This is a genomic window from Enterobacter sp. SM3, from assembly GCF_009811935.2.
Classification (GTDB): domain Bacteria; phylum Pseudomonadota; class Gammaproteobacteria; order Enterobacterales; family Enterobacteriaceae; genus Enterobacter; species Enterobacter asburiae_D.
Genome location: NZ_CP099971.1, coordinates 3,211,903 through 3,327,245, shown reverse-complemented (window position 1 = coordinate 3,327,245; position 115,343 = coordinate 3,211,903). Strand labels below are relative to the sequence as shown.

The following is a 115,343-nucleotide window of genomic DNA, read 5'->3' as shown; positions in this document are numbered from 1 at the left end:
TTCTTGATACCGGACAATCTCATGTCAGTAAGTTCTTTTAACCGACGCTGGGCGGCGGTGATCCTTGAAGCCCTGACGCGTCATGGCGTCAGGCACGTGTGTATTGCACCGGGTTCTCGCTCAACGCCATTGACGCTGGCGGCCGCAGAAAACCGGGCGTTGATTCACCACACCCACTTTGATGAACGCGGTCTCGGCCATCTTGCGCTCGGGCTGGCGAAGGTCAGCAAAGAACCAGTGGCGGTGATCGTCACCTCCGGTACCGCCGTGGCGAACCTCTATCCGGCCCTGATTGAAGCCGGGTTAACCGGTGAAAAACTGATCTTACTGACGGCCGATCGCCCCCCTGAGCTTATCGACTGCGGCGCTAATCAGGCCATTCGCCAGCCGGGGCTCTTTGCTTCGCATCCTTCGCAGACGATTTCGTTACCGCGTCCCACCCAGGATATTCCGGCAAGCTGGCTAGTCTCCACTGTCGATCACGCCATGGAGACGTTGCGCAGCGGGGCGTTGCATATCAACTGCCCGTTTGCCGAGCCGCTCTACGGTGAGATGGACGACACGGGTCTTGACTGGCAGCAGTCCCTTGGTGCCTGGTGGGAGAGTGAAAAACCGTGGCTGCGCGAGCAGACGCATCTTGAGAGCGCGAAGCAGCGCGACTGGTTCTTCTGGCGGCAGAAGCGCGGCGTGGTGATTGCCGGGCGCATGAGCGCCGCCGAAGGCAAACTGGTCGCCGAATGGGCGCAAACCCTTGGCTGGCCGCTGATAGGCGACGTGCTTTCCCAGACCGGTCAGCCGCTGCCGTGCGCCGACCTCTGGCTGGGGAATGCCAAAGCGGTCACCGAGCTTGCGCAGGCGCAGATTGTGGTCCAGCTTGGATCGAGTTTGACCGGCAAACGTTTACTGCAGTGGCAGGCCACCTGCACGCCGGAAGAGTACTGGCTGGTGGACGCGCTGGAAGGGCGGCTTGACCCTGCGCACCACCGCGGCCGTCGCCTGGTCAGCAGTATCGACGCCTGGCTGACGCTTCATCCGGCTGAAAAACGCAAGCCCTGGGCGGTGGCCATTCCGGACCTTTCGCGCCAGGCGTGGGAGCTGACCAAAGCGCACTGTGAAGCGTTTAGCGAGGCCGGGCTGGCGCACCGTATTCGCCAGTACCTGCCTGAACAGGGGCAATTGTTTGTCGGCAACAGCCTGGTCGTGCGGCTAATTGACGCTTTTTCGAAGCTGCCCGCGGGCTACCCGGTGTACAGCAACCGCGGTGCCAGCGGTATCGACGGGCTGATCTCCACGGCGGCGGGCGTGCAGCGCGCCAGCGCGAAATCAACGCTGGCGATCGTGGGCGATCTCTCCGCGCTCTACGATCTCAACGCGCTGGCGCTGCTGCGTCAGGCGTCTGCCCCGTTTGTGCTGATTGTGGTCAACAACAACGGCGGGCAGATTTTCTCCCTGCTGCCAACGCCGCAGAGCGAGCGCGAGCGCTTCTATCTGATGCCGCAGAACGTGCAGTTCGAACACGCCGCGGCGATGTTTAGCCTGAAATACCATCGCCCGGAAAGCTGGGAACAGCTGGACGCGGCGTTAAGCAGCGCCTGGAAGCAGCCGGGGGCGACGCTGATTGAGCTGGTGGTGAACGATGCTGACGGTGCGCAGGCCCTGCAAAGCCTGCTGGCGCAGGTGAGCCAGCTGTGATCCTCTCTGGCGTGCAGCAGGCCGGAAAACCCGGCTATCCCTGGCTGGTCTTTTTGCACGGTTTTTCGGGCGACTGCCGCGAGTGGCAGAGGGTCGGTGAAGGGCTTAGCGATTATCCCCGGCTGTACCTGGATTTTCCGGGGCACGGTGGTTCCCGGGATCTGGCCGTGGCGGAGTTTGACGAGATGAGCAGGTTGCTCACCCGAACCCTTCTTAGTTACAACATACTGAAATTCTGGCTCATCGGGTACTCCCTCGGCGGCCGCATTGCGATGTTCCATGCCTGCCAGCAGCCTGAGGGTCTGCTGGGCGTGGTGGTAGAGGGCGGGCATCCGGGCCTGCAGGATGACGAAGCGCGAAACGCGCGGCTGGCATCTGACCGCCGCTGGGCGAGACGTTTTCGTACTGAACCGCTGAGTAAGGTATTCGCTGACTGGTATCAACAGCCCGTTTTTGCCTCACTCACTGATGCCCAGCGCGAGGCGCTGATTACCCTGCGCAGCCAGAACAACGGCGCGACGCTGGCGATGATGCTCGAGGCGACCTCGCTGGCCGTGCAGCCGGATTTCCGTGCCGCGCTTAGCGCACGCGATTTCTCTTTTGACTATCTCTATGGCGAACGGGATGAGAAGTTCGCGGCCCTTGCCGCGGAAATGAACGCCGTTCGCCATGCCATTCCCAATGCCGGACACAACGCCCACCGGGAAAACCCCGATGCGGTTATCGCGAGTCTGGCTCAGATACTGCGTTATCGAATAAAGGACACTCTATGATCTATCCTGATGAAAACATGCTCTACGCCCCGGTTGAATGGCAGGACTGCTCCGAAGGCTACACCGACATTCGTTACCACAAATCCACCGACGGCATTGCCAAAATCACCATCAACCGTCCGCAGGTGCGTAACGCCTTCCGTCCGCTGACCGTGAAAGAGATGATTCAGGCCCTGGCGGATGCGCGCTACGACGACAACATCGGCGTGATTGTCCTGACCGGCGAGGGCGATAAAGCGTTCTGCTCCGGCGGCGATCAGAAAGTGCGCGGCGACTACGGCGGATACCAGGACGATGCGGGTACCCACCACCTGAACGTCCTCGATTTCCAGCGTCAGATCCGCACCTGTCCAAAACCGGTGGTGGCGATGGTGGCAGGCTACTCCATCGGCGGCGGTCACGTGCTGCACATGATGTGCGATCTGACCATTGCCGCCGAGAACGCCATCTTCGGCCAGACCGGTCCGAAAGTGGGGTCCTTCGACGGCGGCTGGGGCGCCTCGTACATGGCGCGCATCGTCGGGCAGAAAAAAGCCCGCGAAATCTGGTTCCTGTGCCGTCAGTACAACGCTCAGGAAGCGCTGGATATGGGCCTGGTGAATACCGTGGTACCGATTAGCGATCTCGAAAAAGAGACCGTGCGCTGGTGCCGTGAAATGCTGCAAAACAGCCCGATGGCGCTGCGCTGCCTGAAGGCCGCGCTCAACGCCGACTGTGACGGCCAGGCGGGTCTGCAGGAGCTGGCGGGCAACGCCACCATGCTGTTCTACATGACCGAAGAGGGTCAGGAAGGGCGCAACGCGTTTAACGAAAAACGCCAGCCGGACTTCAGCAAATACAAACGGAACCCGTAATGCGTCGCGCGCAGGTTTACCGCTGGCAGATACCGATGGACGCGGGCGTGGTGCTGCGTGAACGGCGGTTAAAAACCCGTGACGGCTTCTTCGTGCATCTGCAGCAGGACGAGCGGGAAGGCTGGGGCGAGATTTCGCCTCTGCCGGGCTTTAGCCTGGAGTCGCTGGATGACGCTCAGTCAGCATTGCTGGCGTGGGCGGATGCGTGGCGCGAGGGCGCGGATCCGGCGTTGCCGGACGTGCCTTCCGCGGCTTTTGGTATCAGCTGCGCGCTGGCGGAGCTGGACGGCAGCCTGCCTGAAGAGGCTAACTACCGCGCTGCACCGCTCTGCACGGGCGATCCTGACGAGCTTTTCGCGCTGCTCTCCGCCATGCCGGGCGAGAAAGTGGCGAAAATTAAAGTCGGTCTCTACGAGGCGGTGCGCGACGGCATGGTCGCCAACCTGCTGCTGGAGGCGATCCCCGATCTTCATCTGCGTCTGGACGCTAATCGCGCCTGGACGCCGCTCAAGGCGCAGCAGTTTGCAAAGTACGTTAACCCGGCGTACCGCAGCCGCATTGCCTTCCTCGAAGAGCCGTGCAAAACCCGCGACGATTCGCGCGCGTTTGCTAGCGAGACGGGGATAGCCATTGCCTGGGATGAAAGCCTGCGCGAGGACGATTTTGAATTTGTCGCCGAGCCCGGCGTCAGCGCGGTGGTGATTAAACCAACGCTGACCGGTAGCCTGGCGAAGGTGCGCGAGCAGGTCTCGGCGGCGCACGCGCTGGGGCTGACGGCGGTCATCAGCTCGTCGATTGAGTCCAGCCTTGGGCTGACCCAGCTGGCGCGCATTGCCGCCTGGCTAACGCCGGACACGATCCCCGGCCTCGACACGCTGAACCTGATGCAGGCCCAGCTTGTCCGCACGTGGCCGGACAGCGCGCTGCCGTGCCTCGACGTCTCGGCGCTGGAGCCGCTGCGATGAGTTTTACCGACTGGCCGTGGCGACACTGGTGCGCGCAGTTTGCTGATAAACCGGCCCTGAGGCTGGACGACGAGGTGCTCAGCTGGCAGCAGCTGTGCACCCGCATCGACCGCCTGGCGGCAGAGTTTCATCTGCAGGGCGTGGAGGAGGGCGACGGCGTGCTGCTGCTGGCTCATAACCACCCGCAAACCCTTCTGGCGTGGCTGGCGCTGCTGCAGTGCGGGGCGCGCATTCTTCCCGTTAATCCGCAGCTGCCGCGCCCGCTGCTGGACGTGTTGCTCCCGCAGATGACGCTGCGCTTTGCGCTGGTGCTGGACGGTACCTTTGAGGGTCTTCCTGCCCTGCACATGCGCGAGCGCGCGGGTGAATATCGCGTTGCGTGGCAACCGTCGCGGCTGGCGTCCATGACGCTGACCTCCGGCTCCACCGGGCTGCCGAAAGCGGCGGTGCATACCTGCGCCGCCCATCTCGTCAGCGCGCGCGGCGTGCTGGCGCTGATGCCCTACGGTGAAGACGACGACTGGCTGCTTTCGCTGCCGCTGTTTCACGTTTCCGGCCAGGGGATTTTATGGCGCTGGCTGCAGGCCGGGGCGCGGTTAACCGTGCGTGAGAAACAGCCGCTGGCGCAGGCGCTGCTCGGCTGTACCCACGCCTCGCTGGTGCCGACCCAGCTCTGGCGCCTGCTTAACACCCACCAGCCTGTCGCACTGAAAGCGGTGCTGCTGGGCGGGGCCGCCATCCCTGTTGAATTGACGCAGCAGGCGCGCGCGCAGGGGATTCACACCTTCTGCGGCTACGGCCTGACCGAGTTTGCCTCTACCGTCTGCGCGAAAGCGGCGGACGGCGAGCCGGACGTAGGCCATGCGCTGCCGGGCAGAGAGGTGCAGGTGGTTAACGGTGAGGTCTGGATCCGGGCAGAGAGTATGGCCTCAGGCTACTGGCGGGACGGTGAATTGGTTCCGCTGACCAACGCGCAGGGATGGTTCGCCACCCGCGATCGCGGTGAATGGCATGACGGCCGCCTGACGATCCTGGGCCGCATGGACAACCTCTTCTTTAGCGGCGGAGAAGGGATCCAGCCGGAGAGCCTTGAGCGTGTTATCGCCCGCCATCCGCAGATTAACCAGGTGTTTATCGTCCCGCTGGACGACGCCGAGTTTGGGCAACGTCCGGTGGCGGTGGTGGAGTGCGAGCCGGGCACGGATATCACCTGTTTGCCTGACTGGGTCAGGGATAAGGTGGCGCGTTTTGAGCAACCCGTCCGCTGGCTGCTGTTGCCGACCGAACTCAAAAATGGCGGCATTAAAGTCTCGCGCCGCGCGTTGCAGCAGTGGGTGAACGCATCGCTGAAGGGATAATAGCCGTTTCAAATAGTTACAATCTACCGTTCTGCCGCACGCAGAGTGCTTGATCCCCGGGAGACTCCGGTTAAAATCTCGCGGTTTTGGGACTTCTTTATAATAATTGTGCGGGATCACGACAATGAAAAAAGTGGCATTACTGGGCTTCGGCCTGATGGTTGTATCTGCGGCGGCTAACGCCATCAGCATTAACGGCTCGGCGGGTCAGGATTATACCCACCTCGGCTTTGGCATGGGTACCGAGACTTCCGGTCTGGCGATGACCGGCGGCTGGACGCATAACGATGACGACGGCGACGCGGCCAGCCTCGGCCTGGGTCTGAACGTTCCTCTTGGCCCGTTCCTGGCCACCGTCGGCGGTAAAGGTATCTATACCAACCCAAATGACGGTGACGAAGGGTACGCGGCGGCAGTGGGCGGCGGCCTGCAGTGGAAAATTGGCGACAGCTTCGGTCTGTTTGGAGAGTACTACTATTCGCCGGACTCTCTCTCAAGCGGTATCGAAAGCTATGAAGAGGCCAACGCCGGCGCGCGCTGGACCATCATGCGTCCAATTACCATCGAAGCGGGCTATCGCTATCTGAACCTGGCCGGTAAAGACGGCAACCGCGATAACGCGCTGGCCGACGGCCCGTACGTGGGCGTCAGCGCAGGCTTCTAATCACTCCGGCGCGGCGTTCTGTCGCGCCAGTTTCTCTCTTCTCCACCCCGCGTTTGCGCTATAGTGTTTTGACCAAATAAGCGGGAGAACATAATGATTAACGTGGAGATGTTATCCACCGGCGACGAAGTGCTGCATGGACAAATTATCGATACCAATGCTGCCTGGCTTGCCGATCTTTTCTTTGAGCAAGGATTACCGTTAACGCGCCGCAATACCGTGGGCGACAATCTTGAGTCGCTGGTCGCTATTTTGCGCGAGCGCAGCGAACACTGCGACGTGCTGATTGTGAATGGCGGGCTCGGCCCCACTAGCGACGATCTCAGCGCGCTGGCCGCCGCGACCGCAAAAGGCGAAGGGCTGGTGCTGCACGAGGCGTGGCTTTCGCAGATGGAGCGCTTTTTCTCCGAACGTGGCCGCGTCATGGCCCCCAGCAACCGCAAACAGGCTGAAATTCCCGCCAGCGCCGAGCTGGTCGATAACCCGGTGGGTACCGCGTGCGGGTTTGCCATGCAGCTGAACCGCTGCCTGATGTTCTTCACGCCGGGCGTGCCCTCAGAATTTAAAGTGATGGTCGAGCAGCAGATCCTGCCGCGCCTTCGCGACCGTTTTACCCTGCCTGAACCACCGCTGTGCCTGCGTCTGACCACCTTTGGCCGCTCGGAAAGCGATCTGGCCCAGAGCCTTGACCCTCTCCCGCTGCCGCCGGGCGTGTCCATGGGCTATCGCTCCTCCATGCCGATCATTGAACTTAAGCTGACAGGCCCGGCCGAGCAGAAAGAGGCGATGCTGGCCCTGTGGCCCGAGGTGCAGCGCGTGGCGGGCGAAAGCCTGATCTTTGAAGGAACGGAAGGTTTGCCCGCGCAGATTGCGGCGCATCTGCAGTCGCGTCAGCTGAGCGTGACCTTAAGCGAGCAGTTCACCGGTGGCCTGCTGGCGCTGCAGCTGTCGCGCGTCAACGCGCCGCTGCTGGCCAGCGAAGTGGTGCCGTTCCAGCAGGAGACCCTGGCACAGACCGCACGCTGGGCTTCCGAGAGAAGGGTGAAGCATTTTGCCGGTCTGGCGCTGTTCGTCGGGGGGCTGGACGAGGAATACCTTAACTTCGCGCTGGCGACGCCGGAAGGCACCTGGGCCCTGCGGGTAAAAATGAGCATCACCCGCCATAGCCTGGCGGTGCGTCAGGAGGTTTGCGCCATGATGGCGTTGAACATGCTGCGCCGCTGGCTGAATGGTAAAGAGGTTGCCAGCGAGCACGGCTGGATCCATGTGGTCGAGTCGCTGTTCATCGAGTAATACCTGTGCCGGGGCCTTTCGCCCCGGCCATGTTCAGCCCAGCGCCTTCGCCAGCAGGGTGATTGGATGTTCGCAGCGCTTGCTGGTGGACATCTCAATCTGCCACTTGCAGGTTTCGCAGTCCGTTACCACGATATCCGCGCCGCTCTCTTCAATCTGACGGAACAGCGGGGCGCCGATCGCCTGTGACGTTTCGTAGTTTTCACGCTTAAAGCCATAGGTTCCCGCAATCCCGCAGCAGCGCGAATCCAGCACCGTCAGCTCCAGGCCTGGAATAAGCCGCAGCAGCTCAAGCGTATAGAGCGACCAGCCCATTTTCTCCATGTGACACGGCGTGTGATACACCACTTTCAGCGGTAATGTCTTCAGCGGCAGCGTCTGCCCGCTATCCAGCTTGCGCCACAGGAAGCGTGTCGCCAGCTCGATGTGCTCGCGCAGGCCGGTGTTATCCACGTCCAGCAGATGCGGGTACTCGTCGCGCAGGGTGAAGGTACAGGTGGACGAGGTCGCCAGCACCGGAATACCTTTATCGACAATCGCTTCGCGCAGGGAGGTGACGTTGCTCTGAGCCTGCCTGCGCGCTTTATCGGTAAACCCGTTAGCAATCAGCGGTACGCCGCAGCACTTCTCTTTGTTCAGTAGCTGAACGCCCGTTCCCATGGCGTTCAGCACCTTCAGCAGATCTTTGCCCAGCTGCGGGTGGTTGTAGTTCACATAGCAGCCGTGGAAAAAGGCCACCTGGTCGGCATACTTCGCCTGTTGTGCCGCGACGGATTTGTACCAGCGGCGGAAGGTGCCGTGAGAATATTTTGGCAGGCTGCGGTGATGGTCTATCTTCAGCGTCGCATCCAGCAGCTGGCGCACCGGTTTGAGCGAGGTCGCGGCATTCACCAGCGGGGCAAAGGGCGTCGAGACGCTGCCCATCAGATCGGTATGGCTCAGGATCGCGTCCCGTATCGTCGGCTTTTGCGTGCTGTAGCGCGCCCGGGCGCGCTGGATGATATCGCCGATTTTAACATCCGACGGGCAGGCGACTTCGCAGCGTTTGCAGTTAATGCAGTATTTCAGCGCCTCGTCGTACAGCTTGCCGTCCTTCAGACGCAGACGCTCGCCGTCCGGTCCGGCCTGCTTTGGTCCGGGATAGCGTGGGTTCACGCCGCTGACCGGGCAGACGGTGGTACACACCGTGCATTTAATGCAGCTTTCAAAACGGGTGTCGTTCATTGTTCAGCCTCCGTGCGCTGGCTAATCTGCTCTGCCACATACAGCGCCGTGACGGCGCAGACCCCGCCACCGCATCCCTGAGCAATGGGATCGTACCCGCCCAGCAGCGAGCCGATGGCAAAGAGATTACTGACGGGCTTACCGGAAAGTTGCGGATGCAGCTGGCTATCGACAATCACCCCGAACTGTTGCCAGGGCTGCGGCGAGAAGAAATCGCTCTGATACCAGTCAGATCGGGAGGCTCGCTGGCGAACATCCAGCCCCATGATGGCTTCCCGGATGCCCTCCCGGCTGCTCAGCAGCCCGTTGCTGAAGAAGCTGCCGCTTGCCAGCACCGTATAGCGGGCACGAAGCGGAATATCGTCGTGGTTGCGCGTCCATATTTCGCTCACCGCGCCGTCGGTCAGGGTGATTTTTTTCACCTCATCGCCCGCCATCCACACGCCGCCCTGCGCGACAAACTGGCGCTGGAGCTGGGTATGCAGGCGAATGCCGGGTACGGAAGGGGGCAGCGTGGGCAGCAGGCCGAGCGAGCATGGCAGACGATCCGAGAGCCAGCGCCAGAGCCGGTTGTCGCGTAAACCAAAGCAGGCGGGCATCAGCAGGGCGTCGCAGCCGTCGCTGAGCGGCCTGAGCGCGTCATACAGCAGTGGCCATTTGTCCTCGTTATCCAGAAAACGGGCGATATTCACCGCGCGAAACTCGCTCGGGTTATCGCGCAGGACATCAAGCTCGGGCAGCTCTATCTCTGCCGTTTCGGCGTTAACGCCCTGGCGACAGAGCGACGCCGCCGCGAGATGGGGCTGAAAATCCAGAAAGCCGCTAATACCCACGACCCGCACGCGCGCGGCATTGAAGGGTGCAACGGGTACCTCCTCCGGGCTGAGCCAGGCAGAGCGTAGGGTGCCGAGCGGCGTGACGCGCTGGTGATTGAGCCGGGCGCTTCCCTTCAGACGCGCGCCGCAGTCCGCCAGCAGCGCTTCGGTTTCCAGCGCAAAGCGGTCAATATGCTGTGCGCCAATCAGGTGATACGGGTGCTCCGGCGGCAGCTTATCGCGGTACGCTTCGTCCACCAGATCCAGCGAGCCCGACGAGAAGTGCAGGGCGCTCTGGCCCCGGGTGATAATAGCGCAGCGCAGCCCCTGCTTCGTGAGTTTGATGCCGCAGAGCAATCCTGCCAGCCCGCCGCCGACGATGACGGTATCAAATTTCATCGCGTTGCTCCTTCTCAAGACCGCAAAGTCCCTGGTAGACCCAGCGGGTAAATTCGCTTTCGCGCAGGGCATCTCCCCACGCGACAGGCTGAATGCCTTTCCAGCGCTCGTTTAAAAACGCGCTGAGCTGATCGAGCGACTGGGTGGCGGTGGTGGTGTGAAAACGCTGCAATAGCCCGGCGGCACGACAGGCGCACAGCTCGCCCTGACAGGTCCCCATTCCAACGCGGGTGCGGCGGCGAAGATCGAGCAGACTGTTGACCGTCAGGCTCTCCACCGCGTACTGCACCTCACCGGCGGTGACGGCTTCGCACTCGCACACCAGGCTGCGGCTCAATCTTCCTTCACCGAGCCACTGTGGCGTTCTGTCGCCGTGGCGGTAAATAGCGGACCCGCGCAGCGGCGCGGGCAGGGAGATAATTTTTTGCAGCGTTTTTTCGGTGGACTGACGCGAGCCGGGCAGGGCTTGCTCTGCCGTTACGCACGGTTCGGTATTGCCCAGTTTGCGGCAGACGGCATCCGTTGCCCACTCCGCCATCAGGCGATATGTCATCAGCTTGCCGCCGGTGATGGTGATAAACCCGTCCATGCCGTCGCGCTCGGCGTGATCGAGCAGCACGATGCCCCGGCTGACGTTACGCCCGCTCGGGTCGTTATCGCTGGCGACCAGCGGACGCACGCCCGCGTAGGCGCGCAGAATACGCGTCTGGGCCATCACCGGGGCCAGTTTTTCCCCTTCGCGCAGCAGGATGTCGACCTCGTCGGCGGTCACGCGGTTGTAGTCAATCTCGCTGTAGTCCACGTGGGTTGAGGTGGTACCGATCAACGAAATGGTGTCGCCCGGGACGAGGATATCGGCATCAGACGGTTTGCGGCAGCGGTTGATCACGTGGTTATTGATGCGGTGGTCGAGGATCAGCAGCGAGCCTTTTGCCGGGAACATGCGTACCGACAGGTCCGCGTATTCCGCGATGCGCTGCCCCCAGATCCCCGCCGCGTTGACCACAACGGCGGCATACAGCTCGCTGTGTTCGTTATATTGCGTATCAAGGATCCGCACGCCGCAGATGCGATTCCCCTCGCGGATAAGCCCGGTCACTTCGTGCCCGGTCAGGATGTGCGCGCCATGTTCTCGGGCGTCCAGCATATTGGCGGCGGTCAGGCGGAAGGGGTCAACGGTGCCGTCAGGCACTTTCACCGCGCCGATAAGCGCCGGGTTAACCGACGGTTCCAGCCGCCGCGCCAGCACCGGGTCCATGGCCTCAGCCTGAATGCCCGCTGCAGTGCAGGCGGTAATAAAGGTGTCCTGAAAGGCGAGGTCATCTTCGGGAAGGGTAATAAAGAGGCCGTCGGTCGGCTCAATGCAGTGGCGGGCGATACGCTTGAGGATCTGGTTTTCAGCAATACATTCGCGCGCGGATTCACCGTCGGTCACCGCGTACCGCGCGCCGCTGTGCAGCAGGCCGTGGTTGCGCCCGGTTGCGCCCGTGGCGATATCATGGCGCTCGAGCAGCGTGACGCTTAAGCCGCGAAGGGCGCAATCGCGTGCGATCCCGGCGCCGGTTGCGCCACCGCCAATGATTATCACATCGCTGTAGCGAGGATCGTGAATGGTCATTGTTTACCCTCTATGTTCGTTTTTTTATCATTTAGCCATATCAATAGTGTGGTTTGTTTGATTTCGAACATAAACGCGCGAAATTCGAAAGTGAAACGTGATTTCATGCGCTTTTTTGCGCATTCTGTCATATTTCTGTAACAATCTGTGCGTTGATTCACAGTAACAATCACCGTGATTTCTTAACATCCCCGCCTCTGGAATTCGGGTGCGAGCCACCTGCTCATTCAATTCAAGGCCACGGAGGCTGTTATGCTCAGTATCTTCAAACCTGCGCCGCATCGGGCGCGTCTGCCAGAGGCAGAAATTGATCCGCTATACCGCCGTCTGCGCTGGCAAATTTTCCTGGGGATCTTCTTCGGGTACGCGGCGTACTACCTTGTACGTAAAAACTTTGCGCTCGCCATGCCGTATCTGGTGGAGCAGGGCTTCTCCCGCGGCGATCTGGGGTTCGCGCTGTCGGGGATCTCAATCGCCTACGGTTTTTCTAAATTCATCATGGGTTCCGTGTCGGATCGCTCGAATCCGCGCGTGTTCCTGCCCGCCGGCCTGATCCTGGCGGCCGCGGTCATGCTGTTTATGGGCTTTGTGCCGTGGGCGACGTCCAGTATTGCGATTATGTTCGTGCTGCTGTTCCTCTGCGGCTGGTTCCAGGGGATGGGGTGGCCGCCGTGCGGACGCACCATGGTGCACTGGTGGTCGCAGAAGGAGCGCGGCGGCATCGTGTCGGTGTGGAACTGTGCGCATAACGTGGGTGGCGGTATTCCGCCGCTGCTGTTCCTGCTGGGGATGGCCTGGTTCAACGACTGGCACGCTGCGCTGTATATGCCTGCCTTTGGCGCCATCGTCGTGGCGATTATCGCCTTCGCGCTGATGCGCGATACGCCTCAGTCCTGCGGCCTGCCGCCGATTGAAGAGTACAAAAACGATTATCCGGATGATTACAGCAAGGAGCACGAAGAAGAGCTGACCGCAAAACAGATCTTCATGAAGTACGTCCTGCCGAACAAGCTGCTGTGGTACATCGCGGTGGCGAACGTGTTCGTTTACCTGCTGCGCTACGGCATCCTCGACTGGTCGCCAACCTACCTGAAAGAGGTGAAGCACTTCGCACTGGATAAATCCTCGTGGGCCTATTTCCTGTATGAATATGCCGGGATCCCGGGCACGCTGCTTTGCGGCTGGATGTCGGACAAAGTGTTTAAAGGTAACCGCGGTGCGACGGGCGTCTTCTTTATGACTCTGGTGACCATCGCGACCGTCGTGTACTGGCTCAACCCGCCGGGCAACCCATCAGTAGACATGGCCTGCATGATCGTCATTGGCTTCCTGATTTACGGTCCGGTAATGCTGATCGGCCTGCACGCGCTGGAGCTGGCACCGAAAAAAGCGGCAGGCACGGCGGCAGGCTTTACCGGTCTGTTCGGCTATCTGGGCGGTTCGGTCGCGGCGAGCGCCATCGTGGGCTACACCGTTGACTTCTTCGGCTGGGACGGCGGCTTTATGGTGATGATCGGCGGTAGCGTGCTGGCGGTACTGCTGCTGATTGTTGTGATGATCGGTGAGAAACGTCACCACGCGGAAGTGCAGGCGCGTCGTCAATAAGGAGCAATGCCATGAAATTATCTTACGTAACAACCGGCCTGCTGCTGGCGGGCCTGATGACCGGCTCCGCGCTGGCGGCGGATAAAATCGTTATCGCCCACCGCGGCGCCAGCGGCTATCTGCCGGAGCATACGCTGCCGGCGAAAGCGATGGCCTATGCCCAGGGCGCGGATTATCTTGAGCAGGATCTGGTGATGACCAAGGACGACCAGCTGGTCGTCCTGCATGACCACTATCTGGACCGCGTGACGGACGTGGCGGAGCGCTTCCCGGACCGCGCGCGCAAAGATGGCCGCTACTACGCCATTGATTTCACCCTGGCGGAGATCCGTTCCCTGAAGTTTACCGAAGGCTTCGAGATTGAAAACGGCAAGAAGGTTCAGGTCTATCCGGGACGCTTCCCGATGGGCAAATCTGACTTCCGCATTCATACCTTCCAGGAAGAGATTGAGTTTGTTCAGGGGCTGAACCACTCCACCGGTAAAAACATCGGTATTTACCCGGAGATCAAAGCGCCGTGGTTCCACCATCAGGAAGGGAAGGACATTGCCGCGAAGACGCTGGAGGTGCTGAAACAGTACGGCTACACCAGCAAGAAGGACAAAGTCTACCTGCAGTGTTTTGACGCCGCCGAGCTGAAGCGCATCAAAACCGAGCTGGAGCCGAAGATGGGCATGAACCTCAATCTGGTGCAGCTGATCGCCTATACCGACTGGAATGAAACCCAGGAGAAGCAGCCGGACGGGAAGTGGGTGAACTACAGCTACGACTGGATGTTTAAGCCGGGCGCGATGAAGCAGATTGCGCAGTACGCCGACGGCATCGGGCCGGATTACCACATGCTGGTGGCGGAAAGCTCAGCGCCGGGCCACGTGAAGCTGACGGCGATGGTGAAAGAGGCGCACGCCAGCAAGATGCAGGTGCATCCGTATACCGTGCGTGCAGACCAGCTGCCGCCGTATGCCACGGACGTGAATCAGCTTTATGAGGTGTTGTATAACCAGGCGGGCGTTGACGGACTGTTTACGGATTTCCCGGATAAAGCGGTAAGCTTTTTGAAGAATTAACGCTGAAATTGCCGGGTGGCGGCTGCGCCTTACCCGGCCTACGAACTGCGGTTTTGTAGGTCGGGTAAGCGAAGCACCACCCGACACAATCACATCTCGATCTCTATATCGCCTTTTGCCCGGCAGCAGCAGGGCAAAATTTCCCCTTCGTTGATAAAGGCCAGCGGCTCGGTCAGCCAGTCCACCTGGCCGGCGACCAGACGGCAGCGGCAGGAGCCGCAGTAGCCGGAACGACACTGGTACTCTACTTCTACCTGATGCGCTTCAAGCGCCACCAGCAGAGAAGGGTGCTCCTCCCGACACAGCACCTCAGTGCCGGAAAGACTTAACGTGACGCGTGACATCAGAGCTGGAAGTTGCTCAGGTCGTCGGTGTTGACTTCAGAATCAATCTGACCGACCAGATAAGAGCTCACTTCCACTTCCTGCGGCGCAACCTGCACGTTATCGGACACCAGCCAGGTGTTGATCCACGGGATTGGGTTAGAGCGCGTCTGGAACGGCAGGTCGAGACCGACGGCCTGCATGCGGATGTTGGTGATGTACTCAACGTACTGGCACAGGATGTCTTTGTTCAGGCCAATCATGGAGCCGTCGCGGAACAGGTAGTCTGCCCACTCTTTCTCCTGCTGGGCCGCCAGCACGAACAGGTCGTAGCACTCCTGCTTGCACTCTTCGGCGATTTCCGCCATCTCCGGATCGTCCGTACCGCTGCGCAGCAGGTTCAGCATGTGCTGGGTACCGGTCAGGTGCAGGGCCTCATCGCGGGCAATCAGACGGATGATTTTGGCGTTGCCTTCCATCAGCTTGCGCTCGGCAAAGGCGAAGGAGCAGGCGAAGCTCACGTAAAAGCGGATCGCTTCCAGCGCGTTGACGCTCATCAGGCACAGGTACAGCTGCTTTTTCAGCGCGCGCAGGTTCACGGTAACGGTTTTACCGTTCACGTTGTGGGTGCCTTCGCCCAGCAGATGCCAGTAGCTGGTCATCTGGATCAGCTCGTCATAGTAGTGGGCAATGCCTTCCGCGCGCTTCTGGATCTGCTCGTTGGTAACGATATCGTCAAACACCACCGCCGGATCGTTCACGATGTTGCGGATGATGTGGGTGTAAGAGCGGGAGTGGATCGTCTCGGAGAACGCCCAGGTTTCCACCCAGGTTTCCAGCTCAGGAATCGAGATCAGCGGCAGCAGCGCCACGTTCGGGCTACGACCCTGAATGGAGTCCAGCAGCGTCTGGTACTTCAGGTTGCTGATGAAGATATGCTTTTCGTGATCCGGCAGCGACTGGTAGTCAATACGGTCGCGGGAGACGTCCACTTCTTCCGGGCGCCAGAAGAAGGAGAGTTGCTTTTCGATCAGCTTTTCGAAGATGTCATATTTTTGCTGATCGTAGCGTGCCACGTTGACCGGCTGGCCGAAGAACATCGGCTCTTTGAGCTGGTCGTTTTTCGTCTGTGAAAAGGTGGTGTATGCCATGAGTGTGTCCTGTGAGAGATTTTGTCAGTCGGGCAAACAAAATCGTAGGCCGGGTAAGCGTAGCGCCACCCGGCATTTACATTAGATCTTACATGCGCCGCTTTCGCAGCCATCGTCCTGAATTGACGGTACCATGTCGTCCTGCGCGTCTTCCGCACCGTCACGGGTGTTGTGATAGTACAGCGTTTTCACGCCAAATTTATAGGCGGTCAGCAGGTCTTTCAGCAATTGCTGCATCGGAACCTTGCCGGACGGGAAGCGCGTCGGGTCATAGTTGGTATTGGCAGAGATCGACTGGTCGATAAACTTCTGCATGATACCTACCAGCTGCAGGTAGCCGTCGTTGTTTGGCATTTCCCACAGCAGCTCGTAGTTGTTGCCCAGCGTTTCGTAATCCGGTACGACCTGACGCAGCACGCCGTCTTTCGACGCTTTAATGCTGACGTGGCCGCGCGGAGGCTCAATACCGTTGGTGGCGTTAGAGATCTGCGAAGAGGTCTCGGACGGCATCAGGGCAGAGAGCGTGGAGTTACGCAGGCCGTGGGTCTTGATGGACTCACGCAGGCCTTCCCAGTCGAGATGCAGCGGCTCGCTGACAATCGCATCCAGGTCTTTCTTGTAGGTGTCGATTGGCAGAATGCCTTTCGCGTAGGTGGTTTCGTTGAACCACGGGCACGCGCCTTGCTCTTTCGCCAGCTCGTTAGAGGCTTTCATCAGGTAGTACTGAATGGCTTCAAACGTCTGGTGCGTCAGGTTGTTGGCGCTGCCGTCAGAGTAGCGCTTGCCGTTTTTCGCCAGCCAGTAGGCGAAGTTGATAACGCCAATACCCAAGGTACGGCGGCCCATTGCACCGCGTTTAGCGGCCGGGATTGGGTAATCCTGGTAGTCCAGCAGGGCGTCGAGTGCGCGAACCGCCAGCACGGCCAGCTCTTCCAGCTCGTCCAGGCTCTTAATCGCGCCCAGGTTGAACGCGGACAGCGTACACAGTGCGATTTCGCCGTTTTCGTCGTTCACGTCTTCCAGCGGTTTGGTCGGCAGGGCGATCTCCAGGCACAGGTTAGACTGGCGCACCGGGGCGACGACCGGGTCAAACGGGCTGTGGGTGTTGCAGTGGTCCACGTTCTGGATGTAGATACGGCCGGTAGAGGCACGTTCCTGCATCATCAGGGAGAACAGGTCTACCGCCTTCACGCGCTGCTTTCGGATGCTGTCGTATTTTTCGTATTTGGTGTACAGACGCTCGAACTCGTCCTGATCGGCAAAGAACGCGTCATACAGGCCCGGAACGTCGGACGGGCTGAACAGGGTGATGTCTTCGCCTTTCAGCAGACGGGTGTACATCAGCTTGTTGATCTGCACGCCGTAGTCCATGTGGCGCACGCGGTTGCCTTCAACGCCGCGGTTGTTTTTCAGGACCAGCAGGCTTTCCACTTCCAGGTGCCACATTGGGTAGAACAGGGTCGCAGCACCGCCGCGCACGCCGCCCTGAGAGCAGGATTTTACTGCCGTCTGGAAGTGTTTATAGAACGGGATACAGCCGGTGTGGAACGCTTCACCGCCGCGAATCGGGCTGCCCAGCGCACGGATGCGACCGGCGTTGATGCCGATACCGGCACGCTGGGAAACGTATTTCACGATGGCGCTGGAGGTGGCGTTGATGGAATCCAGGCTGTCACCACACTCGATCAGTACGCAGGAGCTGAACTGACGGGTTGGGGTACGCACGCCAGACATGATTGGCGTCGGCAGAGAAATCTTGAACGTGGAGACCGCATCGTAGAAACGCTTCACGTATTGCAGACGGGTGTCACGCGGGTAGTTAGAGAACAGGCAGGCGGCCACCAGAATATAGAGGAACTGGGCGCTTTCGTAGATCTCACCGGTTACGCGGTTCTGAACCAGGTATTTGCCTTCGAGCTGCTTCACCGCCGCGTAGGAGAAGTTCATGTCGCGCCAGTGATCGATAAACCCGTTCATCTGCTCGAACTCTTCTTCCGTATAGTCTTCCAGCAGATGCGTGTCGTATTTGCCCAGCTCAACCATTTTCACCACGTGATCGTAAAGCTTCGGCGGCTCAAACTGGCCGTAGGCTTTTTTACGCAGGTGGAAAATCGCCAGACGTGCAGCGAGGTACTGATAATCCGGTGCTTCGCGGGAGATGAGGTCTGCCGCTGCTTTGATGATCGTTTCGTGGATATCAGACGTTTTGATGCCGTCGTAGAACTGAATGTGGGAACGCAGTTCAACCTGGGAGATAGATACGTTGTTCAGTCCTTCTGCTGCCCAGTCGAGAACTCGATGGATTTTGTCCAGATTGATACGCTCGGTAGTACCGTCGCGCTTTGTCACCAGCAGACTCTGATTCATGTGGGTTTTACCTGTCCGTGAAATAAAAAAATATCCCCCGCTTATCCACAGATCCGTCTTGTGACTAACTCTGTGGATAAATACTACATATAGGGGGTTTGCGATAAGAAAAACGCTATATGGTGAGTATTCTAGTATCGAATCTTTTCAGCACAAGGGTTGATTTTGACGTTAAATTGAGGTTGTGAAAGGGTAAAAAAGGCTAAGTCCTCGTACCGTAAGGCCTGGAAGACATGTCAATAATTAAGAAAAAAAATTCAAAATTTGATCGAGTGCTGATTTCTTCAACGAGAGGTCAGAATTGCGCAACATGATGTCGCGCAATCTTTATAAGAATAACGAATGACGTTAGTCGTTTTTGGCGGTTGTGTGCAACATATAGTTAACATCAACGCCCGGTGCGAGTTTGAATTTATCGGTCAGCGGATTGTAGTGCAGGCCGGTGATGTGCTGCTCTTTGAGCCAGGTCTGGTCAACCCAGCTTAATAACTCCGCAGGCTTGATGAATTTCTTCACGTCGTGGGTCCCTTTCGGCACCATGCGCAGCACATACTCCGCGCCGACAACGGCCATCAGCCAGGCTTTACCGTTGCGGTTGATGGTTGAGAAGAAGACCTGGCCGCCCGGCTTCACCAGTTTTGCACAGGCGTGCACCACCGACTGCGGATCGGGAACGTGCTCCAGCATCTCCATGCAGGTCACCACATCGTACTGATGGGCGTGTTTCGCCGCATGCTCTTCCACGGTTTCCTGCACGTATTCCACCTGTATACCGGACTCCAGCGCATGAAGGCGGGCCACCTGCAGCGGTTCAAAGCCCATATCCAGGCCAGTGACGTTCGCCCCTTCGCGCGCCATGCTCTCAGCCAGGATGCCGCCGCCGCAGCCAACGTCGAGCACTTTCTTACCGAACAGACCGCCGGAACGCTCCGCTATATAGCCCAGACGCAGCGGGTTAATGCGATGCAGCGGTTTGAACTCACCTTCGAGATCCCACCAGCGGGACGCCACCGCTTCAAATTTGGCAATCTCTTCGTGGTCAACGTTGTGAGCCGTCGGGGATTTTTCGGCATTCATGGGCGCTTTTACTCCTTATTTAGCAAGATAAAGGAGTATATCAGGCAATCCCCGTGAATAAAGCGTATAGGTTTACCTCAATCACCTCGGCTGTGTTATAATTTGCGACCTTTGAATCCGGGATACAGTAGAGGGATAGCGGTTAGATGAGCGACCTTGCGAGAGAAATTACACCGGTTAACATCGAGGAAGAGCTGAAGAGCTCCTATCTGGACTATGCGATGTCGGTCATTGTTGGCCGTGCGCTGCCGGACGTCCGCGATGGCCTTAAGCCGGTACACCGTCGCGTACTATACGCCATGAACGTATTGGGCAATGACTGGAATAAAGCCTATAAAAAATCTGCCCGCGTCGTCGGTGACGTCATCGGTAAATATCACCCGCATGGTGATACCGCCGTTTATGACACCATCGTTCGTATGGCGCAGCCATTCTCCTTGCGTTACATGCTGGTAGATGGTCAGGGTAACTTTGGTTCAGTCGACGGCGACTCCGCTGCGGCGATGCGTTATACGGAAATCCGTATGTCGAAAATCGCTCATGAGCTGATGGCCGACCTGGAAAAAGAGACCGTTGATTTCGTCGATAACTACGACGGCACCGAGCGCATCCCAGATGTGATGCCAACCAAGATCCCGAACCTGCTGGTTAACGGTTCGTCCGGTATCGCGGTCGGTATGGCAACTAACATTCCGCCGCACAATATCACTGAGGTGATCAACGGCTGCCTGGCCTATATCGACGATGAAGACATCAGCATTGAAGGGCTGATGGAACACATCCCGGGCCCGGACTTCCCGACGGCGGCGATCATCAACGGTCGTCGCGGTATTGAAGAAGCGTACCGCACCGGCCGCGGCAAGATTTACATCCGTGCCCGCGCCGAAGTGGAAGCGGACGCTAAAACCGGCCGTGAAACCATCATTGTTCACGAGATCCCGTATCAGGTGAACAAAGCGCGTCTGATTGAAAAAATCGCCGAGCTGGTAAAAGAAAAACGTGTTGAAGGCATCAGCGCGCTGCGTGACGAGTCTGACAAAGACGGTATGCGCATCGTGATTGAGATCAAACGCGACGCGGTGGGTGAGGTTGTCCTGAACAACCTGTACTCCCAGACTCAGCTTCAGGTCTCCTTCGGTATCAACATGGTTGCACTGCACCATGGTCAGCCGAAGATCATGAACCTGAAAGAGATCCTGAGCGCGTTCGTGCGTCACCGCCGTGAAGTGGTGACCCGTCGTACCATCTTCGAACTGCGCAAAGCGCGCGACCGTGCGCACATCCTTGAAGCGCTGGCGGTTGCGCTGGCCAACATCGACCCGATCATTGAACTGATCCGTCGTGCGCCAACCCCGGCGGAAGCGAAAGCCGCCCTGATTTCCCGTCCGTGGGATCTGGGTAACGTCGCCGCGATGCTGGAACGTGCGGGCGATGATGCAGCGCGTCCTGAGTGGCTGGAACCTGAATTCGGCGTGCGTGACGGTCAGTATTACCTGACTGAACAGCAGGCCCAGGCGATTCTGGATCTGCGTCTGCAGAAACTGACCGGCCTTGAGCATGAAAAACTGCTCGACGAATACAAAGAGCTGCTGGAACAGATTGCTGAGCTGCTGCACATCCTGGGCAGCGCAGAGCGTCTGATGGAAGTGATCCGTGAAGAGCTGGAACTGGTGCGCGATCAGTTCGGCGATGCGCGCCGCACCGAAATCACCGCGAACAGCTCTGATATCAACATTGAAGACCTGATCAACCGCGAAGACGTGGTGGTCACCCTGTCTCACCAGGGCTATGTGAAGTATCAGCCGCTGACCGACTACGAAGCACAGCGTCGTGGCGGTAAAGGCAAATCTGCAGCACGTATTAAAGAAGAAGACTTTATTGACCGCCTGCTGGTGGCCAACACCCACGACACGATCCTCTGCTTCTCCAGCCGTGGTCGTCTGTACTGGATGAAGGTTTATCAGCTGCCGGAAGCGAGCCGCGGCGCGCGTGGTCGTCCAATCGTTAACCTGCTGCCGCTGGAAGCGAACGAACGTATCACCGCCATCCTGCCGGTACGCGAGTACGAAGAGGGCGTGAACGTCTTTATGGCGACCGCCAGCGGTACCGTGAAGAAAACCGCGCTGACCGAGTTTAGCCGCCCACGTTCCGCCGGTATTATCGCGGTGAACCTGAACGAAGGCGACGAGCTGATCGGCGTGGATCTGACCTCCGGTTCTGATGAAGTAATGCTGTTCTCTGCCGCCGGTAAAGTGGTGCGCTTTAAAGAGAACGCCGTCCGTGCGATGGGTCGTACCGCTACGGGCGTTCGTGGTATCAAACTGGCTGGCGAAGACAGCGTTGTTTCTCTGATTATTCCGCGCGGTGAAGGGGCTATCCTGACCGTCACGCAGAATGGTTACGGTAAACGTACGGCGGAAGGGGAATACCCAACCAAGTCTCGCGGCACGCAGGGCGTTATCTCTATCAAAGTGACCGAGCGCAACGGTTCCGTTGTGGGCGCGGTGCAGGTGGACGATGCCGACCAGATCATGATGATCACCGATGCCGGTACGCTGGTGCGTACCCGCGTGTCTGAGATCAGCGTGGTAGGGCGTAACACCCAGGGCGTAATCCTCATCCGTACAGCGGAAGATGAAAACGTGGTGGGTCTGCAGCGTGTTGCTGAGCCGGTGGATGACGAAGAGCTCGATTCCATCGACGGTAGCGTTGCGGAAGGCGATGATGATATCGCGCCGGAAGCCGATACTGACGATGACGCAGCGGATGACGCTGACGAGTAATGTCTCCTGATGCAAAAAAGGGCCGGATTCCGGCCCTTTTCTTTTGCACAAGCAGATAAGTCAACGTTGCGACCTGGCGCGTTTACCGCTACCTTAACCACATTCTTTTGACCCCGACGGCGGAGCCTCGCCCCCTTGAAATACCTCGTCTCCTTTCGTACTACGCTGAAAGTTTCTCGCTATCTGTTTCGGGCGCTGGCGCTCCTGCTTTGGCTGCTGGTGGCCTTGTTCTCGGTGTTTTACATCGTAAACGCGCTGCACCAGAAAGAAGCGGAGATCCGCCAGGAGTTTAACTTAAGCTCCGACCAGGCCCAGCGCTACATTCAGCGAACGTCTGACGTGATGAAGGAGCTGAAGTATATAGCCGAGAATCGTCTGACGGCGGAAAACGGCATCCTGGCGCTTCGCGGGCGTAATGACAAAACCGAAGTCCCGGACTTCCAGCCCCTGTTCCCGGACTCCGATTGCTCCACCATGAGCAATTCCTGGCGCGGGTCGCTGGAATCCCTTGCCTGGTTTATGCGCTACTGGCGCGACAATTTCTCCGCCGCCTATGACCTGAACCGCGTATTCCTGATTGGCAGCGAAAATCTCTGCATGGCTGACTTTGGCCTGCGCGATGTGCCCGTTGAGCGTGACGATGCGCTGAAAAGCCTGCATGAACGTATTGTGAAATATCGCAATGCGCCGCAGGACGAGCGCGGGAATAACATCTTCTGGGTTAGCCAGGGCCCGCGCCCGGGCGTGGGCTATTTCTACGCCCTGACGCCGGTGTATCTCGGCAATCGCCTGCAGGCGCTGCTGGGGATTGAGCAGACCATTCGCATGGAAAATTTCTTCACCCCGGGCAGCCTGCCTATGGGAGTAACCATTCTGGATGAAAACGGTCATCAGCTGATCTCACTCGCCGGGCCGGATAACCGGTTAAACGTCGAACCGCACTGGATGCAGGAACGGTCGTGGTTTGGCTATACCTCGGGTTTCCGCGAACTGGTGCTGAAGAAGAGCCTGCCGCCTTCGTCGCTGAGTATTGTCTATTCGGTGCCAGTGGACATGGTGCTTGAGCGGATACGCATTCTCATCATGAATGCCATTCTGCTGAACCTGATCGCGGGTGGGGCGCTGTTCACCCTGGCGCGCATGTATGAGCGGAAAATCTTTATTCCCGCCGAGAGCGACGCCCAGCGGCTGGAGGAACACGAGCAGTTTAACCGCAAGATTGTTGCCTCGGCACCGGTGGGGATCTGTATTCTGCGTACCCAGGACGGGACCAATATTCTGAGTAACGAACTGGCGCATAACTACCTGAACATGCTGACGCATGAAGACCGGCAGAGGCTGACGCAAATTATCTGCGGCCAGCAGGTTAACTTTGTCGACGTGCTCACCAGTACGCACACCAACCTGCAGATCAGCTTTGTCCATTCACGCTATCGCAATGAAAACGTGGCGATTTGCGTGCTGGTGGATGTCTCCGCGCGCGTGAAGATGGAAGAGTCGCTGCAGGAGATGGCGCAGGCGGCGGAGCAGGCCAGCCAGTCGAAATCCATGTTCCTTGCCACCGTCAGCCACGAGTTGCGAACGCCGCTGTACGGGATCATCGGTAACCTCGACTTGCTGCAGACGAAAGAGCTGCCGAAAGGGGTCGACAGGCTGGTGACGGCGATGAACAACTCCTCCAGCCTGCTGCTAAAAATCATCAGCGATATTCTCGACTTCTCTAAAATTGAGTCTGAGCAGCTGAAAATCGAGCCGCGGGAGTTCTCGCCGCGCGAGGTCATGAACCACATTAGCGCCAACTATCTGCCGCTGGTGGTGCGTAAACAGCTGGGGCTCTACTGCTTTATCGAACCGGACGTGCCGCTGACGCTGCATGGCGATCCGATGCGCCTGCAGCAGGTCATCTCTAACCTGCTCAGCAACGCCATCAAATTCACCGACGTTGGCTGTATCGTGTTGCACGTCTGCCGGGCGGGGGATTATCTGAGTATTCGCGTGCGCGACACGGGCGTCGGCATCCCGGCGAAGGAAGTGGTTCGCCTGTTCGACCCGTTCTTCCAGGTCGGGACCGGCGTGCAGCGTAACTTCCAGGGCACCGGACTGGGGCTGGCGATTTGTGAGAAGCTCGTCAGCATGATGGACGGGGATATCTCGGTGGATACCGAGCCCGGCATGGGCAGCCAGTTCACCATCCGCATTCCGCTCTATTCGGCGCAGTATCCGGCAAAATCGACGGTGGACGGTCTGAGCGACAAGCGCTGCTGGCTGGCGGTGCATAACGCCTCATTGAATGACTACCTGACGGCGCTGCTTGCCCACAGCGGCGTGCGGGTGTGCCGCTATGAAGGTCAAACGCCGGACGTGGACGATGTGCTGATCGCCGACGAGATGCCGGATCAGCCGTGGCAGGGAAGAGGGGCGGTGCTCTTCTGTCGTCGCCACATTGGAATTCCTGTCGAGCGTACGCCTGGAGAATGGGTACACAGTGTCGCAACGCCGCACGAGCTGTTGAACCTGCTGGCGCGCATCTACAAAGTGGAGCTGGAAGAGCGCGACGGCGCGGGCGGATTGCCGTCACCTGACTCTCTGGCGTCGGTGAATGACGATATGATGATTCTGGTGGTGGATGACCATCCGATTAACCGCCGCCTGCTGGCTGACCAGCTTGGATCGCTGGGCTACCAGTGCAAAACGGCCAATGACGGCGTGGATGCGCTGAATGTGCTGAGTAAAAATCATATTGATATCGTGCTTAGCGACGTCAACATGCCAAACATGGACGGCTACCGTCTGACGCAGCGCATCCGACAGCTGGGCCTGACGCTGCCGGTGGTGGGCGTAACGGCGAACGCGCTGGCGGAAGAGAAACAGCGCTGTCTGGAGTCAGGCATGGACAGCTGTCTGTCGAAGCCGGTGACGCTGGACGTGCTGAAGCAGACGTTGTCGATTTACGCGGATCGCGTGAGAAAAACCAGAATATAAAAAAGGCCCGCAAGGGCCTTTTACGTTTTTCACCCTCTCCCTGTGGAAGAGGGATGGGGTGAGGGCATCAGGCCGCACACCCGTCCGGGATCAATCCTTGTCCGTTGCGCTCAGCGTAACGGAGGAGAGATAGTTCAGCAGAGCAATATCGTTGTCCACGCCCAGCTTCATCATCGCTGATTTCTTCTGGCTGCTGATGGTTTTAATACTGCGGTTCAGCTTCTTGGCAATCTCGGTCACCAGGAAACCTTCTGCGAACAGGCGCAGAACTTCACTCTCTTTCGGGGACAGGCGTTTGTCACCGTAGCCACCCGCGCTGATTTTTTCCAGCAGACGAGAGACGCTCTCAGGCGTGAACTTCTTGCCTTTCTGCAGCGCAGCGAGCGCTTTTGGCAGATCGGTCGGTGCGCCCTGTTTCAGCACAATCCCTTCGATGTCCAGATCCAACACCGCGCTCAGGATCGCCGGGTTGTTGTTCATGGTCAGAACGATGATCGAGATGTCCGGGAAGTGACGTTTAATGTATTTGATGAGCGTAATCCCATCACCGTACTTGTCCCCAGGCATGGAGAGATCGGTAATGAGCACGTGTGCATCAAGCTTTGGGAGGTTATTGATCAGTGCTGTAGAGTCTTCAAATTCACCGACTACATTCACCCACTCGATCTGTTCAAGTGATTTGCGAATACCGAACAGTACAATCGGATGGTCATCGGCAATAATTACGTTCATATTGTTCATGTATAAGGCTACCTTGCTACAGCAAGCTTTTGACGTAGGCGTCAATGTCGCTGATGTATTTTTCAATGCCAGAGGCATCTTTCTCACGAATTAGATGTTCCAGCGTTTCACATAACTGCTTGCCGGGAACCAGATTAAGCATGGCAAACACCCCTTTAAGCCGGTGTGCTGTCTGTGCCAGCGCTGCAAAATCATTCGCAGCGGACTCAGTATACAACCGCTTAACATCATCTGGTACTGTATCAACAAAGAGTGAATAGTATCCGCTGGCGTGAAGCTCGGCATTTTCATTGCCGCCTAACGGTGATTCCGCTATCTCTTCCTGCGCCAGCTGCTCTTCTATTAGTTGTAGTACAGCTTCCTGCATCGCATTGCTTATATTAAAGTTGACGCGCAGCTGGCCAGGGCCGATTTTCCGCACGCCTGACTCATCATCGCTTAAAAGCAAGCCGGAGGCAGTAAGATTAGACGGATTATCAGTTAAAAACAGATCAAATTCTTGACTTGCAAGTCTTTCATCCGGCGTGATGCAGGCCGCACCCCAGTTTTCTAACTGACGAACGACGATATTGCGGATCTCGTTCGAGGTCACATCGACCATCACCACGACGTCATCCAGCAGACGTTCTTCATCTTCTTCCTGCGGATTGGCCGCCATTTTCACGTGCAGAGAATAGCGGGTGCCGAGGGATTCACGGGCTTTGATATTCAGATGGCCGCCGAGCTTGCGCGCCAGCTGATCGCACAGCCAGAAGGTCAGGGCATTGGCCTTGCCGTAGCGATCGCTTTGCGTGTCATTCAGGAACGGGAAGTGCAGATTATCAATTTCACTCGTTGTGACGCCTTCCCCGGTGTCCAGGATGCGGAACGCCAGGCGGTCTTCTGCTGACTCCTCAGCGCTGACTTCCAGGGTGATCTTGCCAATCTGCGTGGTGGTCACGGCGTACTGAATAATCATCAGCAGAATGCGGCGCAGCGCTTCGCGATCGCCGTGGCGTTCGTCATTCGCCGGGAGATTGTTATTGATCAGCAGCTGCAACCCTTTGCGCTTAATCACGGGCAGCACGTCCGGCACCACTTCATCGATCAGATCCTGAATGGAGAAGAGGGTTGGCGTTCCCTTCCAGAAATCATTCTCCAGCATGTTCGCCAGCTGGATCTCATCAACCATTCTGACCAGCGAATCGGCCTGGCAGGCAAGCTGGTGGCTTTCAGCGGTGTTTAACGCCGCCGCCTGGGTCGCCAGCGTTTTTAACGGCTGCTTGAAGGCATCGCCAATGTTCTGCATGAATGCGGCGCGCCCCTGCTGGTTTTTCTCATACAGTCTTTGCGCTTGCTTGAGCTTTTTATTGACCAGCACTTCGCGATCCTGGTCGCGAATAATGAAGATTTGCGTGCGGGGAGCCACCTGGCTGCGGAACTGACGGATCTCGTACAGTTCATTGTTGATGGTGGCCTGAATCACCCCCTGGTGCTGATCCGCCATGGTGGTGATGTTCTGCAGGTTAAGATGCGGCAGCAGATGGTCGGCAATTTTGTTGCTCATCACCGTACGATTCGCCTCCTGGTCGTGAACTAAGACCCCAAGCGGCAGCACGGAAACAATTTCTTCATTCAGTGCACGCAATACGCGCAGCTCATTGCTGGTGCCGGCCGGAACCGCAGAGGCGTCGCTCTGACGCCCCGTCTGGAACCGGAAGGTGCTGTAGCCAAACAGCGCCAGCGCCAGCAGACCGATATTCAGCAGCAGAGGCAGCAGGATATTTTGCAGGGTGTCGAGCAACAGCGTGCCAAACGGCACCTGCCACACCAGACGCATCCCGGTCGAATTCAGCGATGAGGCAATTTCGATTTTCGAACCGTTAAAGGAGATCGAAACGCTTTCTGCGGCCTCTTTGTCTGACGCAGCACGCATGTTCTGGGTGCTGCTGTCTGGCTCCATACGGAAGCTGTCGAGCGGCATGTCCGGCGGGATTAAATCATTAATCGGTAAATCGAAGGCCACCACCGTCGCCAGGTGTCCTGGCTGGTTGAACGTGGTGCGCAAGGTAAAGTAATGACCGTTTTGCCAGGCCAGACGACGCAGGGAAGAGAAGCTCTCGCGTTCATCAAGGGCATTCGCCTGCTGCAGCATCTCTGCCCGGCGGGAATCGACGATGCTGCCCACGGTGGTCTCTTTAAACCCGGAAGAGAGATCTTTTAACGGCAGCGTTGAGATCAGGATCATGCTGTTGTCCTGACCGTTCAGATAGTACATCGACCACGGTACCGTTTCAGCGCCCCAGAGGGTATCCAGATAGGTCGAAATACGCTGCGTCATCTCAAGCGTCGCGCTGTCGTGAGAGCCAAAGATGAGGGCCTCGGTCTTACGCTGCGGTTTTTCGAGATAATAGACATCCTGCTTAAGCCGCGTCTCCTGAAGTCCATCCCCGGTCGAGGAGGTCGGGGCAGCCGCGATATTGTCGTAAATCTGCCAGGTGGCGTAGCGCCAGGTATCAATGCGCTTGTGCACGGCATGGGTGATATCAACGACCTGATAGCTCTTATCCTTCAGCCAGGCGTTAACCGCGCTTTGCACCATCACCCCCATGGTGACTAACAGCACAACGATCAAAAGAAGAAAGAAACGGGTGATGCTCCCGGGAAGGAGGGAAAATTTGCTCGGGGCGGTAGTTTCAGTCTGACTCATTGATCTCTTTAACCCGTTATGGTCGTGCTCTGTGGCGATAGGGCAGTATAAAGGGTAATAACTGAATTTCCAGCGCCACTGTCCGGGAAGAAGCGACTTTTTCGCCGGACAATATCGGCGGTGGGGTGTGCAGTAAACATGTACAAACTCGCCATATGCGTACAAATAACAGGCATACGCTCCCAGAAAATAGCACGAATTAACAAGAAATTAAGTTTCGCCTCAATTTTATGTCCTCGCAGGATACCCGAGGAGAATTTAGTTAATAGTCGTTACAATTTCGGTGCGGTAGCACAAAAAAAGAGAAGTTACGTAAAGAAAGGTAAAAAAAAACCGAATGCGGAGCATCCGGTTCAATTAGGGATAAACAGACATTCAAAACTGAATGACGGTAATAAATAAAGTTAATGATGATAGCGAGAGTTATTTTAGAGATTAGGTGCGATCTTGTTTTGTCATTCAGTGCTGTAACGAATTTTATTGTAACTAATTGATATTTATGTGGTGATTTTCCTGTTTGATTATAAGTGCTAATTTTCTAAGCTATTTGTGCTTTGTAAAAGTTCCTTTGTATTTACATTTTGAAACATGTTGATAGATGAATGAAACATCTTCAAAGTTTTCGTATCATATTCGCATTGGATTATTCTGTAATTTTGCGGAGAATGAAATTGCCGACTGGTTAATGAGGGTTAACCAGTAAGCAGTGGCAATTATAAGGCATATAACAGAGGGTTAATAAAATGAAAGTTAAAGTACTGTCCCTCCTGGTACCAGCACTCCTGGTAGCAGGCGCAGCAAATGCGGCCGAAATTTATAACAAAGATGGCAACAAATTAGATCTGTACGGTAAAGTCGATGGTCTGCACTATTTCTCTGACGACAAGGGTGCCGACGGCGACCAGACCTACATGCGTCTTGGCTTCAAAGGCGAAACTCAGGTTAACGATCAGCTGACCGGTTACGGCCAGTGGGAATACCAGATCCAGGGCAACACCTCCGAAAGCGAAAATGATGCCTGGACGCGTGTGGCGTTCGCGGGTCTGAAATTCGCTGACGCGGGTTCTTTCGATTACGGTCGTAACTACGGCGTAATCTACGACGTAACCTCCTGGACCGACGTTCTGCCAGAATTTGGCGGCGATACCTACGGCGCAGACAACTTCCTGCAGTCCCGTGCTAACGGCGTGGCGACCTACCGTAACCAGGACTTCTTTGGTCTGGTGGATGGTCTGAACTTTGCCCTGCAGTATCAGGGTAAAAACGGCAGCGTAAGCGGTGAAAACGTCGGTGGACGCAGCCTGCTGAAACAGAACGGCGACGGCTACGGTGCATCCGTGACCTATAACCTGGGCGAAGGTTTCAGCGTGGGTGGCGCGATGTCCTCCTCCAAACGTACCGCCGATCAGAACGCACCAGGCGTATACGGTAATGGCGATCACGCAGAAGTCTATTCTGGCGGCCTGAAATACGATGCTAACAACATCTATCTGGCAGCGCAGTACTCTCAGACCTACAACGCAACCCGTTTCGGTACCTCTAACGGCAGCAGCCCGACTACCGCTTACGGCTTCGCTAACAAAGCGCAGAACTTCGAAGTGGTTGCTCAGTATCAGTTCGACTTCGGCCTGCGTCCATCCGTGGCTTACCTGCAGTCTAAAGGGAAAGACATCGAAGGTTACGGCGATCAGGATCTGCTGAAATATGTTGATGTTGGTGCGACTTACTACTTCAACAAAAACATGTCCACCTACGTGGATTACAAAATCAACCTGGTTGATGAAAATGAATTCACCCGTCAGGCGGGTATCGGTACTGACGATATCGTCGCGCTGGGCCTGGTTTACCAGTTCTAATCGCTTCACCGTGTGACGTAAGGGGCCTGCTGGCCCCTTTTTTATGCCTCTCTGATTCTCACAACTCACCCGTTTTGGTGTACTCTTGCCGCCCTGGCATGAGGATAATAATGAATGGACATGACTTTTTTACGCGCCAGCTTTCTGGCTATGCTTTTTTTCCTGACCGCGTGTAACGATCCCACCCCCGTGGCGAAAACCGACACACCCGCCGCGACGGTGCTCGAAGGCAAAACGATGGGGACCTTCTGGCGCGTCAGCGTCATGAACCTCGATAAAACGCGCACAGATGAACTTCGCGGCAAAATCCAGTCGCAGCTGGACGCCGACGATCAGCTGCTGTCGACCTATAAAAATGACTCGGCGCTGATGCGCTTTAACCTCTCCACCAGCACCTCCCTGTGGCCGGTGAGCGAGGCGATGGCCGATATCGTGACCGAGTCAATGCGCGTGGGTTACAAAACCAACGGCGCGATGGATGTGACCGTCGGGCCGCTGGTAAACCTCTGGGGATTTGGCCCTAACAAACAGCCGGTGACCACGCCCGAACAGGCGGCTATTGATGACGCTCGCGCCAGGACAGGGCTAAAGCATCTGACGGTGATCAATCAGTACGGGCAACAGTACCTGCAAAAGGATATTCCCGATCTGTTTGTCGATCTGTCGACGGTCGGGGAAGGCTATGCGGCGGATCATCTTGCTGCGCTGATGGCCCAGGAAGGGATTTCCCGCTATCTGGTCTCCGTGGGCGGCGCGCTAGTCAGCCGGGGCATGAACGCCAGCGATAGGCCGTGGCGCGTAGCGATTCAAAAGCCGACCGATCGGCAAAATGCCGTGCAGGCGATAGTGGATATCAACGGACATGGGATCAGCACCTCCGGAAGCTACCGTAACTATTACGAGCTTGAGGGGAAGCGTATTTCGCACGTTATCGATCCGCAGACCGGGCGTCCCATCACGCATAACCTGGTCTCGGTGACGGTTATTGCCCCCACCGCGCTGGAAGCGGATGCCTGGGATACCGGATTAATGGTTCTCGGCCCGGAAAAAGCCAAAGAGGTGGTTCGTCAGGAAGGGCTGGCGGTTTATATGATCACCAAAGAGGGCGACGGGTTCAAAACCTGGAGCTCGCCGCAGTTCAATAGCTTCCTGGTGCGCGACAAAAATTAAAAAGCAAGGTTGCGGGTTTTTTATCAGTGGCACTCAGGCAGGCTCTATGTATGCTTACAAGAGGAGCCGATAATGAGAAACTCAACCTTTATTACCGATGAGGATCGCTGGCAGGCCGTGCTGGCCCGCGATCCGCTCGCTGACGAACAGTTTGTTTTCGCCGTGCAGACCACGGGTATTTTCTGCCGCCCGTCATGCCGCGCTCGCCACGCGCTGCGTAAAAATGTCCGCTTTTATCCCGATGCCCACCATGCCGTACAGGCAGGGTTTCGCCCGTGCAAGCGCTGCATGCCGGACAAACGCGATCCGCAGGCGCAGAAGCTGGCGAAAGTGGAACACGCCTGCCGTCTTCTGGAGCAGGAACCCACGCTAACCCTTGAGGGGCTGGCGCAGCAGGTTGCCATGAGTCCTTTCCATTTCCACCGTCTGTTTAAGTCCGTGACCGGCATGACGCCAAAAGCCTGGCAGCAGGCGGCGCGAGGCCAGCGCCTGCGCACCGCGCTTGCACAGGGAGACAAAGTTACCGACGCCGTGCTGGCGGCGGGGTTTCCCGACAGCAGCAGCTATTATCGCAAAGCCAACGAGGCGCTGGGCATGACGGCCAGGCAGTACCGCAAAGGGGATGCGGCAGTGCGTTATGCCATCAGCGACTGTTCGTTAGGACGTTGTCTGGTTGCAGAAAGCGAGCGGGGGATCTGCGCGATCCTGCTGGGTGACAGCGATGCGGAATTAGCCGAAGAGCTTGCCGCGCATTTTCCAAAAGCAGCGCATGCGCCGCTGGAAGAGGATTTCGCGCGGCGGATCCAGCAGGTGATTGCCAGTATCGATAACCGCGACGTACCGCTTGCGCTGCCGCTGGATATTCGCGGAACCGCGTTCCAGCAGCGCGTCTGGCAGGCCCTTCGCAACATTCCCTGCGGCGAAACGGCAAGTTACCGGCAGGTGGCGCAGGCGATTGGTCAACCCAATGCGGTACGCGCCGTTGCCGGAGCCTGTGCGGCAAACACGCTGGCGATTGTGATCCCCTGTCATCGCGTGGTTCGTCACGACGGCGCGCTGTCGGGTTACCGTTGGGGGACGGCGCGAAAAGCGCTATTACTAAAACGTGAGGCGAAACGCCAGGAGGGATAATGCTCGATCTTTTTGCGGATGCTGAACCCTGGCAGGAGCCGCTTGCGCCGGGGGCGGTGATCCTGCGCCGCTTTGCACTCTCCCGTGCGGCGGCGCTGCTTGCCGGTATCGACGAGGTGACGACGGTTTCGCCGTTTCGCCATATGGTGACGCCGGGCGGTTACACCATGTCGGTGGCCATGGCCAACTGCGGCGAGCTGGGCTGGGCGACGAACGATCGGGGCTATCTGTATGCCCCGAACGATCCCGCTACCGGCCAGCCGTGGCCCCCGATGCCTGCTGTTTTTCAGGCTCTCTGCCACGAGGCCGCCGTAGCAGCGGAGTATCCTGACTTTCGGCCGGATGCCTGCCTGATCAACCGCTACGCCGTCGGTGCGAAGCTCTCGCTGCATCAGGACAAGGATGAACCCGATCTGCGCGCGCCTATCGTCTCGGTATCGTTAGGTCTGCCCGCCGTCTTCCAGTTTGGCGGATTACGCCGCAACGATCCGCTCAAACGCATCATGCTGGAACATGGCGATGTAGTGGTGTGGGGTAGGGAATCGCGGCTGTTTTATCACGGTATTCAGCCGCTGAAGCCCGGGGTTCACCCGCTCACGGGTGAGTACCGTTATAACCTGACCTTTCGTCAGGCAGGGGCGAGTAAACAAAAATAAGAATTATTCTTGATGTCCGCGCAGGGCAGTTTACACTGCTGGCTGATTTTTATTGTCCGGATTGCCTGCATGCAACTACTTCTCCTTGTCTGGCGTCAGTATCGCTGGCCCTTCATCGCCGTAATGGCATTAAGCCTTGCCAGCGCCGCGCTGGGTATTGGCCTGATCGCGTTTATTAACGTGCGGTTGATTGAAATGGTCGACACCTCGATCTCCGTATTGCCGGAGTTTCTCGGCCTGCTGCTTCTGTTGATGGCGGTTACGCTCGGTTCCCAGCTTGCGCTGACCGCGCTCGGGCACCATTTCGTTTTCCGTTTGCGCAGTGAGTTTATCAAGCGGATCCTGGACACCCAGATAGAGCGCGTTGAGCAGCTCGGCAGCGCTTCCCTGCTGGCGGGGCTGACCAGCGACGTGCGCGCCATTACCATCGCGTTCGTTCGTCTGCCGGAGCTGGTGCAGGGGATCATTCTGACCTTTGGATCGGCTGCTTATCTCGCCTGGCTCTCCAGCAAAATGCTGGCGGTGACCGCGCTGTGGATTGCCATTACCATCTGGGGCGGCTTTATGCTGGTGTCGCGCGTCTACAAACACATGGCGGTGCTGCGCGAAACCGAAGATAAGCTCTATAACGATTACCAGACGGTACTGGAAGGACGCAAAGAGCTCACCCTGAACCGCGAGCGCGCCGAGCATATCTTTAATAACCTCTATATCCCGGACGCGCGCGAATACCGTCATCATATTATTCGCGCCGATACCTTCCACCTGAGCGCGGTGAACTGGTCAAACATTATGATGCTGGGTGCCATTGGCCTGGTATTCTGGATGGCGAACAGCCTGGGCTGGGCGGACACCAACGTCGCGGCAACCTACTCGCTGACGCTGCTGTTTTTGCGCACGCCGCTGCTGTCGGCGGTCGGTGCGTTGCCCACCTTGCTGAGTGCGCAGGTGGCATTTAAAAAGCTCAACAAATTCGATCTCGCGCCGTTTAAAGCCGAATTTCCGCGCCCGCAGGCCTTCCCGAACTGGCAGACGCTGGAGCTGCGTAACGTCACGTTCCGCTATCAGGACAGCGCCTTCTCCGTGGGGCCGGTCAACCTGACGATCCGCCGCGGTGAACTGTTGTTCCTCATCGGCGGCAACGGCAGCGGTAAATCTACGCTGGCGATGTTGCTGACCGGACTCTATCAGCCGCATTCGGGCGAGATTTTGCTGGACGGCACGGCGCTGAGCGCGGAGAAGCCCGAGGATTACCGCAAGCTTTTCTCGGCGGTGTTCACCGACGTCTGGCTGTTCGATCGGCTGCTGGGGCCTGAAGGGCAACAGGCCAATCCTGTGCTGGTGGAAAAATGGCTGACGCAGCTGCAAATGTCGCACAAGCTGGCGTTACAGGACGGGAAGATCCTCAACCTGAAGCTTTCCAAAGGGCAGAAAAAGCGCGTGGCGCTGCTGCTGGCGCTGGCGGAAGAGCGCGACATCATCCTGCTGGATGAGTGGGCTGCCGACCAGGACCCGCACTTCCGCCGCGAGTTTTATCAGGTGCTGTTGCCGCTGATGCAGGAGATGGGCAAAACCATTTTCGCCATCAGCCACGACGATCACTACTTCATTCATGCCGACCGCCTGCTGGAGATGCGTGACGGCAAGCTGAGCGAGCTGACCGGTGAAGAGCGCGATGCGGCCTCGCGTGACGCGGTGGCGCGCACGGCTTGATGCCCTCACCCTAACCCTCTCCCACAGGGAGAGGGGATAGATCGTGGCCGTAATGCCGCTTTTTTCTCCATCCCGCCCCGTTGTTTATTCTTATTTACATATCCCCGCGCTATGCTTAACCCCAACTCATTTAATGGATTTATGATTGATGTCGGTATTAAAGAAAAACAGCGCCAGGCAGCGTGACCAGGAGCGCGCGCGACTCATCTGGCTTCTCACGACCGATAAAGCGGTCACTTCTACGCTATTAGGCAAACTCACCCTGGCTGAGCAATATGATGTCGGCACCCTGGCCGACGATATTGCTGAGGTAGGTGCGCTGGTTGCTCATTTACCTCCGCCGGATCTGGCGGATACCCTTGAGGCGCTTCCCTCGGAAGAACGCCACGCCCTGTGGCGTCTGGTGCAGGATCACGAGCGCGGGCAGGTGCTGCTTGAGGCCTCTGAAAACGTCTGGGACGACCTGATCGACGAGATGAGCGACCGGGACATTCTCGACGCTGTGCAAACCCTGGATATCGACGAGCAGATTTACCTCGTTCAGCACCTGCCGCGAAACCTGACCGGTCGCCTGCTGGCGTCGCTGCCTGCGGAGGAGCGGGCGCGCGTGCGTCAGGTGATGCACTACGAGAAAAACAGCGTCGGCGCGATCATGGAGTTCGGCGTTATCACGGTGCGACCGGACGTGACGCTCGGCACCGTGCAGCGCTACCTGCGTCGACTGGGCAAGATGCCGGACAACACCGATAAGCTGTTCGTCACCTCCCGGGATAAAACCCTGCTCGGCGAACTGGAGCTGAAAACTATCCTGCTCAATAGCACCCAGCGGAAGGTGAGCGAGGTGATGGAAAACGAGCCGATGGTTTTCTCCCCGGAAGACGATGCGGAGAAAGCGGCGCGTACCTTCGAACGTGACGACCTCGTCAGTGCCGCCGTCGTGGATTCTGTCGGCAAACTGATGGGGCGTCTGACCATCGATGAGATCGTTGATGTGGTCTACGAAGAAACCGATAACGACCTGCGTGCGCTCGGCGGGATCAGCGCGGAAGACGATGTACACGCTTCCGTCGGCAAGGCGGTGAAAACGCGCTGGGCGTGGCTGGCCATTAACCTCTGTACCGCGTTTATCGCCTCCCGGGTGATTGACGGTTTTGAACACACCATTTCACAGCTGGTGGCGCTGGCCTCGCTGATGCCGATTGTCGCAGGGATTGGTGGTAACACCGGAAACCAAACTATAACCATGATCGTTCGCGCCCTTGCGCTGGAAAATATTCAGCCAGGTAACTTTTCGTGGCTCATTTTTAGAGAGATGGGCGTCGCGCTAATTAACGGCCTGGTGTGGGGCGGGATTATGGGCGGCATCACCTGGTGGCTGTACGACGATATGGCCCTGGGCGGCGTGATGATGCTGGCGATGGTGCTGAACCTACTGGTAGCGTCGATAATGGGGGTGATTATCCCGCTGACGATGACCAAACTGGGGCGGGACCCCGCGGTGGGGTCGAGCGTGATGATCACCGCCATCACCGATACCGGCGGTTTCTTTATTTTTCTTGGGCTGGCGACGGTTTTTCTTCTTTAAGCCGACGCTTAATGCGGGCGGGGAGGAGTGCCATGACGATAATCCCGCCCAACACGCCAATCGCCAGATTGCCGGTTGATACCGTGGCGGCTACGGTGACCAGCATGACGACCGTTTCTGCAATCGGGGCTGTTTTCACCGTGGCTGGCTGAAGGCTGTGCCAGCTGAAGGTTTTGACGGCGACAATCGCCATGATACCCGCCAGCACCGCCATCGGGATTTTGGCCATCACGTCGCTGAGCGCCGTCACCAGGATCAGCAGCACGATGCCCGCCGCAAAGGTTGAAATGCGGCTTCGACCTTTACCCATCTCCACGTTGACGATGGTTTGCCCAATCATCGCGCAGCCTGCAATACCGCCATAAAATCCGGCCAGAATATTGCCGACGCCTAATCCAATGCTTTCGCGGCGTTTACCTGACGGTGTCGCGGTCAGCTCATCCACCAGCTTTGCCGTCAGCAGGGATTCCAGCAGGCCGACAAACGCGATGCTCAACGCGCACGGCCAGATAATGCTCAGCGTCTGTACATTGAGAGGGACCAGAAGTTCGGTAAGACCTGGTAAACCGCCGCTCATGGAGCCTTCATCGCCCACGGTCGGCAGGATTTGACCGGTTGAAACGGTGAACACGGTAAGCACAACAATCGCAATCAGCGGGGAAGGGATGCTTTTGAGATAGCGCGGCACCCACAGCACGATCAGCAGCGTCAGCGCGAACAGGCCCACAATCAGCGGGCTTCGGCTCCAGAAATGCGGCACCTGAGCGAAGAAGATCAAAATGCCCAGGGCGTTAACAAACCCCGTCATGACCGACTGGGGAATAAAGCGCATCAGCCTTGCCATGCCCAGCACGCCAAACAGAATCTGAATCACGCCCGCCATCAGCACGGCAGGAAGAATGTACTGTACGCCGTGCTGATGCACCATAGGGCCAATGACCAGCGCCACGGAACCGGCCGCGGCCGTGACCATCGCCGGGCGACCACCGAGTACAGACAGGGCAAGACACAGCACCACGGAGGCGATCAGGCTGACCTTCGGGTCAACGCCCGCCACCACCGAAAACGAGATAACCTCGGGGATCAGCGCCAGGGCGGTAATTACGCCTGCCAGCGTTTCACGCGTCAGCTGCTTTGGGGAACGCAGCACGTTGGCTACGCGATCTTCGGGGGATACGGCAGAATGGGGTAAGGACATAACAGTTCGCTGGTTAGGGCAGGCTTCCGTGCGCGCGATCACAAAACGCAACATACTAGCCAGTAAAACCGCGCTTTACCAGACGCATCGATAATTCCTCACAAACAATCCATCATTAAATTTCACAATTACAATAATTTCGTAACCTTTAAACAATATTTAAAAGTTGTTACCGTGCCCCCGCAGCTTTTTTCACCTGCAATTTCCACGCATCAAGCACTTTTACACTAAGGCATAAATTATGAAAAAAATGACTGCCATGCTCTTTTCTCTGGCCGTGGGGCTTAACACCGTCTCCATGGCGGCGAAAGCTGACGCACCAAAAGAGCAGGAAACGGACGTCCTTTTAATTGGTGGCGGTATCATGAGCGCCACGCTGGGAACCTATCTGCAAGAACTGCAGCCGGACTGGTCTATGACCATGGTCGAGCGCCTTGATGGCGTGGCGCAGGAGAGTTCGAACGGATGGAATAACGCCGGTACCGGACATTCGGCACTCATGGAACTGAACTATACGCCGCAGAAAAAGGACGGTTCCATTAGTATCGAGAAGGCGGTAGAGATCAACGAAGCATTCCAGGTTTCTCGCCAGTTCTGGTCTCATCAGGTCAACAGCGGCGTAATGCACGACCCGCACTCCTTCATCAACACCGTACCGCACATGAGCTTTGTCTGGGGTGAGCAGAACGTTAACTTCCTGCGCGCGCGCTACGCCGCTCTGCAGCAGAGCACGCTGTTCCGCGGGATGAAATACTCTGAAGACCACGCGCAGATTAAAGAGTGGGCTCCGCTGGTCATGGAAGGTCGTGACCCGAACCAGAAAGTGGCGGCGACCCGTACCGAAATTGGTACCGACGTTAACTACGGCGAAATTACCCGTCAGCTGGTGACGTCTCTGAAGAAAAAAGAGAACTTCAACCTGCAGCTCAGCACCGAAGTGCGCGGTTTCAAGCGCAACGCGGATAACAGCTGGAGCGTGACCGTTGCCGATCTGAAAAACAACGAAGCCGAGCACGTCATCAAGGCGAAGTTTGTCTTTATCGGTGCGGGCGGCGCGGCGCTGAAGCTGCTGCAGGAGTCCGGTATTCCGGAAGCGGACGACTACGCGGGCTTCCCGGTGGGCGGCCAGTTCCTGGTATCCGATAACCCGGAAGTGGTGAACCGTCATCTGGCAAAAGTGTACGGTCAGGCTTCCGTTGGCGCACCGCCGATGTCTGTTCCGCACATCGACACCCGTATGCTTGACGGCAAACGCGTGGTGCTGTTTGGGCCGTTCGCAACCTTCTCCACGAAGTTCCTGAAAAATGGCTCCCTGTGGGATCTGCTCAGCGCCACAACTACTTCTAACGTCAAACCGATGATGGACGTGGGTCTGGATAACTTCGACCTGGTGAAATATCTGATTAGCCAGGTGATGCTCTCTGACGACGACCGTTTCGAGGCGCTGAAAGAGTACTATCCGCAGGCGAAGAAAGAAGACTGGCGTTTGTGGCAGGCGGGTCAGCGCGTACAGATCATCAAGCGCGATCCGAAAGAGGGCGGCGTGCTGCGTCTGGGTACCGAAGTGGTGAGCGATAAGGATGGTACCATCGCCGCGCTGCTGGGTGCGTCACCGGGCGCGTCTACCGCTGCGCCAATCATGCTGCACCTGATGGAAAAAGTGTTTAAAGATAAAGTCGCCAGTCCGGAATGGCAGGCGAAGCTGAAAACTATTATTCCATCCTACGGCACGAAGCTGAACGGCAACGTGAGCGCGACGGAGCAGGAGCTGGAATACACCAGCCGCGTACTGCAGCTGCAATACATCAAGCCGCAGGCTGCGGATGCTGCGCCAAAAGCGGAGCTGAAGCCTCAGCCGGAAAACAAACCGGTTGCGGATATCGCGCTGTAAGGTCAAAGCAAAACGGTAACATCCGTTACCGTTTTTAGTGTTTTCTCCCTCTCCCGGTGGGAGAGGGTTGGGGTGAGGGCACCAGAGCGCACCCTTTCCGGGTCGGGTAAGGCGAAGCCGCCACCCGACTTATTTTTAACGTACTACCGCTTGACCGACGTTCTCGTCCGCCTTCCACACGCGATACTTCACTTCCACGTTTTCAGGCGTATAGACCACGATCGGCAACTTGCTGTTGTAGCGCAGCAGACTTTTGTCGCCCAGATAAGCCGTCACAAATTTCTTCTCTTTTTTGCCGTCCGGGCAGGCCATCATGGTGGAGACCGGAGAGGTCACTTTATCAAAGACGTAATAGTCGTAACCCCAGCCTTCCAGGGTTTTGCTTTCCAGCTGACCGCCCAGACGGTGCTGGTTGCAGTCCACTTCCAGCGTCTTGCCAATCAACAGTTCCACTTTGAAGTTCGCTTCATCCTGCTGAACCGGCAGCTGGATCACCTGACGCTTCATCCCTTTGTCCGCCTGCGGGTACGGAGCCACTTTTTCCAGCGGCTGCTCTTTTGGGGTTTCGCTGGCGAAAGCACTGCTGCTGACGCACGCGGCGGCGATGAGGGCGATGGCAAATTTAGGTGCGTTTTTCATTGTCATTCCTTTATGTCAAAACGATCCTGCGCAGGTTAACATAACAACTATGAATGAATGGTGTTATTTACTTACATTTTCACTATAGCTAGCGTTATGCGCTCTTAAATATCCTGTTTAGTGGTTTTTTATGCTGATGTGGAGTCGAGTGCCAGTTCGTGTTATTTTAGACCTTATATAATGTTATTCATCTGTAAAAGGGAAGAGAGATGGTTCGTGCAAAACTGAAAACACCTGAAGGCCGCAAATTCCTCCTGGCGCTGCTGGTCGTGTTTATGATTGCTGCCGCGTGCGTGGGGCGGGCAACCATTGTTGGTGTGATCGAACAGTACAATATCCCCCTCTCTGCCTGGACAACCAGTATGTATGTCCTGCAATCGGCGATGATCTTCGTCTACAGCCTGGTGTTCACCGTTCTGCTGGCCATCCCGCTGGGCATTTTCTTCCTGGGTGGACGTGAGAAGCGCTAAGCATTCACCCAGAGAATGAAGCCAGCCTGCGGGCTGGCTTTTTTTATATCAGATGATTTTTATTCGCATTTCCAGGATATTCTGTTTCGAACAAGATTGTTCGACATAAAGCAGGAGATGCGCAATGTTATCCCGGTTTGCAACGCTCAGCCGGATCCCGAAAGGAGTCTGGGTTGTGGGTGGCGTCAGCATGTTGATGGATATCTCCTCGGAGATCATTCACAGTCTGCTGCCGTTGTTTATGGTCACGACGCTGGGTGCCAGCGTGATTTTCATTGGTTTGATTGAAGGTCTGGCCGAGGCCACTGCGCTGTTTATCAAAGTGTTTTCCGGCGCAATCAGTGATTATCTGGGCAAACGTAAAGGGCTGGCTGTTCTGGGCTACGGTCTTGGCGCATTGAGTAAACCGTTGTTTGCTATTGCCTCTTCCTCCGGCATGATTCTTGGGGCACGTTTAATCGACCGGGTAGGGAAGGGGATCCGGGGGGCGCCGCGCGATGCGCTGGTCGCTGACGTTACGCCGCCGGAACTCCGCGGCGCGGCCTTTGGTTTGCGTCAGTCGATGGACACCATTGGCGCCTTTCTCGGGCCGCTGCTGGCCGTAGGCTTAATGCTGCTGTGGAATGATGATTTCCGCACCATTTTCTGGATTGCGGTGATCCCCGGCGTACTCGCCGTTGCCTTGCTTTTCTTCGGCCTGCATGAGCCTAAAGCCCCTGTCGAACATAAACGAACAAATCCCATCAAAAGAGAGAACCTCAGGCGCCTCGGGAAAGGCTGCTGGTGGGTCATTGGCCTGGGGGCCATCTTCACGCTCGCACGTTTCAGCGAAGCATTTCTTGTCCTTCGTGCTCAGCAGTCGGGTGTGCCGCTGGCGCTGATCCCGCTGGTGATGGTTGCCATGAATCTGCTCTATTTCCTCTCTGCCTATCCGTTTGGCAAGTTATCCGACGTGATGAGCCACACCCGATTACTGCAGTGGGGGCTGGTGGTGCTGATTGGCGCGGACATTGTGCTGGCGCTGAGCACCCACTGGGCAGGCATTATTTTAGGCGTTGCGCTTTGGGGGATACATATGGGCATGACCCAGGGGCTGCTGGCGGCAATGATTGCGAAAACCGCGCCCGCGGATCTGCGCGGTACCGCCTACGGTATTTTTAGTCTTGTCAGCGGCGTGGGGTTATTAGTCGCCAGCCTGGGAGCAGGAGCAATCTGGGAGACGTTTGGTGCGCAGTATACCTTCTATGCCGGGGCGGTGATTTGTCTGGCGACGTTGGTTTATCTGCGAAAAACACCTGACGAAATGGCATAAAAAAACCAGCCGTAAAAGGCTGGTTTTGATAATAATTTTGGTCGGCACGAGAGGATTTGAACCTCCGACCCCCGACACCCCATGACGGTGCGCTACCAGGCTGCGCTACGTGCCGACGCATAAAAAGAATACTACTCGATTCCGTTTTGAATGCAAGGGAATCCGTCGCTAACTGGTTTATTATTAATCAGTTAGCGATAAACCGCTTCTCATCCGTCAGGACCTGCAGCAGCAGGCTCAGCTGCGGTTTCTGGTCTTTCAACCGTTCACCCTGCAGGTTATACGTCTGATAATTCCCGTTGCTGTTCAGCACCAGCGTCAGCTTCGGCGTGGTCACCACCAGCGTGTTATTCCCCGCAGCCGTCACCCAGCTGTGGCGGCGCGCGGCGCTGAAGAGATCCTGCCCCTGCGAATACTCGTTTGCTGGCGTGCTGACGTGCAGCAGGCGTTGCATCAGGGTAGTCATCACATCTTTATGCTCGGTGAGCATATTGATGCGCTGCGCCGGCGTGCCTGGCCAGTGGATCACCAGCGGAACCTGCAGATTCGGACGAGACCAGCTCATACTCTTCGTCTCGTCACCTAGCGGCACACCATGACCCGCGGTCACGATCACCACGGTGTTGTCCAGCTTGCCCGACTCGCGAAGCGCATCAAGCACGCGGCCTATCTGCGCATCAACATCGCCAGCCGCGCGGCCGTAGCGGCGCGCAAAGTCATTCTTATTGCTGTCAGCGAGCGTTGTGCCGTTAAAGGCAACCCATGAGAACCAGCGGTTATCTTCCTGGGCGTAGCGCTGCAGCCAGTTTATCCACTGGCTGGCGGTCTGCGCGTCGGACTGTTTTTGTGCCGTCGGCAGTGAGAAATCGGACAGCAGCGCCTGGCGGTAGAGCGGGCTGTTAAAGCCGTCGGAGGAGAACAACCCTAACTGATAGCCTTGCTGATTCAGCCCGGTGATCAGCGCCGCTGGCGTGCGGGTAGACAGTACGCCGTCCATGTAGCCGGCAGAAATGCCGTAGAAGAGGCCAAAGATACCCGCATCGGTTGAGTTACCGGAGCTCATGTGCTGAGTAAACGAGACGTTTTTACTGGCGAAATCGGCCAGCGCAGGCATCTGCTTCTCGTAGCGGGAATAGTTCAGGCCATCGACGGTGATCAGCAGGACGTTTTGCCCGCGCCCCATATCGCGGTAGTGCAGATCGCTCAGCGGATACTGAACGCTGACGGCTTCCGGGTTACCCTGTTCGACCAGACGGCGCTGGTACTCCTGCGCATCAAGCAGGCCGTGTTTCTCGAGGAAGCGACGGGCCGTCATCGGATATGAGAGCGGCAGGTTAGCGCGCTGCATGGTAATCGGGCGATAAAAGTTCGCATCCGCCCAGATATACATGATGTGCGAACTGATAAAGGAGATGAAGAAGAGCGCGGCGACGGGCTTCGCGTAATGGCGTCGCCGGGTCAGACTGCGAAGTTTTTGCCAGCTCCAGGTGGCAAACAGCATCTCAATCAACAGGATCACCGGGACGCTGATAAACATCAGCTGCCAGTCACGGGCCGTTTCGTTCTGGTCGGGGTTAATCACCAGTTCCCAGACGATGGGGTTGAGATGCAGGTGGAAGCGGGTGAACACTTCACTGTCGATAAGCAGCAGCGTCATCCCCACCGTCGCAAGGATGGCGGACAAGAATCGCATCAGACGCTGCGACATGACGATAAACGTCAAGGGGAACAGGATCAGCAGATAGGTGGCGAAAACCAAAAAGCTAAAGTGACCGACAACGCTTATCCAGGAGTAGATACGCCCGGTGAGCGTTGTTGGCCAGTCTGCGACAAACAGATAACGACAGCCAATGACCGTCGCCAACAGAATGTTGAACAGGGCAAACCAGTGCCCCCAGCTGACCATCTGGGAGACTTTTTCACGGTAGCGCTGACGATTCGTCACCATAAACTGTTGTTCGTATCCCTTAATGGGCCGGGTCGTTGCTGACGGACGACTGTAAAGCCTGGGCGAACGATTTTGCGATCGCCTGACGCTGAGCCGGAGCAACGCTGGTGTTAATCAGGTTGGTGACCATATTTCCCAAAACCATCAGGGAGAGATCGGTCGGCGTTTTATGTTTTTCCAGTACGTTGACCAGCTCACTGAGCAGTTGTTCAACGTGTTCATCACTGTAGCGGGAATGTTGTGGCATAAATCAAAATCAGTTTGTTGATGAAAGGGCAACATATTACCGTAGCAACAGCTTTTTTTCCCCTTTTTTATCTGTTGTTGCACACATGTCCTGGTGGTGGTTGAATACCGCCCGGTCTAAAAGGAGAGTTTATCATGAGTCTGGAAATCAACCAGATTGCCTTGCACCAGCTTATCAAGCGTGATGAGCAAACCCTTGAAGTGGTGCTGCGCGATTCGTTACTGGAACCCACGGCGACCGTTGTGGAGATGATGGCAGAGCTGCATCGCGTCTACAGCGCCAAAAATAAAGCCTATGGCCTGTTCAGCGAAGAGAGTGAACTGGCTGATAGCCTGCGCCTGCAGCGTCAGGGCGAAGAGGATTTTCTGGCGTTTAGCCGCGCCGCAACCGGGCGACTGCGCGACGAGCTGGCGAAATATCCTTTCGCCGACGGCGGGATCGTGCTGTTCTGCCACTACCGCTATCTGGCAGTAGAGTATCTGCTGGTTACCGTGCTGAATAACTTAAGCAGCATGCGCGTGAACGAGCAGCTGGATATCAGCTCAACGCATTATCTGGATATCAACCATGCGGATATCGTGGCGCGCATTGATTTGACCGAATGGGAAACCAACCCGGAGTCGACCCGCTACCTGACATTCCTGAAGGGGCGCGTGGGCCGCAAAGTGGCGGATTTCTTTATGGATTTCCTCGGTGCCAGCGAAGGTCTCAACGCCAAAGCGCAGAACAAAGGGCTGCTCCAGGCGGTTGATGACTTCACGGCAGAAGCGCAGCTCGATAAATCTGAGCGCCAGACCGTGCGTCAGCAGGTCTACAGCTACTGCAACGAACAGCTGCAAGCAGGGGAGGAGATCGAGCTGGAGTCCCTCTCAAAAGAGCTGGCCGGCGTCAGCGAAGTCAGCTTCCAGGAATTTACGGCTGAAAAAGGCTATGAACTGGAAGAGAGCTTCCCGGCGGACCGCAGTACGCTGCGTCAGTTAACCAAGTTTGCCGGCAGCGGCGGCGGGTTAACCATCAACTTTGACGCGATGTTGCTGGGTGAACGCATCTTCTGGGATCCGGCCACCGATACGCTGACCATTAAAGGCACGCCGCCGAACCTGCGCGATCAGCTTCAGCGCCGCACCTCGGGCGGGAAATAACAGCCATAAAAAAACCCCGCAGAAGCGGGGTTTTTTTTCGACGTGTTTGCGATTACGCGCGAACGAAGTCGATGTGAGACAGTTTTGGCTTGAACGGGTGACGCTGAACAGCCTGAACTTTCACTTTTTCTTCTTTACCGCCAACAACGATGGTCAGAACTTCGCTGTAGAATTCAGCTTTGGTCTGCAGGTTCCACAGTTTGTCGTGATCCAGTTCGATTGCAACTGGAGCAGCTTCGCCACCGTAAACGATAGCCGGGAACTTGTTAGCGTTACGCAGGCGGCGGCTCGCACCCTTACCCTGCACGTTACGTACTTCTGCTTCGATAGTGAACATTGATTTCTCTCTGTATTTAAAACCCTGCTACAGGCGACCCAGCAGCAGGCGAGTGTTCTGCCTCACGGATGTGAAGCGGGCGGCATTTTATACTCAAATGCCCCTCACATCAATGAAAAGTCCCGCTAACCGCGCAATTCGTTGGCGCGACGGAAGCGACCTTCGTAGTCAAAGAGTTTCTCGCGCACCTGCCAGAACTGGCCTTTCTTACGGGCGACGACAAAATCCGGATGGCGCAATAGCACCTGCTGGCGCACGATATCGGCCACGGTTATCCAGCGCAGGGGGACGCCCGGCGTTCGGGTGTGCGGGCGGATAAACAGCTGTTCGAAGGCCATTCGCTGAGCAGGCGTCTGGACCCGGAAGCGCTCGCTGACGTCCGCCCCGTCTTCGTCGTAATAGGTGATTTTTAACCACTCACCTTTTTCATCGGCGCCGGGCTGCAGCGCCATGCCGGAACAGCGCAGCACCAGCGCATCTTTCAGCTTTAGCGCCGCTTTCAGCATGTCGTCCGGGTCAACCAGCACCGTGTCGCATTCCCGGCAGCGGCGCGCGGCAATGTCGTTTTCGGCGTTGCACTGCGGGCAGTTTTTAAAGCGGAAACGGAAATCGCACTGCTCGCGATGCCCGTCATCATCTTCAAACCAGCCCTGACAGCGGCGGCCAAAGTGTTCGATCAGCGTACCGTCGGCGGTGGTTTTTCCCCAGAAGGTGTTGGCAAACCCGCAGGCAGGGCAAAAGACCTGCACGGGCACGTTGTCGCTTTTCCCTTTTGGCGCGCCGACTTCAGGCGTATAGAGATCGTGCGGGTTACCGGCATAATCCAGAATCAGGCAGTCGGTTTTTCCCTGGGCCAGACGCAGGCCGCGGCCAACAATTTGCTGATACAGACTGACCGATTCGGTCGGGCGCAAAATGGCGATCAGGTCGACGTGCGGGGCGTCAAAGCCGGTGGTCAATACCGACACGTTAACCAGATAGCGGAACCGCTGGGCCTTAAACGCGTCAATCAGGCTGTCGCGCTCCGGGCCGGGCGTCTCGCCGGTGATTAACGCCGCGTCGCCGGAGGGCAGTAACCCGGTGATTTCTCGCGCGTGCTCAACGGTGGCGGCAAAGATCATCACCCCTTTGCGCGTCGCGGCGAACTCCTCTATCTGGCTGATGATATGCGGCGTAATACGCTTCTGCTTTTTCAGCTCCTGGTTGAGATCCGCTTCGCTGAATAAGCCGTTGCTCTGCGCCTGCAGACGGCTGAAATCGTACTGTACCACCGGCATATCCAGCCGTTCAGGCGGCGTCAGGTAGCCATGTTTAATCATGTAGCGCAGCGGAAGTTCGTAAATGCAGTCGCTAAACAGGGCCTTGTCATCGCCGCGCACCATGCCGTGATAATGGTAGCGATAGATCCAGCCTTTCCCCAGACGAAACGGGGTCGCCGTCAGGCCCAGCAGGCGCAGGTCAGGGTTCACCGCTTTCAGGTGGGCCAGGATTTGCTGGTACTGGCTGTCGTCGTCGTCGCTGATGCGGTGGCATTCGTCGACAATCAGCAGCGAAAATTCGCTGCGAAACAGGTCCAGATTGCGCGCCACCGACTGCACGCTGCCAAAGACCACTTTACCGTGGCTCTCTTTGCGCTTCAGCCCGGCGGCGAAGATATCGGCTTCCAGCCCAAGCGCACAATACTTGGCGTGGTTTTGCGCGACGAGCTCTTTGACGTGCGCCAGCACCAGAACGCGACCGCGCGCCAGACGCGCCAGTTCGGCGATGACCAGGCTTTTGCCTGCGCCGGTCGGGAGCACAATCGCCGCTGGCTCGCGGTGTTTACGGAACCAGGCGAGGGTGGCGTCAACGGCTTCCTGCTGATAGGGACGAAGTGTAAAAGTCATGGGGTCTCGGTTTCGTTATTCCGCACATAGTATGCCACGAAACTTTTTCCCTTGAGTGGCGCAACCAGACCATTATACTGAACCGTTCCAGACTGCTTCTTTTTTCGGACCCGTTGTCCGACTTCCAGCACCATTAAGGCTAAAAAGATTTCATGCGACTTGATAAGTTTATCGCTCAGCAACTCGGCGTAAGCCGCGCTATTGCCGGGCGCGAAATTCGCGCCAGCCGCGTTACCGTGGATGGCGACATTGTGAGAGACAGCGCGTTCAAACTGCAACCTGACCATCAGGTGGAGTATGACGGCAATCCGCTGACCCAGCAGCACGGTCCGCGCTACTTCATGCTCAATAAGCCGGAAGGCTACGTCTGCTCGACGGACGATCCGGATCACCCGACGGTGCTCTATTTCCTCGACGAACCGGTGGCGCACAAGCTGCACGCCGCAGGCCGTCTCGACATCGACACCACGGGTCTGGTGCTGATGACCGACGACGGGCAGTGGTCGCATCGCATTACTTCCCCGCGTCACCACTGCGAGAAAACCTATCTGGTCACGCTGGAGTCGCCGGTGTCGGATGACACGGCAGAGCAATTCACGAAAGGCGTTCAGCTGCATAATGAAAAAGATCTGACCAAACCCGCCGTGCTTGAGGTAATCACGCCGACCGAAGTCCGTCTGACCATCAGCGAAGGGCGTTACCATCAGGTGAAACGTATGTTTGCCGCCGTGGGGAACCGCGTTGTTGGCCTGCATCGTGAGCGGATTGGTGCGATTGAACTCGATCCCGACCTGGCGCCAGGCGAATATCGCCCGTTAACGGAAGAAGAGATCGCCAGCGTCGGTCTGCCTTCGCACTAATTTCAGGAGAGCTCTGTGACCACCAGGCCACACTCGTCGTTCAAAATCGTCTTCATTCTTGGCCTGCTGGCCATGCTGATGCCGCTGTCTATTGATATGTACCTGCCTGCGCTGCCGGTAATTTCTGCACAGTTTGGCGTCCCGGCGGGCAGCGCGCAGATGACGCTCAGCACTTATATTCTCGGCTTTGCCCTCGGCCAGCTGTTTTATGGCCCGATGGCGGACAGCCTTGGACGCAAGCCCGTCATTCTGGGCGGGACGCTGGTCTTTGCGGCTGCAGCGGTGGCCTGTGCGCTGGCGCAGACCATCGATCATCTGATTATCATGCGCTTCTTCCACGGTCTGGCGGCGGCAGCGGCAAGCGTGGTGATTAACGCTCTGATGCGCGATATCTACCCGAAGGAAGAGTTCTCCCGGATGATGTCGTTCGTGATGCTGGTGACGACGATTGCGCCACTGGTGGCACCCATGGCCGGTGGTGCGGTGCTGGTGTGGTTTAGCTGGCACGTGATTTTCTGGATCCTGGCTCTGGCCGCCCTGCTTGCCTCGGCGATGATTTTCTTCTTTATTGATGAAACGCTCCCCGTCGAGCGCCGTCAGAAATTCCACATCCGAACCACAATAGGCAACTTTGCCTCGCTGTTTCGCCACAAGCGCGTGCTCAGCTATATGCTGGCAAGCGGGTTCAGCTTCGCCGGGATGTTCTCCTTCCTGAGCGCTGGGCCGTTTGTCTACATCGAGCTGAACCACGTTTCGCCGCAGCACTTCGGCTATTACTTTGCGCTTAACATCGTCTTCCTGTTTATCATGACCATCATCAACAGCCGTTTTGTCCGGCGGATGGGGGCGCTCAACATGTTCCGCGCCGGGCTGTGGATCCAGTTTGTGATGGCTATCTGGCTGGTGGTGAGCGCGTTTCTGGGCGTGGGCTTCTGGGCGCTGGTGGTCGGCGTGGCGGCCTTTGTCGGCTGCGTGTCGATGGTGTCATCAAATGGGATGGCGGTGATCCTGGATGAGTTTCCGCATATGGCGGGCACCGCATCGTCGCTGGCGGGGACGTTCCGCTTCGGCATCGGCGCTATCGTTGGCGCGTTGCTTTCGATGGCCACCTTTACGACGGCATGGCCCATGCTGTGGGCGATGGCTTTTTGCGCAACCAGCTCGATACTCTTCTATCTTTACGCCAGTCGACCGCGAAAAGCGGCCCACTAAAACACAGAGAAGGTCCGCCAGGGCCTTTTTTGTTGATGCATATCAACCAAACCCCCGTTCGTTTATGCCGTGTTTGTTTATTTTATGTAAAATCTATTTGTGTAAAAAGTCACATCATTGTATTCAAAAAGGTTGAGTTAGATCGCAGAAACGGGTACATATAGCGCCGACGCGAGCCTGGAAACGGATAAAAAAGCGCTGAATAGTGCAGGCTGGCGATGATGTGTTACTATAAATGTAAATAAATTGTGAAGTAAATTTTGCTTCCGGGGAACGAACGTGAATACATTACAACTCTCCATTGTCCATCGCTTGCCCCAGAGCTATCGCTGGTCGGCGGGTTTTGCAGGTTCGAAAGTTGAACCGATTCCGCAAAACGTCGCGGGCTGCGAAAACTGCCTGGTGGCACTCAAGCTGCTGAGCCCGAGCGACGAAAATGCGTGGCGGGTGATGGAGCGTCTCAGTCAGGCCCTGACGGATATCGAAGTGGACAGCTCCGTACTGGAGTGTGAAGGTGAGCCGTGCCTGTTTGTGAAAAGCCAGGACGAGTTTGCCGCTACCTGCCGTCTGAAGAATTTTGGCGTTGCCATCGCTGAGCCTTTCTCCGGCCAGTACCCGTTCTGACCGCTAGTCTGCCGACAACAGCTGGCGCGTGTAGCGCTGCGTTGGCGCGCTAAATACGCGCTGGCACTCACCCTGCTCGACCACTTCTCCCTGTCGCAACACAATCACCTGATGGCATAGCGCCCGCACCACCTGTAGATCGTGGCTGATAAAGATATAGGCCAGCCGGTGCTTTTCCTGAAGCCCTTTCAGCAGGGCCAGGATCTGCGCCTGAACGGTTCTGTCCAGCGACGACGTCGGTTCATCCAGAATAATCAGCTCCGGTTTCAGGATCAGCGCGCGGGCAATGGCAATACGCTGGCGCTGCCCGCCGGAGAATTCAGCCGGATAGCGGTGGCGGGTCCCGGCATCTAAGCCCACTTCGGCCATCACCCGCATAACTTCCTGCTCGCGCTGCTGAGCGCTCAGGCCGGGCTGATGCACGCGCAGACCCTCTTCGATAATCTGTAACACGCTGAGCCGTGGGTTAAGCGAGGAGTTAGGATCCTGAAACACCACTTGCATCCGGGGCCGCACGGGCAGCATCTGACGGCGGTTCCAGCGGTGCAGCGGCATATCGTCAAAGAGGATCTCGCCCTGGGAGGCAATTAAGCGCAGCAGCGCCAGACCGGTGGTGCTCTTACCCGAACCGGATTCGCCCACCAGCCCCAGGGATTCTCCCGGGCGCAGCGAGAAGCTGATGTTTTTCAGCACTAGGTTCCGATCGACAATGCGCCGCAGAATACCTTTGCGGATCGGGAACGACACGGACAGATCCTCAACGCGCAGCAGCGGTGTGCTGTCGGCCGCGAGAGGAACCGGGTAGCCGGAGGGTTCGCTGTCGAGCAAACGCTGCGTATAGGGGTGCTGCGGCGCGCTCAGCAGCGTGGACGCGGTATTCTGTTCAACGCACCGTCCGTTTTGCATCACCGCGACGCTGTCGGCCAGCTTTCTCACAATGCTTAGGTTATGCGTGATAAATAGCAGGCTCATGTTCAGCTCGTCACGCAGTTCCCGCAGCAGCGTCAATATTTGCGCCTGTACCGTCACGTCCAGCGCCGTTGTAGGCTCGTCGGCAATTAACAGTTCGGGACGCGTGAGCAGGGCCATGGCAATCATCACGCGCTGACGTTCGCCGCCGGAGAGCTGGTGCGGAATATCATTCAGCCTTTTGGCCGCGTTGCGTATGCCTGTTCGCTCCAGACAGTCCAGAATTTCTCCCCGTGCGGCCTCTTTGCGCATCCCCCGGTGCAGGGAGAGCACTTCATAGAGCTGTTTCTCCAGGCTGTGCAGCGGGTTGAGGGAAACCATCGGCTCCTGGAAGATCATCGCGATTTTGTTGCCGCGAATGCCGCGCAGGGTATGTTCGTCGGCGTGCAGTAGCGAACGGCCGTGAAACAGAATATCCCCTTGCGGGTAGCTGACCGGCGGGGACGGCAACAGGCGCAGGATGGAGAGTGCTGAGACGCTCTTGCCTGAACCCGACTCGCCCACCAGGGCCAGCGTTTCACCGGGCTGGATCTGCAGCGACAGGTCGGTGACCACGGTGCGCGTCTCGCCCTGCGTTGAAAAGGCAATCGACAGGTTATCAATGCTGAGAAGAGGCTGGGTCATTTTATACCGCCTTGTTCGGATCGAAGGCATCGCGCACGGCTTCGCCAATAAAAATCAGCAGCGAAAGCAGCACGGCCACGGAAAGAAAGGCGGCGATGCCTAACCACGGCGCCTGCAGGTTGTTTTTGCCCTGCAGCAGCAGTTCGCCGAGCGACGGGGAACCCAGCGGTAGCCCGAAACCCAGAAAATCCAGCGAGGTGAGGGTGGTGATGGAGCTGCACAAAATAAACGGCAGGAAGGTGAGGGTCGCTACCACCGCGTTGGGCAGCATATGGCGGAAGATGATCCCGCGGTCGCTCACGCCAAGCGCCTGCGCGGCGCGAATGTAGTCGAAATTGCGGGTGCGCAGGAACTCCGCGCGCACCACGCCCACCAGCGCCATCCAGCCGAACAGGACGGTGATGCCTAACAGCCACCAGAAGCCAGGCTGCACCACGCTGGAAAGCAGGATGATCAGAAACAGCGTTGGCATGCCTGACCAGACTTCAATAACCCGCTGGCCCCACAGGTCAATTTTCCCGCCGTAGTAGCCCTGAACGGCACCCGCCACGACGCCCATCACGCTTGAGAAGATCGTCAGCATCAGCCCAAAGAGAAGAGAAATTCGCGTGCCATAAAGGATGCGCGCCAGCACGTCGCCGCCGTTAGCATCGGTTCCCAGCCAGTTTTGCGCGGAGGGCGGGGAAGGGAAGGGGGTCGTAGTAGCAAAGTTAATGCTGTTTGCGCCAAAGCGCACCGGTGCCCAGAGCGCCCAGCCGTGCTGCTCAATCTGCTGGCGAAGCCACGGATCCTGATACTCCGCCGGTGTCGCAAACGGGCCGCCAAAGTCGCTTTCGCTGTAGTTGGCGATAACCGGCACGTACCAGCGGTCGTTAAAATGCACCAGCAGCGGTTTGTCGTTGGCGATCAGCTCCGAACACATGCTTAAGGCAAACAGCACGGCAAAAATCCACAGCGACCAGTAGCCGCGGCGGTTGTGGCGAAAGCGGGCCCAGCGGGCCTGGTTGACGGGGCTTAAACGCGGCATCAGCGGCCCTCAAAATCGATTCGGGGATCGACCAGCGTATAGCTGATATCGCTGATGATATTCAGCAGCAGGCCTATCAGGGTGAAAATATAGAGTGTGCCAAACATCACCGGATAATCGCGCGACACGGTAGCCTCATAGCCCAGCAGCCCCAGGCCGTTGAGCGAGAACATCACCTCTATCAGCAGCGAGCCGGTAAAAAACATGCCGATGAACGTGGCCGGAAATCCGGCAATCACCAGCAGCATGGCGTTGCGGAACACGTGTTTCCACATGATCTGCTTCTCGCTTACGCCCTTGGCGCGGGCAGTCACGACGTACTGCTTACGGATTTCATCGAGAAAGGCGTTTTTGGTCAACATGGTCAGGGCCGCAAACCCGCCGATGACCGTTGCCAGCACCGGCAGCGTGATATGCCAGAGATAGTCAGTGATTTTCTGATACCACGGCAGGGAGCTGAAATCGGCGGAGACCAGCCCCCGCAGCGGGAAGAGGTCGAAATAACTTCCCCCGGCAAAAAAGACAATCAGCAGGACGGCAAACAGAAACGCCGGAATGGCATAGCCGATGATGATGAACGTGCTGCTCCAGATATCGAAGCGGCTGCCGTTGTACACCGCTTTGCGGATCCCGAGCGGTATAGAGACCAGATAGATGATCAGCGTTCCCCACAGCCCCAGCGTTATCGACACCGGCAGGCTTTGCTTGATCAACGTTAACACTGAGGCACTGCGAAACAGGCTGTCGCCAAAATCAAAGCGGATGTAATCCCAGAGCATTTTGAAATATCGCTCGTGAATCGGTTTGTCAAAGCCGTAGCGGTGGGTGATCTCGGCGATCACTTCCGGATCCAGCCCGCGTCCGCCGCGATAATGGCTTTCACTGATATTCCCTACGCCGGTTCGCGCATGGCTCGCGCCCATCCCTTCGCCGCCGCCGCCGGGCATGCCGCCGCTGTTGCCAAATTCAATGGCGGCAATCGCCTGATCGACCGGGCCGCCGGGGGCGATTTGCACGATAAAAAAGTTAATCGTGATGATGGCCCACAGGGTGGGGATGATCAGCAGGAGACGACGGATAAGATACGCACCCATGATGATTCCTTATCGCCGCTCAGCGGGAAGTCTGGCGGCTTTGTTAACGTCATACCACCAGGTATCAAAGCCCAGGGAATAGACAGGGCGCACGGCAGGCACGGAGAACTTGTCCCAGCGCGCCAGGCGATCTTCGCCCATATACCACATCGGCAGCATGTAGTAGTTCCAGGTTAAGACCCTGTCGAGGGCGCGCCCGAGCGGCAGGAGCTTTTCTTTATCCCCCTGCGCCGCCACTATTTTCGCAATCAGCGCGTCAATCGCCGGGCTTTTTACCCCTGGCGCATTGTATGAGGAGTCGATGTAGCTGGAGGCCCAGGAGATTTGCAGGTCCGAGCTGGGCCACGGCTGGGCGGGCCAGAGGCGCTGCATCATGTCGTAATCACGGCTGCGCATGCGGCTGGTGATCTGCGCGTTATCGACCTGGCGAATGTTCATGGTCACGCCCAGCCGCTCGAGGTTGTGCTTAAACGGCAGTACCCACTGATCGTTGCCCCCGGACGAGAGCAGCAGCTCAAAGCTGAGAGGCTTACCCGTTTTGGCATCCACACGCTTTTGATTTTTCAGGTGCCAGCCCGCGTCATCCAGCAGCTTGCTGGCTTTGAGCAGGTTGTCGCGGTCGTAACCGTCACCGTTCGACGCGGGCGGCTGAAATACGGTGGTGAACACCTGTGGCGGAACCTCCGCTTTTAGCGGCGCCAGCAGGACCAGCTCGTCGGCTTTCGGGTAATCGCGCGCGGCGTACTCGGTATTCTGAAAATAGCTGTTGGCGCGACTGTAGGCACCGTAAAACAGCGCTTTGTTCATCCACTCAAAATCAAAGGCCAGGGAGATGGCTTCCCGCACCCGGCGGTCATTAAATACCGGACGCTGAATATTAAACGCCAGCCAGCGGGTGTCCTGGGCCGACTCATTTTTGTGCTCGTCTTTGACGATATAGCCTTTTGCGAAATTTTTGCCGATATAGCGGGTCGCCCAGTTTTTGGCGCTGCTCTCTACGCGTAAATCGAAGGCGCCGGCTTTGAACGCTTCAAACGCCACGTTATCGTCGAGGTAGTAATCATAGCGAAGGGTGTCGAAGTTCCAGCGCCCGCGGTTTACCGGCAGGTTGGCCGCCCAGTAGTCTTTAACGCGAGAGTAAACGACATATTGCCCCATGCGCCAGTCGGTGATGCGGTATGGGCCGCCTGCCAGCGGCGGCGTGGAAAGCGGGTCGCTTAGCTTATGATTTTTCCAGAACGATTCAGGCATTACCGGCAGCGAGAACAGGCTAAGCATGTTCTCCTTGTTCGGTTCGCTCAGCTCGATGCGAACGGTGAGCGGCGCGATGGCTCTGACGGATGCGCCTTTATACACGATGCGGAACTGGGGGACGCCTTCGGTCATGAATTTATGGAAGGTGAACGCGACGTCGCTGGCCTTCACCGGCGTACCGTCATGAAAACGTGCCCGCGGGTTCAGCGAGATTTCCGCCCAGGCGAAGTTGTCGGCGTAACGCACGTTATCGGCAATCAGCGGATAGTAGCTGCCGGGTTCATCATCAGACGTGACGAAGAGCGTATCGTAAAGCGATTCCGTCCGTGCGGCCGCCACGCCGCGCAGGGCGAAGCGGTTGAAGTTGTCGAATGTCCCGGTGGCGGAAAGCGTGACCTTTCCGCCCTTCGGCGCGGCAGGGTTAACGTAATCGAAGTGCGTAAAATTGACCGCGTATTTCGGCTCGCCAATCACCGCGAAGGCGATATTTTCTTTGATGGCCTGCGCCTGGCTGGACAGGCTCGTTAGTGCCAACAGCAGCAACATGAAGCGCATAAGCATCTCGCGGCAGCTCCCTCTTTTACAGACCGACTCGGTTAAGCTGAATAATAAGTGACGTCACGGGCAATGTGAAATTAATCGCCCTCGGGCGCAATATCAGGCCGCCATTCGCGGAACTGCGCCAGCGGCATCGGGCGGCTAATCCAGTATCCCTGCAGGTAGTTAACGCCGTGTTCGCGTAACCAGGCGGCCTGTTCCGGCGTTTCCACCCCTTCGGCGACGGTCAGCATACTCAGCCGTCTTGCCAGCGTCAGGACGGCATCCAGCACCGGCGACGTCACCGTCTCAGTACCAATCGCATTAACAAACCCACGGTCGATTTTGAGGTAGTCCATGGTGAAATGCTCAAGATAAATCAGCGCGCTGTGGCCGGTGCCAAAATCATCAATGGCTATCTCAAACCCTTCGTTATGCAGCCATTCGAAGAGGCTGTTGGCTTCCCGGTGATTCAGCATGTCGCGCTCGGTAATTTCCAGCACGATCTGGAAGTAATCCGGCGGCAGTAACGCTTTGAAGGTGCGCATATCGTCTTTGAAGCTTTCCGCATGCAGGTGCCCCGGCGCAATGTTAATGCCCACCTTGGCACCCGGGGGTAACAGCGTTTGTAACACGGGTGCATCGTGAATGATAAGGTCAAAGAGATGCAGCGTCAGCGGGACAATCAGCTTCTGCGCTTCGGCAAAGTTGATAAACGCGTCCGGCGGAATTTCCCCCATTGTCGGGTGCTTCCAGCGCATCAGCACTTCAAGCCCGGTCATTTTGAGCGATTTGGCATCGACGACGGGCTGATAGACCACGTAAAACTGGCCGCGCTTAATGGCGCTTAAAATCTCTTTACCCGGATTGAGCCGAATGCTGAGGATATAGTAGTTGAGCGATCCGGCACAAATGCCGCATACCAGCCCGAAGAACAGGGCGTAGAGAATTTCATCGCTGGTCCATGCGTCCGCATACAGGTTTATGGTCAGGGGGATGCCTTTCAGCGTCGCGGTACGGACCGGGATTTCATGTAGATCGCTCGCGTTGACCAGCGTGCTGGACCGCGTTGACAGCGCATGATCGCCAATGATGATGGCTATCCCCGTGAATTCGTCCTGGCGCGCAGTGTAAAGCAGGTAAGGCGTCAGATTGATATTCACCGAGGTGAACACGCCGCCGTCCTTCACTAACGGGTTACGGTACCAGATGGCAATCGCAGGCTTATTGGGCAACATCGGGGTGCCTGAAAGCAATGCCATATCAATCTGCTTATCGATGTGCAGCTCGGGTATCAGCTCCTCCATCGGGAAATTCATCGGGCCTGTGGCAGAAGAACAGAACGCCATTTTGTCTCTGACCAGCAGGAATGCGCGAACGTTAATGCTAAAAGCCGCGCGCGAGGTGAGTTCCTGATTGACGTCGTGGCAGCTGTTTAACGTGAGCGGCTGGAGGGTATCGACTGCGTTTTTTAACTCATCGAAATAGCTCTCCATATAGATGCTCACGTCGCGGATCAGGGTGTCGAATTTGACTTCCCGCTTGTGGTAGCTCCAGAGAAATTGCAACGACCCCAGGAGCAGGGCGGCGATCAGGCCTGTGATAATGCTGAGGATTAATATCTTGCGATTGCTGGAGAAGTAGCGGGTAAACATAGACGTCGTGATTCCTGAAATGCCGCTGGATGTATTCAGTGTAACGGGCAAAAAAAAACACTGCCGAAGCAGTGCTTTTTTTCATCATATCGTCAGCCAAGGGATAACCAACGATACAATAGTCATATCAACTGCGGGTCAGTACGCGGCGCGCTTCGTTGTAACGCTTCTTCCAGTATGGTTCATTCATGCTGGAAATGGTTACACCGCTGCTGGTGGAGGCATGTACAAACTGGTCATTACCAATGTAGATGCCAACATGTCGACCTGTAGAACCGGCACGGAACAGGACTAAATCACCGGTGCGCAGTTTGGTACGTGAAATCGACTTGCCCATCTCCTGCTGTTCATAAGTTGAACGCGGAAGATCTAACCCAAATTGCTCACGGAATGTACGCTGTACAAAACCGGAACAATCAATACCTGTTTTTGTGCTGCCGCCAAGACGATAGCGCACGCCTTTCCAGTCAGCATACTGGTCCATAATGCGGGACTTCACGTCCAGATTACGTACCATATTTTCAAATTCATCCTGAGAGGCTTGCAGTGACGAGGAATCTTCCATTCCCACAACACGCGTCTCAGGATGCATATTCTTTGCGGTGTTCGATGTACTACATGCAGATAACAGTACCGCGACTGCTATCGCCGGGATCCCCCGTAAGATATATCTCAGAAACGGTTGAGATTTGACCATTTTGTTTATTATCCCTTGAAGTCCTTAACGACAAATATCGTTATAAAAATGCCAAACGTGACGAGACTAATTATCTGTTCACATTGAGACAATTCTTTCTGGTCACATTTGTGGCGCAGCGCACAAAATTATTCACCAGCGAAATAATTATCTCTATGGGGCAAAACGAGTTCGAGATTAACCGATTGCCAGGGGTATTGCGAGTAAAAAAAGCCTTTTTTTTATAAGAAAATGTGATACAGAAAGTAAAAACATAGAATTGCTCAAAATAGCGACGGATCCGCTTCGCCAGTATGCAATTGCTTCATTTTTATCATGAATATGATGACGAGAATATGACAGAGGGGAAAGATCGCGGCGAGAACGCTATCAGGGATCATGTCGATCCCTGATAGCCCACGTTAATTTAGGTTAGTTATTTGTTTAATTGTTGTTGCGCTTTACCGGGAAGATAGCGATCGAACAGCGCTATTATCCTGTCGCTCAGTGGGGTCATTAAACACCACGGCAGCGCAATCAGCGCCACGGAGAGCGAACCGACGGCAATATCGGTGAACCAGTGAGCGCCAATCATTACGCGCGGGGAGGCAAAAACCACAAAAATAATCAGGGCTATGGCAAAGGCTTTTTTGCCGAAATAGCGAAGCATGATTGCGGAAAAAATAAGCAGCATCATGCCATGATCGCCGGGGAAACTGTCCTTCGACGCATCTTTTGTTGGAATATGCAGCAGTTCGCTGACGCGATAAATATCGGTGAAGAAGAGCGTTGGGCTTGAACGCTTAACCGGAATAATCGCGGTTGCCAGCTGGTTAATGACAACGGCAAACAGCAGCATCACCAGACCGATAATGAGAATCCGCCGACGCCCGGCTTTATCCTCTTTCAGCCAGAAAGAGAGCATCAGGCAGCCCATAGCCAGCAGCGAGAAGCCGTCAAAGGCGCGGTTGTTGGTAATGGCCACCAGCCACAGGAACGCGTTGCTCTTCACCAGCTCCTGGTTGAAGAAGTGAAAAATGGCAGAATCCAGCGGGAACCAGAAACCGTGATCCGCCGGGATATACCAGGAGAAGAAAAGCGCCAGACCGGCGACATTAAGCAGTAATATCAGGGGAAATCGAGTTGTCATAACGTTCTGCATAGAGTGAAAACTGGGGCAACGTTAGCCGCCCGAACTTAAACGAATCCTCAACAGGCTGGACTGGAGGGCATTCCAGTCGGCGTTAACCGCACTAATTAACTCTATTCGGCTGTCAGGCGGCGCCACATTTTGCGTTTCAATAAAGAAATCCTCGCCCTGACGGTTGATTCGCACCAGCCCGTCCGGCGTGCGCATGATCCCTTTCACGCGATCGACGGGAGCCAGACGGGCCCACTCCAGGATCCCGATGGTGTCGAAAACGGTTTCAGCATCAAAAATCCACCCGCAGGCCTGATATCCCTGACCGCTGTTCAGGTTACGACGCCAGCGCTGGTGTTCTGGCAGACTAAGGGCAGCTAAACCCTGTTTCACCGGATGGCTATGCGCATGTTCCGCACTGGCCGGAAGTTCAGCCAGGTTCAGACGAGGAAGGTCAAGCAGGGCGCTGTCAATATTCCCCTGGGTGGTCTCCACCCGCGTGCGATTGCCGCCGAAATGTTGCCACCACGCGTCCAGCGCGGCCTGGCTTTCAGCCGTGGCGCGATCTGCTTTATTCGCGACAATAACGTCAGCCGAGGCGAGTTGATCGCGGAAGTTCTCATTGGCCACCGCCTTGTCATCCAGAAGCTGACGCGGATCGAGCAGGCACAGGGTGGCGCGCAGATCGATCCACGGCTCGTAAACCGGGGCGGTCAGTAAATCGAGGATCTGCTTCGGGTGACCCAGCCCGGTGGGTTCGATCAGCAGGCGGTCAGGTTTGCCCTGACGCAGCAGGGTATTGAGCCCGACCTGCATCGGCAGGCCATTGACGCAGCACATGCATCCGCCGGGGATCTCTTTAATCATCGCGCCGCTGGATGACAGCAACGCGCCGTCAATGCCCACCTCGCCAAATTCATTGACCAGCACGGCCCATTTCTCGGCCGGATCTTTATTTGCCAGCAGGTGGAGAATTGAGGTGGTTTTACCGCTGCCGAGAAAACCGGTGATGAGGTTGGTTTTGGTCACGTGCGCTCCAGATGAGAATGGTGATGCTATAACACTGTTCTCTCTATCCTGGCGAAAAACGTGACCTGTGAGAAGGGGAAGGGCGAACGGAGGCCGCATCCGTTCGCGTTAAGCGCAATAATCGTTAAACATTTAACGTTTCGATAACAGCCTGACGCGCGCCGTGGCGGGTGATGCGCTGGTATGCCTGATTGACTGCCTCTACAAACACGCTGTTTTGCGCGAGATCGTGACCAAAGACCTCGCTCAGCCCCAGCAGGGCGTTAACGCGGTCGGCGTCCCTGCTGGCATCGACCATCGTGCGAATTTTATCGCTGAGGGGATCGCGAACATCAATCGCGTTGCCACGGTCGTCGGTACCGCTGACGTAGCGTATCCAGCCGGCCACGCCCAGGGCCAGCAGCGGCCACGGTGTTTTTCGCTCAAGATGAACGCGGATCCCGTCCAGCATTCTTTGCGGAAGCTTCTGGCTACCGTCCATTGCGATTTGCCAGGTCCGATGCTGAAGTGCCGGGTTGGCAAAGCGCTCCAGCAGGCTATCGGCGTAGGCGGTGAGGTCGACATCCTTAATGCGTAATGTGGGCGCCTGTTCGTCCAGCATCAGCCGACGGGCGGCAGCATGGAATGCAGCGTCCTCCATACATTCATTAATATGGGCGTAGCCCGCGAGATACCCCAGGTACGCCAGGAAAGAGTGGCTGCCGTTGAGCATGCGCAGCTTCATCTGCTCCCACGGCAGAACGTCCTGCACCATCTGAACGCCCGCGACTTCCCACTCCGGACGGCCGGCGACAAAATTATCTTCCACCACCCACTGAATAAACGGTTCACAGCTGATGGCGCACGGATCTTCAACGCCGAGCGCGTCGGTGATTTCCGCCAGTGAGGCGTCCGTCGCGGCGGGAACAATTCTGTCGACCATCGTCCCCGGGAAGCTCACGTGGCTATCTATCCATTCAGACAGCGCCGCGGAACGCTTTTGAGCCATGCCCAGCACCGCGTTTTTCACCACGTGCCCGTTATCAGGGATATTGTCGCAGGAGAGCACGGTAAACGCAGGCAAGCCGCGCTCGCGGCGGCGGTGGAGCGCTTCGACCAGGATCCCGGGAGCGGAATGTGGCTCTGAGGGGTTTTCAAGGTCATGGATTATCCGGGCGTTGTGCAGATCGAGTTTCCCGGTCGCGGGATCGATGCAATAGCCTTTCTCCGTGATGGTGAGCGACACAATAGCGACCTGCGGCTCGCAAAATTTCTCAATAATGGCGGGCAGAGAGTCCAGCTTTGCGTTCAGGCATTCATGAACGGCGCCGACGATAATCGCCTCATTGCCTTCTGCACCTTTCTCCAGCACGGTGAACAGGTGATCCTGCGCGCGCAGCTGGCTCATCAGCACGTCGCCGCTGAAGAGGCTAATCTCACAAATACCCCAGTCGCCGCCTTTTTCATTCAGCACCCGATTTGTTAACAATGCCTGGTGCGCACGGTGAAACGCGCCAAAGCCAAAATGGACGATGCGGGAGCGTAATTGCGCGCGATCGTAGCGAGGTTGCTGAACCTGGGCAGGAAGGGCGGTGGAGGCAATTGTCTTCATGAGATACACACCTGATTAACCATTAATTAACAATGCCAGTGTAAAGTTATATGACAGCAAATAAAATTGGTGAGCCGTAAATATCCCCGTTCTGTGAGTTTGATCAATCAATGTGTGGCGGTATGTTGACCCTTAGCGGCAAACATGTATGGTAGTCGTCATTGCGGTAACACATATTGGTATAACAACTTAAGAGGGTGAGGCAATGGAACAAACCTGGCGTTGGTATGGGCCGAACGATCCGGTTTCTCTTGATGATGTGCGCCAGGCTGGCGCAACGGGTGTCGTCACGGCGCTGCATCATATTCCTAACGGTCAGGTATGGCCGGTTGAAGAAATTCAACAACGTCAGGCGCTGCTGGCGGAGAAGGGGTTAACCTGGTCTGTGGTGGAAAGCATTCCGGTTCACGAAGACATCAAAACCCATTCAGGGGAGTACCAGACCTGGATTGCTAACTATCAACAGAGCATTCGCAACCTGGCGACCTGCGGCATTGATACGGTCTGCTATAACTTTATGCCCATCCTCGACTGGACGCGTACCGACCTTGAATACCAGATGCCGGACGGCTCGAAAGCGCTGCGTTTCGACCAGATCGCCTTTGCGGCGTTTGAACTGCACATTCTGAAACGCCCAGGCGCCGAAGCGGATTACACCGCGGAAGAGCAGCAGCAGGCGCTCGCGTGGTTCAATGCAGCCAGTGACGCGGACATCGAAAAGCTGACCCGCAACATCATCGCGGGCCTGCCGGGGGCTGAAGAGGGGTATACCCTGGATCAGTTCCGCGCGCGCCTGGCGGAATACGGCAATATTGATAAGCACCAGCTGCGTGAAAACATGGCATATTTCCTGCACGCGATCGTGCCGGTTGCTGAAGAGGTAGGGGTACGCCTCGCCGTGCACCCGGACGATCCACCGCGTCCTATCCTCGGCCTGCCGCGTATCGTTTCCACCCTTGAAGATATGCAGTGGCTGAAAGAGACGGTAAACAGCATCTATAACGGTTTTACCATGTGTACCGGCTCCTACGGTGTGCGTGCGGATAACGACCTGGTGCGGATGATTGAAACCTTCGGCGATCGTATCCACTTCACGCATCTGCGCGCGACCTGCCGCGAAGAGAATCCAAAAACCTTCCACGAGGCGGCGCACCTGGGCGGCGATGTGAATATGGTGGCGGTGGTAGACGCCATTCTGGCGGAAGAGGCGCGTCGCAAGCAGGCGGGCGATGTGCGTCCTATTCCTTTCCGTCCGGATCACGGCCACCAGATGCTGGACGATCTGCGTAAGAAAACCAACCCGGGCTATTCGGCGATTGGTCGTCTTAAGGGGATGGCGGAAGTGCGCGGCGTTGAGCTGGCGCTGAAGATGACGAAATATCCCGAGCTTCTGTAACCGGAATTGCCGGGTGGCGGCTTCGCCTTACCCGGCCTACAAAAACACAAAAACCGGCTTCAGGGCCGGTTTTTCGTAGGCCCGGTAAGCGTAGCGCCACCGGGCAAACGCCGCAATCAGTCAGCGCGACCCATATAGCGTTTTTCTTCGATATGGATACGGATTTTCTCGCCAGCGGAGAGGTATTCCGGCACCTGCACAACCAGGCCGGTCGTCAGGGTAGCCGGTTTGTTGCGGGCACTTGCGGATGCGCCTTTGATACCTGGTGCGGTTTCAACAATTTCCAGATCGACAGTCTGAGGCAATTCCAGCGCCAGCAGCACGCCGTCCCAGGTCAGGACCTGCATGTCAGGCATGCCGCCTTCAGGGATGAACAGCAGCTCTTCTTCAATCTGATCTTTGGTGAAGATGTACGGGGTGTAATCTTCTTTATCCATGAACACGTATTCATTGCCGTCGATGTAGGAGAAATCAACGTAGCGACGGGTCAGGGTCACGGTATCGACGATATCGTCACCTTTAAAGCGCTCTTCCACCTTCAGGCCGGTACGCACGTCGGCGAAACGCATTTTGTACAGCGTTGCTGCACCACGGGCGCTCGGGGCCTGAATGTCGATATCTTTCACAATCAGCAGTTTGCCGTTGTAATTCAGCACCATACCTTTCTTAATTTCGTTCGCTCTTGGCATTGCAGTAATCCTGTTTACGGGAGGTAAAAAATATCGCGCCAAATTACTCGCGCTCGGCCTTTCAGGCAAGAGGAATTCGTGGCTTTTGCTATCAATACGCAAAAGGTGTTACTGTGCGCGCGATGCCCGACTGCGCGGGCGATCGTCAGCGAAAGAGAGCATTTATGGATTGTCGTCCCGATTGTGGCGCGTGCTGTACTGCACCGTCCATTTCAAGCCCCATTCCAGGAATGCCGGAGGGCAAGCCTGCCAATACCCGCTGCGTTCAGCTCTCGGAAACGAACCTGTGCATGATCTTTGGCTCACCGCTGCGCCCGAAAGTCTGCTCCGGGCTTCAGCCCGCTGCCGAAATGTGTGGCAGCACGCGAGGGCAGGCGATGACGTACCTTCTTGAGCTGGAAGCGCTCACCGCGCCCTAAACGTCTTTAATCCTCGCCAGGCAGCCGATCGTCAGGGTACACATCACCAGCGCAATCCAGAACACCGTGTGATAGTTCCAGATTTCGGCCACAACACCGGCCATTGAGCCCGCGATAATCCAGCCTACGCGGGTGGTATTAGTATAAAGGGTGGTGGCAGAGCCTGCCTGACCCGGCATCAGATCCTGGAAGTAGAGCATGCCTATCCCGGCGAGAATGCCAATATAGATGGCGTTCAGCAGCTGTAAAGCCAGCAACAGCCCCGGCGTATGTACCGTCAGCATACCGATATAGAACAGCAGACCGGCGATGGCGGCAATGCGCATTAAAAAACGCTTTCCGAAGCGCTTTGCGTAATAGCCCGCAATGAGCATCGTCGGGATCTCAAGCCCGGCCGCGGTGCCCATCATGATGCCCGCCAGCTTCTCCGACAGGTGCAGTTCATCAATAATAAACAGCGGCATATTGATGATATACAGGCTGTTGGTACCCCACATCAGCGTACAGATAACAAACAGGAGCAGGGCATCGCGGCGGTTGCGGCGCGGCGCTTCCAGCACGCCCGTTGTCACTTTCGGCTCTTTGCGCATGGACGGCAGGAAGAACCACACCAGCGCGCCGCACGCCACAAACGCGACGGCCGCACTCAGGTACATCACCGTAAAGCCAAAACCCATCGCCAGCGCGTAGGCCAGCGGCGGGCCAATCACCCACGCCAGCGACACCTGAGCGCGCAGGACCGAGCTGAACATCACCGCTTCACGTCCGGTATGGTCCGCGTGTTCGCGAGCAAGGGCGAACAGCTGAGGGTTCGCCGTTGAGCCAAAGCTGCTCAGGAATACCCCGACGAAGAGCAGAATGAAATAGTTGCGGTTCCAGGCAAACAGAACGCAGGCCATGACCCCCAGCAGACAGCAGAAAACGATCAGGCTTTTACGATCGCCTTTTCTGTCGGATCGCCCCGCCAGAAACTGGCTGACCAGGATGCCGATGATGGCGCTTCCGGTAAAAAAGAAGCCGACCATTGCCGGGCGGACGTGAACCTCGTTTGTCAGGAATAAGCTCAATGTCGGCGTCTGTAACGCACCGGCAATGCCCGTGAAGAAGGCAACAACCAGGAACGCCGCGGAGGTCAAATCAAAGGGCTTCGGCGAGACGGCCGCAGGGGTGTTATGCATGTTTTATAATTAGCGAGTAGCAGAGAGGGGCGGAGTTTACGCCGTCAGCTAAAAAATAAACAGTGGGTGCGGTCAATGATGCCACGAAAAATCAAAATGGCATTTCAACTTATCTCTCATCCGGCTGAACTTAGCTGAAACTGTCTTGCTGAACTTCAGCAAAATTCAGCTGAACGAAGAAGAAATGTGCTGTATCTCTAAATTCTGAGATCGGAAATACGAGTTTACTTGCAAGACATTGCAGAAAGCGCAAGACTTTTTGAAACGTTTCAGCGCTATCTTGTTTTAACAAACGGAGCAGGCTAGCGCATTTTTTCTCATTAAAGCTGAAACGATTCAAGTTCAGCAGGAGTGGAGAACCATGTTCCAGTTATCTGTTCAGGATATCCACCCGGGCGCTCAGGCCGGGGATAAAGAAGAGGCTATTCGCCAGGTTGCCGCTGCGCTCGTGCAGGCGGGTAACGTCGCGGACGGCTATGTAAACGGCATGCTGGCCCGCGAGCAGCAGACCTCAACCTTCCTCGGTAATGGCATTGCCATTCCGCACGGCACAACCGACACCCGCGATCAGGTGTTGAAAACCGGCGTTCAGGTTTATCAGTTCCCGCAGGGCGTGCTCTGGGGCGACGGTCAGGTAGCCTACGTGGCTATCGGTATCGCGGCCAGCAGCGATGAACACCTGGGCCTGCTGCGTCAGCTGACGCATGTCCTGAGCGATGACGATGTGGCTGAACAGCTTAAGTCCGCCACTACAGCTGAAGAGCTGCGCGCCCTGCTGATGGGCGAAAAACAGAGCGAAGCGCTGAAACTGGATAATGAAACGCTGACGCTGGATGTGGCTGCCTCCGATCTGGTGACGCTGCAGGCGCTGAACGCGGGTCGTCTGAAAGAAGCCGGCGCGGCGGATGCCACGTTTGTGACGCGCGTCATTAACGATAAGCCGTTGAATCTGGGTCAGGGTATCTGGCTGAACGACAGTGCTGAAGGCAACCTGCGCAGCGCTATCGCCGTGAGCCGCGCGGCCAATGCGTTTGACGTGGAAGGCGAGCGCGCGGCCATGCTGGTGACCGTGGCGATGAACGACGATCAGCCGGTTTCCGTGCTGAAGCGTCTGGGCGATCTGCTGCTGAACAACAAAGCTGAAAAACTGCTGAACGCTGATGCCTCCACCGTGCTGGCACTGCTGACCAGTGATGATGCGCCGACTGAAGACGTGCAGACCGCTGAGTTCGTGGTACGTAACGAGCACGGCCTGCATGCCCGTCCGGGCACCATGCTGGTGAATACCATTAAACAATTCGAGAGTGAGATCACCGTGGCGAATCTTGATGGCACGGGCAAACCGGCCAACGGCCGTAGTCTGATGAAAGTTGTCGCGCTGGGCGTGAAGAAAGGCCACCGTCTGCGTTTCACCGCGCAGGGTGCCGATGCTGAACAGGCGCTGAAAGCGATTGGCGATGCCATCGCGGCGGGTCTGGGGGAGGGCGCATAATGAGCAGACGTGTTGCGACTATTACGCTGAACCCGGCTTATGACCTGGTAGGATTTTGCCCGGAAATTGAGCGCGGCGAAGTCAACCTCGTGCGTACCACTGGCCTGCATGCTGCGGGTAAAGGGATTAACGTCGCGAAAGTGCTCAAGGATCTCGGTATCGACGTCACCGTGGGTGGATTCCTCGGTAAAGATAACCAGGATGGTTTCCAGCAGCTGTTCAGCGAGCTGGGTATTGCCAACCGTTTTCAGGTTGTTCAGGGCCGTACCCGCATCAACGTTAAGCTGACGGAGAAAGACGGTGAAGTGACCGATCTGAACTTCTCTGGCTTCGAAGTGACGCCGTCAGACTGGGAGCGTTTTGTTAACGACTCTCTGACCTGGCTTGGTCAGTTTGACATGGTCTGCGTCAGCGGCAGCCTGCCGTCCGGCGTCAGCCCGGAAGCGTTTACCGACTGGATGACGCGTCTGCGCAGCCAGTGCCCGTGCATCATTTTTGACAGCAGCCGCGACGCGCTGGTTGCCGGTCTGAAAGCCTCGCCGTGGCTGGTGAAGCCGAATCGCCGCGAGCTGGAGATCTGGGCGGGTCGTAAGCTGCCAGAATTAAAAGATGTGATTGACGCTGCCCATGCGTTGCGCGAGCAGGGTATCGCTCACGTGGTGATCTCTCTTGGTGCAGAAGGCGCGCTGTGGGTTAACGCGTCTGGCGAATGGATCGCCAAACCGCCGTCAATGGAAGTTGTCAGCACCGTTGGCGCAGGGGATTCCATGGTTGGCGGCCTGATTTATGGTCTGCTGATGCGTGAATCCAGTGAACATACTTTACGTCTTGCCACCGCCGTTGCTGCCCTGGCCGTAAGCCAGAGCAATGTCGGCATTACCGATCGTACCCAGTTAGCCGCGATGATGGCGCGCGTTGACTTAAAACCTTTTAACTAACAGCAGGAGAGGAATAATGAAAACGCTGCTGATCATTGACTCCGGTCTCGGACAGGCCCGCGCCTATATGGCGAAGACCTTGCTGGGCGCGGCGGCACAAAAAGCACATCTGGACATTATCGATAATCCAGGCGATGCAGAACTGGCCATTGTACTGGGCGACAAAATCCCGGCTGACAGTGCGCTGAACGGCAAAAAAGTGTGGCTGGGCGATATTAATCGCGCGGTGGCACATCCGGAACTGTTCCTGAGCGAAGCGAAAGGTCACGCGTCTGTCTACAGCGCGCCTGTCGCAACGGCACCGGCTGCGGCTGCGGCTGCGGGTCCGAAACGCGTTGTCGCGGTGACGGCCTGTCCGACAGGCGTGGCGCACACCTTTATGGCAGCTGAAGCCATTGAAACCGAAGCGAAAAAACGCGGCTGGTGGGTTAAAGTTGAAACGCGTGGCTCCGTCGGTGCCGGCAACGCTATCACCCCAGAAGAAGTGGCGGAAGCCGATCTGGTGATCGTGGCGGCGGATATCGAAGTGGACCTGGCGAAATTTGCCGGTAAGCCCATGTACCGTACGTCTACCGGCCTGGCGCTGAAAAAGACCGCGCAGGAGTTTGATAAAGCGCTGGTGGAGGCGAAGCCGTATCAGGCAACCGGCGCGCGTCAAACCGCGACGGAAGGTAAGAAAGAGTCTGCAGGCGCCTATCGCCATCTGTTGACCGGTGTGTCATACATGCTGCCAATGGTGGTTGCGGGTGGTCTGTGTATTGCCCTCTCGTTCGCATTTGGTATTACCGCGTTTAAAGAGCAAGGCACGCTGGCCGCTGCGTTAATGCAGATTGGCGGCGGATCCGCGTTCGCACTGATGGTCCCCGTTCTGGCAGGCTTTATTGCCTTCTCCATCGCTGACCGTCCTGGCCTGACGCCGGGCCTTATCGGCGGTATGCTGGCCGTGAGCACCGGTTCTGGCTTTATCGGCGGTATTATCGCGGGCTTCCTGGCCGGTTACGTCGCGAAGCTCATCAGCTCGAAGCTCAAGCTGCCGCAGAGTATGGAAGCGCTGAAGCCGATTCTGATCATCCCGCTGATTTCCAGCCTGGTGGTTGGTCTGGCGATGATTTACCTGATTGGTAAGCCGGTTGCGGGCATCCTGGCGGGTCTGACCCACTGGCTGCAAACCATGGGTACCGCGAACGCGGTTCTGCTGGGTGCAATCCTCGGTGGCATGATGTGTACCGACATGGGTGGTCCGGTGAACAAAGCGGCGTACGCCTTTGGTGTTGGCCTGCTGAGTACCCAGACCTACGCCCCGATGGCAGCCATCATGGCGGCAGGCATGGTGCCTCCTCTGGCGCTCGGCCTGGCGACGATTATTGCCCGTCGTAAGTTCGATAAAGCACAGCAGGAAGGCGGCAAAGCGGCGCTGGTTCTGGGCTTGTGCTTCATCACCGAAGGGGCGATTCCGTTCGCGGCTCGTGACCCAATGCGTGTACTGCCGTGCTGTATCGCGGGTGGCGCGGTAACGGGTGCAATCTCCATGGCGATTGGCGCGAAGCTGATGGCACCACACGGCGGTCTGTTTGTGCTGCTGATCCCTGGCGCCATCACCCCGGTCCTGGGCTATCTGCTGGCCATCGTTGCCGGTACACTGGTGGCGGGTCTCTCTTACGCGGTGCTGAAGCGTCCGGAAGCGGAAGTTGTGGCGAAAGCAGCGTAAGCGATAAACAACAAAAAAGCCGGGTTGCATTACGCACCCGGCTTTTTTTATGCCGCCTGTTCAGCGGTTTGCTGTGCCTTCAGCCAGGCAATCTCTTCTGCCCAGATGTCCGGATTAATGGTTTCCAGCACCATCGGAATACCGTCGAAGCGGGCATCCTGCATAATGAAGCGGAATGCATCGTGGCCGATGTTGCCTTCGCCCAGGCTGTGGTGGCGGTCAACGCGGCTGCCGAACGCACTTTTTGCATCGTTCAGGTGCATGCCGCGCAGGTACTTAAAGCCCACAATGCGCTCGAACTCATCAAACGTGTTTTTCGTTGCCTCGGTGGTGCGCAGGTCATAACCGGCGGCAAACGCGTGGCAGGTATCAATGCACACGCCAACGCGGGATTTATCCTCCACGCCGTCGATAATCGCCGCCAGATGTTCGAACCTAAAGCCGAGGTTGCTGCCCTGACCGGCGGTATTCTCAATCACCGCGGTGACGCCTTTGGTCTTGTCCAGCGTGATGTTGATGGATTCTGCAATGCGCGCCAGGCAGGCATCTTCATCGATTTGCATCAGATGGCTACCCGGATGGAAGTTCAGCAGCGTCAGCCCCAGCTGTTCGCAGCGCTGTACTTCATCAAGAAAAGCCTCGCGGGATTTTTCCAGCGCCTCTTCAACCGGGTGACCGAGGTTGATCAGGTAGCTGTCGTGGGGAAGGATTTGGCCGGGCCCGTAGTGGTACTTCTCACAGGCGGCCTTGAAATCATCAATCACCTCAGCGGTGAGCGCTGCGGCGCGCCACTGGCGCTGGTTTTTGGTGAACAGGGCGAAAGCGGTCGCCTCGATTTCGGCGGCGCGAATGGCGGCATTCGCAAGGCCACCTGCAGCGCTGACGTGCGCTCCAACATATTTCATAAAAAAACTCCTGCTAACCCGAAACGCTTATGATAGCGGGTTAGCAGGAGAAGGACGAGATGGTTTATGCCATCAGGCTATGGACCGCGAGGTTAATCGCACCGCCGCCGACAATCAGCCAGATGAAGAGCACCAGCGCCATCAGCAGCGGTTTGGCACCGGCTTTTTTCAGCGCGCTGACGTGTGTGGTGACTCCCAGCGCCGCCATGGCCATCGCCAGCAGCACGGTATCCAGCGTCACCAGCATATCCACCACGGCTTTCGGCAGCAGATGGAAGGAGTTGAAAATCGCCACCACGATAAACAGGATCGCAAACCACGGAATGGTGATTTTGCTTTTCTCGCTGCCGCCTGCCGGTGCCAGCTGCTTAACCCGCGCCGCGAGGAAAATCAGGAACGGTGCCAGCATCATCACGCGCAGCATTTTGGCAATCACCGCCGCGTTTTCAGCTTCCGGGTTAATGGCATGTCCTGCCGCCACCACCTGGGCCACTTCGTGCATGGTCGAACCTATATAGATGCCGTAGGTTTCCGGGCTAAACCAGTGCGCCACCAGCGGATACATTGCCGGGTAGAGGAAGATCGCCAGCGTACCGAAGATCACCACCGTCGCCACCGCCACGGTCACCTTGCTGGCTTCGGCTTTCACGACGGGCTCTGTTGCCAGCACCGCCGCCGCTCCGCAGATACTGCTCCCGGCACCGATCAGCCAGCTGGTTTGCTTATCCAGGCCAAAGACTTTCTGGCCGATAAAGCAGGCCAGCAAAAAGGTGCTGGTCAGGGTCAGGACGTCGATGGCAATTCCGCTCACGCCCACGTCCGCAATCTGCGAAAAAGTGAGACGGAAGCCGTAAAGGATGATCCCGAGACGCAGCAGGTGCTGTTTGGCAAAGATCACGCCGCCGTCGCAGGATTTCCAGATATGCGGGTAAACGGTATTTCCCACGACCATGCCCAGCAAAATGGCCAGCGTCAACGCGCTAAAACCTGCGCCTGCGATAGCCGGGATGCTGCCGCCCCATAATGCTACGGCGGTCACTGCTGCGCTAAGCGCGAGGCCCGGCACGAAGTGCCACACTGTACGATGATGTTGTAAGGTGATTTCTGACATAACCTTCTCCTTTGTCTGGCTAAAGGTTACGGCGCTCTGGCTTAAAAATAAAATTGATTATATACTTATAATCAATCTATATAAGTGGTAAGCAACCATGCACATTACATTGCGTCAGCTGGAAGTATTTGCCGAGGTGCTGAAAAGCGGCTCGACGACCCAGGCGTCACAAATGCTGGCGCTCTCGCAGTCTGCGGTCAGCGCGGCGTTGACCGATCTTGAAGGACAGCTGGGCGTGCAGCTTTTCGACAGGGTAGGGAAGCGTCTGGTGGTCAACGAGCACGGTCGTCTTCTTTATCCACGCGCGCTGGCGCTGCTGGAGCAGGCTATAGAAATCGAACAGCTGTTCCGCGAAGACAACGGCGCGATCCGCGTCTATGCCAGCAGCACCATTGGGAACTACATCCTGCCGGAAGTGATTGCCCGCTACCGCCGTGATTTTCCCACTCTGCCGCTGGAGATGAGCGTGGGCAATAGCCAGGACGTTATCAACGCGGTGATCGATTTCCGCGTGGATATCGGCCTCATCGAAGGGCCTTGCCATAACGTCGATATCATTGCCGAGCCCTGGCTGGAAGATGAGCTGGTGGTGTTTGCGTCCCCGGCCTCGTCGTTATTGCAGGGCGAGGTGACGCTGGAGCGCCTGGCGCAGGCGCAGTGGATCTTGCGCGAACAGGGCTCCGGCACGCGTGAAATTGTCGATTATCTGCTGCTTTCCCATCTGCCGCATTTCCAGTTAGGGATGGAGCTGGGTAACTCTGAGGCCATCAAGCACGCGGTGCGTCATGGCCTGGGGATTAGCTGTCTTTCCCGGCGCGTCATTGCCGAACAGCTTGAGACGGGGTCGCTGGTTGAAATCCCGGTTCCATTGCCGAAGCTGGTGCGCACGCTATGGTGCATCCATCACCGCCAGAAACATCTTTCCAGCTCTCTGCAGCGTTTTCTGCGCTACTGCGCCATTTAACGTTCCCCGGTGGCGCTTCGCTTACCGGGGCTACGCGCGCCTGTCACCCCACATTTTTATGCTTTACTTATAATCCTGGCCGAGTCATGAAGCTCTCTTATAACTGAGTATTTCTGCCGGAAGGAACGCGGATCGTCTGCTACAATCGCGCCTCATTTATTAAATGGACAGCATTTTCATATGGTTTCAGAAATTAAAACCACAGAAGCGCCCACGCTACGTCGTGAACTCAAGGCGCGTCACCTGACGATGATCGCCATTGGCGGCTCAATCGGAACAGGTCTTTTCGTTGCCTCTGGCGCAACGATTTCGGCAGCAGGCCCGGGTGGGGCACTCTTCTCTTATATCCTGATTGGCCTGATGGTGTATTTCCTGATGACCAGCCTCGGCGAACTGGCCGCGTACATGCCGGTATCCGGTTCGTTCTCAACCTACGGTCAGAAATACGTTGAAGAAGGCTTCGGCTTCGCGCTGGGCTGGAACTACTGGTACAACTGGGCGGTCACTATCGCCGTTGACCTTGTCGCCGCACAGCTGGTGATGAACTGGTGGTTCCCGGATACGCCGGGCTGGATCTGGAGCGCCCTGTTCCTGGCCGTCATCTTCCTGCTGAACTACATCTCCGTGCGCGGTTTCGGCGAAGCGGAATACTGGTTCTCTTTGATAAAAGTGGCAACCGTCATCATCTTTATCGTCGTCGGTGTGGCGATGATCGTTGGTATTTTCAAAGGCGCTGAACCTGCGGGCTGGAGTAACTGGACGATAGGCGATGCGCCGTTTGCAGGGGGACTGTCGGCGATGATTGGCGTGGCGATGATTGTCGGCTTCTCCTTCCAGGGGACCGAGCTGATTGGCATCGCCGCGGGTGAGTCAGAGAACCCGGAGAAGAATATTCCGCGCGCGGTTCGTCAGGTCTTCTGGCGTATCCTGCTGTTCTATGTGTTCGCGATCCTGATTATCAGCCTGATCATCCCGTACACCGATCCAAGCCTGCTGCGCAATGACGTAAAAGACATTAGCGTCAGTCCGTTCACGCTGGTCTTCCAGCACGCCGGCCTGCTTTCTGCCGCGGCAGTGATGAACGCCGTTATCCTGACCGCTGTGCTTTCAGCCGGTAACTCCGGGATGTACGCCTCTACCCGTATGCTCTACACGCTCGCATGCGACGGTAAAGCACCGCGTATCTTCGCGAAGCTGTCCCGTGGCGGCGTGCCGCGTAACGCGCTGTACGCCACCACGGTAATTGCTGGTCTGTGCTTCCTGACCTCCATGTTTGGCAACCAGACGGTGTACCTGTGGCTGCTTAACACGTCCGGGATGACGGGCTTTATTGCCTGGCTGGGGATTGCCATTAGCCACTACCGTTTCCGCCGCGGTTTCGTCAAGCAGGGTCACGATATTAACTTGCTGCCGTATCGCTCCGGCTTCTTCCCGCTGGGTCCCATTTTCGCCTTCATTCTGTGCCTGATCATTACGCTTGGACAGAACTATGAAGCGTTCCTGGCGGACACCATTGACTGGGGTGCCGTCACGGCGACCTACATTGGTATTCCGCTGTTCCTCGTCATCTGGTTTGGCTACAAGCTGACGAAAGGCACAAAATTCGTTCGCTACAGTGAAATGGAATTCCCGGAACGATTTAAACAATAACCGCACTTCCTCTCTTTTAACCCGCTCATTCGAGCGGGTTTTTTTATTCCCGCAGGCTGAAACAAAGATATATTTCTTAACAATTTAATTGATAATAATTATCGTTTGCTTTATCGTTATCAAAAATAAGCGTGTCACCGACCCACCGCAGACGTGGGCGGCAGGGAAGACGCTGTGAGCAATGATGATTTGATTTAGTTGTATTTACCTCATGGAGATATGGAATGTTTAGGTTGAATCCCTTCGTCAGGGGAGGACTTTGTGCGTCCGCAATGTCCCTGGCCCTGCCTGTTATCGCAGCGGAATCCGGCGACACAATGGTTGTAACGGCCTCCGCGACCGAGCAAAACCTGAAAGACGCACCGGCAAGCATCAGCGTGATTACCCAGGAAGATTTGCAGCGCAAGCCCGTTCAGAATCTGAAAGATGTGTTACGGGAGGTGCCGGGCGTTCAGCTCACGAGCGAAGGGGACAACCGTAAAGGGGTAAGTATTCGTGGACTGGACAGCAGCTATACGCTGATCCTGATCGACGGCAAGCGCGTTAACTCGCGTAACGCAGTATTCCGCCATAATGATTTCGACCTTAACTGGGTGCCGGTTGATGCCATCGAACGCATCGAAGTGGTGCGCGGACCGATGTCTTCTCTGTACGGTTCCGATGCGCTGGGCGGCGTGGTGAACATTATAACCAAAAAAATCGGCCAGAAATGGACGGGCACCCTGAGCGCCGACTCCACGGTTCAGGAACACCGCGACCGTGGAGACACGTATAACGGCCAGTTCTATACCAGCGGTCCGCTGGTGGACGGCCTGCTGGGGCTGAAAGCCTACGGTAGCCTCGCGAAGCGTGAGAAAGACGGTCAGCAGAAATCCTCTACCACGGCGAGCGGTGAAACGCCGCGCATTGAAGGCTTTACCAGCCGCGATGCGAATGTGGAGTTCGCCTGGACACCGTCTGAAAATCACGACTTTACGGCGGGCTACGGTTTCGACCGTCAGGATCGCGACTCGGATTCCCTCGACAAAAACCGCCTTGAGCGTCAGAACTACTCTCTCAGCCACAACGGTCGATGGGGCGTCGGCAACAGCGAGCTGAAGGTTTACGGCGAAAAGGTGGATAACAAAAACCCGGGCAACAGCAATCCGATCACCTCCGAGAGCAACGCGGTGGACGGAAAATACGTGCTGCCGCTGGGCGAAATCAATCAGCTGCTGACCTTCGGCGGCGAATGGCGTCACGATAAGCTGAAAGATCCGGTCAACCTGACGGGCGGTTCCAGCAGCAGTACGTCGACAAGCCAGTATGCCCTGTTCCTTGAGGACGAGTGGCGTATCTTTGAACCTCTGGCGCTGACCACCGGCATCCGTATGGACGACCATGATACCTACGGTGACCACTGGAGCCCGCGAGCCTATCTGGTCTACAACGCGACCGATACCGTAACGGTGAAAGGGGGCTGGGCTACCGCGTTTAAAGCGCCGTCGCTGCTGCAGCTGAGCCCGGACTGGGTTACCGGCTCGTGTCGTGGTGCCTGTGAGATTGTCGGTAACCCGGATCTGAAACCGGAAACCAGCGAGAGCTTCGAATTTGGTCTCTACTACAGCGGGGAAGAGGGCTGGTTAGAGGGCGTGCAGGCCAGCGTCACCACCTTCCAGAATAATGTGGATGACCGCATCAGCATCAGCCGTACGGCCAATGTAAACCAGGCGCAGGGCTACCCTAACTATGTCGGGCTGAATGCCGACGGCGAGCCGATTTTCCGCTACTACAACGTTAACAAGGCGCGCATCCGCGGGGTGGAGACCGAGCTGAAATTCCCGCTGGCGGACGACTGGAAGGTGACGCTGAACTATACCTATAACGACGGTCGTGATATCAGCAACGGCGGCAACAAGCCGCTGTCGGATCTGCCGTTCCACACCGCCAACGGTACCGTTGACTGGAAGGCGACGCAGGACTGGTCGTTCTATGTTCAGGGCAACTATACCGGTGAGAAACGCGCGCTGACCAGCAGTGAACCAACGCCGGGTGGCTACGTGATCTGGAATACCGGTGCGGCATGGCAGGTAACGAAAGCCGTTAAGCTGCGCGCGGGCGTGCAGAACCTGCTGGATAAAGATCTGAGCCGTGACGATTACAGCTACACGGAAGATGGCCGTCGCTACTTTGTCGGTGTGGATTATAAGTTCTGATGTAACCTTTATGCCGGGTGGCGGCTGCGCCTTACCCGGCCTACATAAGGGCACAGCCCCGTAGGCCCGGTAAGCGAAGCGCCACCGGGCAATAAAGGCCGCACTTACGCGAACAAATGCTCCGCATGGAAGCGGAGATGATCCTCAATAAAGGACCCGATAAAGTAATAGCTGTGGTCGTATCCCGGCTGAATGCGCAGCGTCAGCGGCCAGTCCTTCTGGCGTGCCGCTTCTGCCAGCACTGCAGGCTGCAGCTGTCCGGCGAGGAACTGATCCGCATCGCCCTGATCGATAAGCATCGGGATCGCATTTGCCGAGCTGCTGGCCAGCATTAGCGCACAGCTGTCCCATTCCTGCCAATTCGCTTCATCTTCACCCAGATAGTTCGTGAAGGCTTTCTGCCCCCACGGCACCTGCGTTGGGTTCACTATTGGCGCAAATGCCGACACGCTGACGTATTTTCCCGGATTTTTTAGCGCCATGATTAGCGCCCCGTGTCCACCCATGGAGTGTCCGCTGATGGCGCAGCGGTCGCTTACCGCAAACCCGGACTGAATCAGTGCGGGCAGCTCGTCGCGAATGTAATCATACATGCGGTAGTGGCGCGCCCAGGGCTGCTCGGTTGCATTCAGATAAAACCCGGCGCCTTTGCCCAGGTCGTATCCTGCATCGTCGGCCACATCATCGCCACGCGGGCTGGTGTCAGGCATCACCAGCGCAATGCCCAGCTCGGCGGCAAGTCGCTGCGCGCCTGATTTGGTGGTGAAGTTTTCGTCGTTGCAGGTCAGGCCTGACAGCCAGAACAGAACCGGCGGATTTTCCGTCGGCGGCAGGAAAATGCTGAACGTCATCGCACAGTTCAGGACGGTGGAGTCATGCCGCCAGCGCTGCTGTCGACCTTCAAAACAACGGTGCTCTTCGAGCAGTTCCATGCAGGGCTCCTTAATGAGAATGCGTATTCATAAAAACCATAATACAGCCTTTTCATTGACCTGTGAGTAACTTTCACTTTCGCCAGGCGGCGAGATGCTGCATCATAAATTTACTTTTCTTTAACAATTGGAGCCGTCATGGCGCTGCGTATTGCGCTCAGTGGGTTTGTCGTTCTGGTGGTGGCGATGGGGATAGGGCGCTTTGCCTTTACGCCTCAGGTGCCGCTCATGATTGCTGCCGGGCAGCTTACGCTGACCAGCGCGGGTCTGGTCGCGGCGATGAATTATCTGGGCTATCTGGTGGGCGCATGGGATGCCATGCGCGCGCACCGCTTTGTGGAAACGCGCCTCTGGCTTGGCATCACCGGCGCGGTTGCGCTGACGCTGCTCTCCGCGGTGGCGGATAACGCCGTCGTGCACGGCCTGCTGCGCTTCGTGATTGGCTGCATGAGCGGCTGGTCGATGGTACTCATTGCCGCCTGGACCAACGAACGGCTGGGGCAGCTGGGTAAACCGGGCCTGAGCGCTGCGGTGTTTGCCGGACCGGGGGCGGGCATTGCCCTGAGCGGGCTGCTCGCCGTCTATATCCAGGCAAAATCCCTTTCGGCCGGAGCGGCATGGCAAATCTACGGCGTGCTGGCGCTGGTACTCATTGCGCTGGTGGCGCGCTACCTTCCGCGATCCGGCCAGCTCCATCGCCCCGGCACCGCGCCGGAGCCGCTGGTGCTGACGGCGGATTTAAAGCGCCTGGTCTGGAGCTACAGCCTGGCCGGGTTTGGCTATATCCTCCCGGCGACCTTCCTGTCGCAAATGGCGGCGGTGCGTTTTCCCGGCAGCCTGTTTGCCCAGTTTGTCTGGCCCATTTTTGGTATCGCCGCCGTGGTGGGCATTGCGCTTAGTATTCTTTTACGCCATACCTCAACGGCTAACCGCAGGCTGGCTATCGTGCTGTGGTTACAGGGAGCTGGCGTGCTGGCGGCCTGGCTGCTGCCGGGGATTGGCGGTTTGCTGACGGGCGGGCTGCTGGTGGGTGGCGGCTTCTTGTGTGCCGTGCAGCTCTCTCTTTTATACGGTCGCGAGCTGGCGCCAAACCACACGCGCTATATGGCAGGACTGCTTACCACCGGGTATGCGATAGGGCAGTTGATTGGCCCGATGACCTCGGCGTTATCAACCTGGCTTACCCACCGGCTGGAGCCCGCGCTGGGGCTGGCGGGCGTTGCGCTGTTCGTCGGGGGAGCCCTGGTCTGGAATCGTCACGCTGAAAGGCAACAGCAATTGCAATAATTATCGTCGTGAATACTGGATTATGCGCGCCGCCTCACGCACAATGAGCGCATACTTTTGCCACAACGAGGGCAAAAGACGCCACACCTGCAGGAGAACAAAATGTCATCACTCAGTAAAGAAGCTGCCCTGGTCCACGAAGCCCTGGTTGCGCGCGGTCTTGAAACGCCACTGCGTCCGCCCGTACAGGATTTGGACAATGAAACCCGCAAGCGTCTGATTGCCGGTCATATGACCGATATCATGGAGCTGCTGAATCTCGATCTGAGTGACGACAGTCTGATGGAGACGCCGCACCGCATCGCGAAAATGTACGTCGACGAAATTTTCTCCGGGCTGGATTACGCCAACTTCCCGAAAATCACCGTCATTGAAAACAAGATGAAAGTGGATGAGATGGTGACGGTACGCGATATCACGCTGACCAGCACCTGCGAACACCATTTCGTGACCATCGACGGTAAAGCGACCGTGGCGTATATCCCAAAAGATACGGTGATTGGCCTGTCGAAGATCAACCGCATCGTGCAGTTCTTTGCTCAGCGTCCTCAGGTGCAGGAACGTCTGACGCAGCAGATCCTGACCGCGCTGCAAACGCTGCTGGGTACCAATAACGTGGCCGTCTCTATCGACGCGGTTCACTACTGCGTGAAGGCGCGCGGCGTGCGTGATGCAACCAGCGCGACAACAACAACCTCGCTGGGCGGCCTGTTTAAATCGAGCCAGAACACCCGCCAGGAGTTCCTGCGCGCGGTACGTCACCACAACTAAGTCTTACAGGGCAGGAACCATGGAGCGAAACGTCACGCTCGATTTTGTTCGCGGCGTCGCCATTCTCGGTATCCTGCTGCTTAATATCAGCGCCTTCGGTCTGCCGAAGGCGGCTTATCTCAATCCTGCCTGGTATGGCGACATCACGCGCAGTGATGCCTGGACGTGGGCTGTCCTCGATCTCTTCGCGCAGGTTAAATTCCTCACGCTGTTTACCCTGCTGTTTGGCGCTGGCCTGCAACTGCTCCTCAAACGCGGTACGCGCTGGATCCAGTCCCGCCTGACGCTGCTGGTTCTCCTCGGCTTTATCCACGGCCTGTTCTTCTGGGATGGCGATATTCTTCTTGCGTATGGATTAGTCGGGCTTATCTGCTGGCGTCTCATTCGCGATGCGCACAGCGTAAAAAGCCTGTTTAACACCGGCGCGATGCTCTACGTCATGGGCCTTGCCGTATTGCTGCTGTTGGGGATGATCTCCGGCGAGGCGACAAACCGTGCCTGGATCCCGGATGCCGCTAACCTGCAGTACGAACAGTACTGGAAGCTGAAGGGCGGTACGGAAGCGATAAGCAACCGCGCGGATATGCTGGGGGATAACCTCCTTGCGCTGGGGGCGCAATACGGCTGGCAGCTGGCGGGCATGATGCTGATGGGTGCGTCATTGATGCGCACCGGCTGGCTGAAAGGGGAGTTTAGCCTGCGTCACTATCGGCGAACGGGTGCCGGGCTGGTGCTGCTCGGCGTGCTGATTAACCTCCCGGCGGTCATTACGCAGTGGCACATCCACTGGGATTACCGCTGGTGCGCATTCCTGCTCCAGGTGCCGCGCGAGCTGAGCGCACCGTTCCAGACCATCGGCTACGCGGCGCTGATCTATGGCTTCTGGCCATCGTTTTCCCGCCTGTGGATCGTCAGCGCCATCGCCTGCGTGGGCCGCATGGCGTTGAGCAATTACCTCCTGCAAACGCTGCTCTGCACCACGCTTTTCTATCGCTTTGGCCTGTTTATGAAATTCGACCGCCTCGCGCTGCTGGCGTTTGTTATCCCGGTCTGGGTGATTAACCTGGCGTTTTCTGTGCTCTGGCTACGTTATTTCCGCCAGGGACCTCTGGAGTGGGTGTGGCGTCAGTTAACCGCACATGCTTCAGGGATATCATTGAAAAACACATCCAGATAACGATCTGGATCACAATCATTAACAAAACGGATGTAAGCGTTTTCATGAGTGTGAGCTTCTTCACGTAGTCCCCTTTCTCTCGCTGCCAAAATAGCCACCTTGCTAAACACAGGGGGTGTCTGTGAGTTGCTGCAATCCTTTGAAGGATGGTGAATATGATCACCATTCGTGACGTCGCCCGTCAGGCGGGCGTTTCTGTGGCTACCGTCTCGCGCGTGCTGAACAACAGCGCGCTGGTCAGCCCTGAAACCCGTGAAACCGTAATGAAAGCCGTGACCCAGCTCGGGTACCGGCCCAATGCCAATGCCCAGGCGCTTGCGACGCAGGTCAGCGACACCATCGGCGTGGTGGTGATGGATGTATCGGATGCCTTTTTCGGCGCGCTGGTGAAAGCGGTCGACGTGGTCGCCCAGCAGCATCAGAAATACGTCCTGATCGGCAATAGCTATCATGAGGCGGAAAAAGAGCGCCACGCCATCGAAGTGCTGATTCGCCAGCGCTGTAACGCCTTGATTGTCCACTCAAAAGCCTTGAGTGATGAAGAGTTAACTGGCTTTATGGATCAGATCCCGGGCATGGTGCTGATCAACCGCATCGTTCCCGGCTATGCCCATCGCTGCGTCGGGCTGGATAACGTCAGCGGCGCCATGATGGCCACGAAAATGCTCATCAACAACGGGCATCAGCGGATCGGTTATCTGGCCTCCAGCCATCATATTGAAGATGACGACCTGCGACGCGAGGGGTGGCAAAACGCCCTGAAAGAGCACGGCATTACGCCGTCAGAAAGCTGGACGGGCACCGGTACGCCGGACATGCAGGGCGGTGAGGCGGCAATGGTGGAGCTGCTGGGCCGCAACCTGCAGCTTTCTGCGGTGTTTGCCTATAACGACAGCATGGCGGCAGGGGCCCTGACGGCGCTGAAAGATAACGGCATTGCGGTGCCACAGCATTTATCACTCATTGGCTTTGATGATATTCCGATTGCCCGTTACACCGACCCGCAGCTGACAACGGTGCGCTACCCCATTGCCTCTATGGCGAAACTGGCGACTGAGCTGGCGTTACAGGGGGCGGCAGGACTGCTGGATCCGGGTGCAACGCACTGTTTCATGCCGACTTTAGTGCGTCGCCACTCCGTCGCGGCCCGGCAAATTGTGGTTCCGATCACTAACTGATTACATCAGGTGATGTAACCGTTTTCAATCTGTGAGTAAATTCACAGTATCTTAACAAGGCGCTGACTATGATGTCAGCGTTTTAGGGGCTGAAACGCTATGTAACGGTGATTATTCACTTTCACCATAGCCAATGTGCCGCAAACAACGAATAAAACGCATTTCTGGAGCGTTACCGACCACGGAAGATAGAAATTTTATAAGTGAACGTCGGCTGTCAGTAACGTTTTATTAACACCTGCCCGCCGATCGTTATTCACAAGAACTACCCTGCATAAAAAAACCGGAGATACCATGAATAAGAAGGTGTTGACCCTGTCTGCTGTAATGGCAAGCATGCTTTTTGGTGCAGCAGCGCACGCTGCGGATACCCGTATTGGTGTGACCATCTATAAATACGACGACAACTTCATGTCTGTTGTGCGTAAAGCGATTGAGAAAGATGCGAAAGCAGCGCCAGACGTTCAGCTGCTGATGAACGACTCCCAGAACGACCAGTCCAAACAGAACGACCAGATCGACGTTCTGCTGGCGAAAGGCGTGAAAGCCCTGGCCATCAACCTGGTTGACCCGGCTGCTGCAGGCACGGTTATTGAAAAAGCGCGCGGCCAGAACGTGCCAATCGTCTTCTTCAACAAAGAACCTTCCCGTAAGGCGCTGGATAGCTACGATAAAGCGTATTACGTCGGTACTGACTCCAAAGAGTCCGGTATTATTCAGGGCGATCTGATCGCTAAACACTGGGCGGCGAACCCGAACTGGGACCTGAACAAAGACGGTCAGATTCAGTTCGTGCTGCTGAAAGGCGAGCCCGGCCACCCGGATGCTGAAGCCCGTACCACCTACGTTATCAAAGAGCTGAACGACAAGGGTCTGAAAACCCAGCAGCTGGCGTTAGATACCGCGATGTGGGATACCGCTCAGGCGAAAGATAAGATGGACGCGTGGCTGTCCGGCCCTAACGCGAACAAAATCGAAGTGGTTATCGCCAACAACGATGCGATGGCAATGGGTGCGGTAGAAGCGCTGAAAGCGCACAACAAATCCTCCATTCCTGTGTTCGGCGTCGATGCGCTGCCGGAAGCACTGGCGCTGGTTAAATCTGGTGCAATGGCCGGTACCGTTCTGAACGATGCCAACAACCAGGCGAAAGCGACCTTCGATCTGGCGAAAAACCTGGCCGACGGTAAAGGTGCGGCTGATGGCACCAACTGGAAAATTGAAAACAAAATCGTTCGCGTACCTTACGTGGGCGTAGACCAGTCCAACCTGGCTGAGTTCATCGGTAAATAAGTTAGCGGTACTGTCTCCACTGGGCGCAATTCGTTGCGCCCTTTTATAACGCGATATGCGAGGCCAACAAGGTATAATTATGGTCAGCACAAATACTCAGTCATCCGGTGAATACCTGTTGGAAATGAGCGGTATCAACAAGTCATTTCCCGGCGTTAAGGCACTCGATAATGTTAATTTAAAAGTTCGTCCTCACTCTATTCATGCCCTGATGGGGGAGAACGGTGCGGGTAAATCAACATTATTAAAATGTCTTTTTGGGATCTATCAAAAAGATTCTGGCAGCATTCTTTTTCAGGGGAAAGAGATCGATTTCCATTCAGCGAAAGAAGCACTGGAAAACGGTATCTCGATGGTTCACCAGGAATTAAACCTGGTGCTGCAGCGTTCAGTCATGGATAACATGTGGTTGGGGCGTTATCCAACCAAGGGTGTCTTTGTCGATCAGGAAAAAATGTATCGCGACACCAAAGCGATTTTCGATGAGCTGGATATTGATATCGATCCGCGCGCCCGCGTGGGAACATTATCCGTCTCCCAGATGCAGATGATCGAAATCGCCAAAGCGTTCTCCTATGATGCGAAAATCGTCATCATGGACGAACCAACATCGTCATTAACGGAAAAAGAGGTTAATCACCTTTTTACCATTATTCGTAAGCTAAAAGATCGCGGCTGCGGCATTGTGTATATCTCCCACAAAATGGAAGAGATCTTCCAGCTGTGCGATGAGATCACCATCCTGCGCGACGGTCAGTGGATTGCCACGCAGCCGCTGGAAGGGCTGGACATGGACAAGATCATCGCCATGATGGTCGGCCGTTCCCTGAACCAGCGCTTCCCGGACAAAGAAAACAAGCCGGGCGAAGTGATCCTGGAAGTGCGCAACCTGACCTCGTTACGCCAGCCGTCCATCCGCGATGTCTCCTTCGACCTGCACAAGGGTGAAATCCTGGGGATTGCCGGTCTGGTCGGTGCAAAACGCACCGATATCGTGGAAACTCTGTTTGGCATCCGTGAGAAAGCTCAGGGCACCATTACGCTGCACGGAAAGAAAATCAATAACCATAACGCCAACGAAGCCATTAATAATGGTTTTGCGCTGGTGACGGAAGAGCGTCGTTCGACCGGTATTTATGCCTATCTGGATATTAACTTTAACTCGTTAATTTCTAACATTCGCAATTACAAAAACAAAGTCGGACTGCTGGATAACTCACGCATGAAGAGCGATACCCAATGGGTTATTGACTCTATGCGCGTGAAAACGCCAGGACACCGCACCCAAATTGGTTCGCTGTCAGGCGGTAACCAGCAGAAAGTCATTATAGGGCGTTGGTTATTAACCCAGCCAGAAATTCTGATGCTGGATGAACCAACCCGCGGTATTGACGTCGGCGCGAAGTTTGAAATTTATCAGCTGATTGCCGAGCTGGCGAAAAAGAATAAAGGGATCATTATTATTTCTTCCGAAATGCCGGAATTGTTAGGGATCACAGACCGTATTCTGGTTATGAGCAATGGTCTCGTTGCCGGTATTGTTGACACCAAAACGACAACGCAAAACGAAATTTTGCGTCTTGCGTCTTTGCACCTTTAAGATCAGGGGCTCCTCATGAGTGCGTTAAATAAAAAAAGTTTTCTCACTTACCTGAAAGAAGGCGGTATTTACGTTGTTCTTTTAGTACTGCTGGCTATCATTATTTTCCAGGACCCTACGTTCTTAAGCCTGCTGAACCTGAGTAACATTCTGACCCAGTCCTCCGTGCGTATTATCATTGCGCTGGGCGTGGCGGGCCTGATCGTGACCCAGGGGACGGACCTTTCTGCCGGTCGACAGGTGGGTCTGGCGGCGGTTATCGCGGCAACCCTGCTGCAGTCGATGGAAAACGCCAACAAGGTCTTCCCGGAAATGGCCACCATGCCGATTTTCGTGGTGATCCTGATTGTCTGCGCCATCGGTGCGGTGATTGGTCTGATCAACGGTATTATCATCGCCTACCTGAACGTGACGCCGTTTATCACCACGCTGGGTACGATGATCATCGTTTACGGTATCAACTCCCTGTACTACGACTTTGTCGGTGCTTCACCTATCTCGGGTTTTGACAGCGGCTTCTCGACCTTTACGCAAGGGTTTATCGCGCTGGGCAGCTTCCGCCTGTCCTATATCACCTTCTATGCGCTGATCGCGGTGGCCTTCGTCTGGATCCTGTGGAACAAAACGCGCTTTGGTAAAAACATCTTCGCAATCGGCGGTAACCCGGAAGCGGCGAAGGTCTCCGGCGTAAACGTTGCCCTGAACCTGCTCTTCATCTATGCGCTGTCCGGCGTGTTCTACGCCTTCGGCGGGATGCTGGAAGCGGGCCGTATCGGCTCTGCAACCAACAACCTTGGCTTCATGTACGAGCTGGATGCAATCGCAGCCTGCGTGGTGGGCGGCGTCTCCTTCAGCGGCGGCGTCGGTACCGTACTGGGCGTGGTGACCGGTGTGATCATCTTCACCGTCATAAACTACGGGTTAACCTACATTGGCGTGAACCCGTACTGGCAGTACATCATCAAAGGCGCCATCATTATCTTCGCGGTTGCGCTGGATTCACTGAAGTACGCGCGTAAGAAGTAATTGCTCCTCGCGTTATCCGGCCCGCTCATCGAGCGGGCTTTTTTATGCCTTATGCCAGCTGTGACTCCTCTCGGGTCACGATGCGTTCAAACCAGTCGAGTTCAGAGAGCTTGCAGGCGATCCACTGTTCGGAAAAGGCGTCGCCCAGGCTGTCGGTGAGGTACTGACAGCGGGCAAAGGTCTCAATCGCCTCCTGCTGAAACAGCGGCAGTTCGGGCCGATCGAGCTGCGGTTCGGGCAACTCCTCCTCGTCGATGTATTCCAGCCCGTACAGCATGCCGGTCAGGATAGCGGCTGCCACCAGGTACGGATTGGCATCAGCCCCGGCCAGCCGGTACTCGATACGACGGTTGTGGTCATCCGAGCAGGGAATACGCAAAGCGGCGGAGCGGGTGTTATAGCCCCAGGAGTTAAATACGGGTTCCGTCAGGTTTTTACGCAGGCGACGAAACGCGTTGACGCCCGGCGCAAGAATGGCGATTGAGGCGGGCATCAGCGCCAGCTGGCCCGCGATGCACAAACGCATCATGCTGTTAAGCGCGTTCACCGGGGAAGCAAAGACGTTTTCGCCGTGACGATTGTTCAGGCTGAAATGGAAGTGCAGGCCGCTGCCGGACAGCTGGCTGAAAGGCTTAGCCATAAAGTTAGCCTGCAGGCCGTGCTTTTCGGCAACGTATCGGGTCAGGCGACGAAGCGCCAGCACGTTATCACAAACCTCAACGACGCGATGGCCGTGCTTCAGGTTTAATTCGTACTGACCGGACTCGGCTTCCGCCACGATCCCTGACAGCGGTATGCGCTGAAGGTGCGCCAGCTGTTCCAGCTCGTCAAACAGCGCCGCATACGCCGACGAGGTATCCATGTGAAAACAGCCCTGATTTTGCGGATCCCGATCGTCATGCCCCGTCAGATAGAACTCGATTTCCGGGGCAATCACCGGGAAGAGGCCGTGCTGGTGGAAGCGGGCCAGCACGTTCTGCAGTATCACGCGCGGCTCAAGCGGGCAGGGGGTATCTTCGCTGTCTTTCATCGTCAGCAGAATCTGCGCGTTGTGCTGCGGATCTTGCGGACAGGGGCGCAGGGAGCCGGCGACCGGAACGCAGAGCCGGTCCGGCTCATCATGAAGCGGGGCGGCGATTTTTCCTTTCTGATCCATCGAGTAGACCGAAAGGGGAAAATAACAGCCTTTTTCCAGGGTCAGCATGCTCTCCACCGACAGACGCTTGCCGCGCATCGTGCCGTTGATGTCGTTCAGGTAAACGTCTACATGTTTCGTCTGCGGGTAACGTTCCAGATAATCTGCCACTTCCACTGAAATGTTGTGCTGCAGGGCGTCAATTTTTTCATCAAGCCAGAGACCGGAATTGAGTGCGCCAGGAAGTGATAAACCGGGAAAGTTAAAATACGGACGGAGACTTTTGAGGAAAAACGCATTCATTATCGAGTTCATAGTCATTCTTCAATGAAGCCGTAGCGGCAGTGAACTCAGCTTAAAAGAGCCGACGTAAAGGGGGGATAAAAAGCGTCAGGCCCGGCGTAAAGAAAGTATAAAGGCGGTCCTGTTATTTCTCTTTTTTCTGCATATCAAGCAGCTGTTCGGGCGTGACGGCCGGGTAACCCTGCGCGTCTTCCGGCACTTCGTGCATCGCCGGGATCGGCACCAGCGGGCCTAAAAAGCGCGGTTCGCGTTTGAAAATATACAGGTCTGCCAGCGCGCCAAAACGGGCGCCGAACTCGCGGACGCGCACGCTCAGCATATCTTTTGGCGACGGCACCGCGTAACACTGCGCCTGAATGCCCATATGCAGCGCGATAAACAGCGCGCGCTCGCAGTGGAAGCGCTGGGTGATGATGATGAAGTCGTTGGTGTCGAAGACTTTGCGCGTGCGCACGATGGAGTCCAGGGTGCGGAATCCGGCGTAGTCGAGCACGATATCGGCAGGGTCCACGCCCGCCGCAATCAGGTCTTTTCGCATCGTCACCGGTTCATTGTAGCTTTGCAGGGCGTTATCCCCGCTTAACAGCAGGTAGTTTACCTTGCCGCTGTTGTAGGCGTTTAGCGCGCCCTGAATGCGGTAACGGTAATACTGGTTAATGACGCCGGTGCGGTAATACTTGGCGGTACCGAGAACCACGCCAACCTGACGATAGGGCAGGTCCTGCAGGTCATCAAAGATGTAGGGGGCGGTTTTCCAGCTCATCCAGCGGTCGAGACCCAGCACGATCAACAGCAGTATGCCGACCAGGACAGACAGGCTGTAAAAAACGCGCTTTAACATGGAGATGGCTCGTTCGTGGATGAAATTTAACTCAGGCTACTTTACCCGCCTGGTTAGCGCAAGAAACAGCGACTCAACTGAGGGGTTTTTCAGCAAACTGACGGGCATTTCTGCCCGCCGGAAGGTTCAGGCAAGCAGTACGCGGTCAATTGTCGTACAGCCTAACGCTTTGAGCGTTGCGGCGGTGGCATCCCACTGGATCAGTGGCGCATCGGCAATCTCAGCCAGAACGGCGCGCTGAATGTCCGGATAGTCATAGCCGTTCAGGCTCAGCAGGTTAAGCGCGCCCTGCAGCGGAGGCAGGGTTGGGTTAAACGCGGCGTTTTCCGCGTAGCTGCCGCTAAAGATTTGGCCATCACGGCACTGCAGCGCCACGCCGCTCGGAGACTTGCTGTACGGCGTGTGGCTCTTGTTGGCCGCGCGAATGGCCGCCTGGTTCAGGTCATCGCCGGACGGGGCGTAACCGTGGTCCTGATCGTCCATCAGCAGCGTTTTGATCTCCAGATCTTTCGGGCCAAACGCGTCAGGCAGATAATCCCCCAGCGTGTGCGGCGCGCGGCCCGGCAGGTTGATGCGCAGCTGCAGCCCGCTGTTCAGCTCGTTCATAAACTGACGGCAGTGGCCGCAGGGGGTGTAGTTAACGGTAATGGCGCTCAGGGCTTTTTCACCGCGCAGCCAGGCGTGGCTGATGGCGCTCTGCTCGGCGTGAACGGTCTGCTGCATGGTCGCGCCCAGGAACTCCATGTTGCCGCCGAAGTACCAGGTGCCGCTGACGCCGCGCGCAATGGCCCCGACGTTAAAGTGGGAGAGATCGGCCCGCGCGCAGGCGGCAGCCAGGGGAAGCAGTGCGAAAGCCAGCGCGTCTTCGTCCAGTCCCGTTGCCTGTTTCAGCATCGTGACCTGCTCCGCGGTCAGCAGGGCGGGGAAGTGTGCATCTGCCAGAACGGGAGCCAGGGCTGACTGCAAATTCTCTGCAAGCTGGGCGAAAGCAGCTTGAAAACGTGGGTGCATGGCGTTTGCCTCATAAAGGTTAATGGATCGGTAGTTTACGGAGCCGTTAGGGCTTTATATGTGATCCACTTCTCATTATGTATGCAACTTATGAAATCAAAATGAAATTTGCGCGACGCATCGCAAATTTTAGCCCATCACCGCCAGAATCAGCGGGAAAATGAACGGGGCCAGCAGGGAGGTGATAATCCCGCAGATCACCAGCGCCAGCGAGCTAAACGCTCCTTCCTGATAGTCCAGCTCCGCACAGCGGGCAGTGCCCAGGGCGTGGGAGGCGGTCCCCATCGACAGTCCCCGTGCCGCTTTAGTGTGAATACGCATGCCGTTCAGCAGGGTGTGACCAAACACCGCCCCGAGTATACCGACGAAAATGACGCACATCGCGCTGATGGCCGGGATCCCGCCAAGGCTGCCGCCGACCGCCATCGCGATAGGCGTGGTCACCGATTTAGGCAGAATAGAGGCGGCAATCTGTGGGGAGGCCCCCATCAACAGCGCCACCGACGTGCCGGTGATCATCGCCACCAGGCTGCCCACAAAACAGATGGTAATGATGGATTTCCAGCGGGCGCGGATCTGGTGGAGCTGCTCATATAAAGGAAAGGCGAGCGCCACAACGGCAGGCTGCAGCAGGTCGTTTAGAATTTTGCTGCCGGCAAAGTAACGTTCGTAAGGAATGCCGGTGAGCAGCAGGAACGGAATAATGACCACCATCGCCACCAGCAGCGGGTTCAGCAACGGCATTTTGAAACGTGCGGCAAGCTTGCGCGCGGCGAAGAATACCGCCAGGGTTAACGGCAGCGACCACCAGATATTGGCCATCATTTTTTTGTTTTCTCCCCAACCACGTTACGTTCACCGTGCACCAGATGCGAACTCCAGCTCACCACAAGGAAAACCACCAGCGTACTGACCGCGCAGGAGACCACAATCGGGCCGAACTGGGCTTTGAGCAAATCAAAATACTGCATAACCCCGACGCCGATAGGCACGAAAAGCAGCGCCATATAGCGAATGAGGACGAAGCAGCCGGGGTTGACCCATTTTGCGGGCAGGATTTGCAGCGCCAGCAAAACAAAGAGGATCAGCATACCGATAATGCTGCCGGGAATGACGATGGGCAGCAGCGATGCGATGAATATCCCGGCATACAGGCAGGCGTATATCAGGACGAATGCGCGCAGATATTGCCAGATAATGTTCAATGATTTGCTCATGGTGATAGTCCTTGCTGAAACGCATTCATCATACAATTAAACCTAAAAATGTGCCACGGATCACATCATGAATTTTGAGCATACCAGACATTCCAGAATGGAACGTCCGGTATCACCTTACAGGGGCAGGCTACAGTTTAGAGGAAAGGGCGTGCGGTGGCGAAGTGACGAGCCAGAGAATGCATCAGCGCGAGGCGGTCAGTTTATCGAGAAAAGAAAACAGCACCTGATTCATTTCGCGATAATCATGCGAGCGAAGTTTTTCCGCCGTTTCGACAAAACGAAATTCAGCCGCGCGGCGGAGATCGTTCTGCGAATGTTCAATCAGCAACTCAACGACCTCCGGCGTCAGCTCCATATGGCACTGAAAACCGTAAACCCGTTCGCCGTATTGCACGATCTGACGGGGACAGCCCTCGCTGTAAGCGAGCACCTTAGCCTGCGGCGTCAACCCTGGCATGTCGTTATGCCAGTGACCGACGCTCAGCTCGTGGTCAAAATCCTTAAACAGCGGGTTGGCCTTGCCTGCCTCTGTGAGCCTGAGGGGAAATTTGCCGATCTCTTTTTCCGGGCTATGGCAAAACGCTGCGCCCAGCGCTTCACCGATAAGCTGCGAGCCCAGACAAACGCCAATCACCGTTTTACCCGCCTCTATTGCGCGGCCGATGAGCCGCATTTCCGCTTGCGCATCGAACCAGGGGCACTCCTTAAGCGTGGTGGCAGGCGACTGCGGCCCTCCCATGATGATAAGCACGTCCGTGCTCTCCAGGTCTTCGGGTAACGGATCGTCCTGATAAACTCTGGAGTAGCTCAGGCTACAGCCGCGATTTTTCCCCCAGATTTCATAGGCGCCTGGCGCTTCGAAATGTTCATGAATGATAAAATGAATGTGCATTGCGTCTCTCTCCGGTTACGTGTACAAGCAGCATCATAAGAGGAAGGGAGGAATGTGAAATGCCAACCGTTATCGATAAAACGCCAATTCACGACGACGCCATCGGATGGTCCAGAGGGGCAATTAGCTATACGCGCGGCGAAGTGGATCCCCCTCACCAGCATTCACAGGGGCAACTTTTGTTTGCCATCAAAGGAGTGATGCTGGTCGAAACCGGCAATAAGCGTTGGGTCATACCGCCTCAGCGCGCGCTGTGGATCCCTCCCTTTCAGGAACACACCTACAGTGTGTTATCCACAACGGAGCTCCGCGCGGTCTGGTTTAGCCCCGCGCTGATAGCGCAATGCGAGCCTTTTAAGCGGAAAGAGGAGGTCCACGTGATTATGGCGACAGCGTTGTTCAAAGAGCTGATTGCCGGGCTGTTCAGCGCGGAATACCGGCCGGCAAGCCAGCGCAGCATGGCCGTTTTGCTGCTCGAAATCCTCAGTGAGGCGCAGCAGATTTCGGCCGAATTACCGATGCCCGTTGATGAGCGGTTACATCGCGTTGCCTGTGACATCATTGCCAACAATCTCTGGGATGTTTCGATGGAAAGACTGGCGGAACAGGTAGCGATGTCTGAGCGCACATTCTCACGCGCGTTTATCAAAGATACCGGATTTAGCTTCCGGGCCTGGCGACAGCGAGCAAGGATTTGTGCCTCGCTGGACTTGCTCGCAAACGGATACCCGGCTAAGCAGGTGGCCTGGATGCTGGGGTTTTCTGGCCCGGCGGCATTTTCGGCGGCGTTTCGCGCCATTGTCGGGGCAACGCCAGCTGACTTTTTCCCTGAACAGAAGCGCTTCCCAGCGATATAGAGAGCGGCTACTATAGCGCGTCTTTTTTCACAGGTACTGCTATGCGTGTTTTACTGGCCCCAATGGAAGGCGTGCTCGACTCCCTCGTGCGCGAGCTTCTGACCGAGGTGAACGATTACGATCTCTGCGTGACGGAGTTTCTGCGCGTGGTCGATATGTTGTTGCCGGTAAAATCCTTCTTCCGCCTGTGCCCCGAGCTGCACAACCAGAGCCGGACCTATTCCGGCACGCTGGTGCGTATTCAGCTGCTCGGCCAGTATCCTGAATGGCTGGCGGAAAACGCCGCCCGCGCGGTTGATCTGGGCTCTTACGGGGTGGATCTCAACTGCGGCTGTCCGTCGAAGCTGGTGAACGGCAGCGGCGGCGGAGCGACGTTGCTGAAAGATCCTGAGCTGATTTACCGCGGCGCGAAGGCGATGCGTGAGGCCGTGCCTTCGCATTTGCCGGTGACGGTGAAGGTGCGCCTGGGGTGGGACAGCGACGCGCGGCAGTTTGAAATCGCCGATGCGGTGCAGCAGGCCGGGGCCACCGAGCTGGTGGTGCATGGCCGCACCAAAGAGGATGGCTACAAAGCCGAACGCATTAACTGGCAGGCGATCGGCGAGATCCGCAAGCGCCTCACCATTCCGGTCATCGCCAACGGTGAAATCTGGGATTACGAGAGCGCGCAGGCCTGTCTGAACGCCACCGGCTGCGATGCGGTAATGATCGGTCGCGGCGCCCTGAATGTGCCGAACCTCAGCCGGGTGGTGAAATATAACGAGCCGCGGATGCCGTGGGCAGACGTCGTCACGCTGCTGCAAAAATACAGCCGTCTGGAAAAGCAGGGCGACACCGGCTTGTATCACGTCGCGCGAATTAAACAGTGGCTGAGTTATTTACGCAAAGAGTACGATGAAGCACTGGGGTTATTTCAGGAGATTCGGACATTACAGACTTCTGCTGATATTGCCCGGGTGATTCAGTCAAAATAATAAGCGTTAAATTGCTCACATTTTTTTAAACCAGAAAACAGTTCTGGTTTTCAACGTGGCGCGACGGTGTTAAGGTGCCATTGTTTTCAACGCAGGATTGTTACTGGCTAACAGGCAAAACCTAAGCGTTTCACAGCATTTTCGCTGTGGAGCGCTTAGGTTTTTTTTTGCCTCTCGTTTACGCAGGAGAGAAATTTGGCTTAGCGCTTTTTACTGATTTTAAAAAAATGAAATATCGACAGGAAATAGAAAAATTTCCTGCGGCCGGTTACGCACAAAATACTCAATCACAGGTTGTTATCATGGCATATAAAAATAAACTCTATGCGTTCGCCTTATTGACGATATCCCCGCTGTCGGTGGCGCAGGACTGGAATGGAACGGTATTAGGCTTTGAAGCTCCGCCGGAGCCTGTTCTGGGCGAAATGCTCGGCATACGTAAAATCCTCAACGATAACGGTTTTACCTATAACCTCGGATATCTGAATGAAATTGGCTGGAACGGCGGTGGCGGATATAACCACGACTCCCACGTGGCCTATATTGACCAGTTTGCGCTGACCTTCAACCAGGACCTGGAGCGCTGGACGGGCATCCCGGATGCGCGTATCGAGGGGAACATCGTCAACCGTAACCACAATGACGACCTCACCACTAAACGCGTGCAGGATCCGCGCGCGAACTTCAACGATTTGACCCAGGAGAGCTGGGGCGGGCAGTCGATTACTCGTCTCGGCTGGCTGACCTTTGCCCGCAGCTTTGACGACCGGCGTCTGACCTGGCGCATTGGGATGATGAACAAGGTGCAAACCTTCGATCAAATTATCCCCTGCGATTTCCAGCTGCTCTCCCAGTGCGGCGGGAAATCGGCCAACTCGCTGACCTGGAACAACTGGAACGTTCACACCTGGGGCACCACGCTGGAGTATAAGCTCACGCCAGCCGTCACCTTAAAAGGCGGCGTGATGGAGCAAAACCCGGACGCTTCCAGCCGCAGCCACGCCTGGAGCTGGTCGACGAAGGGCAGCAAAGGGGTTTTGCTGCCGGTTGAAATCGAAGCGCGTCCGTTGATTAACGGCCTGCCGGGCGCGTATAACCTGGGCGTGGTGTTTACCAACGCGCCGCAAACCGATCTCTATCGCGGTAAATCCGGCGGTGCGGGGGCGAGCGATCCGGACGGTTACGAGAAGCATAACCGCACGTGGTTCATGTACGCCGGGCTTAACCAGCAGATCACGCAGCACAGGAACGATCCGAATCGCGGGCTGAGCACCTCCGTAAGCATGAGCCTTGCGGATCAGCGCAGCAATTACATGCATCAGGTGTATGCCGCCTCGCTGCGCTATCGCGGGCTGTTTGACGCCCGTCCGGAAGACTGGATTGGCTTCGGGCTAACCTGGATTGATATGAGCAGCCAGTACGCCCGCAACCAGCGCTCTATGAACAGCCTGAGCGGCGTGTCGGACTATAACGATCCGGCGTATCACCCGGTGCCGGGCCACTCCCTGAACGGTGAGTTTTACTATCGCTTCCGTCCGGTGTCGTGGCTGGAGCTGCAGCCGGGCATTCAGTACTGGCACCATCCCGGCGGCGTATCCCGGACGCAGGATGCCTGGGTGACGGAGTTGAAAACCGTCGTGACGTTCTAGCAAGTTCGATCCGCGTCACGTTTCTGACGCGTGACGCATTGAGGCTACGAATGAAACTGATAGAGTGCCAGAACTGGATTGTTACTGCTTCGGCAGGCAAAACCTGATTTTCTGGCATCTGCCGGAGGTCAGGTTTTTTTGTTTCTGGGGTTCAGATGAAAATCGCCAAGATACTCAATAATAACGTGGTGGTTGTTCAGGATGAGCGCGGGCGCGAACAGGTGGTGATGGGCCGTGGGCTGGCCTTTCAGAAGCGCGTCGGTGAAGCGCTGGATACCGCGTTGGTTGAAAAGGTGTTTGCGTTACAAAGCGATGAGCTGGTGCGTCGACTTGGGGAGCTGCTGAGTCAAATTCCGCTGGAGGTGATGACCACCTGCGACCGCATCATCGGGCTGGCGGCGCAGCGGCTCGGAAAATTGCAGGAGAGTTTGTATATCACCCTAACCGATCACTGCTACTTTGCGATTGAGCGGCAGAAGAAAGGGCTGGCCATCAAAAACGTGCTGCTGTGGGATATTAAACGGCTGTATCCGAAGGAGTTCGAATTAGGGCAGGAAGCGCGGGCCATTATCGCCAGACGCCTTAACGTCGAACTGGAGGAGGATGAGGCCGGGTTTATCGCGCTGCATCTGGTCACCGCGCAGCTGAACAGCGAAATGCCGGAAGTGATGCACGTGACGCGGGTGATGCAGGAGATCCTGCAGCTGGTGAAGTATCAGCTGCAGCTTGAGTACGATGAAGAGTCGCTCAGCTACCAGCGTTTCGTGACGCATCTGAAGTTTTTTGCCCAGCGGATGCTCACCCGCACCGTGGTGGAAGATGACGATGTCTCGCTGCATACGGCGGTAAAAGACAACTACGCGAAGGCGTGGAAATGCGCTGAGAAAATCGCGCAGCACCTGAACAAAAGCTATCAGCGTGAGCTGACAACCGAAGAAATTATGTTCCTCGCCATTCATATTGAACGGGTGAGAAAAGAGGGGCGTTAAGCCTCAAACAGGATTGTTACTGCACTACGCAGGCAAAACCTGAGCGCGGCCTTCGTCAGAAGGCCGTTCTCGGGTTTTTTTATTTTTTGTACTCAGTCAACAGGTGCCTGCGGGCATCGGATGTAAGGAAATCGAGATGGAATACCAGGCTTTAGCGAAGGATATTCTCGGCCACGTTGGCGGAAAAGAGAACATCGTCAGTCTTGTACACTGCGCCACCCGGCTTCGCTTCAAACTGAAAGAGAATCAGAAAGCGGATGCGGAAGGGCTGAAGAAAAACCCGGGCGTGATCATGGTGGTCGAAAGCGGCGGCCAGTTTCAGGTGGTGATTGGCAACCACGTTCACGACGTCTGGCAGGCGGTGCGCAATGAAGCAGGCCTTACCGATGACGCGCCCGTCGCGGAAGAGAGGGGAGAAAAGGGCAACCTGCTGGGTCGCCTGATCGACATCGTCTCCGGGATCTTCACCCCGTTTATCGGCATTCTGGCCGCGTCCGGTATTCTGAAAGGGCTGCTGGCCCTGGCCGTGGTGTGCGGCTGGCTGAGCACCGAGAGCGGCACCTATAAAATCTGGTTTGCCGCCAGCGACGCGCTGTTCTTCTTCTTCCCGATGGTGCTGGGCTATACCGCCGGGAAAAAATTCGGCGGCAACCCGTTTATTACCATGGTGATCGGCGGGGCGCTCACCCATCCGATGATGATTGCGGCGTTTAACGCCAGCCAGCAGGCGGGGGCGGTATCGGAAGCCTTTTTAGGCATCCCCGTCACCTGGTTTAACTACAGCTCGTCGGTGATCCCAATTATTCTCGCCGCGTGGGTCAGCTGCTGGCTGGAAAAACAGAGCACCAGGCTGCTGCCGTCCTCGATGAAAAACTTCTTCGCGCCGCTGATCTGCTTAGGATTAACCGTGCCGCTGACCTTCCTGGTGATTGGCCCGCTGGCAACCTGGCTGAGCCAGCTGCTGGCCAACGGCTACCAGTGGATTTACGTCCTGGCACCGTGGCTGGCGGGCGCGGCGATGGGCGCGCTGTGGCAGGTCTGCGTCATCTTCGGCCTGCACTGGGGGCTGGTGCCGTTGATGATCAACAACCTGGCGGTGCTGGGGCACGACTCCATGCTGCCAATGCTCTTGCCCGCGGTGTTCGGCCAGGTGGGGGCGGCGCTGGGGATCTTCCTGCGCACCCGCGACGCGCGTCAGAAAATGCTGGCCGGGTCGTCCGTGACGGCGGGGATCTTCGGCATCACCGAGCCCGCAGTGTATGGCGTTAACCTGCCGCTGCGCCGTCCGTTTATCTTTGGCTGCGTGGCGGGGGCCATCGGTGGCGCGATTGTCGGCTTCAGCGACACCCACGTGTACTCCTTTGGCTTTGCCAACGTCTTTACTATCGCCCAGATGATCCCGCCGGGTGGGGTAGACGCCACGCTGTGGGGCGGCATTATCGGCACCGCGGTGGCGCTGGTGCTGAGCTGCGCCCTGACGCTGGTGGCGGGCATGCCAGCACGTTCAGCGCCCGAGGCGGTTGCGCCAGCGGGTGAAAACGATGTGCTGGCACCGATGACCGGCACCGTTCTGGCCCTCGACCAGGTGCCGGATACCACCTTTGCCAGCGGCCTGCTGGGCAGCGGTGCCGCGATCATTCCCTCCGACAACAGGGTGGTTGCTCCGTTTGCTGGCGTTGTTGCCTCGCTGTTTCAGACCAAACACGCCATCGGTCTGCTCAGCGACAGCGGGATTGAAGTGTTGATCCACGTGGGTATCGACACCGTGAAGCTCGACGGCAAGCCGTTTATCGCCCACGTGAAGGTGGGCGACAGGGTGCAGCCGGGCGACCTGCTGCTGGAATTTGACCGACAGGCGATTATCGACGCCGGATACGACCTGGCGACGCCGATCATTATCAGTAACAGCGACGAGTATCGTGACGTGGTGACCGTGGCGGCAACGTCCGTCAACGCCGGTGCGCCGTTACTTAGCGTAAGCCATCAATAACAGGAGAACGTGATGAAAACTTTCCCGGACGATTTTTTATGGGGCGGCGCGGTTGCCGCGAATCAGGTAGAAGGCGCGTATCTGGAGGATGGCAAAGGGCTGTCCACCTCAGACGTTCAGCCGCAGGGTGTCTTCGGCCCGGTGGTTGAGCGCGTGGCGGGCGACAGCGGCATCAAGGATGTCGCCATCGACTTCTATCACCGCTACCCGGAAGACATCAAGCTCTTTGCCGAAATGGGCTTTAGCTGCCTGCGCGTCTCCATTGCCTGGACGCGTATCTTCCCAAACGGCGACGAGCAGCAGCCTAACGAAGCAGGGCTGGCGTTTTACGACCGGCTGTTTGACGAGCTGGCCGCGCACAACATTACCCCGCTGGTGACGCTGTCGCATTACGAAATGCCGTGGGGGCTGGTGAAGCAGTACGGCGGCTGGGGCAGCCGCCAGACCATTGGCTTCTTCGAGCGCTACGCCCGTACCGTCTTTACGCGCTACAAAGAGAAGGTGAAGCTGTGGCTGACCTTCAACGAGATCAATATGTCCCTGCACGCGCCGATGACCGGCGTGGGCCTGCCGGAAACCAGCAGCAAAGGGGAGGTGTATCAGGCGATCCACCACCAGCTGGTGGCCAGCGCGCTGGCCGTGAAGGCCTGCCATGAGATTATCCCGCATGCCAGAATCGGCAACATGCTGCTGGGCGGCCTGATGTATCCGCTGACCTGCAAGCCGGAAGATGTCCTGGAGACGCTGCAGGAAAACCGCGCCTGGCAATTCTTTGGCGACGTGCAGTGCCGCGGCGTCTACCCGGGATATATGCAGCGCTTTTTCCGCGACAACGGTATTCAGCTTGAGGTCACGGATGCCGACCGCGAGGCGCTGAAATCGACCGTCGATTTTATCTCGTTCAGCTACTACATGACGGGCTGCGTCACCGCGGATGACGCCCTCAACCAGCAGGCGCGGGGCAACATCCTGAGCATGGTGCCAAACCCGCATCTGGCCAGTTCCGAATGGGGCTGGCAGATTGACCCCATCGGTCTGCGTACCCTGTTAAACGTGCTTTGGGATCGCTATCAGAAGCCGTTGTTTATCGTAGAAAATGGCCTCGGCGCGAAGGATAAACCGGACGCGGACGGCGTGGTGCAGGATGACTATCGCATCAGCTACCTTAACGACCATCTGGTACAAGTGCGTGAAGCGATTGAAGACGGCGTTGAGGTGATGGGCTATACCAGCTGGGGGCCAATCGACCTGGTGAGCGCGTCTAAAGCGGAACTGTCCAAACGCTACGGCTTTATTTACGTGGACCGCGACGACAGCGGTAAAGGCACCCTGGCGCGCAGCCGTAAAAAGAGTTTTTACTGGTATAAAGAGGTGATTGCCACGAAGGGGGGATCGCTGAAAGCCTGAGATGAATAACATCGCCCGGCGCAGTGCCGGGCAAATGAATCAGAAAATCATCTTGAATACGCCGGTGACCACTAAGAGCCCTATCAGAAATATAATCAAAATAACCCACAGTAATATTTTCATTCCCTTCTCCCGCTCATGAATGTCCTGAATAAGTGTAGCAGCGTATTTATATTTGGCATGAATGTATTGAATTTAATCATTATCTTTAGGAATAAATTTCCGAGTATTAAAATGTATGACAATTTGAGGATTGCCACGCGTTACTAAAAAACAGAGCGGCATCAAGCGTAATTTGCGCCTTTAATTTTTTGAGTTATGGCGTAATGAAACGTTCTCTTATTTTATCTCTGAGTGCTCCTCTTGTCTTAATGTTGGCTGCCTGCGCGCCGGAACATGCCAGCGTGTCGCCGATTAAAACGCAAGCCGCTGCGGCGTCGGTGAATACACGGCTAAGTCAAACCAGCTGGCCGAAAAACGAATGGTGGAAAGACTATAACGATCCGCAGCTTAATTCGCTGATTGCGAAGGCGCTAAATGATGCGCCGGATATGCAAATCGCCCGTCAGCGCATTACGCTCGCGGAAGCGCAGGCGAAAGCCACCATGGCGGCAGACGGCCCACAGATTGATTTCTCCGCCGATGCGGAACGGCAAAAAATGTCTGCGGAAGGGTTGATGGGACCCTTCGCCATTACCGATCCGGCCGCGGGCACCACCGGGCCGTGGTACACCAACGGAACATTTGGCCTGACAGCGGGCTGGGATCTCGATTTGTGGGGCAAAAACCGCGCGCAGGTTGAAGCCCGCATCGGCAAGGTCAACGCCCAAAAAGCCGAGATGGAGCAGACCCGTCAGCTGTTGGCCAGCAGCGTCGCGCGGCTTTACTGGGAGTGGCAGACTCAGGCCGCGGTGGGGGATGTCCTCGTGCAGATTAAACATGAGCAGGAAAATATCATCGGTGCCGACCGGGAGCTGTACCAGCACGGGATCACCTCTTCGGTAGAAGGTGTCGAAACCGATATTAATGCCAGTAAAACCGAAGAGCAGTTTGCCGGGGTAAAAGGCAAAATGAAAGCCGTTGAGGCACGTCTGCAGGTCCTGACCAACACCTCCTCTATGAAACTGACTCGCCATGCTTTACCAACAGCGGAAGCGGCGTTGCCCGCCACGCTGGGATACGAGCTGCTGGCTCGCCGTCCGGATCTGCAGGAGGCGCACTGGTACATTGAAGCTTCCCTTAGCGAAGTGGATGCCGCCAAAGCCGCCTTCTATCCTGACGTGAACCTGATGGCGTTCCTACAGCAGGATGCCCTGCATCTGAGCGATCTGTTTCGCTCTTCAGCGCAGCAGATGGGCGTGACCGCCGGATTGACGCTGCCGATCTTCGATAGCGGCAGGCTGAATGCGAATCTGGATATCGCCCAGGCGCAGAACAACCTTTCGGTGGCGAACTACAACAAGGCGGTGGTCGATGCCGTTAACCAGGTGGCGCGCACGGCCAGTGAAGTTGAAACCCTGACCGCCAAAAACCAGCAGCAGCGGCAGGTCGAAAAAGATGCCGCGCGCGTGGTGGCACTGGCACAGGCGCGCTTCAGCGCGGGGATTATTGCCGGTTCCCGCGTTAGCGAGGCCAAAATTCCGGCACTGAAGGAACATATCGCTACGCTGACCCTGAAAGGGCAGTACGTGGATGCCACGCTACAGCTGACGTCCGCCCTGGGCGGTGGCTATCACCACGGCTAAAAAAGGTCATTATCTATACTTACCTCTTTGCACATTTTCAGGAGGTGAGTATGACCCGAGTAGCAATTGTAACGGCATCGGATTCCGGTATCGGTAAAACCACCGCGCTGATGCTGGCAGAACGCGGGTTTGATATCGGCGTCACCTGGCATTCCGATGAAAGCGGCGCGCGGGAAACCTGCCGCGAGGTTGAGGCGAGGGGGCAACGTGCAGAGGCCATCCAGCTTGATCTGGGTACGTTGCCGGACGGCGCAAAGGCCATTGAAACGCTGATTGCGCGTTTTGGCCGGCTGGACGTGCTGGTCAACAATGCGGGGGCGATGACCAAAGCGCCGTTCCTTGATATGCCGTTTGACGACTGGCGGACGATTTTCACCGTCGACGTGGACGGCGCGTTTCTCTGTTCACAAATTGCCGCCCGGCAGATGGTGAAGCAGGGGGAAGGGGGGCGAATTGTGAACATTACCTCGGTGCATGAGCACACGCCGCTGCCGGAGGCGAGCGCCTACACGGCGGCAAAACATGCGCTCGGCGGGTTAACCAAATCCATGGCGATGGAACTGGTTAAGCACAATATTCTGGTGAACGCCGTCGCGCCGGGTGCCATTGCCACACCGATGAACGACATGGACGACAGCGAAGTGAGGGAAGGTTCAATGCCGGAAATCCCGCTGGCAAGACCGGGGCATACCAAAGAGATCGCCAGCCTGGTCGCGTGGCTGTGCGACAGCGACGCCAGCTACACGACGGGGCAATCGTTTATTGTCGACGGGGGTTTTATGCTGGCGAACCCGCAGTTTAAGCCGGAGGGGTAGATACCTTATTCCCTCTCCCTGTGGGAGAGGGTTAGGGTGAGGGCATCAGGCCGCACCCAGCTACTCCTCATCCCGCGTCTTTTCCCGATGCTTCAGCCACAGCCTGACCCCAATCACCGCAACTACCACCAGAATCAGCCACGCCCAGTGTTTAATATGCTGGTCGAGATTATGCAGCCATGGCGCAATCACTTCGCCCCCCACGTAGCCGAGCGTCGTAAAGATCAGCGCCCAGGCAATCGCACCCACAATATTGAGCGGCAGGAAAATTTTTGGCGGCAGATGGCTGGCGCCAATCAGTATCGGACCGATGATGCGAAAGCCATACATAAAGCGCGTGCCGATGACGAACAGATAGGGATGACGCTGAATGAGCCGTTGAGCGCGGCGGATTTTCTTCTGATGCTTTGCGAAACGCTTAAGCAGCGTGGGCCCGAAGCGCAGCCCGAGAAAGTAGAGCAGCTGATCGCCAATCATTCCGCCGAGCGCGACCGCAGCGACGACCAGCGGGAATTTCAGCAATCCCTGATGCGCGGCGACGCCGCCTAACAGCGTGATGGTTTCACCTTCTGCCACGCTACCGACGACCAGCGCGGCATAGCCATATTGTTCAATAAGTGCGTTAATATCCATTACGTAAATGTTATCTCCCTCTGCGTACCTCGTTTAATCATATACCCCATGAATCAACAGCGGGGAAATCAACGGAAATTTCCCACTGTACAGAAAATAATCTAAAGCCTGCATTATACTTAAGGTATCGCTGACGGGCCGACAACAAGGGGGCGCTATGAACCATGTCTGGGGACTTTTCTCCCATCCCGATCGTGAAATGCATGTCATTAAAAGTGAGAACGAAACGGTCTCGCATCATTACACGCACCATGTGCTGCTGATGGCGGCGGTGCCGGTAATATGCGCTTTTATCGGAACAACACAAATCGGCTGGAACTTCGGTGACGGCACCGTGGTTCAGCTTTCCTGGTTTACCGGGCTCTATCTGGCCATTGTTTTTTATGGCCTGATGCTGGCGGGCGTGGCGATAATGGGGCGTGTCATTCACTGGATGGCGCGTAACTACCCGCAACGTCCATCGCTGGCGCACTGTATGGTTTTTGCCGGATATGTCGCGACCCCGCTGTTCTTAAGCGGTATTGTTGCGCTCTATCCACTGGTCTGGCTGTGCGCGCTGATCGGTACCATTGCCCTCTTTTACACCGGGTATCTGCTGTATCTGGGGGTGCCAACCTTCCTGAATATCAATAAAGAAGAGGGCCTGAGTTTTTCCAGTTCAACACTCGCTATTGGGGTGCTGGTGCTGGAGGCACTACTGGCGCTGACGGTTATTCTTTGGGGTTATGGATACCGTCTCTTCTGAGTTCACTGCATTGCTGGCGTAAATGCCAGCAATGCAGCATCTGTTCATGATTATCCGCTGGCGACAACGTCCGGTGATCGCTATGATGCCGAAGCCAGCCTGTGTTTATCCGTTGATACAGGCGGTGCACGTCATTACGTGCGTGAATAATTATCAGAAGTCTCACCATGCTGAAATTCCGAGTCTCTTTACTTAGCCTGGCGCTGCTGCTGGGCGCGTCCGCTGCCGTGCCGGCCGTCGCTAAAACGCCCGCGGTGACCGCCGCTGCTGCCCAACCGCAAATTGCGTCCGGCAGCGCGATGATTGTCGATCTCAACACCAATAAGGTGATCTACGCCAGCCACCCGGACCTGGTGCGCCCGATCGCCTCGATTACCAAATTAATGACCGCGATGGTGGTGCTTGATGCCCATCTGCCGCTGGACGAAAAGCTGAAAGTGGACATCAGCCACACGCCGGAGATGAAAGGGATCTACTCTCGCGTGCGTCTGAACAGTGAAATCAGCCGTAAAAATATGCTGCTGCTGGCGCTGATGTCGTCTGAAAACCGTGCGGCGGCGAGCCTGGCGCACCACTATCCGGGCGGCTACGACGCCTTTATCCGCGCGATGAACGCGAAAGCCAAATCGCTGGGAATGACCAATACGCATTATGTTGAACCGACGGGTCTGTCGATCAACAACGTCTCCACGGCCCGCGATCTGACGAAACTGTTGATTGCCAGCAAACAGTATCCGCTGATTGGTCAGCTCAGTACCACCCGTGAAGAGATGGCGACCTTTGCGAACCCGGCCTATACGCTGCCGTTCCGCAATACTAACCACCTGGTATACCGCGATAACTGGAATATTCAGTTAACGAAAACCGGCTTTACCAACGCGGCAGGACACTGTCTGGTGATGCGCACGGTATTTAACGGTAAGCCGGTGGCGCTGGTGGTGATGGATGCCTTCGGCAAATATACGCACTTTGCTGACGCGAGCCGCCTGCGTACCTGGATTGAGACCGGGAAAGTGCAGCCCGTTCCGGCCGCAGCATTGACGTATAAAAAGCAGAAAGCGGAACAGATGGCGACGGCGCAGAACGACTGAGCCGTTAGTGCGCGCTGATGCCCTCACCCCGACCCTCTCCCACAGGGAGAGGGAGAAAACACTAAAAACGGTAACCTGGGTTACCGTTTTGCTTTTATTCCGGCAGCGTCCAGTCTCCATCGTTGAGCGGGCGCTGCATAATCACCGTATCCCGCCAGTCGCCTTTCTTATACCCTACGCTTCGCAGCTGACCGACAATCTCGAAGCCGTGCTTTTTATGCAGCCGCAGCGAGCCTGAATTATTGTTGCCATCTCCCACAACGGCAATCATCTGCCGCCACGGGCCTTGCTCGCAGCGGGCGATCAGCGCATCCATTAATGCCGAGCCAAAACCGCGCCCGGTAATGCTGGCATCCACGTAAATCGACTCTTCCAGGGTATAGCGGTAGGCGTGTCGCGGACGGTAAGGCGTGGCGTAGCAGTAGCCCACCACGATGCCGCGATACAGCGCGATAAGCCACGGTAAACCGTTCTCAGCCACGCTTTTCATCCGCTGACGCATTTCGTCGATAGTCGGGGGGACTTCTTCAAATGACGCGCGCCCGTGAAGCACATGCCAGGCATAGATGGCGGCGATGGCATGCACATCATCGGGAAGGGCATCACGCACTTCCAGTTCGGTCTCGGATAAAACATCAACAGCCGACATGATGTGCCTGCTCCTCGTAATAGAATGCCGGAGAAACGTTACTCCGGCGTCAGAGCGTCACTCTATTACGATTAAGGCACGCTAAACAATCTCTCAAATTTGGCTGTAGGAATTAATCAGACGCTTGCGTTATGCGCTGCTCCGCATCTTCGCTCTCTTTCCAGTATTTCTTCCGCGTTGTTTTACCAATCCCGGGATTCATGCTGTTTGTAGGGTCATTCTCGCGATAAAACTGCTTAAGTGCGTCAGGGGCTTTATAAAGATGCCCGACGTTGTGTTCCGCAGGATATTGTGCGCCGCGTTCGCGCAGCAGGGCGAGCATCTGCTCCTTCAGTTCGTGTGCATCAACCCCTTTTTTGACGATGTAATCCTGATGGAAGACATAACACATAAAGTGGCCGTAATAGAGCTTGTGCACCAGCTTGCTGTCGATTTCCGGCGGAAGGTGCTCAAACCACTCGGTGTCGTTACGGCGCAGGGCGATATCCAGCGCCAGAATATCTTCCACCTCTTCGGAATGCACCGCCTGGTAACGGATGGCGGCACCCGCAGCGGCAAAACGGTGCAGGAAGGCTTTGCTGCCCTCTTCCGGCGTGCAGGCAAAGAAATCACCCTCAGCGGTTTTGAAGAACTCGGTAAGCCAGGTCTGCGCTTCGGCAATCCCGTCTCCGGCCATCTTCAGCAGCAGGTGGTGCTCATACTTATCGCGCCAGGTTTTCATTCGCTCCGGTAAGTGCGCCGGGAAAACGTTGCCCAGCTTCTGCATAAAGCGGTCGGTGAAGTGGGGTTTGAACAGCGACACTTTCTCCAGCATCGCGTCGGTGCGGCCCTTCATGGTGAAGAAGAACGGCATTTTGTCGGTGCCGAGCTTGTCGATCATCAGGAACGTATCTTTGCCGTAACGCTCGGCGATGTCGTAAATGTCCCGGTGCATGTACTCGCCCGCGACCGGCAGATGGGTAAATTCGCCCAGAATATGACGACGAATTTCGGTCAGAACGTCAGGCTGATTGGTACCGATGTAAAACACCTGCTGCTTTTTCTCTGCCGGGAAGGTATCCAGACGCACGGCAAAAACGGCAAGCTTCCCGGCGCAGCCGGAGGATTCAAACAGGCGGTCCGGGTCGGCGTTGTAGCGCGCTGGCGTATCGGCATCGATATCCCGCACGCGGGTCACGTAGTCGTGATCGTGCGCGTGGCGGCCATCGTGCTGCACGTCTTCGTCCTTCACGCGATCGTCGTCAAGCTTGCTGAGGATCTGCTCTGGCGTCACGCCGAGATCGATGCCCAGATGGTTGACCAGCGTCAGCTTGCCGTTTTCGTCAATACGGGCAAACAGCGACATCTCGGTGTAGGCAGGCCCGCGCTGCACCAGCGAGCCGCCGGAGTTGTTGCAGATCCCACCGACCACCGAGGCGCCAATACAGGAGGAGCCAATCACCGAGTGCGGCTCGCGACCCAGCGGCTTAAGCGCTTTTTCCAGGGAGTAGAGCGTCGTGCCGGGGAACGCGAGCACCTGCTCGCCTTTATCCAGCAGGTGCAGCTTGTCGAGGCGCAGGGTGCTGATAATCACGATGTCGCGATCGTAATCGTTGCCGTTCGGCGTGGAGCCTTCGGTCAGGCCGGTATTGGCGGCCTGCATTAAAATAATCTTGTCGGCGGCGACGCAGGCGCTCAGGACGCGCCACAGCTCCAGCAGCGTGCCGGGGAAGACCACCGCCAGCGCCTCGCCCTGACCGGAGCGGAAACCTTTACGGTAGCGGGCGGTTTTGGCCGGGTCGGTAAGCAGGTGAGAGGAGCCAACCAGGCGCGACAGTTCGTTAATAAAAGCCGTGTTATCGTTTGTTCGAACAGAAGACATCTTCCACTCCTTGTGGTGGGGCAAATTTCTCGCTGTAAAGCATAGCGCGATTAACTGTTAAGCGGTCGAGTATTCACGAGAAAAATCAGAGAATAACCCTGCAACGTTCTGAGGGTTTGTGGCACACTGCGCTTTTCGCACGGTATGGCCGAGATCGTCCGGCGGTTATTGATGAGAGAGTAAAACGACATGAAATGGCTATGTTCTGTAGGTGTCGCCGTCAGCCTGGCGCTGCAACCTGCGCTGGCAGAGGATTTGTTTGGCAATCACCCGCTCACGCCTGAAGCACGGGACGCGTTTGTCACGGAATTGCTCAAGAAAATGACGGTTGATGAGAAAATCGGCCAGCTGCGTCTTATCAGCGTCGGCCCGGATAACCCGAAAGAGGCCATCCGTGAGATGATCAAAGACGGGCAGGTAGGGGCGATTTTTAATACCGTCACCCGCCAGGATATCCGCAAAATGCAGGATCAGGTGATGGACCTCAGCCGCCTGAAAATTCCGCTGTTCTTCGCCTATGACGTAGTGCACGGCCAGCGTACCGTCTTCCCCATCAGCCTCGGCTTAGCCTCCTCCTTTAATCTCGATGCGGTGAAAACCGTCGGGCGCGTGTCCGCCTATGAAGCGGCGGACGACGGTCTGAACATGACCTGGGCGCCAATGGTGGACGTCTCGCGCGATCCGCGCTGGGGCCGCGGCTCGGAAGGCTTTGGTGAAGATACGTATTTAACCTCCACGATGGGTAAAACCATGGTGGAAGCGATGCAGGGCAAAAGCCCGGCGGATCGCTACTCGGTGATGACCAGCGTCAAGCACTTCGCGGCCTATGGCGCAGTGGAGGGCGGTAAAGAGTACAACACCGTCGACATGAGCCCGCAGCGCCTGTTTAACGACTACATGCCGCCGTATAAGGCAGGGCTGGATGCGGGCAGCGGCGCGGTGATGGTCGCGCTGAACTCGCTGAACGGCACGCCTGCGACGTCCGATTCCTGGCTGCTGAAAGACGTGCTGCGCGACCAGTGGGGCTTTAAAGGCATCACCGTTTCTGACCACGGCGCGATTAAAGAGCTGATTAAACACGGTACTGCCTCCGATCCGGAAGACGCCGTGCGCGTGGCGCTCAAGTCCGGCATCAACATGAGCATGAGCGACGAGTACTACAGCAAATACCTGCCGGGGCTGGTGAAGAGCGGCAAGGTCACGATGGCGGAGCTGGACGATGCCGCGCGCCACGTGCTGAACGTGAAATACGACATGGGGCTGTTTAACGATCCATACAGCCACCTGGGGCCGAAAGATTCTGACCCGGCAGATACCAACGCTGAAAGCCGTCTGCACCGCAAAGACGCGCGTGAAGTGGCGCGCGAAAGCCTGGTGCTGCTGAAAAACCGCCTCGACACGCTGCCGCTGAAAAAATCCGGCACCATTGCCGTGGTGGGCCCGCTGGCCGACAGCAAGCGCGACGTGATGGGCAGCTGGTCTGCCGCGGGCGTGGCCGATCAGTCCGTGACCGTGCTGACCGGGATCAAGAGTGCCGTGGGTGAAAACGCGAAAGTGGTGTACGCCAAAGGGGCGAACGTCACCAACGATAAAGACATCGTCACCTTCCTCAACCAGTACGAGGAAGCGGTGAAGGTTGATCCGCGCACGCCGAAGGAGATGATTGACGAGGCGGTGAATACCGCGAAGCAGTCTGACGTGGTGGTCGCGGTCGTGGGCGAGGCGCAGGGTATGGCGCACGAGGCCTCCAGCCGTACCGATATCACCATTCCGCAGAGCCAGCGCGATCTAATCGCCGCCCTGAAAGCCACCGGCAAGCCGCTGGTGCTGGTACTGATGAACGGGCGTCCGCTGGCGCTGGTGAAAGAGGATCAGCAGGCTGACGCTATTCTGGAAACCTGGTTCGCCGGTACCGAAGGCGGTAACGCTATCGCCGACGTGCTGTTTGGTGATTACAACCCGTCGGGCAAGCTGCCGATGTCTTTCCCGCGCTCCGTCGGGCAGATCCCGGTGTACTACAGCCACCTCAACACCGGTCGTCCGTACAACGCCGACAAGCCGAACAAGTACACGTCCCGTTACTTCGACGAAGCTAACGGCCCGCTGTATCCGTTTGGTTACGGTCTCAGCTACACCACCTTCAAGGTCTCTGACGTGAAAATGTCGGCAACGAGCCTGAAGCGTGACGGCAAAGTTACCGCCAGCGTTGAGGTGACCAACACCGGCGAGCGCGAAGGGGCAACGGTGATTCAGATGTACGTGCAGGATGTCACCGCGTCGATGAGCCGTCCCGTGAAGCAGCTGCGCGGCTTCGAGAAGGTCAACCTGAAGCCTGGCGAAACCCAAACCATCAGCTTCCCGATTGACGTGGACGCGCTGAAGTTCTGGAACCAGCAGATGAAATATGATGCGGAACCCGGCAAGTTTAACGTCTTTATCGGGGTGGACTCCGCCCGCGTGAATAAAGGCGAGTTCGAGCTGCTGTAACCTTTCCCTTCTTTGCATCCCCCGTCCTGCGGGGGATGCGTCTTACCTTATGCTAAAAAGGCATTTTGACGGTTAATTCGGCCGTTTTAAGCTACGCTTTTCTCTCAAGCCTCTGAAAAAGGCAGCAAAATAAATGAGGATAGTAGAATGACGATTGCAAAGGGGATGTTGGGATCTGCGGTGCTGCTGGCGGCGCTGAGCCTGCCGTTACAGGCGGCGGAGCCGGTAAAAGTGGGCTCAAAAATCGATACCGAAGGGGCGCTGCTCGGCAATATTATTTTGCAGGTGCTGGAAAGCCACGGCGTGAAAACCGTCAATAAAGTTCAGCTCGGCACCACGCCCGTCGTGCGCGGGGCGATCACCTCCGGCGAGCTGGATATCTATCCGGAATACACCGGCAACGGCGCGTTCTTCTTCAAACAAGAAAACGATCCGGCATGGAAAAACGCTAACGCCGGGTATGAGAAAGTCAAAAAACTCGACGCGGAACAGAACAAGCTGGTCTGGCTGACGCCGGCCCCGGCCAACAACACCTGGACTATCGCGGTGCGCAAGGACGTGGCGGAGAAAGGTAAGCTGACCTCGCTTGCGGATCTCAGCCGCTATCTGAAAGAGAAGGGCGACTTTAAGCTCGCTGCGTCCGCGGAGTTTATCGAGCGTCCTGATGCGCTCCCGGCGTTCGAAAAAGCCTACGACTTCAAGCTCGACCAGGCGCAGCTGCTCTCGCTGGCGGGCGGGGATACCGCGGTGACCATCAAAGCGGCGGCGCAGCAAACCTCTGGCGTTAACGCGGCCATGGCCTACGGCACCGACGGCCCGGTGGCGGCGCTCGGCCTGCAAACCCTGACCGATCCTAAAGGCGTACAGCCGATTTACGCCCCGACCCCTGTCGTGCGTGAGGCGGTGCTGAAAGCCTATCCGGAGATTGCCGACTGGCTTAAGCCGGTCTTCGAAAAACTGGATGAAAAAACGCTGCAGCAGCTGAATGCCAGCATTGCCGTCGAGGGGCTGGATGCCAAAAAAGTGGCCGCCGACTTCCTGAAACAACAAGGGCTTGTGAAGTAACGGGAAAGGGCTGTGCCAATAAAATGTCATAACCGCGTACTGCTGCTGCTGGCCTGCGTGGCCATCGCGGCAGTCGCGCTGCCGTTTGTAAATGTCGCCCCTAACCGCCTGATGTCAGGGGAGGGGCGCTATCTCTGGGAAGTGTGGGCGTTCACGCCGTGGTGGCTGGCGGCGGCGCTGGCCGCGTGGGTTGCGCTATCGCTCTGGCAGGGGCGCACGGCGCAGTGGCTGACGCTGCTCCTCGCTGAAGGGCTGTTTATCCTCCTCTTCTGGGGAGCCGGGCAGGCGGCGACGCATATGGCGTCAGCGGAAAGTCCGCTGGCGAGAACCACGGTGGGCAGCGGCCTCTGGCTGTGGCTGGCGCTGTGTCTGCTGGCCAGCAGCGATGCCATTCGTCGACTCATCTCCAGCGCCGTCTGGCGCTGGGTGCTCAACGCGCAGATATGGTGCATTCCCTTGTTCCTGCTGTTCAGCGGGGAGCTGAACAATCTTTCGCTGCTAAAAGAGTACGCCAACCGTCAGGAGGTGTTTGATGATGCCCTGGCGCAACACCTGACGATCCTCTTCGGCACGCTGATCCCGGCTCTGCTGATCGGGATACCGCTCGGCATGTGGTGCTATCGCCATCCTTCACGCCAGGGCGGGGTCTTTGCCGTACTCAACGTGATCCAGACCATTCCTTCCGTCGCGCTGTTTGGCCTGCTGATTGCCCCGCTGGCCGGGCTGGTGAAGTCATTCCCGGCGCTGGGAACGCTCGGCATAGCCGGAACGGGGTTAACCCCCGCGCTCATCGCGCTGGTGCTGTATGCGCTGCTGCCGCTGGTGCGCGGCGTGGTCGCGGGTCTGGGCCAGGTCGCGCCGGATGTGCTGGAAAGCGCCCATGCGATGGGGATGAGCGCACGGCAGTGTTTCTGGAAAATTCAGCTCCCGCTGGCGCTGCCCCTGCTGCTGCGCAGCCTGCGGGTGGTGGCGGTACAAACCGTCGGCATGGCGGTGATTGCGGCGCTGATTGGCGCGGGCGGCTTTGGCGCGCTGGTGTTCCAGGGGCTGCTGAGCAGTGCGCTCGATCTGGTGTTATTGGGCGTGGTTCCCACGATTGCGCTGGCGGTTGTCGTCGACGCGCTGTTTGCCTTATGGCTCGCGCTGCTCAGGAGAAGAGCCAATGATTGAATTTCATGATGTCAGTAAAACCTTTGCCGGTCGCCCGGCGGCGAGCCATCTGAACCTGAACTTTGCCGAGGGGGCGTTTTCCGTGCTGATTGGCACCTCGGGCTCGGGAAAATCCACCACGCTGAAGATGATCAACCGCCTGGTTGAGCATGACAGCGGGTTGATCCGCTTTGCCGGAGAAGAGATCCGCAGCCTGCCGGTGCTGGAGCTGCGCCGTCGGATGGGCTATGCCATTCAGTCTATCGGCCTGTTTCCCCACTGGACGGTGGCGCAGAACATCGCCACCGTGCTGCAGCTGGAGAAATGGTCGCGGGCAAAAATCGCTGACCGGGTGGATGAGCTGATGTCGCTGCTGGGGTTAGAGCCCGCGCTGCGCGATCGCTATCCGCACCAGCTTTCCGGAGGCCAGCAGCAGCGCGTGGGTGTGGCGCGCGCGCTGGCGGCCAACCCGCAGGTGCTGCTGATGGATGAACCCTTCGGCGCGCTGGATCCGGTCACGCGCGGGGCGCTGCAGGCGGAGATGACCCGTATTCACCGCATTCTCGGACGCACGATCGTTCTCGTGACGCACGATATTGATGAAGCCCTGCGCCTGGCCGACCATCTGGTGCTGATGGATCATGGCGAAGTGGTGCAGCAGGGCTCGCCGCTTGAGCTATTAACATGGCCGAAGAACGACTTTGTGCGCGAGTTTTTTGGCCGCAGCGAGCTGGGCGTGAGGCTGCTCTCCCTGCGGACGGTCAGCGACTATATGCGTCGGGAGGAGCTCCCGGTGAGCGGCGAACCGCTGCAGGCGCAGATGAGCCTGCGGGATGCTCTCTCCGCGTTTGTCGCGCGGCAGTGCGAGGTATTGCCTGTTTCGGACGCACGCGGGACGCCGTGCGGAACCTTACATTTTCGCGATCTGCTGGCCGGGGAGGTGACGCGTGAAGGCACTGCGTGATCCGCTCCTCTGGCTGGTAGCACTCTTTGTCGCCTTACTGTTTCTGATGCCCCACAGCGCGGCGCTGTTTAACGCCCTTTTTCCCGGGCTGCCGCGGCCGGTCTATCAGCAGGAGAGCTTTATTAATCTCGCCCTGGCGCATCTCTGGCTGGTGGCGCTCTCAAGCGTCATCGCGGTTGTGTTGGGGGTAGGGGCAGGCATCGCGGTTACGCGGCCCGCGGGCAAGGAGTTTCGTCCGCTGGTAGAGACAATAGCGGCCATTGGTCAGACGTTTCCCCCGGTGGCGGTGCTGGCGATAGCGGTTCCGGTGATGGGCTTTGGCCAGCAGCCCGCCATTATTGCGCTGATTTTATACGGCGTACTGCCGGTTCTGCAGGGCACGCTGGCGGGCCTCGCGGCGGTACCGGCATCGGTGCTAAGCGTGGCTGAAGGGATGGGGATGAGTCGCGGCCAGCGGCTGCGCAAGGTTGAACTGCCGCTTGCGGCACCGGTTATCATTGCCGGGATCCGCACGTCGGTGATTATTAACATCGGGACGGCGACCATTGCGTCTACGGTCGGTGCCAATACGCTGGGAACGCCGATTATTATCGGCCTGAGCGGGTTTAATACGGCTTACATCGTGCAGGGGGCTGTGCTGGTCGCGCTGGCGGCAATCGTCGTCGATCGCCTTTTTGAGCGGCTGGCGCTGTACCTCAGCCGACACCGCCGCGAACAATAAACGAGTATCCTGCCAGCATCACGCCGCCGATACCGCTCACGGCCATCAGGACAAAAAGGGTAATAATGGCCAGTTTGGTTGCCTTCATCATGTGCTCCTGTTGTTAACGGAACAATTATACGGTGAAGCGCAGCTGTTAATGAACCATTAAATGCCGTTATGGCTCATCCGGGCCAAGGGAATAAACCGGGTAACCATTCTCTCGCCATTCCGTCAGCAGCTGCTGCTGCGTGGCGGACGGCACTTCGCCACACCAGACCAGCAGGGTCTGACCGTCGAAAAATTCGGGCTTAAGCTGCGCCAGCGAGTGCGCCAGCACGTCCACGCGCCAGCCCTTCTGGGTCGCAATCCACGCTTCCAGCCACAGGCGGGTGGTATCGTGCACGTTCCAGCCGACCACCAGCGCATCTTTTCCGGCTTTGTTCTTCGCCGAGGCAAGGCAGACGGCAATGTAGTTGATCAGCACCCCGTCGAGCATGCTGAGCAGCGCCTGCAGGGTGGACTGCTGGCACTGCAGGCGTCGACGGAGCGGAATGAAAAGGTGGTTGATCAGCGTCTGTGCCGGATAATCACGGCCTTGTTCTTTTATCCATGCGCGCAGGCGCTGAAGATTGCCCGCCTGCAGGAGTCGCAGCAGGGTTTCCTGCTGTTCGCGCCAGAGGTGCTGCGTGTCCGGATCGTCGTGGCTCAGCAGGGACTTCACCTTGCCGACCTGCACCCCGTTGTCGATCCAGCTTTTAATTTCGCGAATGCGGTCGATATCGGCCTCATTGAAAAGGCGATGCCCACCGTCGGTCCTCTGCGGTTTAAGTAATCCATACCGTCGCTGCCACGCCCGTAGGGTAACGGGATTGATATCACAAAGGAGTGCCACTTCACCTATTGTGTAAAGCGCCATATTCGCCCCCTGGCTTACGCGTCCCCAGCTTAACTGTAGACTCACTTTGGCGAACCAGGAAGGATTGATTGATTTTTGAACAAACAATGCGAAGCATGCGCGATATTCAGAAAAAGGTGTGATAACGGACACGATTTTGCGCTTTTTTGGGATGCTTCAAAGAAAGTAAACCCGCATCAGTGTATGTTACGCGTTTTTAGCGTGTGCGGTTTTGAGTATGTACGAGTTTAATCTGGTGCTGCTGTTGCTTCAGCAGATGTGCGTGTTTCTTGTCATTGCCTGGCTGATGAGCAAAACGCGCCTGTTTATCCCGCTGATGCAGGTCACCGTACGTCTGCCGCACAAATTCCTCTGTTACGTCGTATTTTCCATATTTTGCATTATGGGGACCTGGTTTGGTCTCCATATCGAAGACTCTATTGCCAATACGCGCGCGATCGGCGCGGTGATGGGCGGGCTGCTGGGCGGTCCCGTCGTCGGTGGCCTTGTCGGTTTAACCGGAGGGCTGCATCGCTATTCCATGGGCGGGATGACGGCGCTCAGCTGTATGATCTCGACGATCGTGGAAGGGCTGCTCGGCGGGCTGGTGCACAGCTACATGATCAAACGCGGCCGCCCGGATAAAGTCTTTAGCCCTCTCACCGCCGGTGCCATTACCTTTGTGGCCGAAATGGCGCAGATGGCGATCATTCTGCTCATTGCCCGTCCGTTTGAAGATGCGCTGCACCTGGTCAGCAGTATTGCCGCCCCGATGATGGTAACCAACACCGTGGGCGCGGCGCTGTTTATGCGTATTCTGCTCGACAAGCGCGCCATGTTTGAGAAGTACACCTCGGCGTTTTCCGCCACGGCGCTGAAGGTCGCCGCCTCAACCGAAGGGATCCTGCGTCAGGGGTTTAACGAAGAGAACAGCATGAAGGTCGCGCAGGTGCTCTACAAGGAGCTGGATATCGGCGCGGTGGCCATAACCGACCGCGAGCGGCTGCTGGCCTTTACCGGCACCGGGGACGATCACCATCTGCCGGGTAAACCGATCTCCTCAGCCTACACGCTGCGCGCCATTGAAACCGGTGAGGTGGTGTATGCCGACGGTAACGAAGTGCCTTACCGCTGTTCGCTGCATCCGCAGTGCAAGCTGGGCTCCACGCTGGTGATTCCGCTGCGCGGGGAAAATCAGCGGGTGATGGGCACTATCAAGCTGTATGAGGCAAAGAACCGTCTGTTCAGCTCGATCAACCGCACCCTGGGAGAGGGGATTGCCCAGCTGCTGTCCGCGCAAATTCTGGCCGGGCAGTATGAACGGCAGAAAGCGCTGCTGACGCAGTCCGAAATTAAGCTGCTGCATGCCCAGGTCAACCCGCATTTCCTTTTCAATGCCCTCAACACGCTTAAAGCGGTGATTCGCCGCGACAGCGATCAGGCCGCGCAG

At 57.0% G+C, this 115,343-nt stretch carries 94 protein-coding genes, 1 tRNA gene and 1 pseudogene (1 of these 96 running past the window's edge); 55 read left to right on the top strand and 41 right to left on the bottom strand.

Annotated features, from left to right (window positions below; all coding sequences use genetic code 11):
- Positions 1-21 precede the first annotated feature (21 nt).
- From menD to GVO84_RS15510, 7 genes are all read left to right on the top strand, one after another.
- Complete coding sequence (menD, locus tag GVO84_RS15540; protein ID WP_159514610.1) at positions 22-1,692, top strand: 2-succinyl-5-enolpyruvyl-6-hydroxy-3-cyclohexene-1-carboxylic-acid synthase; 1,671 nt, start codon at positions 22-24, stop codon at positions 1,690-1,692.
- Entirely contained in the window at positions 1,689-2,465 is a 777-nt protein-coding gene (gene menH, locus GVO84_RS15535) for a 2-succinyl-6-hydroxy-2,4-cyclohexadiene-1-carboxylate synthase (RefSeq protein ID WP_159514609.1), read from the top strand. The genes menD and menH overlap by 4 nt, the downstream gene beginning before the upstream one ends.
- Complete coding sequence (menB, locus tag GVO84_RS15530) at positions 2,462-3,319, top strand: 1,4-dihydroxy-2-naphthoyl-CoA synthase (RefSeq protein WP_159514608.1); 858 nt, start codon at positions 2,462-2,464, stop codon at positions 3,317-3,319. Before menH ends, menB begins: the two co-directional genes overlap by 4 nt.
- Positions 3,319-4,284 carry an o-succinylbenzoate synthase gene (menC, locus tag GVO84_RS15525; RefSeq protein ID WP_159514607.1) on the top strand — a complete coding sequence of 322 codons (966 nt, stop codon included), beginning with the start codon at positions 3,319-3,321 and terminating at the stop codon, positions 4,282-4,284. Before menB ends, menC begins: the two co-directional genes overlap by 1 nt.
- Complete coding sequence (menE, locus tag GVO84_RS15520; protein ID WP_159514606.1) at positions 4,281-5,642, top strand: o-succinylbenzoate--CoA ligase; 1,362 nt, start codon at positions 4,281-4,283, stop codon at positions 5,640-5,642. The genes menC and menE overlap by 4 nt, the downstream gene beginning before the upstream one ends.
- Before the next feature lie 124 nt (positions 5,643-5,766).
- On the top strand, positions 5,767-6,306 hold the full coding sequence (locus GVO84_RS15515; protein ID WP_024908211.1) for a YfaZ family outer membrane protein: 540 nt from the start codon (positions 5,767-5,769) through the stop codon (positions 6,304-6,306).
- Between the two features lie 93 nt (positions 6,307-6,399).
- Complete coding sequence (locus GVO84_RS15510) at positions 6,400-7,599, top strand: nicotinamide mononucleotide deamidase-related protein YfaY (RefSeq protein ID WP_063143742.1); 1,200 nt, start codon at positions 6,400-6,402, stop codon at positions 7,597-7,599.
- Positions 7,600-7,632: 33 nt separating this feature from the next.
- Here GVO84_RS15510 and glpC read toward each other — a convergent pair whose 3' ends face one another.
- Genes glpC through glpA form a run of 3 tightly spaced genes read right to left on the bottom strand, consistent with a single transcriptional unit; the run spans position 7,633 to position 11,655 of the window.
- Positions 7,633-8,823: an anaerobic glycerol-3-phosphate dehydrogenase subunit GlpC gene (gene glpC / locus GVO84_RS15505; protein WP_159514605.1), complete on the bottom strand. Its 1,191-nt coding sequence runs from the start codon at positions 8,821-8,823 to the stop codon at positions 7,633-7,635.
- Entirely contained in the window at positions 8,820-10,037 is a 1,218-nt protein-coding gene (gene glpB, locus GVO84_RS15500) for a glycerol-3-phosphate dehydrogenase subunit GlpB (RefSeq protein ID WP_159514604.1), read from the bottom strand. The genes glpC and glpB overlap by 4 nt, the downstream gene beginning before the upstream one ends.
- Positions 10,027-11,655 (bottom strand): anaerobic glycerol-3-phosphate dehydrogenase subunit A, encoded by a 1,629-nt coding sequence (gene glpA, locus GVO84_RS15495; protein ID WP_159514603.1) that lies wholly within the window; start codon positions 11,653-11,655, stop codon positions 10,027-10,029. The genes glpB and glpA overlap by 11 nt, the downstream gene beginning before the upstream one ends.
- Before the next feature lie 252 nt (positions 11,656-11,907).
- On the opposite strand from glpA, the gene glpT reads away from it, so the two are divergent.
- Together glpT and glpQ are read left to right on the top strand one after the other, a co-directional pair.
- Positions 11,908-13,260 (top strand): glycerol-3-phosphate transporter, encoded by a 1,353-nt coding sequence (glpT, locus tag GVO84_RS15490; RefSeq protein WP_029740922.1) that lies wholly within the window; start codon positions 11,908-11,910, stop codon positions 13,258-13,260.
- An 11-nt stretch (positions 13,261-13,271) separates the two neighbouring features.
- Entirely contained in the window at positions 13,272-14,327 is a 1,056-nt protein-coding gene (gene glpQ / locus GVO84_RS15485; protein WP_159514602.1) for a glycerophosphodiester phosphodiesterase, read from the top strand.
- 89 nt (positions 14,328-14,416) lie between these two features.
- On the opposite strand, the gene yfaE is transcribed toward glpQ, so the two are convergent.
- From yfaE to ubiG, 4 genes are all read right to left on the bottom strand, one after another.
- Positions 14,417-14,671, bottom strand: a complete 255-nt coding sequence (gene yfaE, locus GVO84_RS15480; RefSeq protein WP_008500234.1) for a class I ribonucleotide reductase maintenance protein YfaE — start codon at positions 14,669-14,671, stop codon at positions 14,417-14,419.
- Positions 14,671-15,801 (bottom strand): class Ia ribonucleoside-diphosphate reductase subunit beta, encoded by a 1,131-nt coding sequence (gene nrdB, locus GVO84_RS15475; protein ID WP_029740920.1) that lies wholly within the window; start codon positions 15,799-15,801, stop codon positions 14,671-14,673. The genes yfaE and nrdB overlap by 1 nt, the downstream gene beginning before the upstream one ends.
- A gap of 81 nt (positions 15,802-15,882) precedes the next feature.
- On the bottom strand, positions 15,883-18,168 hold the full coding sequence (gene nrdA / locus GVO84_RS15470) for a class 1a ribonucleoside-diphosphate reductase subunit alpha (protein ID WP_159514601.1): 2,286 nt from the start codon (positions 18,166-18,168) through the stop codon (positions 15,883-15,885).
- A gap of 348 nt (positions 18,169-18,516) precedes the next feature.
- Positions 18,517-19,245: a bifunctional 2-polyprenyl-6-hydroxyphenol methylase/3-demethylubiquinol 3-O-methyltransferase UbiG gene (ubiG, locus tag GVO84_RS15465; RefSeq protein ID WP_159514600.1), complete on the bottom strand. Its 729-nt coding sequence runs from the start codon at positions 19,243-19,245 to the stop codon at positions 18,517-18,519.
- 146 nt (positions 19,246-19,391) lie between these two features.
- Between ubiG and gyrA the strand changes: the two genes are divergently transcribed.
- Both gyrA and rcsC read left to right on the top strand, forming a co-directional pair.
- On the top strand, positions 19,392-22,028 hold the full coding sequence (gene gyrA / locus GVO84_RS15460; RefSeq protein WP_159514599.1) for a DNA topoisomerase (ATP-hydrolyzing) subunit A: 2,637 nt from the start codon (positions 19,392-19,394) through the stop codon (positions 22,026-22,028).
- A gap of 135 nt (positions 22,029-22,163) precedes the next feature.
- Positions 22,164-25,010: a two-component system sensor histidine kinase RcsC gene (gene rcsC / locus GVO84_RS15455; protein WP_159514598.1), complete on the top strand. Its 2,847-nt coding sequence runs from the start codon at positions 22,164-22,166 to the stop codon at positions 25,008-25,010.
- Positions 25,011-25,100: 90 nt separating this feature from the next.
- Here the strand turns inward: rcsC and rcsB are convergent, their stop codons facing one another.
- The gene (gene rcsB, locus GVO84_RS15450) at positions 25,101-25,751 is read right to left on the bottom strand and encodes a response regulator transcription factor RcsB (protein ID WP_003859405.1); all 651 of its coding nucleotides are present in this window, start codon (positions 25,749-25,751) and stop codon (positions 25,101-25,103) included.
- A 16-nt stretch (positions 25,752-25,767) separates the two neighbouring features.
- Positions 25,768-28,440, bottom strand: a complete 2,673-nt coding sequence (gene rcsD / locus GVO84_RS15445) for a phosphotransferase RcsD (protein WP_159514597.1) — start codon at positions 28,438-28,440, stop codon at positions 25,768-25,770.
- A 743-nt stretch (positions 28,441-29,183) separates the two neighbouring features.
- Between rcsD and GVO84_RS15440 the strand changes: the two genes are divergently transcribed.
- From GVO84_RS15440 to mgtE, 6 genes are all read left to right on the top strand, one after another.
- Positions 29,184-30,296 (top strand): porin OmpC, encoded by a 1,113-nt coding sequence (locus GVO84_RS15440; protein WP_159514596.1) that lies wholly within the window; start codon positions 29,184-29,186, stop codon positions 30,294-30,296.
- A 114-nt stretch (positions 30,297-30,410) separates the two neighbouring features.
- Positions 30,411-31,466 carry an FAD:protein FMN transferase ApbE gene (apbE, locus tag GVO84_RS15435; protein ID WP_159514595.1) on the top strand — a complete coding sequence of 352 codons (1,056 nt, stop codon included), beginning with the start codon at positions 30,411-30,413 and terminating at the stop codon, positions 31,464-31,466.
- A 72-nt stretch (positions 31,467-31,538) separates the two neighbouring features.
- Entirely contained in the window at positions 31,539-32,597 is a 1,059-nt protein-coding gene (gene ada, locus GVO84_RS15430; RefSeq protein WP_159514594.1) for a bifunctional DNA-binding transcriptional regulator/O6-methylguanine-DNA methyltransferase Ada, read from the top strand.
- Positions 32,597-33,253, top strand: a complete 657-nt coding sequence (gene alkB / locus GVO84_RS15425) for a DNA oxidative demethylase AlkB (protein ID WP_159514593.1) — start codon at positions 32,597-32,599, stop codon at positions 33,251-33,253. The genes ada and alkB overlap by 1 nt, the downstream gene beginning before the upstream one ends.
- A 69-nt stretch (positions 33,254-33,322) precedes the next feature.
- Positions 33,323-34,966 carry a multidrug ABC transporter permease/ATP-binding protein gene (locus GVO84_RS15420; RefSeq protein WP_159514592.1) on the top strand — a complete coding sequence of 548 codons (1,644 nt, stop codon included), beginning with the start codon at positions 33,323-33,325 and terminating at the stop codon, positions 34,964-34,966.
- A gap of 148 nt (positions 34,967-35,114) precedes the next feature.
- The gene (gene mgtE, locus GVO84_RS15415; RefSeq protein WP_159514591.1) at positions 35,115-36,551 is read left to right on the top strand and encodes a magnesium transporter; all 1,437 of its coding nucleotides are present in this window, start codon (positions 35,115-35,117) and stop codon (positions 36,549-36,551) included.
- On the opposite strand, the gene GVO84_RS15410 is transcribed toward mgtE, so the two are convergent.
- Positions 36,514-37,803: a SulP family inorganic anion transporter gene (locus GVO84_RS15410; protein ID WP_159514590.1), complete on the bottom strand. Its 1,290-nt coding sequence runs from the start codon at positions 37,801-37,803 to the stop codon at positions 36,514-36,516. The two genes, mgtE and GVO84_RS15410, sit on opposite strands and share 38 nt — an antisense overlap.
- A 187-nt stretch (positions 37,804-37,990) precedes the next feature.
- On the opposite strand from GVO84_RS15410, the gene mqo reads away from it, so the two are divergent.
- The gene (gene mqo, locus GVO84_RS15405) at positions 37,991-39,640 is read left to right on the top strand and encodes a malate dehydrogenase (quinone) (protein ID WP_032646585.1); all 1,650 of its coding nucleotides are present in this window, start codon (positions 37,991-37,993) and stop codon (positions 39,638-39,640) included.
- Between the two features lie 135 nt (positions 39,641-39,775).
- Here the strand turns inward: mqo and eco are convergent, their stop codons facing one another.
- Complete coding sequence (eco, locus tag GVO84_RS15400; RefSeq protein WP_159514589.1) at positions 39,776-40,279, bottom strand: serine protease inhibitor ecotin; 504 nt, start codon at positions 40,277-40,279, stop codon at positions 39,776-39,778.
- A gap of 209 nt (positions 40,280-40,488) precedes the next feature.
- Here eco and GVO84_RS15395 point away from each other — a divergent pair, with 209 nt between their 5' ends.
- On the top strand, positions 40,489-40,749 hold the full coding sequence (locus GVO84_RS15395; RefSeq protein ID WP_063143759.1) for a DUF2534 family protein: 261 nt from the start codon (positions 40,489-40,491) through the stop codon (positions 40,747-40,749).
- 124 nt (positions 40,750-40,873) lie between these two features.
- On the top strand, positions 40,874-42,061 hold the full coding sequence (locus GVO84_RS15390) for an MFS transporter (protein ID WP_159514588.1): 1,188 nt from the start codon (positions 40,874-40,876) through the stop codon (positions 42,059-42,061).
- Between the two features lie 38 nt (positions 42,062-42,099).
- On the opposite strand, the gene GVO84_RS15385 is transcribed toward GVO84_RS15390, so the two are convergent.
- From GVO84_RS15385 to GVO84_RS15375, 3 genes are all read right to left on the bottom strand, one after another.
- Positions 42,100-42,176 (bottom strand) — tRNA-Pro (locus tag GVO84_RS15385).
- A gap of 72 nt (positions 42,177-42,248) precedes the next feature.
- Positions 42,249-44,009: an LPS biosynthesis-modulating metalloenzyme YejM gene (yejM, locus tag GVO84_RS15380; protein WP_159514587.1), complete on the bottom strand. Its 1,761-nt coding sequence runs from the start codon at positions 44,007-44,009 to the stop codon at positions 42,249-42,251.
- A gap of 19 nt (positions 44,010-44,028) precedes the next feature.
- Entirely contained in the window at positions 44,029-44,256 is a 228-nt protein-coding gene (locus tag GVO84_RS15375; protein ID WP_008500958.1) for a YejL family protein, read from the bottom strand.
- 134 nt (positions 44,257-44,390) lie between these two features.
- On the opposite strand from GVO84_RS15375, the gene yejK reads away from it, so the two are divergent.
- A complete protein-coding gene (yejK, locus tag GVO84_RS15370; RefSeq protein WP_008500957.1) occupies positions 44,391-45,398 on the top strand; it encodes a nucleoid-associated protein YejK in 1,008 nt (335 codons plus the stop codon).
- 52 nt (positions 45,399-45,450) lie between these two features.
- Here the strand turns inward: yejK and rplY are convergent, their stop codons facing one another.
- Positions 45,451-45,735: a 50S ribosomal protein L25 gene (gene rplY / locus GVO84_RS15365; RefSeq protein ID WP_029740955.1), complete on the bottom strand. Its 285-nt coding sequence runs from the start codon at positions 45,733-45,735 to the stop codon at positions 45,451-45,453.
- A 125-nt stretch (positions 45,736-45,860) separates the two neighbouring features.
- Positions 45,861-47,621: a DEAD/DEAH box helicase gene (locus tag GVO84_RS15360; protein ID WP_159514586.1), complete on the bottom strand. Its 1,761-nt coding sequence runs from the start codon at positions 47,619-47,621 to the stop codon at positions 45,861-45,863.
- 152 nt (positions 47,622-47,773) lie between these two features.
- On the opposite strand from GVO84_RS15360, the gene rsuA reads away from it, so the two are divergent.
- The 3 genes from rsuA to GVO84_RS15345 all read left to right on the top strand — a co-directional run bounded on the left by rsuA (position 47,774) and on the right by GVO84_RS15345 (position 50,317).
- Entirely contained in the window at positions 47,774-48,481 is a 708-nt protein-coding gene (gene rsuA, locus GVO84_RS15355; protein ID WP_159514585.1) for a 16S rRNA pseudouridine(516) synthase RsuA, read from the top strand.
- Between the two features lie 15 nt (positions 48,482-48,496).
- Positions 48,497-49,693: a Bcr/CflA family multidrug efflux MFS transporter gene (locus tag GVO84_RS15350; protein WP_159514584.1), complete on the top strand. Its 1,197-nt coding sequence runs from the start codon at positions 48,497-48,499 to the stop codon at positions 49,691-49,693.
- A 279-nt stretch (positions 49,694-49,972) separates the two neighbouring features.
- Entirely contained in the window at positions 49,973-50,317 is a 345-nt protein-coding gene (locus GVO84_RS15345; RefSeq protein ID WP_008500952.1) for a YejG family protein, read from the top strand.
- 3 nt (positions 50,318-50,320) lie between these two features.
- Here the strand turns inward: GVO84_RS15345 and yejF are convergent, their stop codons facing one another.
- The 9 genes from yejF to GVO84_RS15300 all read right to left on the bottom strand — a co-directional run bounded on the left by yejF (position 50,321) and on the right by GVO84_RS15300 (position 61,914).
- Positions 50,321-51,910 carry a microcin C ABC transporter ATP-binding protein YejF gene (gene yejF / locus GVO84_RS15340; RefSeq protein WP_159514583.1) on the bottom strand — a complete coding sequence of 530 codons (1,590 nt, stop codon included), beginning with the start codon at positions 51,908-51,910 and terminating at the stop codon, positions 50,321-50,323.
- A gap of 1 nt (position 51,911) precedes the next feature.
- On the bottom strand, positions 51,912-52,937 hold the full coding sequence (locus GVO84_RS15335; RefSeq protein WP_023312492.1) for an ABC transporter permease: 1,026 nt from the start codon (positions 52,935-52,937) through the stop codon (positions 51,912-51,914).
- Positions 52,937-54,031: a microcin C ABC transporter permease YejB gene (locus GVO84_RS15330; protein ID WP_159514582.1), complete on the bottom strand. Its 1,095-nt coding sequence runs from the start codon at positions 54,029-54,031 to the stop codon at positions 52,937-52,939. Before GVO84_RS15330 ends, GVO84_RS15335 begins: the two co-directional genes overlap by 1 nt.
- A gap of 9 nt (positions 54,032-54,040) precedes the next feature.
- On the bottom strand, positions 54,041-55,846 hold the full coding sequence (locus tag GVO84_RS15325; RefSeq protein WP_121425308.1) for an extracellular solute-binding protein: 1,806 nt from the start codon (positions 55,844-55,846) through the stop codon (positions 54,041-54,043).
- A gap of 74 nt (positions 55,847-55,920) precedes the next feature.
- Positions 55,921-57,477: a cyclic di-GMP phosphodiesterase gene (locus GVO84_RS15320; protein ID WP_159514581.1), complete on the bottom strand. Its 1,557-nt coding sequence runs from the start codon at positions 57,475-57,477 to the stop codon at positions 55,921-55,923.
- Positions 57,478-57,604: 127 nt separating this feature from the next.
- Complete coding sequence (mepS, locus tag GVO84_RS15315) at positions 57,605-58,174, bottom strand: bifunctional murein DD-endopeptidase/murein LD-carboxypeptidase (RefSeq protein WP_008500946.1); 570 nt, start codon at positions 58,172-58,174, stop codon at positions 57,605-57,607.
- A gap of 415 nt (positions 58,175-58,589) precedes the next feature.
- Positions 58,590-59,303: a phosphatase PAP2 family protein gene (locus GVO84_RS15310; protein ID WP_201283071.1), complete on the bottom strand. Its 714-nt coding sequence runs from the start codon at positions 59,301-59,303 to the stop codon at positions 58,590-58,592.
- 33 nt (positions 59,304-59,336) lie between these two features.
- Complete coding sequence (locus GVO84_RS15305; protein ID WP_159514579.1) at positions 59,337-60,323, bottom strand: CobW family GTP-binding protein; 987 nt, start codon at positions 60,321-60,323, stop codon at positions 59,337-59,339.
- Positions 60,324-60,447: 124 nt separating this feature from the next.
- Positions 60,448-61,914, bottom strand: a complete 1,467-nt coding sequence (locus GVO84_RS15300) for a mannitol dehydrogenase family protein (protein ID WP_159514578.1) — start codon at positions 61,912-61,914, stop codon at positions 60,448-60,450.
- 205 nt (positions 61,915-62,119) lie between these two features.
- Here GVO84_RS15300 and uxuA point away from each other — a divergent pair, with 205 nt between their 5' ends.
- Positions 62,120-63,310 (top strand): mannonate dehydratase, encoded by a 1,191-nt coding sequence (gene uxuA, locus GVO84_RS15295; RefSeq protein ID WP_159514577.1) that lies wholly within the window; start codon positions 62,120-62,122, stop codon positions 63,308-63,310.
- A 116-nt stretch (positions 63,311-63,426) separates the two neighbouring features.
- Here the strand turns inward: uxuA and yeiP are convergent, their stop codons facing one another.
- The gene (gene yeiP / locus GVO84_RS15290) at positions 63,427-63,999 is read right to left on the bottom strand and encodes an elongation factor P-like protein YeiP (RefSeq protein WP_008500940.1); all 573 of its coding nucleotides are present in this window, start codon (positions 63,997-63,999) and stop codon (positions 63,427-63,429) included.
- Between the two features lie 164 nt (positions 64,000-64,163).
- Between yeiP and GVO84_RS15285 the strand changes: the two genes are divergently transcribed.
- The gene (locus tag GVO84_RS15285; RefSeq protein ID WP_063143815.1) at positions 64,164-64,418 is read left to right on the top strand and encodes a YkgJ family cysteine cluster protein; all 255 of its coding nucleotides are present in this window, start codon (positions 64,164-64,166) and stop codon (positions 64,416-64,418) included.
- On the opposite strand, the gene setB is transcribed toward GVO84_RS15285, so the two are convergent.
- The gene (setB, locus tag GVO84_RS15280) at positions 64,415-65,596 is read right to left on the bottom strand and encodes a sugar efflux transporter SetB (protein ID WP_032658989.1); all 1,182 of its coding nucleotides are present in this window, start codon (positions 65,594-65,596) and stop codon (positions 64,415-64,417) included. The two genes, GVO84_RS15285 and setB, sit on opposite strands and share 4 nt — an antisense overlap.
- A gap of 361 nt (positions 65,597-65,957) precedes the next feature.
- Here setB and fruB point away from each other — a divergent pair, with 361 nt between their 5' ends.
- From fruB to fruA, 3 genes are read left to right on the top strand one after another with little or no spacing between them, the layout of a single operon-like run.
- Entirely contained in the window at positions 65,958-67,088 is a 1,131-nt protein-coding gene (fruB, locus tag GVO84_RS15275; protein ID WP_023336356.1) for a fused PTS fructose transporter subunit IIA/HPr protein, read from the top strand.
- On the top strand, positions 67,088-68,026 hold the full coding sequence (gene fruK, locus GVO84_RS15270; RefSeq protein ID WP_008500936.1) for a 1-phosphofructokinase: 939 nt from the start codon (positions 67,088-67,090) through the stop codon (positions 68,024-68,026). Before fruB ends, fruK begins: the two co-directional genes overlap by 1 nt.
- A 16-nt stretch (positions 68,027-68,042) precedes the next feature.
- A complete protein-coding gene (gene fruA, locus GVO84_RS15265; RefSeq protein ID WP_159514576.1) occupies positions 68,043-69,734 on the top strand; it encodes a PTS fructose transporter subunit IIBC in 1,692 nt (563 codons plus the stop codon).
- A 47-nt stretch (positions 69,735-69,781) separates the two neighbouring features.
- Here the strand turns inward: fruA and nfo are convergent, their stop codons facing one another.
- Both nfo and GVO84_RS15255 read right to left on the bottom strand, forming a co-directional pair.
- Positions 69,782-70,639, bottom strand: a complete 858-nt coding sequence (gene nfo / locus GVO84_RS15260; RefSeq protein ID WP_024908173.1) for a deoxyribonuclease IV — start codon at positions 70,637-70,639, stop codon at positions 69,782-69,784.
- A 64-nt stretch (positions 70,640-70,703) separates the two neighbouring features.
- Positions 70,704-71,750, bottom strand: a complete 1,047-nt coding sequence (locus GVO84_RS15255) for a YeiH family protein (RefSeq protein ID WP_033146035.1) — start codon at positions 71,748-71,750, stop codon at positions 70,704-70,706.
- 97 nt (positions 71,751-71,847) lie between these two features.
- Here GVO84_RS15255 and yieE point away from each other — a divergent pair, with 97 nt between their 5' ends.
- The 3 genes from yieE to cirA all read left to right on the top strand — a co-directional run bounded on the left by yieE (position 71,848) and on the right by cirA (position 76,559).
- The gene (gene yieE, locus GVO84_RS15250) at positions 71,848-72,714 is read left to right on the top strand and encodes a DNA-binding transcriptional regulator YeiE (RefSeq protein WP_023312476.1); all 867 of its coding nucleotides are present in this window, start codon (positions 71,848-71,850) and stop codon (positions 72,712-72,714) included.
- Positions 72,715-72,894: 180 nt separating this feature from the next.
- The gene (locus tag GVO84_RS15245; RefSeq protein WP_159514575.1) at positions 72,895-74,364 is read left to right on the top strand and encodes an amino acid permease; all 1,470 of its coding nucleotides are present in this window, start codon (positions 72,895-72,897) and stop codon (positions 74,362-74,364) included.
- Between the two features lie 224 nt (positions 74,365-74,588).
- Positions 74,589-76,559, top strand: a complete 1,971-nt coding sequence (gene cirA, locus GVO84_RS15240; RefSeq protein WP_159514574.1) for a catecholate siderophore receptor CirA — start codon at positions 74,589-74,591, stop codon at positions 76,557-76,559.
- 104 nt (positions 76,560-76,663) lie between these two features.
- On the opposite strand, the gene fghA is transcribed toward cirA, so the two are convergent.
- Positions 76,664-77,491: an S-formylglutathione hydrolase gene (fghA, locus tag GVO84_RS15235; protein WP_159514573.1), complete on the bottom strand. Its 828-nt coding sequence runs from the start codon at positions 77,489-77,491 to the stop codon at positions 76,664-76,666.
- Between the two features lie 138 nt (positions 77,492-77,629).
- Here fghA and GVO84_RS15230 point away from each other — a divergent pair, with 138 nt between their 5' ends.
- From GVO84_RS15230 to mglC, 7 genes are all read left to right on the top strand, one after another.
- Positions 77,630-78,778 carry a YbfB/YjiJ family MFS transporter gene (locus tag GVO84_RS15230; RefSeq protein WP_121425318.1) on the top strand — a complete coding sequence of 383 codons (1,149 nt, stop codon included), beginning with the start codon at positions 77,630-77,632 and terminating at the stop codon, positions 78,776-78,778.
- A 102-nt stretch (positions 78,779-78,880) separates the two neighbouring features.
- Positions 78,881-79,549 (top strand): GTP cyclohydrolase I FolE, encoded by a 669-nt coding sequence (gene folE, locus GVO84_RS15225; protein ID WP_008500927.1) that lies wholly within the window; start codon positions 78,881-78,883, stop codon positions 79,547-79,549.
- A gap of 19 nt (positions 79,550-79,568) precedes the next feature.
- Entirely contained in the window at positions 79,569-80,726 is a 1,158-nt protein-coding gene (gene yeiB, locus GVO84_RS15220; protein ID WP_159514572.1) for a DUF418 domain-containing protein YeiB, read from the top strand.
- Between the two features lie 155 nt (positions 80,727-80,881).
- Positions 80,882-81,904 (top strand): HTH-type transcriptional regulator GalS, encoded by a 1,023-nt coding sequence (galS, locus tag GVO84_RS15215; protein ID WP_032658964.1) that lies wholly within the window; start codon positions 80,882-80,884, stop codon positions 81,902-81,904.
- A gap of 294 nt (positions 81,905-82,198) precedes the next feature.
- The gene (mglB, locus tag GVO84_RS15210; protein WP_024908164.1) at positions 82,199-83,197 is read left to right on the top strand and encodes a galactose/glucose ABC transporter substrate-binding protein MglB; all 999 of its coding nucleotides are present in this window, start codon (positions 82,199-82,201) and stop codon (positions 83,195-83,197) included.
- 79 nt (positions 83,198-83,276) lie between these two features.
- On the top strand, positions 83,277-84,797 hold the full coding sequence (gene mglA, locus GVO84_RS15205) for a galactose/methyl galactoside ABC transporter ATP-binding protein MglA (protein WP_032658961.1): 1,521 nt from the start codon (positions 83,277-83,279) through the stop codon (positions 84,795-84,797).
- A 15-nt stretch (positions 84,798-84,812) separates the two neighbouring features.
- Positions 84,813-85,823 carry a galactose/methyl galactoside ABC transporter permease MglC gene (gene mglC / locus GVO84_RS15200; protein ID WP_029740401.1) on the top strand — a complete coding sequence of 337 codons (1,011 nt, stop codon included), beginning with the start codon at positions 84,813-84,815 and terminating at the stop codon, positions 85,821-85,823.
- A gap of 49 nt (positions 85,824-85,872) precedes the next feature.
- On the opposite strand, the gene GVO84_RS15195 is transcribed toward mglC, so the two are convergent.
- The 6 genes from GVO84_RS15195 to GVO84_RS15170 all read right to left on the bottom strand — a co-directional run bounded on the left by GVO84_RS15195 (position 85,873) and on the right by GVO84_RS15170 (position 91,225).
- The gene (locus tag GVO84_RS15195; protein ID WP_159515656.1) at positions 85,873-87,261 is read right to left on the bottom strand and encodes a glutamine synthetase family protein; all 1,389 of its coding nucleotides are present in this window, start codon (positions 87,259-87,261) and stop codon (positions 85,873-85,875) included.
- Positions 87,262-87,385: 124 nt separating this feature from the next.
- Positions 87,386-88,102 (bottom strand): outer membrane permeability protein SanA, encoded by a 717-nt coding sequence (sanA, locus tag GVO84_RS15190; protein ID WP_008500918.1) that lies wholly within the window; start codon positions 88,100-88,102, stop codon positions 87,386-87,388.
- Positions 88,103-88,228: 126 nt separating this feature from the next.
- The gene (cdd, locus tag GVO84_RS15185; protein WP_159514571.1) at positions 88,229-89,113 is read right to left on the bottom strand and encodes a cytidine deaminase; all 885 of its coding nucleotides are present in this window, start codon (positions 89,111-89,113) and stop codon (positions 88,229-88,231) included.
- Positions 89,114-89,242: 129 nt separating this feature from the next.
- Positions 89,243-89,938, bottom strand: a complete 696-nt coding sequence (locus tag GVO84_RS15180) for a CidB/LrgB family autolysis modulator (protein ID WP_029740398.1) — start codon at positions 89,936-89,938, stop codon at positions 89,243-89,245.
- A complete protein-coding gene (locus GVO84_RS15175; RefSeq protein ID WP_023312463.1) occupies positions 89,935-90,330 on the bottom strand; it encodes a CidA/LrgA family protein in 396 nt (131 codons plus the stop codon). The genes GVO84_RS15180 and GVO84_RS15175 overlap by 4 nt, the downstream gene beginning before the upstream one ends.
- A 184-nt stretch (positions 90,331-90,514) precedes the next feature.
- Positions 90,515-91,225, bottom strand: coding sequence for a type 1 glutamine amidotransferase (locus tag GVO84_RS15170; RefSeq protein ID WP_159514570.1), 711 nt, complete (start codon positions 91,223-91,225; stop codon positions 90,515-90,517).
- Between the two features lie 59 nt (positions 91,226-91,284).
- Here GVO84_RS15170 and GVO84_RS15165 point away from each other — a divergent pair, with 59 nt between their 5' ends.
- The 8 genes and pseudogenes from GVO84_RS15165 (at position 91,285) to GVO84_RS15130 (ending at position 101,651) form a co-directional block, all read left to right on the top strand.
- The gene (locus tag GVO84_RS15165; RefSeq protein ID WP_121425324.1) at positions 91,285-92,082 is read left to right on the top strand and encodes an AraC family transcriptional regulator; all 798 of its coding nucleotides are present in this window, start codon (positions 91,285-91,287) and stop codon (positions 92,080-92,082) included.
- 41 nt (positions 92,083-92,123) lie between these two features.
- On the top strand, positions 92,124-93,056 hold the full coding sequence (gene dusC / locus GVO84_RS15160; RefSeq protein WP_121425325.1) for a tRNA dihydrouridine(16) synthase DusC: 933 nt from the start codon (positions 92,124-92,126) through the stop codon (positions 93,054-93,056).
- Positions 93,057-93,358: 302 nt separating this feature from the next.
- A complete protein-coding gene (locus tag GVO84_RS15155) occupies positions 93,359-94,705 on the top strand; it encodes a carbohydrate porin (RefSeq protein WP_159514569.1) in 1,347 nt (448 codons plus the stop codon).
- A 155-nt stretch (positions 94,706-94,860) separates the two neighbouring features.
- Positions 94,861-95,694 (top strand): BglG family transcription antiterminator LicT, encoded by an 834-nt coding sequence (gene licT, locus GVO84_RS15150; RefSeq protein ID WP_023336336.1) that lies wholly within the window; start codon positions 94,861-94,863, stop codon positions 95,692-95,694.
- A 29-nt stretch (positions 95,695-95,723) separates the two neighbouring features.
- Positions 95,724-97,684: pseudogene (gene bglF, locus GVO84_RS15145) on the top strand (PTS beta-glucoside transporter subunit IIABC); the annotation flags it as partial.
- A gap of 12 nt (positions 97,685-97,696) precedes the next feature.
- A complete protein-coding gene (locus tag GVO84_RS15140) occupies positions 97,697-99,091 on the top strand; it encodes a glycoside hydrolase family 1 protein (protein WP_159514567.1) in 1,395 nt (464 codons plus the stop codon).
- Positions 99,092-99,417: 326 nt separating this feature from the next.
- Positions 99,418-100,836 carry a multidrug resistance outer membrane protein MdtQ gene (gene mdtQ, locus GVO84_RS15135; RefSeq protein ID WP_159514566.1) on the top strand — a complete coding sequence of 473 codons (1,419 nt, stop codon included), beginning with the start codon at positions 99,418-99,420 and terminating at the stop codon, positions 100,834-100,836.
- 50 nt (positions 100,837-100,886) lie between these two features.
- A complete protein-coding gene (locus GVO84_RS15130; RefSeq protein ID WP_159514565.1) occupies positions 100,887-101,651 on the top strand; it encodes an SDR family oxidoreductase in 765 nt (254 codons plus the stop codon).
- A gap of 60 nt (positions 101,652-101,711) precedes the next feature.
- Here GVO84_RS15130 and GVO84_RS15125 read toward each other — a convergent pair whose 3' ends face one another.
- Positions 101,712-102,284, bottom strand: coding sequence for a DedA family protein (locus GVO84_RS15125; protein ID WP_159514564.1), 573 nt, complete (start codon positions 102,282-102,284; stop codon positions 101,712-101,714).
- A gap of 157 nt (positions 102,285-102,441) precedes the next feature.
- On the opposite strand from GVO84_RS15125, the gene GVO84_RS15120 reads away from it, so the two are divergent.
- Together GVO84_RS15120 and pbpG are read left to right on the top strand one after the other, a co-directional pair.
- Positions 102,442-103,029, top strand: a complete 588-nt coding sequence (locus GVO84_RS15120) for a Yip1 family protein (protein WP_033146018.1) — start codon at positions 102,442-102,444, stop codon at positions 103,027-103,029.
- Between the two features lie 167 nt (positions 103,030-103,196).
- On the top strand, positions 103,197-104,120 hold the full coding sequence (gene pbpG, locus GVO84_RS15115; protein WP_121425332.1) for a D-alanyl-D-alanine endopeptidase: 924 nt from the start codon (positions 103,197-103,199) through the stop codon (positions 104,118-104,120).
- A gap of 94 nt (positions 104,121-104,214) precedes the next feature.
- Here the strand turns inward: pbpG and GVO84_RS15110 are convergent, their stop codons facing one another.
- Together GVO84_RS15110 and dld are read right to left on the bottom strand one after the other, a co-directional pair.
- Complete coding sequence (locus tag GVO84_RS15110; protein WP_121425333.1) at positions 104,215-104,769, bottom strand: GNAT family N-acetyltransferase; 555 nt, start codon at positions 104,767-104,769, stop codon at positions 104,215-104,217.
- A gap of 112 nt (positions 104,770-104,881) precedes the next feature.
- Positions 104,882-106,630: a D-lactate dehydrogenase gene (gene dld, locus GVO84_RS15105; RefSeq protein ID WP_159514563.1), complete on the bottom strand. Its 1,749-nt coding sequence runs from the start codon at positions 106,628-106,630 to the stop codon at positions 104,882-104,884.
- Positions 106,631-106,819: 189 nt separating this feature from the next.
- Here dld and bglX point away from each other — a divergent pair, with 189 nt between their 5' ends.
- The 5 genes from bglX to GVO84_RS15080 all read left to right on the top strand — a co-directional run bounded on the left by bglX (position 106,820) and on the right by GVO84_RS15080 (position 113,016).
- A complete protein-coding gene (bglX, locus tag GVO84_RS15100) occupies positions 106,820-109,117 on the top strand; it encodes a beta-glucosidase BglX (protein ID WP_159514562.1) in 2,298 nt (765 codons plus the stop codon).
- Positions 109,118-109,264: 147 nt separating this feature from the next.
- Positions 109,265-110,182, top strand: coding sequence for a glycine betaine ABC transporter substrate-binding protein OsmF (gene osmF / locus GVO84_RS15095; RefSeq protein ID WP_159514561.1), 918 nt, complete (start codon positions 109,265-109,267; stop codon positions 110,180-110,182).
- Positions 110,183-110,194: 12 nt separating this feature from the next.
- Complete coding sequence (locus tag GVO84_RS15090) at positions 110,195-111,352, top strand: ABC transporter permease (RefSeq protein ID WP_159514560.1); 1,158 nt, start codon at positions 110,195-110,197, stop codon at positions 111,350-111,352.
- Entirely contained in the window at positions 111,345-112,295 is a 951-nt protein-coding gene (locus GVO84_RS15085) for an ABC transporter ATP-binding protein (protein WP_159514559.1), read from the top strand. The genes GVO84_RS15090 and GVO84_RS15085 overlap by 8 nt, the downstream gene beginning before the upstream one ends.
- Positions 112,279-113,016 carry an ABC transporter permease gene (locus GVO84_RS15080; protein WP_064672827.1) on the top strand — a complete coding sequence of 246 codons (738 nt, stop codon included), beginning with the start codon at positions 112,279-112,281 and terminating at the stop codon, positions 113,014-113,016. Before GVO84_RS15085 ends, GVO84_RS15080 begins: the two co-directional genes overlap by 17 nt.
- Here the strand turns inward: GVO84_RS15080 and GVO84_RS15075 are convergent.
- A complete protein-coding gene (locus tag GVO84_RS15075) occupies positions 112,991-113,104 on the bottom strand; it encodes a protein YohO (protein WP_008500895.1) in 114 nt (37 codons plus the stop codon). The genes GVO84_RS15080 and GVO84_RS15075 overlap by 26 nt on opposite strands.
- Before the next feature lie 69 nt (positions 113,105-113,173).
- On the bottom strand, positions 113,174-113,914 hold the full coding sequence (mlrA, locus tag GVO84_RS15070; RefSeq protein WP_159515655.1) for an HTH-type transcriptional regulator MlrA: 741 nt from the start codon (positions 113,912-113,914) through the stop codon (positions 113,174-113,176).
- 217 nt (positions 113,915-114,131) lie between these two features.
- On the opposite strand from mlrA, the gene GVO84_RS15065 reads away from it, so the two are divergent.
- Positions 114,132-115,343: the 5' portion of a sensor histidine kinase gene (locus GVO84_RS15065; RefSeq protein WP_032642882.1), read on the top strand. It continues 474 nt past the right edge of the window; only the first 1,212 of its 1,686 coding nucleotides appear in the window; its start codon is at positions 114,132-114,134; the stop codon falls past the right edge of the window.

Bases quoted from the DNA above. Each gene is read 5' to 3' on its own strand.
- menD (WP_159514610.1), top strand. From the start codon at position 22: ATGTCAGTAAGTTCTTTTAACCGACGCTGGGCGGCGGTGATCCTTGAA.
- menB (WP_159514608.1), top strand. From the start codon at position 2,462: ATGATCTATCCTGATGAAAACATGCTCTACGCCCCGGTTGAATGGCAG.
- menC (WP_159514607.1), top strand. From the start codon at position 3,319: ATGCGTCGCGCGCAGGTTTACCGCTGGCAGATACCGATGGACGCGGGC.
- menE (WP_159514606.1), top strand. From the start codon at position 4,281: ATGAGTTTTACCGACTGGCCGTGGCGACACTGGTGCGCGCAGTTTGCT.
- GVO84_RS15515 (WP_024908211.1), top strand. From the start codon at position 5,767: ATGAAAAAAGTGGCATTACTGGGCTTCGGCCTGATGGTTGTATCTGCG.
- GVO84_RS15510 (WP_063143742.1), top strand. From the start codon at position 6,400: ATGATTAACGTGGAGATGTTATCCACCGGCGACGAAGTGCTGCATGGA.
- glpC (WP_159514605.1), bottom strand. From the start codon at position 8,823: ATGAACGACACCCGTTTTGAAAGCTGCATTAAATGCACGGTGTGTACC.
- glpB (WP_159514604.1), bottom strand. From the start codon at position 10,037: ATGAAATTTGATACCGTCATCGTCGGCGGCGGGCTGGCAGGATTGCTC.
- glpA (WP_159514603.1), bottom strand. From the start codon at position 11,655: ATGACCATTCACGATCCTCGCTACAGCGATGTGATAATCATTGGCGGT.
- glpT (WP_029740922.1), top strand. From the start codon at position 11,908: ATGCTCAGTATCTTCAAACCTGCGCCGCATCGGGCGCGTCTGCCAGAG.
- glpQ (WP_159514602.1), top strand. From the start codon at position 13,272: ATGAAATTATCTTACGTAACAACCGGCCTGCTGCTGGCGGGCCTGATG.
- yfaE (WP_008500234.1), bottom strand. From the start codon at position 14,671: ATGTCACGCGTCACGTTAAGTCTTTCCGGCACTGAGGTGCTGTGTCGG.
- nrdB (WP_029740920.1), bottom strand. From the start codon at position 15,801: ATGGCATACACCACCTTTTCACAGACGAAAAACGACCAGCTCAAAGAG.
- nrdA (WP_159514601.1), bottom strand. From the start codon at position 18,168: ATGAATCAGAGTCTGCTGGTGACAAAGCGCGACGGTACTACCGAGCGT.
- ubiG (WP_159514600.1), bottom strand. From the start codon at position 19,245: ATGAATGCCGAAAAATCCCCGACGGCTCACAACGTTGACCACGAAGAG.
- gyrA (WP_159514599.1), top strand. From the start codon at position 19,392: ATGAGCGACCTTGCGAGAGAAATTACACCGGTTAACATCGAGGAAGAG.
- rcsB (WP_003859405.1), bottom strand. From the start codon at position 25,751: ATGAACAATATGAACGTAATTATTGCCGATGACCATCCGATTGTACTG.
- rcsD (WP_159514597.1), bottom strand. From the start codon at position 28,440: ATGAGTCAGACTGAAACTACCGCCCCGAGCAAATTTTCCCTCCTTCCC.
- GVO84_RS15440 (WP_159514596.1), top strand. From the start codon at position 29,184: ATGAAAGTTAAAGTACTGTCCCTCCTGGTACCAGCACTCCTGGTAGCA.
- apbE (WP_159514595.1), top strand. From the start codon at position 30,411: ATGGACATGACTTTTTTACGCGCCAGCTTTCTGGCTATGCTTTTTTTC.
- ada (WP_159514594.1), top strand. From the start codon at position 31,539: ATGAGAAACTCAACCTTTATTACCGATGAGGATCGCTGGCAGGCCGTG.
- alkB (WP_159514593.1), top strand. From the start codon at position 32,597: ATGCTCGATCTTTTTGCGGATGCTGAACCCTGGCAGGAGCCGCTTGCG.
- GVO84_RS15420 (WP_159514592.1), top strand. From the start codon at position 33,323: ATGCAACTACTTCTCCTTGTCTGGCGTCAGTATCGCTGGCCCTTCATC.
- mgtE (WP_159514591.1), top strand. From the start codon at position 35,115: ATGTCGGTATTAAAGAAAAACAGCGCCAGGCAGCGTGACCAGGAGCGC.
- GVO84_RS15410 (WP_159514590.1), bottom strand. From the start codon at position 37,803: ATGTTGCGTTTTGTGATCGCGCGCACGGAAGCCTGCCCTAACCAGCGA.
- mqo (WP_032646585.1), top strand. From the start codon at position 37,991: ATGAAAAAAATGACTGCCATGCTCTTTTCTCTGGCCGTGGGGCTTAAC.
- eco (WP_159514589.1), bottom strand. From the start codon at position 40,279: ATGAAAAACGCACCTAAATTTGCCATCGCCCTCATCGCCGCCGCGTGC.
- GVO84_RS15395 (WP_063143759.1), top strand. From the start codon at position 40,489: ATGGTTCGTGCAAAACTGAAAACACCTGAAGGCCGCAAATTCCTCCTG.
- GVO84_RS15390 (WP_159514588.1), top strand. From the start codon at position 40,874: ATGTTATCCCGGTTTGCAACGCTCAGCCGGATCCCGAAAGGAGTCTGG.
- yejM (WP_159514587.1), bottom strand. From the start codon at position 44,009: ATGGTGACGAATCGTCAGCGCTACCGTGAAAAAGTCTCCCAGATGGTC.
- GVO84_RS15375 (WP_008500958.1), bottom strand. From the start codon at position 44,256: ATGCCACAACATTCCCGCTACAGTGATGAACACGTTGAACAACTGCTC.
- yejK (WP_008500957.1), top strand. From the start codon at position 44,391: ATGAGTCTGGAAATCAACCAGATTGCCTTGCACCAGCTTATCAAGCGT.
- rplY (WP_029740955.1), bottom strand. From the start codon at position 45,735: ATGTTCACTATCGAAGCAGAAGTACGTAACGTGCAGGGTAAGGGTGCG.
- GVO84_RS15360 (WP_159514586.1), bottom strand. From the start codon at position 47,621: ATGACTTTTACACTTCGTCCCTATCAGCAGGAAGCCGTTGACGCCACC.
- rsuA (WP_159514585.1), top strand. From the start codon at position 47,774: ATGCGACTTGATAAGTTTATCGCTCAGCAACTCGGCGTAAGCCGCGCT.
- yejF (WP_159514583.1), bottom strand. From the start codon at position 51,910: ATGACCCAGCCTCTTCTCAGCATTGATAACCTGTCGATTGCCTTTTCA.
- GVO84_RS15335 (WP_023312492.1), bottom strand. From the start codon at position 52,937: ATGCCGCGTTTAAGCCCCGTCAACCAGGCCCGCTGGGCCCGCTTTCGC.
- GVO84_RS15330 (WP_159514582.1), bottom strand. From the start codon at position 54,031: ATGGGTGCGTATCTTATCCGTCGTCTCCTGCTGATCATCCCCACCCTG.
- GVO84_RS15325 (WP_121425308.1), bottom strand. From the start codon at position 55,846: ATGCTTATGCGCTTCATGTTGCTGCTGTTGGCACTAACGAGCCTGTCC.
- GVO84_RS15320 (WP_159514581.1), bottom strand. From the start codon at position 57,477: ATGTTTACCCGCTACTTCTCCAGCAATCGCAAGATATTAATCCTCAGC.
- mepS (WP_008500946.1), bottom strand. From the start codon at position 58,174: ATGGTCAAATCTCAACCGTTTCTGAGATATATCTTACGGGGGATCCCG.
- GVO84_RS15310 (WP_201283071.1), bottom strand. From the start codon at position 59,303: ATGACAACTCGATTTCCCCTGATATTACTGCTTAATGTCGCCGGTCTG.
- GVO84_RS15300 (WP_159514578.1), bottom strand. From the start codon at position 61,914: ATGAAGACAATTGCCTCCACCGCCCTTCCTGCCCAGGTTCAGCAACCT.
- uxuA (WP_159514577.1), top strand. From the start codon at position 62,120: ATGGAACAAACCTGGCGTTGGTATGGGCCGAACGATCCGGTTTCTCTT.
- yeiP (WP_008500940.1), bottom strand. From the start codon at position 63,999: ATGCCAAGAGCGAACGAAATTAAGAAAGGTATGGTGCTGAATTACAAC.
- GVO84_RS15285 (WP_063143815.1), top strand. From the start codon at position 64,164: ATGGATTGTCGTCCCGATTGTGGCGCGTGCTGTACTGCACCGTCCATT.
- setB (WP_032658989.1), bottom strand. From the start codon at position 65,596: ATGCATAACACCCCTGCGGCCGTCTCGCCGAAGCCCTTTGATTTGACC.
- fruB (WP_023336356.1), top strand. From the start codon at position 65,958: ATGTTCCAGTTATCTGTTCAGGATATCCACCCGGGCGCTCAGGCCGGG.
- fruK (WP_008500936.1), top strand. From the start codon at position 67,088: ATGAGCAGACGTGTTGCGACTATTACGCTGAACCCGGCTTATGACCTG.
- fruA (WP_159514576.1), top strand. From the start codon at position 68,043: ATGAAAACGCTGCTGATCATTGACTCCGGTCTCGGACAGGCCCGCGCC.
- nfo (WP_024908173.1), bottom strand. From the start codon at position 70,639: ATGAAATATGTTGGAGCGCACGTCAGCGCTGCAGGTGGCCTTGCGAAT.
- GVO84_RS15255 (WP_033146035.1), bottom strand. From the start codon at position 71,750: ATGTCAGAAATCACCTTACAACATCATCGTACAGTGTGGCACTTCGTG.
- yieE (WP_023312476.1), top strand. From the start codon at position 71,848: ATGCACATTACATTGCGTCAGCTGGAAGTATTTGCCGAGGTGCTGAAA.
- GVO84_RS15245 (WP_159514575.1), top strand. From the start codon at position 72,895: ATGGTTTCAGAAATTAAAACCACAGAAGCGCCCACGCTACGTCGTGAA.
- cirA (WP_159514574.1), top strand. From the start codon at position 74,589: ATGTTTAGGTTGAATCCCTTCGTCAGGGGAGGACTTTGTGCGTCCGCA.
- fghA (WP_159514573.1), bottom strand. From the start codon at position 77,491: ATGGAACTGCTCGAAGAGCACCGTTGTTTTGAAGGTCGACAGCAGCGC.
- GVO84_RS15230 (WP_121425318.1), top strand. From the start codon at position 77,630: ATGGCGCTGCGTATTGCGCTCAGTGGGTTTGTCGTTCTGGTGGTGGCG.
- folE (WP_008500927.1), top strand. From the start codon at position 78,881: ATGTCATCACTCAGTAAAGAAGCTGCCCTGGTCCACGAAGCCCTGGTT.
- yeiB (WP_159514572.1), top strand. From the start codon at position 79,569: ATGGAGCGAAACGTCACGCTCGATTTTGTTCGCGGCGTCGCCATTCTC.
- galS (WP_032658964.1), top strand. From the start codon at position 80,882: ATGATCACCATTCGTGACGTCGCCCGTCAGGCGGGCGTTTCTGTGGCT.
- mglB (WP_024908164.1), top strand. From the start codon at position 82,199: ATGAATAAGAAGGTGTTGACCCTGTCTGCTGTAATGGCAAGCATGCTT.
- mglA (WP_032658961.1), top strand. From the start codon at position 83,277: ATGGTCAGCACAAATACTCAGTCATCCGGTGAATACCTGTTGGAAATG.
- mglC (WP_029740401.1), top strand. From the start codon at position 84,813: ATGAGTGCGTTAAATAAAAAAAGTTTTCTCACTTACCTGAAAGAAGGC.
- GVO84_RS15195 (WP_159515656.1), bottom strand. From the start codon at position 87,261: ATGAATGCGTTTTTCCTCAAAAGTCTCCGTCCGTATTTTAACTTTCCC.
- sanA (WP_008500918.1), bottom strand. From the start codon at position 88,102: ATGTTAAAGCGCGTTTTTTACAGCCTGTCTGTCCTGGTCGGCATACTG.
- cdd (WP_159514571.1), bottom strand. From the start codon at position 89,113: ATGCACCCACGTTTTCAAGCTGCTTTCGCCCAGCTTGCAGAGAATTTG.
- GVO84_RS15180 (WP_029740398.1), bottom strand. From the start codon at position 89,938: ATGATGGCCAATATCTGGTGGTCGCTGCCGTTAACCCTGGCGGTATTC.
- GVO84_RS15175 (WP_023312463.1), bottom strand. From the start codon at position 90,330: ATGAGCAAATCATTGAACATTATCTGGCAATATCTGCGCGCATTCGTC.
- GVO84_RS15170 (WP_159514570.1), bottom strand. From the start codon at position 91,225: ATGCACATTCATTTTATCATTCATGAACATTTCGAAGCGCCAGGCGCC.
- GVO84_RS15165 (WP_121425324.1), top strand. From the start codon at position 91,285: ATGCCAACCGTTATCGATAAAACGCCAATTCACGACGACGCCATCGGA.
- dusC (WP_121425325.1), top strand. From the start codon at position 92,124: ATGCGTGTTTTACTGGCCCCAATGGAAGGCGTGCTCGACTCCCTCGTG.
- GVO84_RS15155 (WP_159514569.1), top strand. From the start codon at position 93,359: ATGGCATATAAAAATAAACTCTATGCGTTCGCCTTATTGACGATATCC.
- licT (WP_023336336.1), top strand. From the start codon at position 94,861: ATGAAAATCGCCAAGATACTCAATAATAACGTGGTGGTTGTTCAGGAT.
- GVO84_RS15140 (WP_159514567.1), top strand. From the start codon at position 97,697: ATGAAAACTTTCCCGGACGATTTTTTATGGGGCGGCGCGGTTGCCGCG.
- mdtQ (WP_159514566.1), top strand. From the start codon at position 99,418: ATGAAACGTTCTCTTATTTTATCTCTGAGTGCTCCTCTTGTCTTAATG.
- GVO84_RS15130 (WP_159514565.1), top strand. From the start codon at position 100,887: ATGACCCGAGTAGCAATTGTAACGGCATCGGATTCCGGTATCGGTAAA.
- GVO84_RS15125 (WP_159514564.1), bottom strand. From the start codon at position 102,284: ATGGATATTAACGCACTTATTGAACAATATGGCTATGCCGCGCTGGTC.
- GVO84_RS15120 (WP_033146018.1), top strand. From the start codon at position 102,442: ATGAACCATGTCTGGGGACTTTTCTCCCATCCCGATCGTGAAATGCAT.
- pbpG (WP_121425332.1), top strand. From the start codon at position 103,197: ATGCTGAAATTCCGAGTCTCTTTACTTAGCCTGGCGCTGCTGCTGGGC.
- GVO84_RS15110 (WP_121425333.1), bottom strand. From the start codon at position 104,769: ATGTCGGCTGTTGATGTTTTATCCGAGACCGAACTGGAAGTGCGTGAT.
- dld (WP_159514563.1), bottom strand. From the start codon at position 106,630: ATGTCTTCTGTTCGAACAAACGATAACACGGCTTTTATTAACGAACTG.
- bglX (WP_159514562.1), top strand. From the start codon at position 106,820: ATGAAATGGCTATGTTCTGTAGGTGTCGCCGTCAGCCTGGCGCTGCAA.
- osmF (WP_159514561.1), top strand. From the start codon at position 109,265: ATGACGATTGCAAAGGGGATGTTGGGATCTGCGGTGCTGCTGGCGGCG.
- GVO84_RS15085 (WP_159514559.1), top strand. From the start codon at position 111,345: ATGATTGAATTTCATGATGTCAGTAAAACCTTTGCCGGTCGCCCGGCG.
- GVO84_RS15075 (WP_008500895.1), bottom strand. From the start codon at position 113,104: ATGAAGGCAACCAAACTGGCCATTATTACCCTTTTTGTCCTGATGGCC.
- mlrA (WP_159515655.1), bottom strand. From the start codon at position 113,914: ATGGCGCTTTACACAATAGGTGAAGTGGCACTCCTTTGTGATATCAAT.